Below are 115,343 nucleotides of genomic sequence, written 5' to 3'. Positions count from 1 at the left end.
GGGCTCCGTGGCCTGGCCGAGCGTCCAGGTCGCGCTGACCGTGTTGGTCGTGGGATCGATCACGACGACGGAGCTGGCCGGCGTGATGTTCTGGTAGAGCTTGTCGGTCGCGGGATCGTAGACGATCGTCGAGGGTCCTTTGGGGACCGCTACGGGGAACTGCGCCAGCTTATCGGTCTTGCCCGCGATCACCCAATCCTCAGCGCCATCCGCATGCGCCGCGTAGAGTTTGCCGTTCTTCGGATCGAATGCGGTCGCGCCGACGGGTCCGTTCGTATAGATGCGTTGGTTCTCGACCAGCCAGCGCCGGTTGAGCTGGGAGACATAGCCGTCGGACGTGCCCACGAAGATCTTGCCGTCGTAGACGTCCACCGCGACCCCGTAACCGGGTCCGACGGTGACGCGGCGCTCCACCTCGCCGCTTTCGAGATTGATCACCAGCATTTCGTTGCTGCTGGTGTGCACCGCGAGCAGGCGCCGGTACTTGTCGTCGACGGCCAGCTGTTCGAAATGCCCGATGGCGCGCGGCACGGCGATCGGCGCCGCGACCGTCATGAGCTGGCGCGGGGTGACGTCCGCCGCGTGGCTGTCGCGCGGGCTGGAGAGCGACGCGATCGCCATGCCGGCGAGCGCAAGTGATAGAAGGATGAAGCGAGGCATTCTCATGGCCGGTTCCTCATGCGATCTTTGCGCCCACCCCGACGCCGTCGCCCAGCGGCAGAATCGTCGCCCTGAGCGCAGGGTGGTGCAAGAACTCTTGGTTGAACGCGCGGATCGCCGTCGTCGGCGCGTCGTCGTCTTTTTGCGCGGGCGCTGCCGCCTTGTGGTGCCATAGCAGATTGTCCACGATGATAAGGCCGGAATGCTTCACGAGCGGCACCGCGAGCTTGAGATACGCCGAATATTCCTCTTTGAGCGCGTCGAGCAGCACGATGTCGTAGATGTTCTTGGGCAGCCGCCCCATGACGTCGAGCGCGGGCTGATTGAATATCTCGATGCGATCGGCGACGCCCGCGCGCGCGAAGAAGTCGCGCGCGATGTCGGTACGGGCGACGTCCGGATCGATCGTCCAGATGCGGCCGGTTTCGGGTTGCGCGCGCGCCATCCACAGCGTCGAGCACCCGTACGCGGTGCCGACCTCCAAGATGTTCCCCGCCAGCATCGCGCTGACCATCACGGACAGAAACTCGCCGACCTCGCGCGAGACGATCGGGATGCCTTCGCGCTCGCCGCGCTCTTCCAGCTCCCGCATGAGCGTGTCCGGTTCGCCGTGGAGGCGCCGAAGATACTCGAAATCCGGACCGAGCGCATGGTCTAGGGTCATGAACGTCTCCTCGCCTTGGTGAGGCGCACGGCGCGTCCGGAACGGGCCGCTTGGCGCGCGGCATCGAGCACTTCTTGCACCTTCAAGCCGTCTTCGAACGTCGGCACGCTTGACGGTTTGCCGGCCAGATGGTCCAGCAGCTCGCCGATCAACGTGTAAAACGGACCGAGCAGCCGGATGCCGGTGGCGCCGAGCCGGCGCGGGAAGCGGCTCGGGGCGGTGACCGGAACCGGGTCGCGCCCGGCGCGCAGTCCGAAGATCTCTCGGTCATCGCGCAGCAGCAGTGCGCCTTTGGATCCGCTGATGAAGATGGAACTGAACTGCGCGTTGGCGGTCGCGGTGAGGTCGATCGTCGCGAGCGCGCCGCCGGTCATCTCCATGCTCAGCGAGAAATTGTCATCGGCGTCGACGGTCCCCATCGAGCCGTCCGTGCGCGCGCGCTTCTTCACGCGCGTCTGCAGCGTCGCCTTGACCTCGCCGACGTCGCCTGCGATCCAGCGGCAATAGTCGATGTAATGCGATCCCAACGCGCCCAGCACGCCGCCGCCCTCGGACCTGCGTGACTGCCAGCCATAGCGCAGCGTGCTCGATGGGTGCATCCATGGCGTCGCCTCGCTGATCACGATGCGCTCGACCTCGCCTAACCAGCCGTCATCGACGAGCGCCTTGGCGCGCGCGCGCGCCGGGATGAAGCGGAACTCGTGGTCGAGCATGCCCTCGCGCCGCGCGCGCCGGGCTGCCGCCACCATGCGCCGTGCCTCTCCCACGGAGAGCGCGAACGGCTTCTCGCACAGCACGTGCTTGCCGGCGCGCAGCGCCGCCAGCGCGATCGGCATGTGCAGGTTCGGCGGCGTGACGATGCTGACCAGATCGACGTCCGGCCGCTTGACGACCTCGCGATAGTCGGCGCTGAAATGCGGGATCGCGAACTGCATCGCCGCCGCCCGTGCGCGCTCCAGCGACCCAGAGCACACCGCGGCGATGCGGCATTGCGGATGCTCGATAAACGCCGGCAGTTGCACGCGCGCGCCGAAGCCCATGCCCACCACGGCGACGCGGAGCGTTTCTGCAGCCACCTGCTACAACCTCATCGAGAGCTGTTCGGGCTCGCCCGCTGCCGCGCGGGCGCTCGCCGGAACGAGCGACCCGAAACGGGCGACGAAGTCGGCGATGCGGCGCACGAGGTGTTCGCGGTCCTCGTCGCCCGCATACTCCTCCGAGAGTGCGAGCTCGCCGCCGACCCGTTGATAGACGCGGACTTTGTCGCCGACGGCAAGGCCCCTCTCGGCGATCGCGCGCGCCAAGCGCTGGTTCGCGGGCGAGTTGAACGTCTTCGGCGTGATGGACTCCCGGCGGCTGAATTCTTCGACCTTCAGGCGCCCCTCGCGCACGCGCGCCACAGCCTGGGCGACGATGCCCTCGATGTCGTCTGGTCTATCCTCGAGCAGCGCGAGCGCGATGCCCGACACCAGCGAGCGGCCAAGCGGCTCGTCGCGCGCCGAGCGCAGCGCCGATCCGCGCAAGATGAGCTCGCCCGCCGAGCGCCGCAGCGCGTAGTTCTTTGGCATCAGCGAGAGCATGGCCGGGTAACGTTCTTCGAGCGCCAGGCGGAGGCTGTCGCCGAGCGAGGCGCCGACCTCCTCGACGAGCTGTTCTGGATCCGCGCCGGGCGGCGGCTGGAAAAACGCGCCATCCGTGTCGACTTCGATGACGCGCCCCCCGCGCTCGCGCAGCGCCGCGACCATGCGCTCCATGATCTCGCGGCCGGCCGCAGTGACCCGCGCCGCCGCGGCCGGGTCGTTGAAATGCAGACCGTTGGTCCCCAAGAACCCGAAGAACGAGTTGATGAGGATCTTGAACGCCTGCTGCAGGCCATCCGCGGCGAGATGCGCGCGCACATCGCCCGACGCGCGCGCCGCCTCGGACTCGCGTTTGGCGCGCATGCGCAGCTCGCGCAGGCCGCTCAGCATCGGCAAGAACGCGTGTAGATCGTCATCTTGCGGTTCGATACCGCGCGCGAGCATGAGGGACGGATAGAGGCTTTCGACGTCGCACTTGACGACGTCGTGGAACACGCCGACTTCGAACGCGGCTGCGAATGCGCCCTCGATCGGCGCCGCCGTACGCGGGCGAGGTATGGAATGCTGGCGCGCGAGATACGCGCGCACCATGAGGCGCTCGATGCGGCTGCCGATGCCGACAAATGCGATCCCCTGCAGCGATTCGGGCACGAGCTGCGCCTGATAGAACTCGTTGGGGGTCACCAGGCGCGAGAGCCGGTCGGTGTCGCGCGCGTCGTCGAGGCAGTACAGCTTCAGCTTGGCCCGTTCGTCCGGGTTTGACCACAGCGCGCGCATATTGGCGGCGTCCACCAGCGCGCGGCTCTCGTCGCCGATGCCGAGATGGCGCACCACGTGCTTGAGCTTGTAGTTGGGAAGCTTGCGCGCCACGTCCCAGCGCATCACGCTATAGAACGTGTCCACGATCTGGCGGCCCGGGATGCGGTGATATCTGGCGACCATGCCGTTGGGAACGCTGCGCCGCAGGCTGTCGTCAAGCCACATGCGCGCGCCGTCGCGGCCGAGGGTCAGTTCCACGCCCGCTCGCCGCGCGCGCTCGTTCAAATACCATAGGTCGAAATTGAAGACGTTGTGGCCCTCGATCACATCCGGGTCGCGCTCGCGCACGATGCGCACGAACTCTTCGATGAGCGCCGCCTCGCTGGGAAATGCGTCAAGCGCGAGCACGCGCTCGTAACCGCTCGAATCGTGCACGCCGATGAGGACGATGGCAGCGTCCGGCCGTTCCGGATAGATGTCGAGCGTCTCAAGGTCGAACTGCAGCCGGCGCAGCTGTTCGAACGGCAGGCCGCGATAGAAGGTCTCGCCGCTGGCGACGAGGTGCGAAGCGATCGGATCGAGGTAGGCCAGGCGCTGATCGCTCGCGAGCGAGCGAGCGAACTCGACGGCCCGGCCAGTTCTCGTGACGAGCAGATGGCGCAGCGGGTGGCGGCCGGCGAGCTCGACGCTGTCGTCCATCGTCTTGCGCGCCAATACCCACGAGCGCAGAGGTGTGACGAGCCGCTCGACGCCAGCCCCGTCGCGACGGTACAGGGTCGCCGTGCCGGCCCCTGCGTCGGTCTCCACTGCGACGATTCCGGTGGTCTGTCCGGTCCCCCCGATGAGCTCGCTCGCTGCAATCACTAGGCGGGCTTTCTGCGAGCGCAGGCCCGTTCTTTTACGACTGCGTCTTGTTAGCGCGGCGTGTGCGTCGGCACCGGCGTCGGGGGCGGCGGCAAGGGCGATGCGAGCGCCGCCCCGCTCGACACGGGCAGCGGAACGGGTGCGAGGCTTGCGTCTGGAAGCGGGATCGGCGAACCGGCCGGCAGCGGCGAGTTGCTGAAGACATTGTCGGTCGGCGCCGGATGGGCGATCTCGTCCACACTCCCGCTGTGGATCATCTGGTCGGGTGCGACGGTTTCGATCATGCGCGGCAACTCGGTCGGCGCGTAGGCCGGCGGCCCGGGCCTGCCAGGGACGTAACGTGCCAGCTTGAGCGTATACGTCGCTCTCATAAGGTAGGTGCCGCGGTCGCCGCGCCGGTTCTGCGCATTGCCGCTGCCCGCGAGCGTGTATGTGGAGCCCAGCAACAGCCGCAGGCCGGTGTCGACGAACGAGATGCCTTTGGCCGAACCGCTGCCGCGCAGCGTCGCGGGTCCAAAGCCGGGAACCGCCACCGTTCCAGCCTCGTCGAGCGATCCGCTGGACGCGACTTGCAGTATGCCGGCCTGGTCAGGCCAGGCGGAACTCGCGTTGGTCAACTTGACGTGCGTCGGTCCGAACGGCAGCTGCAGCGCGCCGCTCGAGCTCCAGGTGACGCCTTCGTCGAGCGCCGGGGGAGCAGCGCTCAGCACGAGCGCGCCGCCGCCGATAGCGACCAGAAGGCCTGCCGCTTCGATCGTGCCGTCCGCGCGGATGCTGGGGCTGGGCGCCGAATCAGCCTGTGCCGCCGAATCGCTGACCGCCGCCAACACGATGTCGCCCGCGTTCGAACCCTCCACGGTGAGCGCGACGCTGTGCAGGTCGTTGCGCGACACTTCCTTTGACACAAGGTCGCCGCTCGGCGCGCGAAAGCGCACGTCGACCGTCTGATGCCGCTCGATGACGTAGACCTGTTGCTCACCGATGCCGAAGGCTCGATTCGGAAGAAATGCATCGGGCACCGAGCTCGGAGCGCCGGCGTCGCCGAGCGCGGCCACGGTCGTCGCGGCTGCCGCCACGGCTGCGATGACGATCGAAACGGCGCGCACCATCGTCACGAGCCTACGGCAGGCTCGGCGTCACCGTCGGATATGGGGAGGGCGCGATCTCGTTGGGAACGGGCGTCGGCGCCGGCGTCGCGGGAGCGGGCGTCGCTTCTGACTCCGTCGTCGCAGGAGATGGTGACGCTTCGGGCCGCTGGACGCGGGTGAACGAGCGCAGCACGATCGTGATCAGCGATGACGCATCGACGCTGCCGGACGTCTCATCCGCGACGTTGGTGTCGCTGCGCATCGCCTGACCGATGAAGAGCCCGTCGCGCTGGTCGTAGTAGTACGTGCCGGCGAGACTCACGCTTGCCTGCACGGGATCGGCGTCTGCGGCGTATTGGCCGCTGCCGGTCGTCTGCACGATGAGCGTCGGCAGCCCTTGGTAGCTCTGCTCGCCGCGCAAGACGCGGTCGAACTCGATCGTCATCGGATACGTGGCCGCGGGCAGGCGCCACTGCCAGCTCGGCTGGGAATGGACATCGTGCCCGGCAAGGTCGCGAATGCTCTGATCGGCGAGCGCGATGGCTTGGTCGAAGAGCGGATCGATGTTGGTCGCCGGATGGATCTCGCCGTTGGGTGCGATCTTGGCGGCGACGGTCTTGCGCACGATGATGGGCTGGCCGGCCGAGAATCCGAGCAGCTCCACGCTGAGATTGCCGTTCGCCGTGCCGTCGGGATCGACGCCGACGATTTCGAGTGTCGCCGTCCCCGCGCCCGCACTGGAATCATTGCGGACCTTGGACGCGGATACGCGCGGCGGCGCCGTGCGTTCGTTCACCTGAATGGTGATGTCGTAGGTGAGCTTGTCGCCGGGCAACAGGTGCGGCGCATCGGCAAGGCTCGGAACGCTGACGGCTGCGACAAGGGCGCACATGGCGAGCGCCGCGACGCGATGGTGCAAGCTGATCCTCCGGAGTGCCTGCGGCCGGCTTGCGCGGAGCAAGTCCACAGACGGGTCTGCGCGCAACCCAGGGCTTCCCTACTTCTTAATCATCGGCTGTGAGGTTAGATTTCATGAACAAAGCGCCTTTCATGACAGCGCTTCTCGTCGCGGTGACTAGCCTCACTGCGGTGGGTTGCTCCAGCAGCAGCGCCTCGACCGTCTTCACGCATACCAACTACACGGCCCTCGGGGCCAGCGATGCCATGGGCGTCGGCTCGTCGGTGCCGTGCGCGACGGCCGGAATCCCCGCCGTGCCGAGCCCGGTCAGCTGCCCGGGCGGTAAGGGGTATGTACCCGTTCTCGCCGGATTCTTGACCACGTCGACCAATAGCGTCAATCTCATTGACCTCGGCATCTCCCGGCGCAGTCACGCGCGTCGGCGTGACCGGCATCGAGGGGGCGAGGCGACTCGTCCCCCTTGTCGTTTGCCGATAACTGTGGATGAGGATGAATAGCTCGACGCGTTTGACTGTCGTCGCTCTTGCCGCTCTCGTCGCGCTGGCAGCAGCGCCGCCTTCGACCGCGCGCGCTGACGACGACGGCTACGACTCGCCGTTCGCGCAAGCGGTGCGGACCGCCACACAACCATACCGGCTCGTGACCTGGGCGCGCGGCGACCACTACGTGCAGACCACCGATTACGTCGACGGCGTCGGTCTGATGTTCACCAACCACGATCGCTTCGATCCGCCCGATCTTGCGCATCCGACGATGCTCGTTTACGACGAAGCCGGCCGGCTCGTCGCGTGCGGCTACCAATTCCTGACAGGCGCGCAGCCGCCCGCGGCGTTTGGCGCCGTTCCGGCGAGCGCGTGGTACGAGATCCCGCGGCACGTGCACTATAACGCGCTCCGGGGCGGCCAAGAGCATTATGGTCAAGCTCCGTGGACGACGGACGAAGAGCCGAGCGCGGCTGCGTTACGGACGCACGGGCTGCTGCCCGCCGACGCGACGCTCGAGTTCGCCTTCATCCATCCGGCGGTGCGCGCCATCCTCGTGTGGGCGTGGCTGCCGAATTCGGACGGGCTCTTCGCCGGCGAGAACGCGCTGCTTCCTTAGACGACCTTTTCCAGACGAGGGTTGGGGCGGTATGGCCGTCCGACCTTATGGCATTCCACCATCGCGCCGCTCTTTTCGACCAGCGCGATGTCGGCCGTGAAGTCGTAGATGCCGCGGAACAGCGCCGATCCGACCGCGTAGGCGTCCACCGGTATCTTGCGGTCCTCGAACTGCCTGATCTTGGCGACGTCGAAACCGCCCGAGACGATGATCCTGACCCAGTCGTACCCGGCCGCATCGAGCCCACGGCGCACGTTGAGCACGAGCTCCGCATTGACGCCATTCGGTTTGAACGTCCCCATCGAATGCCACAGGCTCTTGTCCACCAGCGTCTCCGACGTGTCCAGCCGCACGCCCCACAATCGCCGGCCGAGCCGCGCGGCCACCGCGATCGACGTATTGACGCAGTCGTTGTCGAAGTCGACGAGCGAGATGACGTTGATCGAGGGATCCATATGCTCGGCGAACTTCTCCGTCGCGAGCACGGTGTCGCCGCCGTAGGCTGCGATGAGACCGTGGGGCACGGTGCCGATGCCTTTGCTGCCCCACCACTCGGCTTGGGCATCGGTGCTCACGCCGAGCGCGCCGCTGACATAGGCCGCATAGCCGTCGCCGGTCTGCACGAGATGGTGGTCGAAGCGCGCCGGGAAGAACAGCACGTTTTTGCCGTTGGCCGCCGCCACCACCGCGCTCGTGTTGGTCGCCACTTTGGTGCGACGCGTGAGCACGCCCAGATAATCCGTCTCGAGATGCGCGAAGAGCGAATAATCGCCTTCGATGGTCAGCACGACTTCGTACGGCGAAATGGTGTCGCCGTCGTAGAGGGCGCGCACGTCGAGCTGCCGCCAGCCCTCATCCCACGAGCCGTCGGGGTGCCGCCGCCCGCTACACAGCTTGAGGATCGCGATCGCTTCGTCGATCCCGCACAGCACCGCGTTCTTCTTCTGGAAGACCTGCATGAGCACGCGCGGATGATGATCGTCGGCCTGCAAGATCTGGACGACGCGGTTGAAGTACGTGTCGGAATAGTATCCGTCACGCATCTTCTCGACCGGCAGGTTCAGGATCGCAGGGTCGAGCCGCTTGCCTTTGGCAGGCGCTTGCGTCGCCATGGTGGCCCCAAGCGTTCGGGCGGGGTCATGCCTTCGCCTTCGAGAATGCCAGGCGCGCGGAGGCGCGCGTGTGACCAATACAGACATCGCAGCTCAACTCAACGAGATCGCCGCTCTCATGGAGTTCGACGGCGAGCCGTTCTTCAAGATCAAAGCGTACGAACGGGCCGCGCGCAGCTTGGAGGACAGCGAGACCCCCGCGCGCGAGCTGATCGACGGCGACGCGCTGCAAGAGCTGCCGGGCGTCGGCAAGGCGATCGCGCAGAAGATCGTCGACATCGAGAACACCGGCACGTGCAAGTATCTCGAAGAGCTGCGTGCCAAGTTCCCGCCGACCATCCTCGAGCTGCTCCACGTCCCCGGCGTCGGCACCAAGACCGCGATCGCGATGTTCCAGACCCTGGGCATCACCGGGCTCGAAGATCTGCGCCGTGCCGTAGACGACGGCTCGATCGCGACGCTGCCGCGCTTGGGCGCCAAAGGCGTCGAGAATCTCAAGCTCGCGCTCTCGCGCCTCGCGCAGCGCACGCAGCGCATGCGGCTCGGCGACGCGTGGGCGCTCGCGCAGGAGATCACAGCTGCACTCGAAGGCGCACAGATCGCCAAGAACATCGTCGCGGCCGGCAGCCTGCGCCGCATGGAGCCGACGGTCGGCGACTTGGATTTCATCTGCACGAGCTCGACGCCGGAGAAGGCGCTCGATTTCTTCTGCGCGCGCAGCGGCGTCGAACGCGTCTCCGCCAAGGGCGACACCAAAGCGACCGTCTGGCTGCGCGCCAGCATCTCAGCCGATCTGCGCGTCGTGCCGCACCGCTGCTTCGGCAACTTGCTGCAGCATTTCACCGGCAACAAAGAGCACAACGTGAAGCTGCGCGAGTACGCGATCCGCAAGGGTCTCAAAGTGAGTGAATGGGGCATCGAGACCGTCGAGAGCGGCCGCGTGCGTACCTCAGCCAGCGAGGCCGGTGTCTACGAGATGCTCGGGCTGCAGTTCATCCCGCCGGAGATCCGCCTCGGGCTCGACGAGATCGACCTTGCGCGCCGCAACGAGCTTCCGGATCTGATCGAGCTGCGCGACATCCGCGGCGATCTGCACGATCACACGACGTGGAGCGACGGCACGCGCAGCATCGAACAGATGGCGCGCGAAGCGGCCAGCCGAGGGCTGGCATACCTCTCGATCTCCGACCATTCGCGCGGCCGGTCGGTCGGCAACGGCCTGTCGGTCGAGCGCCTGCGCGAACAGATCGCGCAGGTGCGTGCGGCGGCGACGAGCTACGGCATCCGCCTTTTCTGTTCGTCCGAAGTCGACATCCGCGCCGACGGCTCCCTCGACTTCCCCGACGAGGTGCTGGCCGAACTCGACATCGTCGTCGCATCCATCCACTCGGGCTTCGCTGGCGACAGAGACAAGCAGACCAAACGCTTGCTGCGCGCGATCGCGAATCCATACGTCAACATCATCGGCCACCCGACCGGGGTGCTCATCGAGGAGCGCGCTGGCTACGACTTCGACAGCGAAGCGGTGTTCCGCGCGGCAGCGCAGTCCGGTACCGCGCTCGAGATCAACGCGAATCCCGCGCGCCTTGATCTGGGCGCAGGCATGGCGCGGCGCGCGAAAGAGCTTGGCTGCACGATCTCGATCGACACCGACGCGCACCACTTTGAAGATTTCGACAATCTGCGTTTCGGCGTCGGCACCGCACGCAAGGCCGGCTTGACCAAGGCCGACGTGCTGAACGCACGCGAGGCGGACGCCGTTCTCGACTTCGTCGCGGCCAAGCGCGCTACGCGCTGAAGCGCGCGAGCAGGTCCGGCGGCGCTTCGAAGTTCGGGTTGACGTACGCGCCCTGAAACCAGCCGTGCCAATCGCTGCCGCACGAATAGAGCTTGCCGCGCCGGCGCGCAAGGCTGCACAACTCTGAGCGCCGATCCGCGTCGTAGCGAAGGTACATCGCTTCGAGCCCGTCGAGCTCGTCGATCAGCCCGTCCGCGTAACCGTCGTCGACCAGCTCGGCGGGATGAGCCAGCAGCGCGATGCCTCCGGCGGCGCGGATGACCGCGGCTCCTTGTGCCGGCGTCGGCAATTCCGCGAACGCGGCTGCCGGCAGCGCGCCGAAGAAATCTTTGAAGGCAGCATGACAGCGACGGGGATCGCCGTCCACATAGCCGCGTAGGCAGAGACGCTCGATCAAGACGGGCAAGCGGACGGGCGCATCGGGAAAATCCCGTCGCCAGTCGACGCCGTGCCCCTGGTCCGCCAGCGCTTCGATCCAGCGCCGCTGGTTCGCGCCGAACACCCGCTGTGCCAGCGCGTTCGCGTAGTCCAGCCCATCGTCGTCATCGGCGACGTCGAGCCCCAAGACGTGGACGACGCGCCCCGCCGCGTACGTGGTCATCTCGATTCCGCCGATGAAGCGCACGCCGCGCTCGGCCGCTCTGCGGCGAGCCGGCACATGGCCCGAGGTCGTATCGTGATCCGTCAGCGCCATCACGCCAACGCCGGCCGACGCGACCGTGTCGACGACGGCTTCGGGCGGGAGCTCGCCGTCGCTGCGGTCGCTGTGCAGATGGAGATCGCAAAGCATGTGGCGGCCCTGCTTCGCGTCCGCGGGTGACGCCGCCCTCGCGCGAGAACGTGTTTTCCATGGCCACGTTCGTCAAACTGCGGCTCTCAAAGGCCGCACATACGCTCGCCGGACGATACTACACCTCGGCCGAGGTGTTCGCGCAGGAGCGTGAGCGCATCTTCTCCCTCGACTGGATCTGCGTCGGCCGCGAAGAGCAGCTCGCGCAGGCGGGCAGCTATTTCATCGCCGAGGTGGGCGGCGAGAATCTCATCGTCGTCCGCGATACGGCCGGCGCAGTGCGCGCGCTGTACAACGTATGCCGCCATCGAGGCACGCGCCTCTGCGAGACGCCCAGCGGCAAGTTCACCGGTGCGATCGTGTGTCCGTATCACGCTTGGACGTATGGGCTCGACGGCCGGCTCATGACGGCGCGCAATATGCGCGACGTCCCCGGCTTCGATGAAAGTGCGTTCCCGCTGCGCGCCGCAGCGCTCGCCATCTGGGAAGGCTTCATCTTCATCAACCTCGCCGACTCGCCCCAGCCGTTCGAGCGGGCCCTGGCGGCGCTGGCGGGCCGCTTCGAGCGCTGGAATATCGGCGCGTTGCGCGAGGGCGCTCGGATCGATTATGACCTGGCGTGCAATTGGAAGCTGATCCTCCAGAACTATTCGGAATGCTACCACTGTCCGCTGGTGCATCCGCAGCTCGACAAGGTGTCGCCGTGGGATAGCGGCCGCAACGATCTCGGGGAAGGCCCCGTGTTGGGCGGCTACATGTCATTGCGCCGAGGCAGCGACAGCATGACGCTGAGCGGCCATTCGGCGCGCCCGCCGCTGCCCGGCCTGCAGCCGCAGGACCGCGAACGCGTCTACTACTACGAGATATTTCCGTCGCTGCTGCTCAGCCTGCATCCCGACTACGTGATGGCGCATTATCTGACGCCGGTTGCGATCGATCGCACGCGGGTCGCGTGCGTGTGGCTTTTCGATCCGGATGGGATGGCAAGACCGGACTTCGATGCGCGCGACGCGGTCGAGTTCTGGGATATGACCAATCGCCAGGACTGGCACGTGTGCGAGCTTTCGCAGGCCGGCGTCAGCTCGCGCGCCTACACGCCCGGGCCCTACTCCCACGCCGAAGGCTTACTGCACGCGTTTGACACCCATTACCTCAGCGCCATGGAGTCGTCGCTATGAATATGAAGATGTACGGACTGCCGGCGGCCTCGCTGCTGCTCGCTTCGGCGCTCGGGGCTAGCCTAGCGGCTGCCGACACCGCACCGAGCGCAGCGCAAAGCATGTCCAGCATGCGTTTCTTGTTGGGGACATGGACCTGTTCGGTCAAAGCGGTCGACGGCTCGAATCCGCAGGTCACGACGGTCTCGACCATGTCCGCCGACGGCACCAAGATGCTGAACCGCACGGTGTCGGGCGGCGACGGCACGGGGCAGATGTGGCTCGATCCCAACAAGCGCCAATGGATCCAGACGGCCGATTCCACCAAGGGCACGAGCTCACAGATGTCGTCGGGCTGGACCGGGCACACCATCGTGTGGACCGGCACGCTCAGCGCCAATGGCATGCCGACGATGGGCTACCGCACGACGGTGGTCAAAGTCAATGACGCGAAGACGACGCAGATCGATGAGCTCGGCAATCCCAGCGGCGGAACGTGGATCACCGCAGACAGCGCGGTGTGCGCGAAGGGCCGCTAAGCGGCTATCTGCCGAAGCGGCGCTGGCGGCGTTGGAACTCGGCGACCGCCATCGCGAGATGGTCGCGGCTGAAATCCGGCCAGCAGACCTCGGTCACGTACAGCTCCGTATACGCGCATTGATACAGCAAGAAGTTCGATAGCCGGTATTCGCCGCCCGGACGGATGAGCAGGTCGGGGTCCGGCATGCCCTTGGTGTACAGATACGTGCCGAGCGTATCGTCGTCGATCTTGTCGGCGTCGAGCGCGCCGCTGCGGATGTCGCCGGCAAGCGCATGCACCGCGTCGCGCAGCTCGGTGCGCGCGCTGTAGTTGACCGCCAGGTTGAGCACGGTGCCGGAGTTGCCGGCTGTCTTCTCGATGAGATGCTCGAGCGCACGCCGCGGACGTTCCGGCAGCGCCTCCCATTTGCCGATCACCTGGACGCGCACGTTGTCGCGGCATAGCCCGTCAAGCTCTTGATACGCGAATGCGCAGCAAAGGTCGAATAGCACGGAGATCTCGGTCCACGGACGAGACCAATTCTCCTCGGAGAACCCGTAGACCGTCAACATGCCGATGCCGAAGTCGCGGCACCCGCGCACGGTCTCGCGCAGCGTGGCGATACCGCGGCGGTATCCCTCCGCGACCGGCAGATTTCGTTCGCGCGCCCAGCGGCGGTTGCCGTCCATGATGATGGCGACATGCGCGGGCATCGGTGCGTCGGCGAGCTCTATGAGCCTATGCGGTTTGGTCGAAATCATCGATAAGACCTGACGTGCCTTTCGGGATGGCGAGGGCTAAGTGGTGGCGAGGCGGGCGGGCGACCGTCCGTCGGCGGCGTGCGGTTGGGCCTTGGCGTGGACCTCGCGCACGACCGACTCGAGTTCGTCGATGTAGGCGAGAAAACGCGTGCGGCCGGCGTGGGTGATGCGGCACAGCGTCGTCGGACGTCCGTGGCCGCTCTCCTTGACGATCGAGACGACGCCCATCTCGGCCAGCGCGGTGAGGTGCCGGCTGAGATTGCCGTCGGTGAGTCCGCAGGCGTCTTGCAGATCGGTGAAGCTCAAGCCCTCCGGGTGCGCGACCAAACACGTGCACACGGCGAGCCTGCCGCGTTCGTGGAAGATGCGCTGCAAGCCGCTGTACGCGTAGGGCGCTTCGCGGCCGTTGGTGCGCGCGGGCTTCTTGCCCGCCTTGCGGGCGTTATTGGCGTTCATGAGAGATCTCCGACATCGTGTTCGACTCGATCGCGCCTTCGGCGGCGATGAGCCAGCCGATCCAGAACTGCCCGATCGCGAAGCCTGCCGCCATCACCCACCACGCGAGCGCGCTCCATTGATTGGGCATCAACAACAGCGCTGCGCCGATCAGACCGAACATCGCGGCGACCGAAAGCACTGCGCGCGGCACGTGGTTGCGCGACGCGAACAGCGCAAGGCCGTAACACGCGTACCAGATGCCGGGCAGCATCGCAGGTACGCCCTGGAGGCAGACCGCCAGGCTCAGCACAGCGCCCAGCGCCAGCGCCGGCAGCAGGCTCAAGCTGACCGTCTTGGATTGATAGCGCGCCTGACGCCCGTCGTTGCGCAAGTACCAGCCCAGCAAGTTGCCGTAGTAGACCGCGAGCGCCGCGACCAGGCACGAGATCCAGATGGTCACGTACAGGCGGACGTCTGACAGGCTGCTCGGGTGGGGCACGAGCGCAGCCTGGACGAGCCCGCCCAGCAGCGCGATGCCGCCGCTGATGGCGGCCACGCGGCTGGAATAGCCCCGGAAGCGCTGGACGCTGGCGAGCCGGTCCCTGACCTCGGTGAGATCAGCGAGCGCCCGTTCGACTTCGACGTTCATGCCTTATACTTTGTAGCACAAAGTCAGTGGAAATGCAACTCTAGTGGTGCGCGTGCTGATGCTCGTTGCCGGCTCCGGTCCGACCGGCCCACCACAACAGCCCGAGAACCCCGGCCAGGAACACCACGTTGAGCACGGTCGTATAGTTCAGAGTGATATGCTCGACGTCCGTCAACAGGTTGCCGGCCGCATGTGGGATCTGACCCGTCCAGGCGAAGAGCAGCTCGACGATCAGGCCCGCCGCCACCATGGACAGATAGAACACGCCGGTCATGGACAGCGCGAGCTTCCATCCATAATACTTGCGGTAGATGTCGATGAGCGGCAGCACGATGAGGTCAGCGTAGAGGAACGCGACCACCCCGCCGAAGCTGGCACCGCCCTGCCACAAGACCGCCGCCAACGGCACGTTGCCGATCGAGCATACGAAGCTCAACACCGCGATGATCGGCCCGACGAAGGCGTTCTCCAACGTGCGCCACAGCGGCGGCGCCGAGCTCACGAATAGATGCTGCCACCACGAATTCGGCACGCCCACCGCCAAGAAGCCGGCGATGACGAATCCGAGGATCAGGTCGACCTGCAGCATCGACCAATCCATCTGGAAGTAGTGCGCGATGTAGCGCCAGCCGGTCGCCGAGCGCAGTTTCTCGCCGAAGGTCGCGCCCGGTGCGAGCATGTCGCCGTGCTCGTGCTCGTTGCTCGTTTCGCCAGCGGCCTGACAGAACTCGCGACCTTCTTCGATGACGCGTTTGGGCAGCAGCAGTTGCGCGAGCAGCACGAAGACCGCGATAAGGATGAGCCCGCCGAGCCACTCGGCGATGACGAACGGCCAGCCCATCAGCCGCCACAACACAAGTCCTAGCTCGATGACCAAGTTGGTCGATGCGAACATGAAGACCATCGCGGTCGTGAACGCCGCGCCGCGTTTGAACAGCGATTTGGCGGTCGCCGCCGCGGCATAGCTGCATGAAGAGCTTGCGGCTCCCAGCGCGGTGGCAAGCGCGACCTCGCGCAACCCGACTTTGCCGAGAATCCGACTTAGGCCGTCCTTGGGGACGTACGCCTGGATCATCGCCGACAAGAGAAAACCGAGTAGCAACGACCAGAGCACGGCCCAGAACATCGCGAACGACGCGAGCGCCCAGTGCCAGACGAACAGCCCCAATCCGGCGAAATTGACCGCGACCGCAAAGGTCGACATCTGGCTAGCGCGTCCCCCCAGCTTCGGACAAACCCTGGCCACCTGCACGTTCAAAGCGCTCGTGTCGGCGGCGTATAGTGATGAGGGGCGTGATTTTCTGGGCGGTTACCGTACCACCCGCTGCCGCCGTGATCTTGCTGGAGCGAGGTCAGCGCCGGCGCTGTGCGGAAAGTCGTTCGAGGCTGCGCCAAGGAGAGAGCACGGAATGGATCTGGACAAACTCATCGTCTACCGTGGCGGCACGCTGGTGCCGTACGCCGAGACGAAGGTCGGGATTCTCGCCCACGGCCTGAACTACGGCACCGGCTGCTTTGAGGGCATCCGCGGTTATTGGAACGCCAAAGCGAACCAGCTCTACTTCTTCCGGCTGCTCGAACACTACGAACGCCTGGCCGATTCGGCCAAGCTGCTCATGATGGAGCTGACCGAATCGCCTGAGCGCTTGTGCGCTCGCACGGCCGAATTGGCGCGCGCAAACAACTTCCGCCAGGATCTCTACGTCCGGCCGCTCGTCTACAAGAGCGCGGAAGAGATCGGGGTGAGGCTGCACAAGGTCAGCCATGAATTCACCATCACCGCCGTGCCGCATAAGGCTTATTTCGACTCGTCAGCCGGCTTGCGGGCCTGCATTTCGTCATGGCGGCGCATCGATGACAACGTCGCGCCGGCGCGGGCCAAGTTGACCGGAGTCTACGTCAACTCGGCGTTGGCCAAGACCGAAGCGGTCTCCAACGGTTTCGACGAGGCCATTATGCTCAACAGCGAAGGCCACGTCGCGGAAGGCAGCGCGCAGAACATCTTTATCGTCCGGAATGGGATCGCCATCACCCCGCCTGTGAGCGACGGGATTCTCGAAGGCATCACGCGGCGCACCATCATCGATCTTTGCCAGCGCGAGCTGAACATCGAGGTGCTCGAGCGCAGCATCGATCGGAGCGAGCTGTATGTGGCCGACGAGGTGTTCCTCGTGGGCACGGCGGTCGAGGTAGCCCCGGTCATCGAGGTCGATCACCGCCCGGTCGGCCGCGGCAAGGTCGGCACCAAGACCGCCGCCCTTCGCGAGCTCTACCGCAAGGCGGTCATGGGCGAACTGCCCGGTTATCGCCACTGGTTGACGCCAGCGTACGATACCGGAGCAGCCAAACTCCACCAGACGGAAAAGGCCGCAGCCTCGTAGTAGCTACCCTATTCCTGTCCCGAGACCCCAAGAAGGAGCCTGTGCGGGCTCCTATAACGGAGTGTGACCAGCGTCACACGTCGAGTGGGCGCTGTAACGAACGAAGGCTACCGCGAGTCGCGGATCACTCTTATGGAAAATGTTTGGCAGAACATATCCAGAGCGCGGTTCGAAGTGGTATCGTTCAAGGACACTTGGGGGGCTGATTCCACATTCTTAGCCTTGGGTAGTCGATAAAAGAGCGACCGCACCGCCTGGCAGTGGCGGTGCGATCTGAGGCGTGTGGTCTCGCTCTCCGAGTTAACAGACCGCTTGGAGGCTAGTCATGCATTTCGGCAGTGAGTTCCACGCCTTTTCGTATCATCTCAGCATGCTCATGCAATGGGCTGCGCACATGCTCGATCAGATGATCAACAGTGGGATGAATGCCCAAGATCAGATGATCAACAGCGGCGCGCATATCCAGGACCAGCTGATCAATAGATAGTTCCACCTGCCCCTTACGCGATCTCACGGTATAAGAGGTCGACGAGGGAGGGGTCGTATTGGCTGCCGGCGCGAGCTTGCAGCGTGGTTAGCGCTGTTTGCTTTGGAAGTGGCTCGGTGCCGGCATGGCCGGTCAGGAGACGCGCATAGTCGCGGGAAATCGCGATAATGCGAGACATAAGGGGGATATTCGTCCCCCTCATGGCGTGCGGATAACCACTGCCATCAAAGGCCTCGCACTGATGCTGAACTGCGTAGGCAACCTCTTCCGGAATCACCTTCGAAGCCTTCCGTAAGACATCTGCTCCGAGCATCGGATAACGCAGGGCCTCGCCCTGCTGAGCGGGCGTTAGATTTTTGCCCTCCCTAACGTCAGCCGACAGCTTGCATTTCCCTATTTCATGGAATTCTGCGGCCCAACCCAGCTTCTCGAGATCGGTCTTGGGCATGCCGATCTTCCGGCCCAGCTGGAGCGATAGGTATCGGACGTCAGCCGCAAACTCGGCGTCCTGGGGACTAAGCAACCCCATGAAGTCCCGAATCATCTCGTGGAATTGATTCGTCACGAAGTCGCGCTCGTCTCGAGCCGCCGCGGCCTGGATGATGCGCTCGAACATCCGCGTGTGCGCCACCACGTAATAGAACACGATGGCTCCGAGGATGCCGGCGAACGCGTACATCCCCACGAGGAGATACGCCCACAGCGAAGCGACGAAGCCGGCGCGCCAGTACCGCACGAAGGACACGGGCTCGCCGAGGATCACTAATCCGGCGGCGACAAACGCGTTATTAAGGGTTTGCCCGACCATACCCATCGCTATGATGCCCAGCAACATTACCAGCGCTGAAACGATGGGAAGAGCCACGGTGGCTGCATGCGTGCCGGCATATATTGCTAACATGGCATAGGTCACAAAGGTCGTCATGCCAAGCTGTCCGGCAAGACCGCTGACAAACGTCGGAAGCGGCCTACCCTTCCGAAGCAGTTGCGCGTGCACGACGGACCATGTGATGACGCCCAGCGGCAAAGCCCAGCCGCCGATTGCTGCCACTGCCGCCGCCTGAATCGCTGTAAGCGGTACGTGCCCGCCTTGGAATCCGTCTTGCGGCCGTTCGTTTAGGACGAGGAACACACCAACGACTGCCACCGCGAGATACGCAGAAATCGTGTACTCGAGGTGCAGCGGAACGAAAACAACGAGAGCCGCGGCGGCGACGAAGAGTGAAGCATTATAGAAGTGCTTAGCTGCCGTCCGCCACGAGGCGTGCTCTCGGACGAGCCCTGTACCCGAAACCCGATCGAATTGCGCCTGCCCTGCCACAGCCATGACGCTCACCGGAACCTTTCGCGGGATATCCGCCGCCCCAGAAATCGAAGTTTGCACGAGCGTTACCCGGGGTCGCGGTCCCTGTGTATAAGTATATCGAACATGTGACCCACATCCCCTCGGATTTGTGACGCGGCTAACACAGTATGACGCTCATCACGCACACGTGTTCGACGGCCTATGTACTGTGGATAATTACGACGAGGGCGAGGGGTCCGGCTCTTGCGGAACGTCTTCCGACGAGGGACTGGGGGACGCCTGAGCGGCAGCGCTTTCAGCTTCCGCCGCGACGAACGCTTGGTAGGTCGCTCTCGAGGCACGGCGGATGAAGCGGGCCCCGTCATCGAGATCCTCGAGGTGGGTCGTGATCACGCAGATGATGTAGGGCGATCCCTCGAGATCGACGATGCCTACGTCGTTTAGCGTATCGTGCAGCGTGCCCGTCTTGTGGGCCACCACCAGGCCCTTCGGAAGAGGCTTGGGCAGCAGCTCGTTGTGCCGCTGCTCTGCCAATATCGAGAGCATGAGATCGCTGGCCGCCTCGTTCACGAGCCGCCGCTGGGCGATCATCGACAGCAGACGCATCATGTCATTGGTGCTGGTGCGCAGCGTTCGGATGCTGCTCTCGCTTGCATGGATGCTGTCGCCGAGGCGCGTCTGGCTCAGGCCGAGGCCGGCCATCGTCTCATTGATGTTCTGGCGCCCGACGAGGCGGATAAGCATATTGGTCGCCGTGTTGTCGCTATTGGCGATCATGATGCGCGCGAGATTGAGCACGGAGAACCGCATCCCGGCGTCCATATCGCACAAAGCGCCAGAGCCGCAATCGCGGTCTTGTGGAAGCAGCGTCACTTGGCGCTCGAGGCCGAAACGGCCGAGCCATACCTGCCGCATCACTTCGACCATCACCGCGACTTTGATCACGCTCGCAGCTGGAAGATTCTCGTCGCCGTTGATGTCGATCGGCGTTTGGCCTTGCGCGTCGGAGACGGTGATCGCCACCAATCCAGGCGTGTCGTTCGCCAACCGGCGCAGCTGCGGTGCCAGCGCCTGCAAACGCGCTTCAAGCGCCGGCCGCGCGTTATCGTCGACCGCGAGCACGAGGCCGCTCGACACGCTGCTGCCCGCCGCGACAAGCGCAGCGGCGATCAGCATCGCGAAAGATGCAAGACGCATTGACGTCATCGTTTTACCTCACCGGCTGCCCGCGCCTTCAGAATGGCATGAATCGGGGCCTGGGTCACGAACCGACAGCCCGATGCTCGATATCGATGTTATCGGCGTTCCGATAGATTATGGCGCCGGTAGGCATGGCGTGCGCCTCGGGCCCGACGCCGTGCGCGAGGCCGGTCTGGTGGAGAGCTTGCAACGGCTGGGTCTTTCCGTCCACGATCAAGGCAATGTCGTGGTGCCCGAATCGAGCGACACGTCCGGGGGAGGCCCAAGCCGGCCGCGACACGTCCAGGCGATCCTGACGGCGAGCGAGCATATCGCCGATACGGTCGAGCGCTCCGCGCGGGAAGGCCATTTCCCCGTGGTGATCGGCGGCGATCATTCGATGGCCATCGGCGTGCTCGCAGGCCTTGCCCGCGTGAGCGGCCCGCGCGGCGTCATCTGGATCGACGCGCATGCAGATCTGAACACGCCTGCGACCAGCCCAACCGGCAACCTCCATGGCATGTCCGTCGCGATCGCGATGGGCGACGCGCCAGAGCTGTTCCCGGCGGCGAAGTTCCCAGCGCCTTCGCTCGACGCCACGCGCTGCGTCTTCGTCGGCCTGCGCGATCTTGACCCTGGCGAACGCAAAGCGCTGCGCGATCGCGGCTTCACCTGCTTCACCATGAGCGATATCGACCGTTACGGCATCGGCAAGGTCATCGAGCAAGCGTTGACGATCGCGTGCCGCGGGCCGCGCAGCGTGCACGTCAGTCTGGATGTCGATTCGCTCGACCCTGCCCTCGCGCCGGGCACCGGGACCCCCGTGCCGGGCGGTCTCACCTACCGCGAAGCGCATTTGGCGATGGAGATGATCGCGCAAAGCGGGTGCGCTGATTCGCTCGAAGTCGCGGAAGTCAACCCCGTGCTCGACGAGCACAACCGCACCGCCTCCATCGCCGTCGAGCTGATCTGCTCGGCCCTCGGCAAGAGCATCCTGTAAAGGAGGACACGCGACGCACGACGGGCTCGTCATCGCGATCGTGGTCACAGCGCTTGCCTTCAATGTCGTCGCCGGGTTCAACGACGGAGGGAACCTGCTGGCGGCGGCGGCCTCGAGCCGTACGATTCCTGTTCCCACCGCCTTCGTGCTCATCGTCGTGTTCGCGTTCGTCGGGCCGCTCGTATTCGGCACGGCCGTCGCGGCGACGTTGGGCACGGGGATCGCCGACTACGCGAAGGCCGGAATGCCGTTGCTCCTGGCCGCCATCGCCGCCTCGCTTGCCGCCGTGCTGCTCGCATATGCCATGCGGTTGCCGACCATGATGTCGCTCTCGTTGGTGAGCGCGATGGTCGGCTCGCTCATCACCGGCGGGGACATGCACCTTGTCCACTGGCCAGGGGTCGTCAAGGTCGTCGCCAGCGCGTTTGGATCGGGGCTTGCGGGCTTCGTGATGGGCGCGCTCGCGTTTGCGCTCTTACGGCTGCTCTTACGGCCTGTGTCGCGCGCGACCGGCGACCGGCTGATGAACCTGCAGTACGGCACCGTCGCCCTGCAGGCGCTCGGGTATGGCGCCAACGATGCAGAGAAGATGATGGGGCTGATGGCGGCCGCCGTCGCCCCGCAGATCGCCGGCCAGGCGTTCCACGTGCCGCTGTGGGCGATCGGCGCTGCGATCGCCGCATTCGGGGGCGGCCTTGCGGTCGGGGGCATGCGCGTGGCCAAGACGGTGGGCGGCAAACTGTTCACCATCAGACCCGAGCACGCGCTTGCATTCCAGGCGGCCGCCGGTGCCACGGTGATGGGCGCGTCGTTTGTCGGCGCTCCGCTGTCCACCACCGAGACGACCGCCAGCGCGATCGTGGGCGTCGGCGCAGTCGCCAGGCCGCGGCGCGTGCACTGGCAGGTGGTGGCCAAGCTCATCGGCGCATGGCTCATCACGATGCCGGTCGCGTTCGCGCTCGGCACGTTGGCGGGCCTCGTCGTGCGCTGGGTAAAATGAACGCGTCGGCCGGACGCGCGGCCGAAAGGGTGAGTGCTCCATGATGTGGCTGTCCGATATGTTCACTGCCCGCAAGCAGAAGCTGTTCGCAAGCCTGTTGAGCCAGCACTCCGAGGTGATGCTCCAGGCCGCGCAGGCGCTCGAACGCTACGTCGAGCGGCCTGACCCGGCTGCCATCGCGCGTGTCTCGCAGCTAACGCAGCAAAGCCACGACATCCTCAGGCAGACCATCGCCGCACTGACCGACACGTTCGTCACTCCGTTCGACCGCCAAGATATCTACAATCTCGCCTTGGCGTTCGACGACATGATCGCGTATCTGGACAACGCCGCTCGCGAGATCACGCTGTTCGACGTCGAACCGACGCCGGCGATGGTCGAGATGGTCAAAGTGATCTCGGGCGCTACTGACGCGATCCACGAAGCGATCGCGGCCCTCGAGGACGATCAGACGCGCAGCGCACAGCGCGCGGCCGACGCGAGCAGCGCAGAAGATGTGGTGGAAGATATGTACCGGCGCACCCTGGCCGATCTGTTCAAGACCACCGATGTCCAACGCATCTTCAAGCTGCGCGAGATCTACCGGCACTTGAGCAACAGCGCCGACCGCGCTGACGCGATCGGCAAGTTGGTCGGCAAGATCGTCGTGAAGGTCGCCTAGCGCGCCCTCACGCGAGCGCCAGGCGATTGAGCTCGCCGGTCAGTGTTTCGCCCGGCTTGAGGTCGACGATGTGCAGCCCGGGGATGTCTTTGGTGAGCTCGCGCAGCCGGGCCGGCGTGCCGGTGAGCTGCGGGAACGTGCCGTAGTGCATCGGTACGATGACCTTGGTACCGAGCAGGCGGATCGCGTACGCGCCCTGCAGGGGATCCATGGTATAAAGATCGCCGATGGGCAGCAGCGCGATGTCGGGCTTGTAGAGCTCGCCGACGATCGTCATGTCGCTGTGCACGCACGTGTCGCCGGCATGATACACTTTGACACCGTTCTCAAAGGTGATGACGTAGCCGCACGCCTCGCCGCCGTAGATCACCTGGTCTCCGTCCTGGATGCCGCAGCTGTGCTCCGCGTGGACCATGGTCACCTTCATGCCGTCGTGCTCGACAGTCCCGCCCTTGTTCATGCCGATCAGCTTGTTCACGCCTTTCTTGCCCAGCCAGAGGACGGTCTCGTGGATCGCGATGCAGGTCGCGTCGTGCTTCTTTGCGATGCCGACCGCATCGGCGATGTGATCGAAGTGGCCGTGCGTGATCAACAGCGTGTCCACCTTAGCCGGATTCTTGAGGCGCGGCGGGCAGGCGGGGTTTTGCTCCAGCCACGGATCGACGATGACGTGTTTGCCCGACGGCGTCTTGAACGAGAACGCGGCATGGCCGCAAAACGTGATTTCGAGGGCTCCGAGATTCATGATGTGCGCACTCCGAAAAGATAGGGGTAGGGGCGGCCCCTCTTCGCCCACGCCAGGCGCAACGACTGCCTCCATCGTAACGGGCGCCAATGTCTTTTCAGGCACAAGCACAAGGGGTCGCTGCCCGGCTGCGATTGGCCGCCCGAGCGGCCGCGCTCTCGGGCGCCGGCATGTCCGTGGAGAGCGGCTTGCCGACGTTTCGCAGCGGCACGCGCGCGCTGTGGCGCGATCGCGACCCGATGTCGCTTGCGACCCCAGAGGCCTTTGCCCGCGATCCCGCGCTCGTGTGGGAATGGTATCGCGAGCGACTGCGCGCGCATAGCGCTGCTGCACCTAACCCGGGGCATCTCGCCCTCGCCCAGCTCGAGCACCGCATCCCATCGTTCTGCGTGATCACGCAGAACGTGGATGGCCTGCATCTGCGCGCCGGCTCGAAAGACGTGATCGAGCTGCATGGCGACGTCCGCACCTCCCGCTGCGCAAGCTGCGCGCGCAGCGTGGACACGCCGCTGGAAGGCCCGGTGCCTCCGCACTGCGAGTGCGGCGGCCTGTTGCGGCCCAACGTGGTGTGGTTCGGCGAGGCGTTGCCGCCGGGCGCCTACGAGCGGGCGCGGGAGGCGGCCGCCAACGCGGAGGTGTTCATCGTCGCCGGCACCTCGGCGATCGTCTATCCTGCGGCCGGGCTCGTCGACGTCGCGCGCGAGAACGGCGCGTTCGTCGTCGAGGTCAACCCGGACGAGACGCCGGCCACGGCGCGCTGCGACGTGTCGGTGCGGGCGCCCTCAGGCGCTTTCTTGGCGTTGGTCGTCGAGCTGCTGTAAGGCCAGCATCATCTCCTCGCGCGCCCACGCATCGGGCTCGGCGTCCACGGCGCGAAGCAGCGCCGCCCTCGTGCGCTCTACGAGATCGCCCTCACAAACGGCGTGCAGGTTGCCGAGCGCCCAACCCGCGTGGCCGCGAACCAGCGGCTTACGGTCCGCCAGCGCCTCGATGAGCGGCGGGATGGCTGCCGGATCGCGCGAGTTGCCAAGAGCCACCGCGGCGTTGCGCTGGAGCACGCCTTTGCCGCGCCACGCCATAGACGTAGGCCCGAACCACGCGCGGAATTGCGACGTGGTCATGCGCAACACGGAAGGCAGATCCATGGACGGCCCGATGTGCGGCAACGGCGCGAACTCGGGTCGCGCCGCGCTCTTGGCCGCAAGCTCCTTGCGTTGGTTGACCGGGCAGACCGTTTGGCAGTCATCGCAGCCCCACAAGCGGTTGCCGATCGCCGGACGAAGACCGCGCGGGATCGGCGTGCGCAGCTGCGTCAGATCGGAGATGCAACGCGTGCCGTCGACGCTGCCGTCAGGACCGATCGCGCCGGTCGGGCAGCGCGCGATGCACTCCACGCACTGGCCGCACGACTTGGCGAGCGGCTCGTCCGGCGGCAGCTCAAGCGTCGTGATCACTTCTCCCAGCAGAACCCACGAGCCGAAATCGCGGGTCAACACGTTGGCGTTCTTGCCGAACCAGCCGATGCCCGCCCGCACGGCGGCGGCCCGATCCACGAGCGGTCCGGTGTCGACGCACGGCATGCACCGTTCGCCCGGAAACTCCACGCTGATGAACGCCGCCAGCGCGCGCAAACGCGCGCCGATCGTGCGATGGTAATCGCTGCCCCAGGCGTGGCTGGAGATCGCGCCGCGCAGGCCGGGTGCATCCGGATCGTAGGGCTCGTATTCGGTCAGGTATGCGGTGGCAGTGCAGACGATCGACTTGGCGCCCGATAGGGCGTCCGCCGGCCGGCAAGCGCGTTCGACGGTCTGGTCGGGATAATTCCAATTGGCGAGCAGCCCCTCGGCGACACGCCGTTTGAACACGTGTTCCGTGTCCGTGAACGGCTGCGCGCTCGCGATGCCGACGAGATCGAAGCCGATCTCTTTGGCGCGGGCGATGATGCGGTCTTTAGGCGAGGCCTCGACCGAGATCACGTCGTGGTTGCGGTCGTCTGGGGAAAATCGAGCGTGACCGTGCCATGCACCGGCAGGCCGTTGAGCGTCGCTGCGCGGTACGTGGATTTGCGCGCAGCGTCGACGGCGGCCGCGTCGAGCGCCGCATCACCTGACGAGATGACGACGCGGACGTTCAAGACGTCACCATCCGGTCCGATGTCGACTTCCAAGCGCACGTGATGCCCGGTTTGTGCGCCTGTCGCACCGCCGACGAGCGAGGCGAGCGAGAGCACGCGCGGCGGGTTGTCATCGCCCCACACGACGGCGCCTGCGATGCGGCTCTTGTCCGCGCCGGTATCCGCTTGCGCGCTTTCGCCTTTAGGCGGTGCGCCGGCGGGCATCAAATCGGTGGCGGCCGCAGAATCCGGACCGGCGGTCGGGCTTGGTCCGACCTCCGGATGGACGGACAGCATCGCCGTGCGGCGCGCCGGCGGCTTGATCGCGTGACGCGCCGATCTTGTGCCGAATTCCAGATACTTGAGCGGCGCGACGTTGGCGATAGTCCGCACGTAGATCTTGGGCGGCGGCGTCGGCGTCGGCGTGACCGTCGCCAGTTTGGCGCGCGAAAGGGTGACGACCGAAACGCTCTGGTCCGGCGTGTCGGGCGTACGGAAGATCGGCGAGATGGCGGTGACCGTCGGACCGAGAGTGAGGTGAAGCGCGAACGACAGCCCGACGAACAGGAACAGCCCGACCAACGCACGTCGACGGAATCGCGGTGCGCTGCCGGGGGTCAAGGGGATATGGCCTGCTTCGGGTCTACCCATGAGAGCCACCCACTCCGCCCTAGAGGGCGGAGTCTTCGCGACCCCCTATTTGGCCGCCTTTGGGCGCTGCGCGGCCTGCATGTCGAGAAGCTCCTGGTATTTCTTGGGCATGCCTGGTTCGTAGGTCAGGAACGATGGGATCGGGTATCGGATGCCGCCCTTTTGGGTGCCCTCGAGGCCCTCGACGAGTTCGTCGATCTTGTGCCACGGCAGGCTGAACGCCATTTCATCGTCCTGAGCGCCGGCGAAGATGCGGTCGCCGTTGCATGGCAGGACGACCTGGTATTCGCCGGTCCGCAACGGGACGACAAGGTGATCCGAGCAGTCCATCCGGGCGGCGAACGACGACGCGATGCGGCCGCCCTCTTTCCACAGGGCGGCAGCCACAAGGCGCATGACCTGCGCCGCGTTTCCATAGATGATGAGCACGTGCGGCTCGTATTCGGCGCGGGCCAGCGGACCGAACACGATGGCGTCGATCTCGCCGGGCGCGAACTTCTCGACCGACGCCTCGCTGCGCGCTCCGGCATCCTCATCCTTGGTGTACATGCCGGCGCATAGATTGCCTTCTTCATAATAGGCGTTGGGAGCGGCGAAGCCGGCGACGAGAGCACCGAGCGGGCATTTCATGTCCTCGGCGCGCAGGACAGTGGTCCAGCCGTATTTGCGCGCGATCCCCCATCCCTGGCACACGGTGACATGGCGGTCCATGTCCGCGAGCGGACGCTTCGCCTTGGGCGGCGGCGCCTCACCGTCGCGCAGAAAACGCACGGCGACCGGGAACGTGGTCGGACGGATGAACTCGTCGAGCTTGGCGGCGGCGGTCGAGGTATTCATGAGGAACCGGGTTCGCGCCGCGTGGCCGCAGCTCCGGCAATCAATATTCTGAGGCTTCGCTGGTGCCGACTTCGAAGAACGAAAAATCGGACGGCGTCGTGGCGAACTTGAAGTCCGTCAAGGTGTACGTCAGGCCGTCATACCCGCGCGAGGTCGTGCTCTGCATGAAGCCGCCCACGCGTATGCTCGCGCTGGTCGTCTCCTCCGTCATGAGCCAGGCGCCTTGTTCGATCGTATATCTGACTCTCCATGAAACCCCAGACGCGGGCCCTTTCGGGAATATGCCGGCGCTTGTGAGCTCCCAGGGCACAAACGTCTCGGTGTCCACCAGCATGTCGCGCAGCCGGTACTCGTCGGGACGTTCGACCGGCACCAGTTTCAAGTGATAGGCCCAGCGCACGCCGTAGGGCCTTATGTCGACGAGGGTGATGTCATAATCGCGAGCGATCGCCTCGACGTGGCCGAGCGAGCGCAGATCCGAAGGCTCCGGCGCAGGCGTTGGGCTGAGCCCCATGACTTCGCCAGGGGGGCGCAAGCCGAACGAATACAGCGGCGAGATCTGCGGCACGCCGAAGGGCTCCTCTTGGTGGCCCTTGGTGTGAGTCTGGAAGGTGAAGCCGAGAATCGCGAAGTTGGTGCCGTACGGATTGTCCGGCTTGCTCGTCGTCTCGATCGGCGTCTTGTGCGTCAAGACGATGTCGTCTTGCGCGCGCACGATCGAGCGGAACGACTCGTAAAAGGGCTTACCGCCGGTGTTGGAGCGCACGTGCACGATGAACGTGATATACGTCGGATAGCGCACGGTCTCGAGGACCTCGCGCGCCTTGTCGAAGATGGCCTGACCCGACATCCCTGCGGCCGCGCCTGTGGGCTGCTGATCGGGCACGTCGGCGAAGTCGCCGAACGCATCGAGTGAAGATGCCGGTTCGGTGGTGAAGGTCCCGACGCGCTCGGTCAGAGCGCGCGGGCAATCTCGCGGCGCAGTCGTGCGCACGACGAACTCGAGCTCATACGTCGTCGAGGGGGCCAAGCTCTTGGGATGGATGGCCGCAAGCGCTGCGGGCTTGCCGTACAGCGACGTGAACTCGATGCCGGCGAGATCGTTCGAGCGCGAGGTCACCTCGCGCACCGGCAGGTCGAGCGCGTCGCCCGAGTCGGGCACGAGCCGGATGCGTTCGACCGCCGAGAAGTTCGCCGCGTCGGTCGCGACCACGAGGCGGGGCGTCTTGAACGCAACGTCGGTCGCGCCTTCGGCTGGAACGATCGAACGGAAGAGCGGCTGCGCCAGGACGAACGACGGATCGCAATCGGCGCGGGCGCTTGCGCGGCACGAAATGACGGCGACAGCGACCGCGGCCCAAGTTACGAGCGCTCGCGTGCGGGTGCTCAGGCAAAGACTCCGCTTCGGCTAGGCGTTACGCGTAGATGCCGCGCGTCTGATAGCAGTCGACCACGCGGCGGATGGCAAGCATGTATGCCGCCTGGCGCAGCGGCGCTTTGTAGCGCTCGGCCATGTTCCAGACCTCGTCGAAGTTCTCGCGCATCACATCTTTGAGGCGCTCGTTGACCTCGCTCTCGCGCCAGTAGTAGCCCATGCGGTCCTGCACCCACTCGAAATACGAGACCGTCACGCCGCCGGCGTTGGCGAGGATATCGGGGATGATCGTGATGCCGGCGTCCGACAGGATCTTGTGGGCCTCTGGCGTGGTCGGACCGTTCGCGCCCTCGGCGATGAGAAACGCCTTGATGTGACGCGCGTTCTTCTCGGTGATCTGGTTCTCGATTGCGGCCGGCACGAGGATGTCGCAGTCGAGCTCGATCAGCTGCGTGTTGCTCACCGGCGTCGCCCCCGGAAAACCTTCGAGACTGTGCTTGGTGTTCTTCGGCTGCGCGATGTATTCGATCGCGGCGTTCGGGTCGATGCCGCTCTTGTCGTGCAGGCCGGTGAATTGATCGCTGATGCCGACGATGATGGCGCCCCGCTCGTGCAGCAGCCGCGCCGTGATCGAGCCGACGTTGCCGAAGCCTTGCACGGCGACGCGCTGCCCGCGCAGCTGTCTGCCCATCTTCTCCAACGCCGCTTCGATGCAGATCATCACGCCGCGCCCGGTGGCCTCCACGCGTCCGCGCGAACCGCCGACGCACAGCGGCTTGCCCGTGACCACCGCCGGCGTATGCGCGCGCAAGTGCATGGACACCGTGTCCATCACCCAGGCCATCGTCTGCGCGTTGGTGCCGACGTCGGGGGCAGGGACGTCCTTGTCAGGACCGATCACTTCGATGATCTCGGCCGTGTAGCGGCGCGTCAGCCGCTCGAGCTCGCCGATCGACAGCTTTGAAGGATCGCATGTCACGCCGCCTTTGCCGCCGCCGAACGGGAGGTCCACCACCGCGCATTTCCACGTCATCCAAAACGCCAGCGCCGTCACTTCATCGAGCGTCACGCCGGGATGGTAGCGGATGCCGCCCTTGGCCGGACCGCGCGCGAAATTGTACTGGACCCGGTAGCCGGTGAAGACCTCGAACTCGCCGTTGTCGCGCTGGAACGGGATCGAGATGATCATCTGGCGCGAGGGGTGGGTCAGGATGCGCCGGATGGTCTTGCTCAGATCGAGCCGATCGGCAGCTTCATTGAAATAGGCGATCGCCTCGCCGAACACTCCCGGTTCGTGCGCGTAGCGCTCCTTGGTCTGAAGCGCCCCCTGCGGTTGGCTGTTCTCGACTTTGGTTGCCATCATCGTTCCTTACACGTTGAACTTGAAGTTGACGACGTCGCCCTCTTGCATCACGTAGTCGCGACCTTCGGAGCGCAAGAGCCCGGCTTCGCGGACGGCTGCGAGAGTGCGCAGGCGCGCGAGGTCGTCGTACGACGCGATCTCCGCGCGGATGAAACCGCGCTCGATGTCGCTATGGATCTTGCCGGCGGCCTGCGGAGCTTTGGTGCCGCGCTCGATGGTCCAAGCGCGCGTCTCCTTCTCGCCGGCCGTGAGAAAGGTCATCAGATTGAGGAGGCGGTAGGCGCCGACGATCAGCCGGTCCAAGCCGCTTTGCTCCACTCCCAGTTCTTTGGCGTATGCCTCGGCCTCATCGGGCGGCAGGGCCGCCAGCTCGGCCTCGAGCTTGGCGCAGACGACGATGCACTCGGCCTGTTCAGACGCCGCTCGCGCTCGCACCGCGGCGACTTGCGGGGGCTCTAATTTCAGGCTTGCTTCATCGACATTCGCGACGTAGAGAAGCGGCTTGGCGGTGAGCAGCGACAGCTCCTTCGCCAGCGCTGTTTCGAGCTCGTCGCGCGCCACGATGCGCGCCGGTTTTCCCTCGTTCAATCCCGCGCTCAGTCGCTCGAGCGCGTTGACCTCGGGCGCGAGTTTGGGGTCGGCCTTGGCGCGTGCGCGCGCTTTCTCAAGCCGTTTCTCCACCGTCGCAAGATCGGCCAATGCCAACTCGACGGTGATGATGTCGATGTCGCGCAACGCATCGGGCCGCTCTTCCACGTGCACGACGTTGCCGTCCTCGAAACAGCGCACGACCATCGCGATGGCGTCCACTTCGCGGATGTGCGACAGAAACGCATTGCCGAGACCTTCGCCCTTGGATGCGCCGCGCACCAGACCGGCGATGTCGACGAACGTCGTGGTGGACGGCACGATCTGCTTGCTCGCGAAGATCTCCGCCAACACGCCGAGGCGCGGATCGGGCACGGGCACGATGCCGACGTTGGGATCGATGGTGCTGAACGGATAGTTGGCGGCAGCGACGCTGCTGCGCGTGATCGCGTTGAAGAGCGTCGACTTGCCGACGTTGGGGAGTCCGACGATGCCGCAGGCGAGCGACATCAGCTCTGCGCCGTGCTGTCGGAGGCCTCGCCGGCGGGCAGCCATCCTTTGGTCTGCAGCGCCGCGGCGATGCGCTCGCGCACGGTGCTCTCGTCCGCGTCCAAGAACGCGTCGGGCGTGCGGATGGAGATGCGAAAGCTGGCCTCGGCGGTGCTGAAATCGTCGAGCGAGACCTCGAGATTCTTGGGATCGATCTTCGAGCCCGCCACCGCACCGGTCGCGATCGTCAGGATCTCGCGCTTCATGTTCTGCACCGAATCGTGCCAGGCCAATGGCACGCTGATCTCGAGCCGCTTGACCCCTTTGCTCAGATTGGTGACGGCGTAGATGTTGCCGTTGGCGATGAACACCGTGCGTCCGTGCCGGTCGACGATGCGCGTGCTGCGCAAGCCGATCGCCTCGACCATGCCCGCGAGCTGGCTGTTGATGCCGGTGAGGATCTCGATGCGGTCGCCGACTTCGAACTGGTTCTCGGCGAAGATCGAGTAGCCGGCCAGCAGGTCGCGCACGACCCACTGCGCGCCGAATGCAAGCACGGCCGTGATGGCGCCCGCCGACCAGATCGCCGGACCGACGTTGATATGCCAGATATCGAGCAGGACCAGCACGAACACGACCGCGACGGCGATGTCGACGATCGACTTGAGCGGCTGCAGGTACGTCGAGATGCGCGGATGGCGCAGCAGCAGCCGGCGTGCGAAAAAGCGATCGATGCCGGCGTGGGTGAGGCGCCACACGATAAAGGCGACGAGCAACGCGCCCGCGGTCTCGTAGCCTTGGACGAGAAGCGCGTGATATGCAGACGAGGGCGCGCCGGGAAACGCTGGCGCGGCGGGAGTCGGCGTCGCTTGCACGGCCCGCGGCCTTCCAGGGCGTCGTCGGACGGTCCTGCGCCGCGCCGTCCGATACGATAGGAACCACCATTTTTCTGCGCGAAGGGCGCGTCGATTTCACATGCGCCAGATGAAAGTGGATAAGCTCGGCATCGACCTGCTCACACATGATCCAGTGGTGATACTCAAGGACTTGGAGGGCAGGCGCTACTTGCCGATTTTGATCGGAGCCTTCGAGGCCACCGCGATCCAGCTCGCGCTCGAAGGCCAGGCCGTGCCGCGTCCGCTTTCGCACGATCTCATGAAGTCGATGCTCGACAGCCTCAACGCGAAGCTGACGAAGATCGTCATTCACGACATCCGCGACAGCACGTTCTTCGCGAAGCTGGTGCTCGAGTGCAACGGCGAGGATCAGGAGATCGACGCGCGCCCCAGCGACTGCATCGCGCTCGCGTTGCGCGCCAATGCGCCCATCTACGTGAGCGACAAGATCGTCCTGGAAGAATCGGTGTACGACAAGAAGGCTGAGGAAGAAGAGCTGCAGCGCTTCAAAAAGTACATCGAAAGCCTCAAGCCCAGCGATTTCAAGACCGAGTCCTGACGCGATGGCGCATTCGGCCGAGATCGGCGTCTTCGGAGGCTCAGGGTTCTACTCGCTGATCGACGGCATGCACGAGATCAAGATCGAGACGCCCTACGGCGCGCCGTCGGACGTCGTCGCGGTCGGCGAGATAGGCGGCCGGCATGTCGCATTCCTGCCGCGCCACGGCAAGACGCATTCCCTGCCGCCGCACATGATCAACTACCGCGCCAACCTGTGGGCGATGAAAGAGCTGGGCGTGCAGCGCATCATCGGGCCCACCGCGGCGGGCTCGCTGCAAGGTTGGGTGAAGCCCGGCGATTTCGTCGTCTCCGACCAGCTGGTGGACCGCACGAACGCGCGCAAGGACACGTTCTATGACGGACCGGTGACCACGCACGTCTCGTTCGCTCATCCGTACTGCCCGCAGGTGCGCGATCTCGCGATCGACGTCATCGGCAAGCTCGAGATCCCGGTGCACGAGCGCGGCACCGTGGTGTGCATCCAGGGACCGCGCTTCTCGACGGTGGCCGAGAGCCGCTGGTACGCGTCGGCCGGCTGGGAGGTCATCAACATGACCCAGTACCCGGAGGCCTATCTCGCGCGCGAACTGGAGATGTGCTACGCGAACATCTCGCTCATCACCGATTACGACGTCGGGCTTGAGGGCGAGGAGGGCATCGAGCCGGTGACCCACGAGGGCGTGATCAAAGTGTTCACCGAGAACAACGAACGCGTCAAGCTGGTGATCCACGAAATGGTGGCGCGCATGCCCAAGGAACGCACCTGCACGTGCGGCTCGGCGCTCCAAGGAGCGCGGCTGGGCTAGAGGCCGTATCGCCCCAGCTCCCCGACGATCCGTCTGCCCTGATAGCGCGCCAGCGTCATCACCGAGATCATCGGGTTGGCGCCGCACGACGTCGGGAACACCGACGCGTCGCACACGATGAGATTTCTGGATCCGTAGAGCTCACCGCGCGAGTTGACGACGCAGCGTTTGGGGTCCTCACCCATCTTCGCGGTGGCCTGGCAGTGCGCCGACGTCAGGAACGTCTGACACGGCAAGAACTGCAGTTGATCGCACGCTCGCGCTTGCGCGGAGTTCGTGAAACGCGCGCTTGGGAGACCGGGAAGCTGTTCTTCTGACGTCAGCACCGCCTCTTTCGCGCCGGCGGCGAGCATGATCTCCACCCCCGTGCGCGCGGCGAAGCGCAGCCGGTTCTTGTCATCTTCGCTGAGGCGATAGCGGATCGCCGTCGCACCAACCGCATCGTCCCACGTGACGCGGTTATGCGCATCGGACGCATCGATCAGCATCGCGCCGAAGCCGGCGAGATTCGAGTAGCGCGACATCAAAGAGAAATGATCGCCGGCGATGCCGGGCAGCGCGACTGAAGCGCTGACCGGGTGATCGAACAGGCACTCGTAATACAAGCCGTGGCTTTGATAGAAGTGATCGCTGTAGATGGTGCCCGTGATGCCGCGATAGTTCACGAGCGCATGGTCGAACGCGCCCGCGACCGGCAAGCTCGGGTGCAGCACGAGGCCGGATCCGATGAGCTGGTTCGGGTCGGGCACGCGCGAGCGTTGCAAGAGCGCCGGCGTCTCGATCGCGCCCGCGCTCAGGATCACGACCTTCGCGCCGATGGCGAGCGGTCCGGGCTCGACCGAATTGCGCTCCGAGCCGGCCGATGTCGGCCGCACCGTCGCCGTCGCGCCGGTGGGAACCCGGTCGTTGCCGCGTTGCGCGAACTGGATCGACTCGACGTCGCAATGATGGATGAGCTGCACGTTGCGGCGCAGCGCGTCGCGCACATAGGTCGCCATCGTGCTCATCTTGCGATCGTACGCGCAGCCTTGGCCGCAGTAGCCGCAGCCGATGCAGTCCACCATGTTGAGCTCGAAACGCTTGGTGGGGATGCCAAGCGCCTTGCACCCGGCGGCGAACACGCGATTGTTGTCGTTGACCTCGGCGTCCGCGGCCTGGTGCACGTTGATGCGCCGGCGCACCTCTGCAAGGCACGTCGCCATGTTGAGCCCGCTGATGCCTAAGTCGTTGGCGGTGCGGTCGAACGAGAACGGGCCTGCTCCGTAATCGTGGCGCCAGCGGCCCCACACGTCTTGACGCGGATCGAAGCACAGCGCGAAGTTGACCGTCGTGCCGCCCCCGACGCATTCACCGCCTTGCACCGGCATCGATCCGTCCTGCGTCGCGCGCGCGCCGCGCTGCGCGTAGAGCACGCTCATGTCGAGCTCGCGCTGATCGAAGAACTCGTGGGTGTAGTAGCCGCCCTTCTCCAGCAGCACGATCTTCTTGTTGGTGAACTCCGAGAGCGTCGCGGCCATGACGCCGCCTGCCGCGCCGGCGCCCACGATCAGGATGTCGGCATCGAGGCCGTTCACGGCGTCCGCGCGTGGAGCAGCGGGCCGGCGTAGCCGATGGCCGGCCACGCCGCATCCATCGAGTATGCCGCGGCCATGACCAGCGTCTTCACGGAGCGATAGAAGCGCCGGCGCAGGCCGAGCGAGCTGTGGGCCCACAGCATCATATACGCCCGCCCGTCGGCGAGCGGGAGCTGTCGGAACGACGTGGCCCCAGCCGGCCAATGCGCGCTTTGCGCCTGATAGGCATGCGCGTCTGCCGCGACGCGCGCGTTGCCAGGCGAGGCGACGCCTTTCTCATTCTGCTCGGGCGGATACATCGCCACCTCGGCCGCGACGAGCGAGTCCGGCGGCGCGGCGAACGCCGAGAGATCATCGAAGAGCGCGAGATTGCGCTGCAGCGCGGCGTCGTTGTCGAGCGCGGTGAGCTTAGCGGCCCCGGCGGTGACCTGGGCGGGCGTGAGCGGGAAATGCGGATCGTCAAATGGCAGCAGTGCTACGACGATCGCGCTGAAGACGGCGCTGGCGGGCTGGCCCGCTGGGCCGGCCGGCGCTGCTACCGCGATAGGATCGCCGGCGAGCAGCCCGCCCGCGCGCAGCCAGCGCAGCGACGACGCGACCGTCAGCGATGCGGCGAGAAATGCGCGCCGGTCCATCACAGGCTGCGCAATTGGATCTGGAGCCAGCCGAACGTGGTGGCCGGAGCGACGTTGGTTCCCGCGACCCTGTCGGCCTCCTTGATCGCATCGATGGCATCGGCCGCCTTGCGCGCGGCGTCGGCGCCGAGCGCGCTTACCGTTTTCTGGTACTCGCCGGCCGCAGACGCATCGAAGAGCGCTTTCTTGTTGCCAAGCGCGCTCACCATGACGTCTCGCGCCGTCACTCGAGCCTGGCGCAGCACCTCGCCCAGCTGGCGCCGTGCTTCTTCGCGGTCGTCTTTGTCGAACTCGGGCATAGGCGGCAGCCGGTCCGGCGTGCGCAGACAGGCGAGCAGCCATTCGCGCGCGGCGGCGCGCAGCGCAGCGGCATCTTCGTCGAGCTCGTCGATCGCGTCGCCGAGGCTGCCTTGTGCGCGGCGTGCGATCTCCGCGGCGCGCGCGCGTGGCACATCGTACTCGGCCACGAGCTGCCGCTCGATCTCCTTCTCGCCGATGGGATCGAAGCGCACCAGTGCGCAGCGCGACCGGATGGTGTCGATGATGCTCTCGAGATGCTCGGTCGTGATGAGGAAGAGCTTGCCGGGATTCGGCTCCTCCAGCTCCTTGAGCAGCGCGTTATACGTCGCATCGTTGGTGACGTTGTCGAAGTCGGGCAGGATGGCGACGAGCTTGTTGCCCTCGTAGCTCTTGAGGTTCATGAGCTGGATGATGCGCCGGCTCGTCTCGATCCCGATGTCGCTGGTCTTGCGCTCTTGCTTGCCGGCGAACGCGTCGGCCGCGCGCACGAAGTCCTCGTCGACCACGATCGTGTCGCCCGAACTGCCCGCCAAGCCGCGCCTGCAGGCGCTGCACTCCCCGCAATAGCCGGCTGGAAACGACTCGGGGTTCTCGCACTGCAGCGTCAGCGCCAACGCGTGAGCGAACGTCTTCTTGCCGACGCCGCGCGGACCGTAGAAGATGTAGGCATGCGCAAGACCGTCGCGTCCGACGCGCCGGAAGTACTCGACGACCTGCTCTTGATCGACGAAGCGCTTGGGTGCGGGCGGCCTAGGCGGCGGCTCGACGACCGTCTCGGGCTTTCTCTTGGGCACAGCGCCTCGGGGTTCGGCGATTCGCGCGGACGCGCCTACGCGCCCGTGCGGCGCGTCAAGACGACTTCGCGGATCTGCGCCGCCAGTTCGTCTTCGGGTCGCGTTCCGTCGAGCATGATCACGCGGCCGGGGTCTGCCGCGGCCACGCGGCGATAGCCCTCCGCGACGCGTTCGTGGAAATCGAGTTTCTCGCGCTCCATGCGATCGGCCGTCCGCCGCCGCCCGCGCAGGCGTTCGCGCGAGACCTCCACCGGTATGTCCAGCAAAAAGGTCAGATCCGGCGCGAGGTTGCGCGCCGCGAACATCGTGATCTGCATGAGCGTCTCGACCGGCAGCTTGCGCCCGTATCCCTGGTAGGCGAGCGTCGCATCCCAGAAGCGGTCGCACACGACGATGCGGCCCTCATCGAGCGCCGGCTCGATCACCTTGTCGACCAGCTCGGCGCGCGAGGCTGAGAGCAGCAGCGCTTCCGCTTCGCGCGACATCTGGCCGAGCGGATCGATGAGCAGTTCGCGCAAACGTTCTCCGAGCGGGGTGCCGCCCGGCTCGCGCGTGAAGATGAACGGGATCGTCGTCTGCGCCAGATAATCGTGCAACAGGCGGACCTGCGTCGTCTTGCCCGCTCCTTCGATGCCCTCGAAGGTGACGAACAGCCCTCGGGCTATTGAAGCGCCTCCTTGAAGACGCGGACGCGGCGGTTTGGTTCGGCGCCGGTCGAGCGGGACTGCAGGTCGTACTTCTCGGCCAGCTGGTGCTGCAGGCGCCGGATATAAGACGATTGCGGCGAGAGCTCGACCGGCTTGCTGTGCAGCATCACCTGATACACGGCCTCCTCGGCCTCGCGCAGCGCGAGCTCTTCATCGTCCATGGTCGGCAGGTCGAACAGATCGCGCATGCACGACTGGATCTGCGAGGTCGTGTTCGTCTTGAGCGCGTAGATCGGCACGTTCTGCGCCGCCATCGCTTTGAGTTTGCCGTGGTCGCGCCGCTCGAGCGCTTTGAGTGTGAGGACGACGTCGGCATCGTCCCAGTGGCGCACGACTTGAGCGGACACGCGCAGATTGGAGACCGCGCGCTCGATCTTCGAACGGCTCACGCCGTAGGGGAAGACCCGCACGGTCTCGCTGGCGCCGTCGTCCTCTTCGGGTTCCACCTCAAAAGGCGCGCTCAAAGAGCGCGCCACTACATTTTTCTTATGATGGCCATTTCCGTTGCCGTCGTACCGCGTCTGCACGGTCTGCGCTTCGGCCTTTTGCACCACTTCCACGCCGCCGCGCTCGTTGCGGACGCGGATCTCCGGTTTGGGTTCGTGGCCGCGCAGCATCGCATCGACGACTTCATCCACCGGGGCGTGGATCGCGAGGCGGTTGCGGTCCTGGATCTCGATGACCACGTCGAACGTGGGCGGCGCTTTGCGTTCCAGCACGGTCTTGCGCGTGCCGCGGCGTTTGGCTTCTTCATCGGAGAGCGTGACCGCGCCGATGCCGCCGATGAGGTCCGACAGCGTCGGGTTGACCATCAGGCTGTCGAGATCGATGCCGTGCGCGGTGCCGATGAGCTGCACGCCGCGCTCGGCGATGGTGCGCGCGGCCAGCGCCTCCGCCTCGGTGCCGATCTCGTCGATCACGATGACCTCGGGCATGTGGTTCTCGACCGCCTCGATCATCACCGCGTGCTGATTGGCGGGCGCGTCCACCTGCATGCGGCGCGCGTGGCCGATGCCGGCGTGGGGCACGTCGCCGTCGCCGGCGATCTCGTTGCTCGTGTCCACGATGACGACGCGCTTGCGCACGTCGCCCGAGGAGAGCACGCGCGCCACCTCGCGCAGCATGGTCGTCTTGCCGACGCCGGGCTTGCCCAGCAGCAGGATCGATCTGCCCGCGCGCACGACGTCAAGGATGATGTCGATCGTGCCGTACACCGCGCGCCCGACGCGGCTGGTCAGGCCGACGATCTTGCCCGAACGGTTGCGCAGGCACGAGATCCTGTGCAGCGTCTGCTCGATGCCCGCCCGGTTGTCTTTGCCGAACGCGCCGATGCGCCCGACCACGTACGCGATATCGTCGGCGACCACCGGAACCTGGGACAGATAGCAGAAGTCGTGCGGAAAGCGCGCCTCCGGCAGCCGCCCGAGGTCGAGGATGACTTCGATGAGATCGTGGATGTTCGAGAGTCGGGTGAGCGCCTGGCGGATGGCCGGCGGGAAGATGTCGAGGAGCGCGTAGAGTTCCCAGTCGCCGCTTTGGGTCGCGGCAAGGTCCTCTTTCAAGTAATCGTCACCTCTGGACTTGTTCTATGGAAGCACGCGGATGGTGCGCAGCGTCTGGTCCACGGGTCCTTGGATGTGGACGCCGGCGCGCAATTCCAGCCGCAGATAGTCGATGGTCTCTTTCGTCAATCGCTCCCCCGGGCACACGATCGGGATGCCGGGCGGATATGGCGTCACCACCTCTGCGCAGACACGCCCTGCGCTGCTACGGAACGGTACTTCGACGTGGTCGCTCAGGAAGGCCTCCCTCGGCGTGACGACGAGTTCGGGAATCGGGGGCAAACGGTACGATTTCTTCTTCAAGCGCTCGTCCAGCACGCCGGTCGGGGAATAGATGTCGATCTGCCGGTCCTCGCGCGCCAATTCGCCGACGGCGAACACGAGCCGATCGATGTGGTCTTGCGTGTTGCCGAGGCTGATCAATGCCACGACGTTGAACAGGTCGGCCAATTCGACCTGGACGTTGTAGCGCTTGCGCAGGATCTGTTCAGCCTCGTAGCCGGTGTAGCCGAGGTCCTTCACGGTGATCACGATGCGCGTCTCATCGTAGCCGGCTACGCCGGGCCGGCCGACCTGGTCCAGACCCATGCAGTAGACGTCGGGGATGGCGTTGAGGCGATTGCGCGCGTCGCGCGCCAGCTCGAGCGTCCGCCCGAGCAGCTTCTCTCCTTGGGTCGCCATCTGCATGCGCGCGACGTCGAGCGAGGCCAGCAGCACCTGGTTGGGGCTCGTGCTCTGGAAGATGCGCAGCGTGCTGTTCAGCCTGCCGATGTCGATGCGCGCGCCACGCGTGTGGATCATCGATGACTGGCTCATGGCGGCCAGCAGCTTATGGGTCGAGTTGACGCAGACATCTGCCCCGATCGACGTCGCCGACGGCGGCAGCTCCGGATGGAAATGCAGGTGCGGTCCCCAAGCTTCGTCCACCAGCAGCAGTTTGTCGCGCCCGTGCACGATGCGCTCGATCTCGGCGAGGTCTGCGGTCGCGCCGTAGTAGGTCGGGCTCGTGATGAAGACCGCCTTCGCCTCAGGATGCTCGGCCAGCGCCCGTTCGACGGTCTGCGGCGTGACGGCATGGTCGAGATGCAGCTCTTGGTCGACTTCCGGCTGCACGTACACCGGCCGCGCGGCGCTCATGATCAGCGCGCTGACCGCGGACTTGTGGCTGTTGCGCGGCAGTACCACGGTATCGCCCGGACGCAGCGCGGTCATCAGCATCGCCTGATTGCCGGCCGTCGAACCGTTGATGAGGAAGTGCGTATGGTCGGCACCCCATGCCTGCGCCGCGAGCTTGTGCGCTTCGCGCAGTGCTCCGGTCGGCGCGTTGAGATCGTCGAGATTGCCGACCTGCGTGAGGTCGATGGCCAGGACGTTGTCGCCTATGAAATCGCGCAGGCGCTTGTGCATGCCCAAACCCTGCTTGTGGCCGGGCGTGTGGAACGGAATGGTGCCGCTTATGACGTAGTCCATGAGGACGTCGAAATACGGCGTACGACGTTGATCGAGTCGGGGCACGGAAAATGCTCCTGTAGTCCCGGCCTCTTGAGGCCGGGCTCGCGAAAGGGTGCGGGAGGAGCCTAGCTTACCAAAATTCCCAGAAGTGCCGGCATGCGGGGAGCAGTCGGTGGCGCTGTTCGAGGCGGGCGGCATGCCGGATCATGACGCGCACGTTTTTCGTGGTTGCCGTACGTCGCCCTCCATCCCGGCACGGAGACACGGGATGTGGTATAATCGGGGCACAGCGACTCTAGGCATTTCCAGATAGCCGCCCCCCGTACTGCCGCAACGGCGTACATCACTGTCGGGTGGCTTATTTCTTGGTGAATACGAATGATATCGACTGTTGTCCATTACTGTAAGGAGCTTCCATGTACGCTCGCATGCTCAAGATGAATCTCAAACCTGCCCACCTCTCCGACTGGAACGTCGCATTCGACAAGCAGATCCTTCCCGCGCTGCGCAAAGAGAAGGGCTTCCAGGATCAATTCACGCTCGTCGGACCGAACGGAGTGGAAATCGTCTCCATCAGCCTGTGGGATAGCAAAGATAGCGCAGAGGCATACAATGCCGCGACCTATCCGGAGCTTCTCAAGGCGTTGTCGAACATGCTCGACGGTAGCCCGCAACTCAAGACCTATGAGGTCGGCAGTTCGACCTTCCACAAGCTCCCCGTCCACGCTACCGTCTAACAAGTTCACATCGTTTCATCCACTGGAGCGGCCGCAATCCCGGCCGCTCCTCATTTTGTAGGAGGTCCCCGTGTCTACGAGTCAGCTCACGCGCGAAGATGAGTCCATCGACCACGGCGACGAGATCGCCGTGGAGCTTGCCGTCAACGGGGACACCACGTCAGGCCTCGCACGGGTCATCGTGCAAGTCCACACCAACGCCGGCCATTTCCGCGGATGGGGTCCGAGGGTTCTGATCTAAGGCGCGCAAAGCTCGGCTCGGATGAAGGCGCTGCGCATCACCCGCCCGGGCGGTCCCGAGGTCCTCGAGATCGCCGACGTGCCGGCTCCCGAACCCAAGCGCGACGAGCTATTGGTCCGCGTGCGTGCCGCCGGCGTCAATCGCGCCGATACCATGCAGCGGCGCGGACATTATCCGCCGCCGCCGGGCTTCCCCGAAGACATTCCGGGGATGGAGTTCGCCGGCGAAGTCGCGGCGGTCGGTCCCGACGTGCGCCACCATCGCATCGGCCAGCGCGTGTTCGGGCTCACCGGCGGGGGTGCGCAGGCCGAATACATCACGATTCCCGACGTGCTTGCGCTTCCCGTCCCCGACAACATCTCCGACGTGGAAGCGGGCGCCGTTGCGGAGGCGTATATCACGGCGCACGACGCGCTCTTCGCGCAAGGATCGCTCGCACCGGGTGAGACCGTTCTCGTGCACGCGGTCGGATCCGGTGTCGGTCTCGCGGCGATGCAGATCGCACGCGCGATCGGCGCCAAAGTGCTCGGCACCTCGCGCAGCGCTGTCAAGCTTGAGCGCGCGGTCGAGCTCGGCCTGGATGTTCCGATCGACGTCTCGACCCAGCTCTTTGACGACGTAGCGATGCGCGTCACGCACGGCCGCGGCGTCGACGTCATCATCGACTTCGTCGGCGCGGACTATTTCGAGCGCAACCTCAATGCGCTGGCGATGAAAGGCCGGCTCGTCTTCGTGTCGACCTTGAGCGGTGCGGACGTGAAGCTCTCGATCCGCACGGTGATGATGAAGCGGTTGCGTCTGGCCGGCGCGACGCTGCGCAACCGCACCCTCGAGGAAAAGGTGGCCGCGACGCGCGCCTTCGCCAACGCCGTCTTGCCGCTCATCGCCAACGGCGCGATCGCGGTGCCGATCGACCGCGTTCTGCCGCTCGCGCAGGCTGCTGAGGCGCACCGCGCCATGGAAGCGAACGAGAACTTCGGCAAGATCGTGCTCACGGTGTGAGGCGCCTTCCCAGGTTGGTCTCAGGTTGGACGCCGATGCGAGAGATGCGCCGCCCGGTGCGCGAAGTCCGGAATCTGTGAACAACCGGATATGGAGCTCTGCGGTAGCGCTCGCGTTCGCGGCCGCGATCATGGCGCTGCTCGTGTATTTCGCGGTGAATCTCGGCTACGGCTTTGCGCTGCGCGAGACGACGATCGACGCGAACCTGCGCTCCCAGCTCGCGGAAGAGATCATCGCGGTGTCGCAAGCCCCGGCCGCCAAACGTGCGACCAAGAAACAGATGGCCGATGAGATCGTCGCCGCGGTCCGCTCGGTGCACGGCTACGATGCCGCGGTCGTCGGCGATGACGGCAAGGTATTGGCGGGCGACGCGGCGCTTGCAGCCGCGAATCCGTTGCCGCCGCCGAGCTCGATGCGCGTCGCTCAACCCGGAGTGCCGGGCGGTCCAGGACCGAGTGGTCCAAGGCCAGGCGGTCCACCGGGCCCCGGGGCTCCGCCAGGATCATTCGGACCGCAGGTGTTCGGCGCCGGTCCGCAAGCGGCTGGTCCGGCGCCGCGACCGGGCGCGCGCAGCGTCATCTTCACGTTCCACCGCCCCGGGTTCGGCCCGAGCGGAGCTGACGCGTGGCACGCACCCGTGTCGCTCGTCCACATCGACGGCGCGAGCGTCATCTTCACGCGCACGACCGACACGGCTGCCGACGTGCTGAGCCGCACGCGCTGGATCGCATTCGGCCTTGCGGCGCTGGCGTTCGCCATCACGCTGCTGCTCGGCCGGCGGCTGCTTCGCGCGACGACGCGTCCATTCGAAGTCGTGCGCGCCGCGCTCACGCGCCTCGGACAAGGCGACTATTCGCGCTTGAGCGCGGCCGACCCGGACGATCCGGTGGTGCATCAGCTCGTCGAAGAGTACAATGCGGCTGCAAGCGAGGTCGCCGGCACCGTCGCCGCGCGCCAAGAGGTGGAGAACAACATCAGGCGCTTCGTCGCGGATGCAGGCCACGAGTTGCGCACGCCGCTGGCGGTGATCACAGGCTACGTCGACCTGCTGCGTCACGCATCGTCGGAAGACAATGTCATGGAGCGGCGCATCTTCGCCGAGATCGACGGCCAGGGCGAACGCATGCGCGCCTTGATCCAAAATCTTCTTTTTCTCTTGCGGCTCGACAGCCAGGAGCCGAGCGACGTCAAGATCATCGATGCAGCCGACGTCGTGCAAGGCGTCATCGATTCGTTCAAGTCCCTCGCCAACGGCGCGACGCTGGGCGCAGAGGTGGAGCCCGGATCGTTCGTCCAGGTGTCGGAGACCGAGCTGCGTCAAGCGATCGGCAACCTCATCGACAACTCGCTCAAGTACGCCCCCGGATCGCACATCGCTGCGCGCGTCCGTTCGGAGGGCGATCAGGTCATCATCACCGTGAGCGATGACGGGCCCGGCATGAGCCCGGACACACGCGCGCGCGCTTTCGAGCGCTTCGCGCGGGGCGACACGAGCGGCTCGATCCCCGGCTCCGGGCTAGGCCTGGCGATCGTCGCGCGCACGACGGAACGCGCGGGCGGCTCGGTCTCGCTGCACACGGAGCCGGGCAAAGGGGCGACGGTCGAGATGCGTTTCCCCGCCTGGAAGCCGCGTACGTCGCAGACACCGGCCTGACGTCACAGCCGCCTCCCAGTTTCCCAGAAGCGGCCCAGCGTGCGCTGGTACGTTCGCTTCATGCAAGCGATGCCCGAACACAACCCGCTCGTCTTCTCCGTCGACGAGTGCCTGGATGCAAAAGCCGGCAACAGGATCCGAAAGGCGCCGGACCGTTTGCGCCGCGCGCTGCGGCGCGAGGCGGTCGTCGATCTGCGCGCGACGCGCAGCGCGACGTCGGAAGGCTGGGGTGCGTTAGTGGCTTCGGTCCGCGCGATGGACTGGGCGGGCAACGCGGTCACGGTGCTCATGCACTCGGGCCTTCGGGTGCTCGCCGAGCTCTCCGGATTGCGCCGTCACGCGCGCGTCGTCGTGTTCGACTAGCGCTCGCCGCGCAGCGAGTACCCCGCGCCCCGCACGGTGTGGATCAGGCTCGCTTGGCCGATTCCGTCGATCTTGGCCCGCAGATATGAGATGTACGTCTCGACGTTGCCGATCTCGCCTTCGAAATCTTCGCCCCACACCAGCCGCAGCAGTTCCTCTTTGCCGAAGACCCGGCGCGGTTCGCGCATCAGCGTGACGAGCAGCCGGTACTCTTTGTTCGTCAGATCGATCCTCATCTCGCCGCGCCGTACTTCGCGCGTCTTCAGGTCGACGACGAGATCGGCCACGCGCAGCATCTCGGGCGCGGCGATGTGGGGGCGGCGCATGCACGCTTCAAGCCTGCCGACCAGCTCGGGGAACGCGAACGGTTTCTGGAGGTAGTCGTCGGCGCCGAGGTTCAGCCCCGTCAGCTTGTCGTCGAGCGCGCCCTTGGCGGTCAGCATGATGATCGGCGCCTGCGTCTGGCGGCGCAGCCCGGGCAGCAGCATGAAGCCGTCGGCGAACGGCAGCATCACGTCGAGCACGATCGCATCGGGCTGCCACTGGTTGACGAGCTCCTCCGCGCCTCGGCCGTCAGGCAGCGTGCGCACGGAGTAGCCATGCCGCTCAAGCCCTAGCTGCAGCATTTCGCGCATCGGACGCTCGTCGTCGATGACGAGCACTTTTGAGCCGTCAGGCATCGCTCTTAATCATATTGGACCGACCTCAAAGCGACCTTAGAGCGTTAGCTGGCGGAGTGCCAGTCATCACCTTCGCGGGCCGTGCCGCCTTGGATCACTTTGCAATACACGCCGAAGATGCCGTCATGGCGCTCGACGACAAAGCGTAGGAACGCAGGGTCGATCTCCAATGTGTCCGGGTCGACGGTCGGGATGGAACAACGCAGATTCGGGGCAGCGGCTTCGAGCGTCACATCGCCGACCGTGAAACGCCGCCCGATCCATTCGAGTTCTGCGTACGGTGCCAGATCCGTTCCGTCCAAGACGATGTTCGGGCGAAAGCGCCGGTAGCTGCGCGGCGCGCCGTATTCTTGGACGAGCGCGCGCGCCGACGCCAGGTTGATGACCAGCACGTCGGAGTCGTCGTGGTTCGCCCCGCTGAAGTCTTCATGCAGCGACACCGGGCGCCCGACGAACTCGCGCACGCGCGCCTCGAAATCGGCCGCATCCGAGCGCGCGCGTCTGCCGTCCGGCGCGACCACGGCGACCGCGCCGTCTTCCATCGCGGCGGAGAAACCGAGCAGTCCAGGCACCTCGCGTGCGGTCAGACGTTTGCCGCGGCGCAATTCGGCCTCATCGACGAGCATGAACCGGCGATCGTCTTGCGGGCCGCCCTCGTTGAACCGAAGACTGCTCACGCGCTCGCCGCGAAACGACTTGACTGGATACCGCCAGAGCTCGGCGACCTTCAGGATTCGACCCGCTCTTCGATCGACACGTCGTACAAGAACAAGAACTTGTACCACTCGCCCGGCACGGTGTGCCGCTTGACCTGGATCCAGGGGATGTACTTCGGCCGGCGCGGCTTGCGCAGAAGGTGCAGATTCGCATCCTGCGGCGTGCGGTTGTTCTTGCGATTATTACAGGTCAGGCACGCGCAGACGAGATTCTCCCACGTCGACGGACCGCCGGCGCTCTTGGGCACGATGTGATCGACGGTCATCGGGCCGTTCGACTTGTTGCCGCAGTACTGGCAGCGGTAGTCGTCGCGCAGCAGGACGTTCTTCTTGGTGAGGGCGACCTGTTGGCGCGGGCGGCGGATGTAGTAGAGCATGCGGATGATCGAGGGCATGCGCATCTGGAAGGTCGCGGCGCGCAGCAGCCGCTCGTTCTGGTGCAGCACCTCGGCCTTGCCCGAAAAGACGAGCTTGACCGCGCGCTGCAGCGAGGTGACGTTTAGCGCTTCGTACGTCGCGTTGAGGACCAGCACGTCGGTCACGACATGTGCTCCCGACAAGCGGCTACCATTGTGGCTACTGTCTTGGGCGCGTGGGGGGAGGTCGCCCTGCTAGGCTAGCGGGCGGCTAGCGCGGGCCTGGAGCGCGCCACCAGATCGGCGAACAGCTGATGGATGCGCGGATCGTCCGTCAGCTCGGGATGGAACGACGTGCCCAACAGGTTGCCCTGGCGGACCATCACGCCTTTTCCGTCGAGCGATGCCATGATCTTCGCATCGCCGCGCGCGGCCTCGATCCAGGGCGCGCGGATGAACACCCCGGGGAAGGGCCTGCCGCCCAAGCCCGAGATCGTCAGCGGGACCTCGGCGCTTTCGACCTGTCGTCCGAACGCGTTGCGCACGACGTCGATGTGCAGCAATCCCAGCGTCGGCTGGTCCGACCCGACGACGTGCTCGGCCATCACGATCATGCCCATGCACGTCCCCCACACGGGCATGCCCTTCTTGACGCGCTCGAGCAGCGGCTTGGCGAGCCCAAAGCGGTTGAGCATGACGCCGACGGTCGTCGACTCGCCCCCCGGGATGATGAGACCGTCTACCTGTGCCAGCTCGAGCGGCGTCTTCACGCGCAGTGCGCTCGCGCCTATGCGCTCGAGCATCGCGAGATGCTCCTCGACATCGCCCTGGAGGCCGAGGACGCCGATCGTCACCAACCGCGCCCGGCCATCAGTTGATCCTTCGGGATCTGGCTGATCTCGAGTCCGGGCATCGCAGCGCCGAGCTCCTTGCTCACTTCGAGCACGACCTTCGGATCATCGAAGTAGTGCGTGGCCTCGACGATCGCCTTGGCGGTCTTGGCGGGGTTCGAGCTCTTGAAGATGCCCGAACCGACGAACACGCCCTCGGATCCGAGCTGCATGCACAGCGCCGCGTCGGCGGGCGTCGCGATGCCGCCGGCCACGAACGTCACGACCGGCAAGCGGCCGTGCTCGGCCACATCGCGCACCAGCTCCACCGGTGCTCCGAGATCCTTGGCGGCGGCGACGAACTCTTCTTCAGACAACGTGGAGAGCCGGCGGATCTCGCTCGTCACTTCGCGCAGATGGCGGATCGCTTCGACGATGTTGCCGGAGCCGGCTTCGCCCTTGGTGCGTATCATCGCCGCACCTTCGGCGATGCGCCGCAGCGCCTCTCCGAGATTGCGCGCGCCGCACACGAACGGCACGGTGAAGGGACGTTTGTCGATGTGATAGTGCTCGTCGGCGGGCGTGAGCACCTCGCTCTCGTCGATGAAGTCGACGCCGAGCGCTTCGAGGACCTGCGCTTCTACGAAGTGCCCGATGCGCGCTTTTGCCATGACCGGGATCGTCACCGCGTCCATGATGCGCTGGATGACCTCGATCGCCGCCATGCGGGCGACGCCGCCCTCTTTGCGGATGTCGGCGGGCACGCGCTCGAGCGCCATGACCGCGACCGCTCCCGCCTCCTGCGCGATGGTCGCCTGCTCGGGCGTCGTGACGTCCATGATGACGCCGCCCTTGAGCATCTGGGCCAGCCCGCGCTTGACCTTCTCAGTGCCCTTGTGTTTGGGCGTCTTGTCTTGCTGTTTGTCCGCTTTTTCCGCCATGATGATTCCTCTTGTTCGATTCGGTCGAATAAATTCGACCGCTACAACTCGGTCGAATAAATTCGACCGCTCCATACGATTCTATAGCGCCGCGCGGGGCGCCGTAACCCCGCTAGATACAACCAGGACGCCAAAAAGGCGGCCGTAGCCGCCTTCTTGATCGTGCGCGGGACGGCTTAGAACGTGGCCGAACCCTGCAAATCGGCACCGCTGGTGATGTGGCCTTCGATCGCCAGACGGAATTCCGTCGGTTTGTCGGCTTTCGAGAACGCCTCTTTTTCGGTGACCAAGCCGCTCTGGTACAGGTCGAGCAGCGATTGCGTGAACGTCTGCATGCCCTCCATGCGCCCGGTCGACATGTAGCCGTACATCTCGCTGAACTTGGCCTCCATGATCAAGCTCTTGATCGTCGGCGTCGCGATGAGCACCTCGACCGCGGGCACGCGACCCGAGCCGTCGATGCGCTGCAGCAAGCGCTGCGAGACGATGCCGCGCAGCGAGGTCGCCAACTGCACCATGAACATCTTTCGGTTGGCTTCCGGCAACGCGTCCATGATACGTTCGAGGGCTTGCGTCGTGTTCTGCGTGTGCAGCGTCGAGAGCACGAGGTGGCCCGTCTCGGCTGCGGTCAGCGCGGTGATGATCGACTCGGGATCGCGCATCTCGCCGATGAGGATGACATCGGGGTCTTGTCGCAGCGCTTGTTTGAGCGCGATCGTGTACGACTCGGTGTCGATGCCGACCTCGCGCTGCGAGATGATCGACAGCTTGTCGACGTGGATGTACTCGATCGGGTCTTCGATCGTGACGATGTGGCGGCGCGAAGTCGAATTGACGTAATCGATCATCGCGGCCAGCGTGGTCGACTTGCCGGTGCCGGTGGCGCCGGTCAGCAAGACGATGCCGTCCTGATACTCGCACAGGTCGCGCAACGATGCCGGCAGGCGCAGCTCTTCGAATGAAGGGATGTCGAGGCGCACGGTACGGTATGCAGCGCTGATCGTGCCGCGCTGGAAATACGCGTTGACGCGAAAACGGCCGTGACCGTGGAGGCCGTATGCGTAGTCGACCTCTTTGGTCTCGAGGAATTCTTGCTGTTGCGCGCGGGTCATCGAGGAGAAGATCAAGTTCTCGCATTCGGGCAGCGAGAGCGGCCGCTCCGACAGCGGCGTCAGCACGCCGTGCACGCGCGCGATCGGCGGCGCTGCGGCCTTGAGATGGAGGTCGGACGCACCCATCGCCAGCATCTGCCGCAGCAGACTGTCGAGGTCGAGGGTGGTCGACGGGCGACCGTTGGAACTATCCACGAGATTGGCACTCCCGGCGATATGGCCACGCCGTCGCGCGGCAAGCGCATGGCCCGGGCCGCCGGCGTGTCTACTTATTATATCGGCATTTCTGGCGTTTGTCCTCGACCGCCGGGGCGGCAGTGGGACAAGGACGGGGTTTTCAGCCGTCCGAAGCCAGCCCTATGACTGCCACCCCGCTTGTGCAGGCCGCCCGGGCCAAGCTCAACTTGCGGCTAGACGTGCTTGGCCTGCAAGCGGGCGGACTGCATGGCGTGCGGTCGCTCGTCGGCGACCTGGTCTTCGGCGACGACGTGGAGATCAGCCAGCGCGGCGGCGCCTTTCGCGTCGACACCGAGGGCGCCGCGATCCCCGAGCGCGAGAACCTCGCGTGGCAGGCAGCGACGCGGCTCGGCATCGATCTCGCGGGCCTGCATGTGACCATCCGCAAGCGCATCCCGATGCAGTCCGGCTTGGGCGGCGGCAGTTCGGATGCAGCCGCCCTGCTGCGCGGCTTGCGCGATATATTCGCCAAACGCGGCGCGCCGATACCCGACGAGCGCATCCGCAACGCCGCGCGTGCCGGGTCCGACGTGGCCGCATGCCTCGTGCGCGGTTTCAAGATCGTCGAGGGCACGGGCGAGATCGTGCGGCGCGTGCCGCTCGCGGCGCCCCCATGGGGGTTGGTCCTGTTGCGTCCGCCTGTCGGGGTGCCGACCGCCGAAGCGTATCGCTTGCTCGACGCGGGTAGGCCGGCCGGCCCGTCGCCCTCGTCCGAAGCCAACCTGCTCGAGCTGTGCAGGGCGATCGAATCACGCGATTTCGCGAGCGCTTGCTCGTTGCTCTACAATGACTTCCAGCCCGTCATCGAGCTGATCTTTCCAAGCGTCGCGGAGGTGCGCCAGCGCCTGCGTGCAGCCGGCGCTGCAGCGACGCTGCTGTGCGGCAGCGGCTCCTGCGTCGCGGGGTTCTTCGAGACGCACGCGGCTGCGGCTGCGGCCCACAGGTCGCTCAAGACCGGAGAGGGCGAGTGGGCGACGGCGACCTGCTTCGCTGATGCCTGATCCGGCCTTCACGGTGGTCGCGCTCGCCGGCGGCACGCTCGAGCGCGATTTCCGCAAGGCCGGCTACGACGTCGCCAACAAAGCGTATCTTCCGATCGCAGGCACGCTCATGCTCGAGCGCGTGCTGCGCGCATTTCGAGACTCGCGCTCGGTCGGGCGGATCCGAGTGGTCACGCAGCCCGACGCGTTCGCCGCCGCGTTCGGCACCGATCGCGGCGCGCTCGCCGATGACGTCATCGCGCCGGGCGCCGGCCTGATCGACAGCATGCTCGCCGGCTTGGCTGGTTTGGACGAGCATGCGATGACCCTCGTGACGGCGACCGATCTGCCGCTGCTGAGCGGCGCGGCGATCGACGCCTTCGTCGCGCAGGCGCGCGCGCTCAGACCCGAGTACGACATCGGCTACGGTTTCGTGAGCCGCCAATCGCACATGGCGAAGTATCCGCAAGTGCGCCACACGTGGGTGCCGCTGCGCGAAGGCGTGTTCTGCGGTGGCGGCGTGAGCGTGTTGCGCGCTGGCGCGGCGGTGCAGGCGGCCGAGCTGCTGCGCACGGTCGCGGCGCTGCGCAAGTCTCCGTTGCGCTTGGCGGGCGTGTTCTCCCCGGGTCTGCTGGTGCGCTTGCCATTCGGCGGCGTGCGCGTCGGTGAGCTCGAGGAACGAGCCGACGCGCTGAGCGGTTTGCGCTGCCGCGGGATACGCTGCGACGAGCCCGACCTCGCCGTCAACGTCGACCGGCTCGACGATCTCATCGCCGCCGAAGAGATCTTAAGGGAGAACAACCGTGCCCAAAGCACCCCGAACTGAGCTCGGAGATGTCTTCGAGGCGCTGAAGCGGATGTTGAAATCGTACGAACGACGGTTCCGCGTGTCGAAGGATGAGCCGGGCCGGTACTATCTCGAGACCAAGACAACGACGTATAAGGGACGGCCCATCTTCGTGGTGGGAGTCGTTATCAACAAGAACTACGTGAGCTACCATTTCATGCCGATATACATCGCTTCGCGCGGTTTACGCATATCGGCCGCGCTCAAGCGGCGCATGCAGGGCAAGGCGTGCTTCAATTTCACACGGGTGGATCATCCATTGTTCCGCGAGCTGGCGCTGCTGACGCGTAAGGGTATCGCGGCCTTCAAGGATTTCGCAGCGCGGAAAGCATGAAGCCGAAACGCTATGCAGCGGCGAAGCGTTCTAATGGAAACAGACTGGAGGACGTATGCGCCGGCATTTGCTCGCATGTGGTCTGATCGCGATCCTATCGTTCGCGTGCCATCGCGCGTCGGCATCGGCGTTGGTGGCAGTTTCGACCACCACCGGCACGACGACTACCACCAATGCGCAACCGGTGCTCGCGCCGGTGCCGACGCTTGCAAACCTGCGAGCGTTCACCGCGCCAAGCGCCTGCGCGCAACATCCCGGGTTGCCGACGTGCGCTGACGCACTGTCTCATGGTCTGGTGCTGTTCGCGTGGACCTGCACCGGCTGCAACCCAGGGTGGTCAGTCGAGTTCGTGATCAATGGCGTCGCAACTCCCAGTTACAACGTAGCAGGCCGAGGCGACATGACCTTGGCGCCGTCGAAGCTGCTGGCATTGAGCGTACGGCAGGGTCAATTCCAGCCATCGGATTGCGTCGCGATCCGGACCTACAACCCGGCGAATCCGGCGCAAAACGCGACGAGCAACACCGCGTGTCTGTCTTCTGCGCTCACCGCGCGCGCCGTTGCGCCGGTGGGGCCGGTCGCTCCAGCCGGTCCGATCGGCCCAACTACCGCCCAATCGGCAAGCACACAGAGCAACCCGGCGATGGGCGGAGCGAACACCGGGCTGAGCCACACGACGATCGTCAATCCCAACTTCGTACCGGCGCCGAGCGGCATGGGCATCACGCACGATACGCCGACGTGTTCCGCGCACGGCGGGTTCGGCGGCGGCTTGGCGTGCACCGCGGGTCTGCAAGCCGGGCTGCTCGCATTGGTCTGGAATTGTCCGAGCTGTAAGGTCGACGGCTACCGGCTCTATCGCGTCGACGGCGGCCGCCACGACTTGCAGCCTTCGAACGGAGCGTACGGGAACGATGCGACCGTCACGCTGGCATTGCTCAGCCCGCCAAGCGACGGATTCAACGGCAAATGCTACGCGGCCACCGCCTACAAAGGCTCGAACGAGTCGGCGCTGAGCAACTGGGCGTGCGCAGGTTCGAGCAGCACGGCGACGACCGTCACGCTCTCACCCACCAACCTCCTGCATTGGATGCGCGAGCGGGACTTGCGGACCGGCACCATCGGCTATACCGACCCGCCGAAGGACTTCTACGACGGCACGGCCGACGTCGGATACGCGGATCACTACGGCGAGAACCCGTTTGGTGACATCTACGAAGACCAGGTGAACCGCACGGGCGTGCTCTTCGATCTCTCTTCTCTTGCCGGCCACCCGATCAGCAAAGCGATCCTCAAGCTTTCGGCGTTGTCATCTTGGCATGACTACGATTGCGCTAGTTGGGATTGCCACTGGCATCTGTCCTCGCAGAGCCCGATGGCCTGCGTCTCCATCGTCGATCTCGCCACGGACCACTGGTGGCAGAACAATGACCTCAGCAGCTCGGTGAGCTACATCTCCCCGGGCGATTTCATGGGACCCGACTTCGGCATCGACGTCACAAGCGCGGTCGCGAAATGGACGGGCAACACCGCACCCCCGCCGAATTTCGGTTTCGTTCTACGAGGCGATGACGAGAACGATCAGTGGCACGGCAACGCGAACCACGTCTGCCTGACGCAGCTGCAATCGATCTCGCTCGTGGTCACGTACTACTAGTCTTCCCTCGGGGATCAGTCTTCGACGAGCTGCTCGTCGACGATTCCGAGTCCCTGCGCACGATACTGCCGCGTCAGGCGGCTGTAGGCATCGGACGCCACCTCGAGCCATCCGGCGGCAGCACCCTCGATCGGCTTCTTCACTTTCGCAGGCGCGCCGGCCGCGAGATGGCCGCTCGGGATCTCCTGATCCTCAAGCACCACTGAACCTGCTGCGATGAGGCTGTGCGCCCCGATCTTCGCCCGGTCCAGCACCACGGCGTTCATGCCGATGAGCGCGTAGCTGCCGACGTGGCACGCTTCGAGGATCGCGCCGTGACCGATCGTGACGTGATCCTCGATCACCGTGTCGAAGCCTTCATAGACGTGGATGACGACGTTGTCTTGCACGGATGTGTGCGCGCCGATGCGGATCGCCGCCTCGTCTCCGCGCAGGACCGCACCGAACCACACGCTCGCCCCGTCGCCGATCTCGACATCACCGATCAGCGCGGCGGTGGGCGCGATGAACGCGCCCTTGCCGATGCGCGGCGTCTTGCCGTTGAACGTGACGATGCACGCCATCGCTATTCCTCGTGATCGTCCAAGCCGAGGTGGTACGGAGGGTTGACCTCGGGTTCCGGTTTGTGCACGTCGTCGAGCCGCCGCTGTTCGGCGCGCTCGCGGGCGCGGCGACGCCGCTCCTCGAGCTCTTGCTCTCCCGAGACGAACAAGCCGCCGTCGCGCGTGCTCTCATCGTCGGCATCGAATCCGCTGCGGGTCCATGCCGGCGGCTCAAGCTCAGGCGCGGTCACGATCTGCGCTTCGAACGGCGCGCCGGTCTGGTCGAAGCCGCGATCGACCACGACGGTCTCTGCGTCGTCGAATGAGGGCGGATAGAGCTGGCGCACTTTGCCTTTCGGCGGCGCGTGCCCCGGGCCGCCGAAAAGCGCCCCGTGCGAAGGTCTGCGTTTGCCGAACGGAGCCGGCTTGACCGCCGGGCTGCCGTCGTCGGGCGGCTGCGCTTCGGGTTCCACGTCCGGCGGCGGATAGAGCTGTTTCATCGTCGGGCCGGTGCGCGGCGCCCGTGCCCCGGCTCGGTCGCCGCGACCTGAACGGTCGCGATCTCCGCCGCGTCCTCCGCGTCCGCCTCGATCGCGATCGCCGCCGCGTCCGCCTCGTTCACGGGGTGCGCGATCGTCTCGCTCGCGCGGTGCACGTTCATCGCGTTCGCGCGGTGCACGTTCATCGCGTTCGCGGTGCGCATGGCCGTCTTGGTGCCGCTCGTGGTCTTCGTCGACGCGACGAGGACGCACGCTGCCCGCGGGCAGGAACTCGATGTCGATCGCGGCCGGACGGGCCGGTGCGACGACCGCTTCGAGTTCGTCGTCTACGTCGATGTCCTCGGCTGGGCGAGGCGCCTTTGGTTCCACGGGTCGCGGCTCGCGCGGCGGTCGCGCCTCGCGCGGCGCGCGTGTTTCATCTCGCTCTCTTTCGCGCGGCGTTTCACGTCCGTGACCGCGCCGCTCATCGGCTTCGCGGCCATGGCGCTCTTCGCGCTCGCGGACTGGGCGCTCCGGCGTTTCGCGACCGAGCTCGACGGGCGCGCCGTAGAGCTGGCGGATGGGCCCCGAGAAACGCCGCGGTCGGCGTTCGTGCTCGGTGTGGGTCGCAGGCTCGCCGTTGCCTTCGTCGACGTCCGCAGCGGCGACGATCTCGCCCTCGGCGTGCGCCGGTGCGAGCTCGCGAGCATCTGCAGGCTTGCGGCCACCGCGGCCGCGACGGCGGCGGCGCCGCGGAGCGTCGCCCTCGGCGTCGTCTGGCGCAGCTTCGCGAACCAGCGGCACGACGGGAGCTACCGGTTTGGTCTTGTCCGGCACGACCACCACCGACGATTCGTCATCATCCTCGTAATCGATGTCCGATTCGCCGCCGACGACCAGCGGCTTGAAGCCGCGGTCTTCTGCGACGCTGCGGCTGCGCCGGCCGCGCGGTTGACCGCGTCCGCCGCGCGACGTCCGGCTATCGGCGGCACGCGACGGCGTGCGTCCAGCGGGCGCACGTCCAGCAGGTGTACGCCCCGAGGTCGAGGCGCTGACCCCGCGCGTGCTGCCGGCAGGCCGGCCACGCATCGTGTAATCTTCTTCCTCGTCTTCATCCAGTCCGAACACGTTGGCGGGCACCGAGATGCGATCGAGACGCGCGGGCTGCGCCGGCGGCAAGGGCTTAGCCGCCGCTTCCGACTCTGCCGCGGCTTTGCCGCGACGGCGCCGGCGGCGCTTGGCCACTTGCAGCGGCTCGGCGAGCTCTGCGCGCACCAAGTCGCCGTCCGTTGCGGTGATGCGAAGCTTGACCGTCTGTCCGACGCCGTTGGCCGCATCCTTGACTTCGACTAGCCAGTTATCGACCACGGCGACGCCTGACGCAGGGTCCGGCATGCGCACCGGCAGCAGATCCGTTTCGACTTCCTTGCCGGCGCCGATCGGGCGCCGCTGGCGCTGCGCCGGTTCGACCAGGACTTGTTCGCGGTGGCGCTGCGGCTGCACGTACAGGCGCAGATCCGAGTCGAGCGACTTGCCGAGCTTCTCGAACTCTTCGCGATACCAGCCCATGAGCTGCGTCGCGACCGATGGATCGGTCACGATATCCCAATTCTTGCCGCTGCCCTGATCGATGCCGTTCTGGCGGATCTGGCGCAGCAGGCCGATGGCGAGCGTCTCGGACGACATCACATCGCCCATGCCGCCGCAGTAGGGGCACTCGGAGCGCAGCTGGCCGGCGAGGTCCTTGCCGACGCGCTTGCGCGTGAACTCGAGCAGTCCGAGGTTGGAGAACATCTGGATGGTGCTGCGCGTGCGGTCGCGCCGCAGCGCTTCCGACAGCGTCGCGATGACCTGCTCGCGGCTGCGCTCGTGCGCCATGTCGATGAAGTCGACGACGATGATGCCGCCGATGTCGCGCAGGCGCACCTGGCGCGCGATCTCGGCCGCGGCCTCGATGTTCGTGCGCACGATAGTGTCTTCGAGATTGCGCCCGCCGGTGAATTTGCCGGTGTTGACGTCGACGACGGTCAGCGCTTCGGTGGATTCGATGACCAGGTGGCCGCCCGACGGCAGGAAGATCTTCGGCTTGAGCAGTTTCTGCAGTTCTTCGTCGATGCCGCGCACCTCGAACAGATTGCCCGGGCCCTGCCAGAGCTTGAGGCGGTTCAGATACTGCGGGCCGAACAGCGACATGGTCGAGCGGATCTCTTCGTACTGCTCTTTGGAGTCGATGATGACGCTCTCGACGTCGCTGGTGAGGAAGTCGCGCACCGCCTTGAACACGAGGTTCAGGTCTTTGTGCAGCAGCGCCGGCGCGCTGGCGCGGCGATACGATTCGAGGATGCTATGCCATAGGCGCACTTGCACGCCGATGTCGGCCAGCAGCTCGGCCTCGCTGACGCCCGCAGCCGCGGTGCGCACGATGGTCGCCATGCCTTCGGGGCGCAGGCGGCGCATGACCAGCTTGAGGCGTTCGCGCTCCTTCTCGTCCTCGATGCGCGAGGAGACGCCCGAATAGCGCCCGGTCGGCATGAGCACGAGATAGCGGCCCGGCAGGGAGATGTTGGTCGAGACGCGCGCGCCCTTGAGGCCGCGCGGCTCTTTGACGATCTGGACGAGGATCTCGTCGCCGACCTTGAGCAGCTCGCCGACGGTATGCCCGCGGCGGCGCTCGGTCATCTCCTCTTCCCCGATGTTGATCGGGTCGCGGCGGATGTCGTCTACGTAGAGAAAGGCGTTGCGGCCGAGGCCGATATTGACGAAGCACGCGCCCATGCCGGGCAGGACGTTCTCGATCCGGCCTTTGTAGATCGAGCCGATGACCTTTTCTTCGCGTTCGAAGTAGATCTCAGCAAGCGCGCCTTCTTCCAGGACGGCGACGCGGTTCTCCCAGTCGTCGGTTGAGATGAGGATCTCGGTTTTCAAAAAAGTCTACCTTTAGAGAAGCAAAGTGAAAAGCGCGTGCCGATCGAAGATCGGACGCGGCGGAATCCGGTGTGGTTGAGTGTGAGCGCGGGCCGTCTGCCCGCGGTCGTCGATCGTGAAATGTATCGCTCCAAAACCGGTCAGTGCGGCGTTGGCCCGCGAGCGGCTGGCTGCGTTTCCTGCAGCCGGCTCAAGCGGTGCGTGTCCGCGGCTGGGCGCTCCACATCGTGGGAGCGGCCGGAGGAGCTTCGTCGCGGTGAGTCGTTGCGTGTGCGAGAGGGCTTCGAAAACTTTTCTCTCTGGCGGCGTCCTCTAACATTGGGACTGTGCGGCGCCAGGTGTGCAACGGGTCGCGCTTTGGGCCTCCGGCATTATGGCCCGGCTTACGGTGTATTTCTGTGGCGGTCCAACAGATGCCTCTCGGCGGGACAGGCCCGCTGGAGAACCCGTACACGCTCTCGCTCGACCCAGCTGGCGACATCTGGATCGGCGACCGGAGCGGAGCAGCCAGTCACCTGTACGAATATTCCGCGCCGTTCACGAGCTCGTCCGTCCCCGCCCTCACGCTGACCAACGCCAACGGCTTGACCGACGCGACCGGCACAGCTTTCGACGGAGCAGGACACATGGCGGTCGGTCAGGAGGCCTCGCATAACGTGCTCGTCTACAACACGCCGCTGACCATCACCAGCATGCCGTTCGCGACGATCCCGCTCGCGGGTCCTGGCCAAGGCGTCGCTTTTGACAGCGCCGGCAACCTCTACGCTGCGATCGAGCAGGCGCCGGGCGGCATCGCAGTTTTCCACCCGCCGTTCACCAACGGCGAAACGCCCGCGTTCTCGTTCGGCAGCGCCATCGGGGCGTTCCCGGCGTTCGATTCGAGCGGCAACCTATGGGTGCCCGATTTCAACCAGCACGTGAACGAGTATTCGCCGCCGTTTTCGGCCGCCTCAGCGGTTGCGGTGAGCGTGCCTCTGGTCGGCGGGACTGGGGCAGCGACAGGCGTCGCGTTCGGTCCGTAGCGAGGACTAGTCGAACTGCATCTTGTCGCGCTGCAGGTGGATGTTGAGCAGGATGCCCACCGCCATGAAGCACGTGATCAGGCTGGAGCCGCCGTAGGAGATAAAGGGCAGCGGGATGCCGGTGACCGGCATGATGCCCACCGTCATGCCGATGTTCACCAGGATATGGAAGGCGAACATCGCGATGATCCCGGCGGCGACCAGCACGCCGAACTTGTCGCGCGCGGCGCTCACCGCGAGCGTTCCCGTACCCAGCAGCACAGCGTAGAGCCCGAGCAAGAGCATCGCACCGAGAAACCCCAGCTCTTCGCCGATCACCGCGAAGATGAAATCGGTCGCATGCTCGGGCACGAAGCCGAGCTGGGTCTGCGTTCCGTGATACAACCCCTTGCCGGTCAGCTCGCCTGAACCGACCGCGATCTTGGACTGGATGAGGCTCCAGCCCGCTCCTTGCGGATCATGCTTGGGGTCCAAGAACACCAACAGCCGCTGGCGCTGGTAGCCTCTTAAGAAGTAAGGCGTCATCACGGCGATCGCGCCCGCCGCGGTGACGGTCGCCGCATACGCCGCGAAGTGCAGCAGATTCGGCAATGCGAAGAACAGCATCGCGCTCAAGATCGCCATGAGGACGAGCGCGGTGCCGAGGTCCGGCTGCTTCATCACGAGCGCGGCTGGGATGGCGACGATCACGAGCGGCAGCCACAGATCGCGCAGGCGCGACCAGCTGCGGCGCGGATCGGCGAGCACTGCGCCCAGCGCGAGGATAGTGAACAGCTTGGCCGGCTCGGACGGTTGGAACACGAATGGTCCGACCCCGATCCAGCGCTGCGCGCCGAGCGCCTGATGGCCCGCCAACGCGACGGCCGCGAGCATCAGGATGTCGACGATGTAGATGGGCCAGGCGAGCCGCTGCCAGATGTGATAGTCGATGAACGCGAGCGCCAGCATGGCGATGACGCCGAGCGCCAGGTAGACCGCCTGGTGCATGAAGTCGCTGTGGCCGCCCTGCTCGTGCAGCGTGGCGCTCTTGATGACGACCAAGCCGAAGGCGCCGAGCGCGATCGCGGACGCGGCGAGCGGATAGTTAAAGGATAGATACCACGGACGCTCGAGCATGGGAGCCGAGCCTTCGATGAGCCGTGAGCGCGCTACTGCGGCGGTTCTCCGGGCGGCTGCGGGCCTTGGTCTTGAGGATGGTGTTTGCGCCGGCGTTTGCGCCGGCGTGAGCGCGGCGGCGTGCCCGAGGCCTCGAACAGGAACCCGCCATTGGCTCCGTTTGCGCCGTTGGTGCCATCGGCGGCGGCTGCGCCGTTGCCGCTCTCCGCGAGCGGGCGCACCTTGAGCACCGGGATGTTGGCGAGCAGCATGAACTGGCGCTCGGCGTTCTCGAAATGGACGTCGAGGCCACGCTCGTCGATGTCGAGATAGCGGCGCACCACGCCCAGCATCTCGGTCTTCATCGAGTCGAAGACATCGGGCGCCAGCGACACGCGATCCGACATGAGCACCAGACGCAACCGCTCCTTGGCTTGCGTCTTGCTCGCCTCTTCTCGCCGGAAGAACTTGTTGATAAAGTCCAACATTGCCGTTTTTCCCCCGCGGCCTATGGCTTGCCCAAGCCGAGCGTCGACTTCAAGCGCGAGACGAATCCCTCGGGCGCTTGGAATGATGGGATGGCGACCGTATCTCCCAGCAGCCGCCGGACGATGCGTCGAAACGCCGCGCCCGTCTGAGATCCGTCGATGTCGATGACCGGCGTCCCCCGGTTGGTCGCGATGATGATCTCTTTCTCGTCGGGGACGACGCCGACGAGCTCGAGGCGCAAGATGTCCACCACATCGTTGACGCTCATCATCGTGCCCTTCTTGACCAGCGCCGGGCGCACGCGATTGACGATGAGCCGCGCCTCGACGTCGGGCGGCAGCAGGCCGATGATGCGGTCCGCATCGCGCACCGCCGACACCTCAGGCGTCGTCACGATGATCGCTTCCTTCGCGCCGACGACGGCGTTGCGAAAGCCCTTCTCGATGCCGGCCGGGCTGTCGATCAGCACGAAGTCGAAGCGCGCAGCCAATGTCTGCATGAGCGCGGCCATCGCCTCGGTCGGCACGTCGTCCTTCTCACGGTTTTGCGCCGCCGGCAGCAGGTACAAGCTGCGGCGCACGCGATCGCGCACCAACGCATCGTCGAGCGAGCACTTGTCCTCGATGACGTCGAGCAGATGCTTATGCACGCGGTTCTCGAGCCCGAGCACCACGTCAAGGTTGCGCAAGCCGACGTCGGCGTCGACGACCACGACATTCTTTCCGGCTTCCGCGAGACCGGTGCCTAAGTTCGCGGTCGTCGTCGTCTTGCCGACGCCGCCCTTGCCGGAGGTGATCACGATCGTGCGTCCCAGCGCCTGGGGCGGCTTGCCCGGACTGCGCGCGGCGACTGCGCTGGCGCTGTCGGTCGCAGCGGCGGGCATGGCCGCGGCGGCGATCGCCTCTTCCACCGTCAATGCGGCGCTCGGGCGGCTGGCGTCGTTCTCTTGCGTGTCCATCGTCCTCACGATCCGATCATGAGCCGGCGCAGCCGCACGAGCAGCCCGTCGTCGGCGAGGTTCGTGAACGGCACGTCCTCGCCCAGCAGGCGCCGGGCGATGGCGGTATAGATGCGCCCGAGCCTGCGCGCGCCGTCGAGCACGACCGGCTCGCCGCGGTTGGTCGTGTCGATGATCTCCTCGTCGTCGGGGACGACGCCGACGATCTCGCGGCCGAGGATCTCCTTGACGTCATCGATGCTGAGCATGTCGCCGCTGCGCACCATCTCCGGCCGCACGCGATTGACGATCAGGCGCGCACGACGGCTGCCCAGCATCCCCAGGATGCGATCCGCGTCGCGGATCGCGGAGACCTCGGGCGTGGTCACCACGAGCGCTTGATCCGCGCCGGCGACCGCGTTGCGGAAGCCGTGCTCGATGCCGGCCGGGCAGTCGACGAGCACGACGTCGAAGTCGACCGCGAGCTTGCGCATCGCGATGCGCATCTGATCCTCGCTGACCGATTCTTTGTCTTTGACCTGTGACGCCGGCAGCAAATACAGATCGTCGAAACGCCGGTCCTTGATGAGGGCTTGGCGCGATTGGCAACGCCCTTCGACGAGATCGACCAAATCGTAGACGATGCGTTTCTCGAGCCCGAGCACGAGGTCGAGATTGCGCAGGCCGATGTCCGCGTCGACGAGCGCTACTTTGAGCCCGAGCTTGGCAAAGGCGCCGCCAAGGTTTGCGGTGGTGGTCGTCTTGCCCACGCCGCCTTTGCCCGAGGTGACCACGTAAACGGTTCCAGCCAATCCCCTATCCCCTCCCCGGCTCCAGCGCGGCCTCGGTCACGATGCCGCCCTCGCGCAGCCGGGCGATCTCCGGCGACGCGGACTTCTTGCGCCGTTCGTCCGGCGCGACCGCCACCTTGGTCGCGATGCGCAGTTGCATCGGTTCGAGGCGCAAGGCGAAGACCTTTGCGGTTTCGTCGCCTTCCGCACCGGCATGCGCCATGCCGCGCAACGCGCCCCACACGACGATGTCGCCCGCGGCGACGAGCTCGCCGCCCGCGTTGACGTCGCCGATGATCACGATATTGCCGCGCGACGATATGTTTTGCCCCGAGCGCACGGTGCCTTTATGATACAGCGTCTCGCCGGCCTCGGTGGCCTGGCCGTTGCGGGCCTTTTTCGACGCGCGTTCGGCCGAGCCGCGCTCGCTGGCCTTGTGCTCGGTGCGGTCGTCGCGCGCACGTGGCGACGCCGCTATGCTCGCACCCACCAACCGCAAGCCCGCCGATTTGGCCAGCCGGGCCACCTCGTCCGTGTCGCACACGGCGCCGTCGGCGACGATTCCGAACTGCTCAAGGGTAGCGATGATGGCCGCAAGCTCGGCGCTTTCGGCCGGCAGCGAACCGAGCATGAGCACGGCGCGGCTTCCCTGGTAGAAACCGGGTTGGGCGAGCAAGCGGTCGCGCAACTGCGACACGGCGGCCGAAAGCGGCCGCTCGTTGAGGTGCAGCAGCAACCCCGATTTCGTGCCCTTGATCTGCAAAAGCCGTCACTCCGGCCGGATAATGCCGCTCCGGCCAACCTGAAAAGCGTCCCGAGCCGCTTGCGGCTCTACGTTACTTGGCACGATGCGATTCCCTTGTGGACAACACTGTGAAGGGACTGTGAACGCTTTGTGGACGGCGCGCCGCGGTCGGACGCGTCGGCCCGAAGGTGCCCGACCGCGGCCCGTCGCAAAGTAGCGTACCCCTCTTACGGAGCTTAGTCCATGAAGATTTGGAAGCGCGCCTTTGCCGGCACAATGCTGGCGGTCCTGTCGCTGACGAGCGTCCCCCTCCCGGCGGCCGCGGTTTCGACGCAGGCCGAGATCCGGCAAGGCCAGGACGAAGTCAAGCATATCGACGCCGAGAACGCCATCGTCAACGATCCGGTGCTCAACAACTGGGTCCAGACGATCGCGGACAACCTCAAGCGCGAGCGCGCCCGGCCCGATATCGACTACACGTTCAAGATCATCGACACCGATGACATCAACGCGTTCTCGCTGCCCGGCGGCTTCATCTACGTCAACTTCGGACTGCTCAACTTCGTCAACTCCGACGACGAACTCGCCGGCGTCATGGGCCACGAGATGGGCCACGTCGAGCGCCGCCACGTCGTCACGCTGCCCGCGAAGGCGCAGGCGATCAACCTGCTGGTCGGCATCCTCTCGATCTTCTCGGTGGTCGCGTATCGCTTCGGGGGGCTGATCGGCGAAGCCGCGATCGAGAAGATCTCGCGTCAAGACGAGCTGCAGGCCGACCAATACGGCCTCATGCTCATGAGCCGCGCCGGTTACGATCCGAACGCGATGGTGTCGTTCATGGATAGGCTCGGCAAGGAAGAGGGCGGGGACACCGACGTCCTCAACAAGTATTTCGAGGATCATCCCGAGTCGGAAGCACGCGTCGCGCATCTCCAAGGCTATCCGCAGCTCGCGAAGAGCGACACGCAACAGACGCTCGCTGAGGCGATCCACGACGAGGGCGAAGGCCGCTACGCCTATTCGCTGGGCAAGTTCAATGACGTGCTCAAAGCCGATCCGAACAACGACCTCGCGCTGCTGAACAAGGGCCAGGACGAATTGGCGTTGGGCAGCTTCGATCAGAGCCAGAGCGCGTTGACCCAGGTCGCCAAGAACCATCAGACCGAAGCCGGCACCGCTGCGGCGCAGCACGAACTGGCGATGATGGCCGCGGACGTGCCGCCCAAGCCTCTGCTCACGAAGAATCTTGACCCGCTGCGCGCTGCCATCGGCAACGCTCAGATCAACGTGCACAACAACCAACAAGCGATTCTCGAGCGTGCGCGGCTGGAGCGCATCGATCTGCACAACTACGACCAGCGGCTCGAAGAGCTGTCCTACGAGATCCCCGATCTGTCGGGCATCGATATCCGTCCGGGCAGCCGGCTTGAAGGCGTGCTGTTCGACCTCGAGCACATGGGCAAAGATATCGATCTTGTCCTCGCCAAGGGCGAGTACATCACGCAGAACGCTTCGGATCTGTCGAGGGACATCGTCAGCACGCTCAACGAGATGGACGCGCCCTTGCACCAGACCGCGCCGACCGGCGAGGCGCTGCGCAACTTCCCCTACTACAATAGTCTGATCGCGCAGCTCAACCAGTCGTCCAACGACTCGCTCACCGCGGTCACCGCGAGCCGCGGGGCGACGGCGCTCGCATGGCAAGGCGTGCCCGCGCTGGATGCGTATTTCAAGAAGCTCTCGCGCGCCCAGCTCGACTTCGGCGGCGACATCTCGCCGAGCACCGCGGCAGAGCTCAAACCGCTGGCGGCGGCGGCGATCGCCCAGCTCGACGTCGCGGCCGATGCCTCCGAGAAGGCGCATGCGCTGTACTTCGCTGCTCAGTCGCGCCAGGAACAGGCGCAGATCACGATGCTGGGCACTTCCTACCCGGAGGTGCGCTACGACAGCTTCGCGCAGGCCATCCACGCGCGCTTAGGCATCGACGCGCCCACCTTCAACCAGACGCAGCAGCTCGGCATGTCGGCCGGCGACGTCGCCGTCGCATCGTGGCTCGCCGCCGAAGAGCGCGTGCCGGTCACCAACGTCATCAACGAGCAGCGCCAGGCGAACAAGGCGTTCATCGACCTCGCCTTGTCGAAGCAGTTCGCGCCCGAGTCGCTTGAAGTGACCCTCGGTCTATGGTACGAGGGGTACGCGGAAAAACCGACGGAGTAGGTGCGAGCACCGATCTCGTAGCCCCGGCCTCTTGAGGCCGGGGCTTTTCTTTTGTCACAAGGTCGCGCCGTCGTGGGTACGGTAGATACGCGTATGCCTTCCGACGTCCCCGCGATCCCCGGTTCGGACACGCCCGGCGCCCAACTCGCCGCCTGGGTGAGCCAGTTCCGCGACCGCATCAACCTCAGCGTGCTCGATGCGCAGGCGGCCCGCCCGGTGCGGCTGCTGCTTGCCGGCGACGGGGCGGGCGAGCTGGCCGACGTCTTGGATCCAGAACGGACGGCACGCGGTTCGGTGCTTGCGCCGCTCGACGAGGCGCCCGGCTGGATGGTCGCCGACAGTGCGAGCCGGGCGATCGTGTTCTGCCCGAGCAGCGGCAGCGTGCCCGAAGAGGCGCTCGCACATTTCGAGTCCTCGTCGCTGCCGGTGTTCGTCATCGACCGGCCGCTGCTGGGCGCGGGGGCGCCTCAAAGCCGGACGACCGGATCGCCTGCGCACAAGCCCGCTCCGGGCAGGCCGGCTCGCTACTACGTCAGCGCGCTCGACGCGCTCGAACTCGGCAGACACGTGCTCCCCGATATCGTCACCGCATGCCGCGACGTCGAGATCTCGCTCGCCGCCAAGCTGCCGATCTTCCGGCCGAGCGTCGCGGCCAAGATCACCGTCGACTGCGCGCTGCAAAGCCTTCAGGTGGCCGGCGCATCCGCGCTCGTCGACCACATCCCCGTGTTGGGACTGCTCCTCGGCAGCATCGCTTCGGCCGGGGACACGATCGTGATCACGGGCATGCAGGTCAACATGCTGCTGCGCATCGCGGCGGCGTTCGGCAAGAAAGCGGAGTTCGCGCGCATCGCCGAGCTTATGCCGGTCATCGGCGGCGGGTACGGCTGGCGAGCGTTGGCGCGCGAGGCGTCTGGCTTCATCCCGTTCGCCGGGCCGGTCATCAAAGCGGGCATCGCGTACGCGGGGACGCTGGTCATCGGCCAGGCGGCTACCTTCTACTACGAGACCGGCAACCGGATGGCGCCCGAGAAGATCGGCGCGCTCTATCGCGAGGCGGTCGAACGGGCGAAGAACGTCGCGGTCGATTTCATCGAACGCCTGCGCAAGAAGCCATCGTCATAAGATAGCGCCCTGCCGAGCTGAGCCTAGAGCGTGCGGCGTCCCTCCAGCGCGCGCGCTAAGGTCGTCTCATCCGCATAATCCAGTTCGCCGCCGATCGGCAACCCGTACGCCAGGCGTGTCACCTTGACGCCTGCGGGCTCGATGAGCCTATGCAGATACAGCGCCGTGGACTCTCCTTCGGCGTTAGGATTGGTCGCAATGATGACTTCCTTGACGCCTTCGGGGCCGAGCCGGTCGAGCAGTTCCTTGACGTGGAGTTGTCCGACGCCGATGCCCTCCATCGGCGAGATGAGTCCGCCCAGCACGTGATAGCGGCCGTTGAACGTCATCGCGCGCTCGACCGCATAGACGTCCTTGGCCTCGCCGACGACGCATATAAGCGACGTATCGCGCCGCGGGTCGGCGCAGATCGAGCACTCGTCGCTCTCGGTCAAGCTGAAACAGCGCTTGCAGAACTTGACCTTGTCCTTGACCGCGACGATCGCGTCCGCCAAGGCTTGCGCGTCTTGCCGGCTCGACGATAACAGGTAGAACGCCAAGCGCGCCGCGGTCTTCGGACCGACGGTCGGAAGCTTCTCAAGCTCACCGATCAGCGTGGAGAGCGGTCCAGCGAGATGATCCAATGCCGTGGGGTCAGAACCCGGGAATGCCCAGGCCGCCGGCCAGCGGGCCCATGCGGGTGCGCGAGAGCTCGCTCACTTTGGCCTGCGCGTCTTTGAACGCGATGCCGACCAGGTCTTCGAGCGTCTCCACGTCCTGCGGATCGACCGCCGCCTTGTCGATCTTCACGCTGCGCAGCTGGCCGTGGCCGTCCAACGTCACGAGCACCGCGCCCGAGCCGGCGCTGCCGGTGACGGTCTCGTTGCCGAGCTCTTCTTGGATCTTGGCGAGCTGCTGCTGCAGCTGGCGCGCCTGTTTGAGCAGATTGGGGTTCATGCTAGATCAGTTCTCCGCCGAGGACGGATTCAGCGAGCGCGAAGCCCGTGCTGCTCTCGGCTTTTTGCTGCGCTTGGCGCGCCGGAGCGCTGCCCAGCACCAGCGCGATGCGCGGCCGTATCCCGCTGACGTGTTCGATCGCGCTCGCGATCAGCGCGCTCGTCGGCGGGTCGCTGAGGCTTTCGAGGAAATGCTTCTTCGTCACGGACAGCGTGACGGTTTCGTCGTTCGCGTCCGCGACGGCCGCGTGCTGCAGGTATGCGAAGACGGTGTTCGACCTTTCACGCACCGCGGTCATGACCAGATGCCACATCGCCGCGAGCCGAGTGGGCGTGAGCGAACCGGTCGCTGCCGGCGCCGAGGCGACGGCCGCAGACGCGGGCGCCGAAGAGAGCGGCGGCGCCTGCGCTTCGTTTTCAAGCGCTTTTGACGCGGTTGCCGCCGCACGCGGTTTACGAGCCGCACCAGCGGGCGCGGGAGCGCCGCCCGGTGCGGGTCCGGCACCCCCGGCGCGCTCCTCGAGCGCGCGCAGGCGGTCGGAGAGGCTTTGCAGCGTCATCTCGTCGGCCGGCATGATGATGCGCGCGAGCGCGAGTTCCAGATCGATGCGCGGCTGCGTCGACCAGCGTTGTGCGACTGTATCCGAGAGCACGCGCAACGCGGTCATGATCCTGGTCTTGGTCAGCTCCTGCGCGCGCGCGGCCACCGCCTGCGCTTCATCCGGCGGGGCTTCTTGTTCGAGCACCTCGCGGCTAGTGCGGGCCAAGAGCGCCAATCTGAACCAATGCAGCAGCTCTCTGGAAAGCCAGCCCGGGTCCACCCCCTGGGCGCTCGCATCGGCGATCGTCTGCAGCGCCGCCGCGGCGTCGGAAGCGATGATCGCGTCCACCAGCCGGTCGATGACGTCTTTGTGCGACTCGCCGAAGGCCGCATCGAGCACGCGAGCGTCGATCGCCTGTCCACCGGCGAAACCGCGCGCCTGCTCGAGCATGACAAGCGCATCGCGCAGCGCGCCGTCTGCGAGGTGGGCGATGCGTCGCGCCGCGATCTCGTCGAGCGCGATCTTTTCGCGCTTGGCGACCTCTTGGAGGCGCGCGGCGATGACCGGCGGGGTCATGCGCCGGAACTCGTAGCGCTGGCAGCGCGAAAGAATCGTCGCCGGAACGCGATGCAGTTCGGTCGTCGCCAGCACGAAGACGACGTACTCCGGCGGTTCCTCCAACGTCTTGAGCAGCGCGTTGAACGCTTCGGAGGTCAGCATGTGGACCTCGTCGATGATGTAGACCTTCTTGCGGAACTGCGAAGGCGCGAACTGGACGCGGTCCCGAAGCTCGCGGATCTCGTTGATGCCGCGATTGCTGGCAGCGTCGATCTCGACGACGTCAAAGGCCGTTCCAGCCGCGATCGAGGTGCAGGCTTCGCAGACTCCGCACGGGTCCGGCCGCGGGCCGTTGGTCAGGCAATTGAGACACTTGGCGAGGATGCGCGCGGCCGAGGTCTTGCCGGTGCCCCGCGGACCCGAGAACAGATAGGCGTGCGCGACGCGGCCGGATTTGACCGCGGCGGTCAGGCCCTGTACCACGGCCGGCTGCCCGACGAGTTCGTCGAAGGCCGCGGGACGATGTTTGCGATACAGCGTCAGGGGTGCGGGAGAGGCGGTGTCGGGCACATCAGCCGCTTTCGTTCGGCTGTTCGCGCATTCCTAGACCGTCATGGCCAGCGAAGTGCGCCCGCGTCCGTAAACGGCTTGTCGCCGGGCGAGAGGACGACTGCCTCGATCGCGCCCTGCGGCTGTTCGACATAGCGAGCAGCCTGCCCACGGTCATCGGCCGTCAGCTCGGCGACCTTTTGCGTCGCACCGCTGCGCGTCTCCCACAACGCGTAACGGCCGTGCGGCGTCAGCCCGTCGGCGACGACGTAGATCCAATGACCGTCCGGCGCTTGCAAGACCTTGGCGCTGCCGGCGCTTTGCGGGCCGCCGGCCATCGGATGGTGGACGAAGTGGCTGTGGACGAGCGCGCCGACCGGCACGGTGAGCGCGTCGTCGCGCAGCCGCACGTTCCAGAACAGCAGCGCAAGACAGGCCGCGAGCGCAGCGGTGGCGACCCACGCCGGCGCGCCGATCCGCCGCCTCGCGACCGGCGCAGCCAGCGGACGCGCAAGCGCGCGGTCCACCGGCCGGGGCGATTCGAGCGTGGCGAGCGCGCCGACGCCGGCCATCGCATCGGCCAGCAGGACGGCGCAGGTCGGGCAGGCATCCGCATGTTCCAAGACGGTGCGCTGATCGTCCTCATCGAGGCTGCCCAGCGCAAATGCTTCTATCTGATCGTGTGGGTGCTGGATCATGATGCTTGCGGCCTCAGTGCTCGGCCCAGGCGCGACAAACCGAGCTGCGCGCGGCGCTTCACGGTTCCCAAGGGGGCGCCCGTCCGCTGCGCGATCTGCGCAAGCGTCATCGCCCCGAAGTACGCGCATGAGATCACTGTCCGCTGTTCGGGCGGCAGCTCGGCGAGCGCGGCGCGCACCCCGCGCGCGTCCTCGGCGGAGACGACGTCCGCGAGCGGATCCGGCGCCTGATCGGGAGCCTCAACGCGCTCCTCGCGCGCGGTTCGGCGCGACTCGGAACGCATGATCGCCAGCGCCGCGTTGCGGGTCACCGTGTACAGCCATGGGCTGATCCCTCCGGTCCTGACGACCAAGCCCTGGCGATGGCGCCAGAGGGCGAGGAACGCCTCCTGGACGGCGTCCTCGGCGCGCGCGTCATCGCGCAGAAGGCGAAACGCTATCCCCTTGCACCTCGGCGCGTAGCGCTGATAGACTTCTTCGAGCGCCGCTGCGTCGTCAGCGGCCAAGCGCCGGACGAGTTCTTGGTCCACGTTCTCCGCGATTTCCCTTGACACATATGGTATTGTTGAGGCGGCCACACTAGACGATATGCCGCTGGCATGCCCGCGGTTCACCTACGGGCCGGGACGTCCCGCGCCGGCTGTTGAAACAGTAGTTTTGGTCCCCGGGTATCCGGGTATATAATGGTTCGGCGGCACATCCGCCGACACGCCGGACCTCGAACAATATAGAAGAGGCCGGAGTTCGTCATCCACGGCGACACCCACGGCGACGACGGCCGGCGCTCCGGCCGCTCCAGAGGCACAGATTTATGAAGGTCGATCTCGACCTGCACGAAGCGCTCCGTACGCACTTCGGCTACGAGCGTTTCCAACCTGGACAAGAAGAAGTCATCCGGCGCGTGCTGGAGGGCAAGGATACGCTTGCCATTTTGGCGACCGGCGCGGGCAAATCGCTGTGCTATCAGCTGCCGGCGCTGCTGCTGCCGGGTACGACGGTCGTCGTGTCGCCGCTCATCGCGCTCATGAAGGACCAGATCGACATGCTGGCCGAGGCCGGCATCAGCAGCACCATCGCCCTGAACAGCACGCTCTCCGACGAAGAGGAGATCTCGCATCTCGAGCGCGTCGCGCGAGGCAACCTCAAGCTGATCTACGTGACGCCCGAACGGCTCGAGGACGAGAGCTTTGTCGAGGTGCTCGAGCGCCTGCACGTTCCGCTCTTCGTCGTGGATGAGGCGCATTGCATCTCGCAGTGGGGCCACGATTTCCGGCCCGCGTATCTGAACTTAGGGCGGGTGATCGCGGCGCTCGGCAAGCCGCCGGTGCTCGCGCTCACCGCGACGGCCACGCCCGCCGTGCGCGAAGACATCGTCACGCAGCTTGGCATACCGCACACCAAGCCGATCGTGCGCGGGTTCGATCGCCCCAATCTCGTGTACGAAGTCGCGCGTACGGCCACAGAAGCAGACAAGCTGCGCGTGCTCAAGGCCAAGTTCACCGGCCCGCTGGCCGGCGCGCTCGGCATCATCTACACCGCGACGATCAAGAACACATACGCGGTCGCCGAGTACTGCAAAACCGAGCTCGGCATCGAAGCCGACGTCTATCACAGCAAACTGCAAAAAGCCGAGCGCGAGCGCGTCCACGACCGCTTCATGAACGAGGACGTCAAGATCGTGGTGGCCACCAACGCGTTCGGGTTGGGCATCGATAAGCCCAACATCCGCTTCGTCATCCACTACGATCTGCCGGGCAGCGTCGAAGCGTACACGCAAGAGGCAGGCCGGGCGGGGCGCGACGGCATGGAGTCGACCTGCCTGCTGCTATACCGGCAAAGCGACACGCGCGTGCAGAACTATTTCCTCACCGGCAAGTATCCGGACGTCGAGGAGGTGCAGAAGGTCTTCGGCACGCTGCAGTACTTCGAGAGCCAGGACAACGGCGTTTCGCTCTCGGACCTGCGCAAGATCTCGCAGCTGCCGCTGACCAAGCTCAAAGTGATCCTCGCGCTGCTCAAGAAGGGCGGCTTCATCCAGAACGTCACGAAGTCCACGTACGGGCTGGCACCGCTGCTCAAGCAGAGCAAGGGGCTGGCGCTCAACCTCGCCAGCTACGAGACCAAGCGCTCGTACGACCAGAGCAAGCTGCAGATGATCCTGCAGTACTGCGAGACGCGCAGCTGCCGGCGCAAGTTCATCCTCAATTATTTCGGGGAGGACTACGATCTGCCTAACTGCGGCGCGTGCGACAATTGCCGCGCGCGGCTCGCCAAAGGCGGCACCGTCGAGCTGTTCGACACGCCGCGCACGGCCAGCGAATTCCGCATCGGAGACATCGTGCAGCATCCCAAGTTCGGTGAAGGCACGGTCGAGCGCGCCGAGCGCGATCTTGTGACGGTGCTGTTCCCGGCGCACGGATACAAGACGCTGCTCGCCACGGCGGTGGCCCGCCAGCAAATCGCGTAAGTGACCCGCGCGCCGCACGCGCAGACGTTCCGCGCCGCCGTTATCGGCGGCGCGTTCGCGCTTGCGATGGCCGTGGCCGCGCTCGGCCCGGGTGGTGCCCGCGGCGATCAGACGCTGCCCCCGACACCACAGCCCGGCTCCAGCGTCATAGGGACGCCCACGCCTGCCGGCAGCGCGACGAATGCCGGGCCGCAACCCATCTATCCGCCCAGCCCCTGCGCAACGGGCGCAGTCGACTGCAGTCCGTTGCCGCAGGGCACGTACATGTCGACGCAGCCGCCCCCGCCGCCGCCCGTCAGCGTGAATCCCGCAAGCGTGCGCGTGCTGCTCGGCCACAGCGCATCCGCCCGGCTGCTCTCGCCGCCGAGCGGCATCGTCATGCTGTCGGGCTTCGACGACAACGTCGTGCGCGCGATCTTCAACCCGGTCGCGCGCACCATCGACCTTTGGGGGTTGCATCCGGGCGCGACGAAAGTGACGGTGACCAGCCAAGGCGGCACGACCGCGACGCTCGAGGTGGCGGTGCAGATCTCGGCCGGCAGATCCGACGCGTTCACCTCGATCAACATCACCGGGCACCCGGCATCGTCGCAGTTCGTCGCCGACATGGCGGCGCAGGCGGCCACCCAAGTGACCTATGCGCAACCGGGCGCGCACATCACGTCGGGTGCGGTCGAGGACTCACGCGAGCTGGAGCCCGATGACACCGGAATCGTGCACGTGCCGATCGACGTGAGCGGCGACAACTACTTCTCTTACCACACCGTCGTGGCCGTGCGTCTGACCAATCTCGCACAGCCTCAGCTCGCTCCGCGCTTGCTCCTCGTCTCGGATTATCCGGAGACGATCACCGAAGACGGCACGCTGTTCTACAGCGACGTCACCTTCGACAAGCCGGCGCGCCTGCTCTATTACCACTACGCGCCGCCGGGCGCGCCATTGCGGCGCGTGCTCGTCAAGGTGGAGAACACCGGCGCCGACGCGAGCCTGCTGGAGATGATCGCGGGCATCGGCGGTCCGTACACGGACATCCTCGGCGTCGGCCACGGTTCGACGATGCGTTTCTTGCAGCGCGAGGCCGCGGGCGAGGGCGAGGTCTTCGAGGTGCCGCCGCGCGCGACGATCAACGTCGTGGACCAGCAGCTGCCCGCGGGCAACCTGGTGGCCGGCATCATGCAGATGCGCGTCATCACCGGGCCAGGATTGCGCGTGGCCGTGGTCGTCCAAGCCGCCGACGCGTCGCCGATCGAGCCTATCTCCGATACGCTGCTCTCGAGCGCGATCAAGCACGCGCGCGGCATCTACCAGATCCCGGAGTTCTTCTACGACGAGTCGTACACGGTCGGTGACGCGCCCACGACGCTGGCGATCGGCAAGCTGCCGCTGCCGAATCTCGTCGAAGGCGACGTGCTCGGCGGCGACTACGGCGTCAAACAGAGCGCGGACGTCAACCTGCTGAACCCCACCGATCGCCCCGCTGATGTCGGGCTGTGGTTCGAACCGCGCGGCGGCCGAGCGACGGGCACGCTGCTCATCGACGATGACGTCGTGCAGCTGCATCCGGTCGACGCGATGAAACCCGCGCTCGTGCGCCGGTTCACGGTGCCGGCGCGAGGCTTCGTGCACGTCAGCGTCGTCACGATGCCCGAAGGCGGGTCGTCATATCCGGTCAATCTGCTGTTCGCGTCCGATCCGCCGGCCGGTGCGGGCTGGAATCTCTCCGCGGCGGTCCACTAAGGAGCCGCCGGCGGCGCTGCGTCGAGCTGCCCGCTTCGACCCTAGAGCGAGCTCGCCGGGAATCGGCGTGGCTCGCTCGTAAGTAGCGGACCGGAATGCGTATGCGCGCGATTGTCCTGTTCGCCGCGGCGCTGGCAGCGCTCGGGGCGCCCGTTGTTGCCGTCGCCGACGATGCCGCTTCGGCCCCTGCGTCGACGCCGGTTCCTGCGTCGACGCCTGCGTCGGGCGATGCGGACGATGCGCCGGGCAGCTTCTTGTTCACCTTGGGGGCTTCGGTGCGGCCGCGCTACTATTTCCAGGCGATGGCCGGGGGCAAAGCGCGCGCGCAATACCGCATCACGTTAGGCACGAAGCTGAGTGGGGGCCAGCAGCTGAGCGTCAACGTCCCGCTCGTGACCAGCTACCAATCGGGCCTTGCGCCGAAATCCGGTCTCGGGAACGTGAGCATCGTGTATGCCTTCCCGCGGGTGGGAAGGCGTTCGGATCACACGCTCTCGGCCGAAATAGAACTGCCGACCGTGACCAACGACGTCAAGAGCAACGACACGCAGCTTCGGCCGCACTACGATTTCCGGCTGTACTCCGAGCGCGGCGGCGTGCTGCTGCAGAACACGTTCGTGCAGAGCATCAGCGTGCCGCCCGGCTCATCGTGGTCGAGCTACTACGACCTCAAGGCGCAGCCGTACGTCGAGAGCAAGACCAGCGGATCGCTCTCGCTGTTCTACGAGGCTCGCGTCAACCTCGCGCTGGGCGGCGTGTACGTATCGGCCCTGGGGCCGAGCGTTGTCGGCAGGATCGGGCGCAGATTCTCGGTGTCGGCTTTCGACATCTGGGGCCTGGGCGCCAACAGCCAGAATCTGCTGTGGCGCTACAAAGTCCAGGCGCTGCTCAGCGCGACCCTCTAGCGCGATCGCGCCCTACCCGGCTCGGCGACGGACGTCAGGCGCGCGTACACCGATACCATCGTCTGCGCCACTGCCGGCCAGCTGAATGTGCGCGCGCGGTCGCGGCCGCGTGCGACGCGCTCGTCGAGCGCGCTTCCTCCGCTCAGCACGTGCGCAAGCGCATCCGAGAACGCGCGAGCATCGCCAGGCGGACAATAGACGGTCCCATCGTCAAGTACTTCGCGCAGCACTGGGATGTCGGACGACACGACGGGCAAACCCGCGGCCAGCGCCTGCAGCGGCGGTAAGCCGAACCCCTCGTAGCGCGAAGGAAAGATGAACGCGGCCGCACGCGAGTACAGGTCGAGCAGCCGGTCGTCATGCACAAACCCGAGCAATTCGACACGATCGCCGGCCCCGAGGCGCGCCGCTTCCCTTCGGACCTCGTCTGCGTACGGCGTGAAGGGACCGGCGCAGACCAGTCGGATACGGTCCATGGGTGCGATGGCCCGCACTGCGGTGATTAGATCCTTGCGCTCCTCGACGGTGCCGACGGTCAGCACGAAGGGCGGCTGCGCGGGCTTACGCGCAAGCGTGAAGTAACGCTGGTCGACGCCTGCGCCCGCCACCGTGATGAAATCCGGCGATATTCCCAAGCCGTCGGCGACGTCAGTGCGCGCGGCATGCGTGTCCACGACGATCGCGTCGGCCGCGCGCGCCAAACGAGGCTGCAACGAACCGAAATACCAGCGCACGTAGGCGCGGCCGCGGTTCGCGGCGCGCAGCCAGGTCAGATCGTGAAGCGTCAACACGCACGGATGCGGCGGGCGCCACGGCAGCGTGCCGCCGGTGAAATGGATCACGTCGGCATGCGCCTCCCTCGCGAGGCGCCTCACGCGCAGCTGATCCCAGTACGCGCGGCGGTCGAAACGCCACAAGTCGAAGCTGTCGTCGCGCAGCTCGACGACCTCGACGTCGGAGCGCGCGCGCAGCGCCGCCGCGAGCGAGCTCGCGTACACGCCCAGACCCGTCGCAGTGCCGCGCGCGAACTGGGTCTCGATCGCGACACGCATCAGCGCACGCGGGGGGTCGCCGACGGTGAGGCGCCAAGCTCGGCCAGCGCCTGCTCTGCGTCGGCTTGATGCGGATGCAGCGAGAGGACGCGTGCGTAGGCCTCACGCGCGGCGTTCTTGTCGCCCCAATCCTTTTGCGCGGATGCGTACGAGAGCAAGTAGCCCTCGTTGAACGGCGCGATCTCGGTCGCTCGCCTGAACGAGGCGATGGCGCGACGACGATATCCGTCCGCGGCCTGCGGCTTCGCGTAACTCGCGGCGGCGGCGAGCCTGCCGATCTTCGCATAGGCCGCCGCCAAGTCGGCGCGCAGCAGCAGATCGCCGCCCAGACGTTGCACGAGCGCCGTTTCAAGCGCGATCGCCTCGTCGTAGCGGCCCGTCGCCGCGATGCGATCCTCCATCGCAGCCAAGCGCACTGCCGCGTCCGCCTGCAGATAGTCTGCCACGGCGGCGTCCGCATTGCCGAGGCGCGCTTGCGCATCGCCCATCTCCGCGACGCAGGCCGCGCCGCAGGCCGAGGCTTCGAAGTCGCGCAGCGCCGCAGCCGGATCGCTGTCGAGCAGCGCGCGGCCGCGGTCTTCGAGCAACAGTCGGGAGTGCGGCGTGAGCGCCAGCCCGCGGCCGAACCATGAGGCCGCCGCCGCGGCATCGCCTTTGGCCAGCGCCAGGTTGCCGAGGTCGTCGCACCACCACGCCGCCAGCGGACGCCATGCGACCGCCGCGAGCAACGCCAGCGCGACGATTCCCGCGCCGATCAATTCTTTGCGCACCCGAAAAGATTGGGGGCCAGGCATTGCCTGACCCCCTTTCGCTGTCGCTTTCCCGCGATCGAGATCGCGGGACTACATCACGCTAGAACTTGACCGTGAAGTAGATGTTCTGCCGATTCTGGGTCCAGTTGTAGGTCGGCAGCTGGTTGTCTTTCCATTGGTAGTTCGTGAAGAAGAAGTTGATCGACGAGTTGGTGTTCGGTATGTTGTAGAGGACGCCCGCGTTGAGGGCAGTCTTCGTCTGGCTGATGCTCTGGTTCAGCGTGTTGAGCGCCTCACCGCCCCACGCCTGGTTGACGTAGGTCACGTTCGCCGTGAGGGCGGCCGTGATGGGCAACGCCAGCGAGCCGCTGCCCGCCAAGTGGCGCACGTTCTGGTAGTTCGGATAGAAGTACACGATCTGGCCGGTGCCCGTCAACTCGGTGCTGCCAAGCGCGTTGTACGCGCCGGGCACGCCGAGCAGCGGGTCGGCGGCGTAGACGAACGGCGTCTGGTCGAGCCGCTGGATGCGCTCGTACAGAGCATCGAAGTTCAACGTCGCCGTGCGATCCCAGATCGGCAGGCCGAGCGTGAAGCCGCCGCCGTAGGTCTGGTACTTGCCACCGACGCCGGTGACGTACTGCGGGCCGAAGATCGCCGCCGACAGCGAGTTCGGACGGATCTCTTGCAGCTGTTGGCCGCCGAGGCGGATCTTCAGATTCACGCCGCCGATACGGATCGGGAAGTTGAGCTGCACTGACGGTCCGCGCGTGTTCGGCGCGAACGTGCTGTAGAAGTACGGGCCTTGCGCCTTGAACTGGTTGAACAGCGGGAAGTCAAACGTCCCGCCCGGGAACTGCCCGGTGTTCGCCAGCAGCGGACCCGCATAGCCGTTGGCCAGAGCGACGGCGTCGACTTGCTGGTTGATACCCAGCGTGTTGCCGATTCCGAAGCCGGTCGGCAGCTGCGGCATGTTCCAGAACGAGAACAGCGCCGGCGACTGGCCTGCCCACATGAAGGACGCGCCGTCGATGTAGTACGGGCCGACGCTCTGATACGACAGCGTCTGGTCGCCGCCCAGGAACTTGAACTTCAGCCCGATGACGCCTGCGGTATCGCTTTGCGCCGGAATGCGCTGGAAGTCAGGCGTATACTTGCTGGTCGCGACTTCGCCGTACAAGGCCGGCGTGACGACGCCCCACTGGCCGCTGCCCCACTCGCGTGCCAGCGGCATCACGAAGTCGAACCCGAAGACCGTGTCGCTGACGATGGTGTTCGGCACCGACGCGGATTGCAGGTAGACCGTGTTGCCGGACGCGCTGTTGCCGCCGTTGAGATCGAACAGGCGGTTCAACGAGAAGCCGATCTGCGCGCTGGGGATGCCGGGGATGCGGTACACCGCGCGGCCGCCGACGTCGTAGCGCTGCGGGAACGTGTTGTTGGACACGCTGTACGATTGATACGTGATCGAGACGGTCACGCCGGCCGGGATGGGGCTCGGCGACGTGAACACGACCATGTTGGGGGTCTGCACGAAGTTGAAGCTGGGCTCGTTCGGCTGATTAGCAGCCGTGAAGAAGCAGCCGGTGAAGCACGCTGGCGGGCCGAGGTAGTACGACACGAAGACCGTGCCCGGCTGCGCGAGCGCGCTCAGCGTGACGGACGTCAGCGTGCCGGTGCCCGAGGTGAACGTATCGGTCGTCGGCGCCGAGCCGTAGACGTTGGTCGTCTGCTGGAAGTAGTACGGGCCGAGATACGTGTTCGACTGGATCCAGCCCGTGTTCGGCGGGAACGTCGGCGCGCCGCTCAACACCCCGACCGGGTCCAAGCGCGTGCCGTACGCCTGTACGTCCAGGTATTTCTCGATCGTCGCCGTCACGTCAACGCCGTTGGGATACGGACGGAACGGGTCGGTGTAGTTGATGTGGAAATTGTCGGCCGGGCTGTAGGTCAAGCCGGTGAGCGAGCCTTTGATGTTCTGCAACTGCCCGACGCGGATGTTCAGACCCGTGACGCCGTTCATGTTCGGCACGTTGACCTCGAGCGTCGGGTTGATGCCGACGCCGGTCTGCTGTTGCCGGTAGCCGCCCGAGTAGTAGTCGACGATGTTGATGGGCAGCGAGATGATCAGGTTCTGGTTGACCGCATACGAGGGCGTGAACTCCCATTGCGCGCGCGGCAGCAGGATGCCGGGGCCGACGCGTCCGTAGTACGGGTCGTTGCTCTGGTCGTTTTCGATGAATTGGTCGGTGAAGTTGAAGACCGAATCGGAGCGCGCCAAGCAGGCGTTGGCCGGCAGCGGGTTGGTGGTCGCGCATGACGGCGCACCGGTGAGCACGGTCGGGTTTTGGATCTGCTCGCGCTGCGAGTAGCCGGACCACAGCGTGCCGTGCACGGTGAAGCCTTGTGCGAACTTCGTCGCTTTGTCGAGCGCCGCGAGCCTGTCCTCGATCTGCGTGACGCGGACGCCCATGCCGTCGAGCTCGTCCTTATATGCGTCCATCAATCTGGCGAGTTTTTGCAGGTCGGCCTTGCTGGCGCCGCCTTCGGCTTCCACTTTGGCGATGGCGCGCGCGAGAGCGACCGCGACCTCGTTGCGCGTCATCGGCCGGTTGCCGAGGAATTTTCCGTTCGGATAGCCGGCAAGAATGCCGTCTGCAGCGAGCGTCTGGATGTAGTCCGCCGCCCAGCTGTTCGCCGGTACGTCGTTGAACGGCGTCGCAAACGCCGGCCGGACGCACAGAACAGAAGCGGCGACGAACGCGCTTACCGCGAGGTAGGCGAATCTCTTCAAAGCGGTCCTCCTTAGCGAGAGGCACAGACGTCGGGGGCCGTTTCGAACCTTGACGCGCGCAGAATCTTCGTTCCCTGCTTTGCGAATCCAGTTCCGATGGGTCCCGAAGGCGCTGGGCGACCATGTCGTCCAGCGGCACAAATATTCGGCGCCGTATCGCCCATGAGGACAAAGGCGAAGCACTGCACCGGCAACCTGCACGGGCTGGGTTGGCCGCTAAAATTGCCCATTCCTGCCCTTGGCCGCTGGCCGGGAGGCGGGGCCGTTCCCGAAAGGTGGAACCCCAAAATCACGGCTTGTCACGGCTTAGGAATCGCTCGATGATGAGCAGCGCGGCATACCCGTCGAGCGGCTCGTCGGGAACCAGCAACCCGCGTGGTATAAGGCGCGCAAGCCCGCGCGGCGGATGATCCTGATAGTAACGCTGGCGCGCCTCCAACGTCGTACGGCTCTCGTCGACGATGCTGACCGGCACGCCCGGGAAGGCGGTTCGACACAATGCCACGACCGCGCTCGACGTGGTCGCATGGCCGACGCAGATGCCGGCGATGTCCGGAGCCGGCGCGTGCGCGGTGAGATATGCCTCCAGCTCGGGGGTCGGCACGACCCGCAGATCCGCGCGCTCGCCATCTTCGTAGGCGATCGCGACGCCGCACTTGGTGCGCCCCGGATCGACGCCGATATAGCGCCGGCGCGCCGTGCGCATCAGCGGCCGGGCGCGACGATCAGCTCGGTCGTGAGCGGGCCGCTGGCCTTGACGTCGCTCATCGCGATCGCGCGCAACACCGCCGGACCGTGGATCGAGCGCAGCTGCTTGTACGCCTGGTCGAAGGTGGCGACATTCGCCTCCGGCGTGTCGGCGATCGTCGGCGGCATGCCGTGTGCGATGGCGTTATCGGTGATCGCGATGCGCAATTGCTGCAGGCCGGCGCTGGCGAGCTGCGGATCGCGTCCATCGGCGATGCTCACCGCCGCGATCGCGTCGCCCTTGCGGTAGATCAGGCCATCCCTGAACACGTTGAACGAGATCGACATAGCGCCGTGGCGGAAGATGTTCTCGCCGGCGACCGGCACGACGATCGCATCGTCGGGCGCGTACGTCTTGATCTGGCGCGCGAGCGCGGCGATCTTCGCGCGCGCGGCAGGCGTGAGCTCCTGCGGATATGGCTGCACGTCCGGGATGGTGCTGTAGTGCTCGGCGACCACCCGGAACAACGCCGTCAAGTTCCGCTCGATGCTGGCTTCGTCATCCGTCGTGTCGACGAGCACCGGGCGCGAGATCGGTTCGCCGTTGCGGAAGACCAGCGGCGCCTCGCGCACGAACAGCAAGAGCTGATCGCGCTGCGCGGTCAGCGTCTTGATCTCGTCGCGCAGCGTGTTGATCGAGAACAGCGCCTGGCGCGCTTCCTGGTTCACCGCCGCGACGAAGCCGACCGCGAACAGGGCGATGAGCATGCCGAAGCCGACGGCGAAAATCGTGCTCGTGTATCGCGGCCGCAGGCCGAACAGCGTCATGCGCCGCCGTCCGACCTGATGGCCGACGCGGTCGCCGACGAACGCGATCAGGCCGGCCAGCACCACGATGCCCGCGACCGTGATGACGGGGCGTATGTCGAACGCCAGCAGCACCAGCATGCCGTGCAGCGCCATCATACCTTGGCCGCCAACTGCAACAGCCACACCCCGATAGCGCCGAAGATGATGTTGGGCAGCCACGCCATCGCCAAGCTCAGCTCGGGGGCGGTGCGGCCGATCGCCAGACAGATCGTGGTGACGACGTAGAACGCGAACACGATCGCGATGCTGATGCCGAAGCCCGCGCCCGAGGTCGAGCGCTGGCGCCGGATGCCAAGCGGTATCGCCAGCAGCGTGAAGACGAGGCTCGCGAACGGACGGGCGAGTTTGCTGTCGTAGGTCACGAGCAGCAATGCGTAGCGCGACTGGTCGCCCGACGCGATCGCGGAGTGCAGCAGCGGCCGCAGCTGATTGCGCGACAGGTCCTCCGGACGTTTGGAGAGCTCGATGAGCTGGGTCGGACTGGCGCCGATGTTCACGCTGGTGAGCGGCAAGGTGCCGAGCGTGCAGCACACGGGAGCCAGGCGATACGAGATCGCGTCGTGCAGCACCCAGGTCGAGTTCTGGTAGCGCGCGCGCGGCGCGACCAGCAGCGAGAGCAGCGTCTCGCCGCGATACACCTGCACCGTGATCTCTTCGAGCGATTGCGTCGAGGTGTCGAATCCGGCGGCGTATGTCACCTGCGCGTCGCCGTTCGGCAGCGCACTGCGCACGACCTCATTTGAAAGGATGTTGACATTGCCCGACTGGATCTCGCTGGTCAGGATCTCGTTCGCCCTGGCGGTGGCTCCGGGCACGACGTACTCCTGGAATCCCAGTCCTACGAGCGAGGCGAGCAGGCCCACCGCGGCCACCGGCGCGGCGATGCGATATAGGCTGATGCCGCCGGCGCGCATGCCGGTGATCTCGGAATCGCCCGACAGGCGGCTCATCGCGAGCAGCACCGAGAGCAGCATCGACATCGGAAACGTCAGGACGAGCGTCTGCGGCAGCGTGTAGATGAAGTATTTGGCCGCCGCGAGGAGGCTGGCGTGCTCTTCCGACACCAGGCGCGCGACGTTGAGCAGCTCGCCCGCCACGAAGAGCAGCGTGAATGCGGCCAGTCCGAACAGGAACGGGCCGCCAAGCTCGGTGACCATGTAGCGGTCGAGAAGCTTCACAGACGAAAGCTCTCTCCCAGGTAGAATTTGCGCGCGGTCGGCGAGCTTGCGACGTCTTGCGCGCTGCCCGACACCTCGATGCGCCCGCGGTTGAGGATGTAGGCGCGATCGACGATGGCCAGGGTCTCACGCACTGAGTGATCGGTGATCAGCACGCCCAATCCCTTGGCCTTGAGCAAACGGATGATCTCTTGGATATCCGCGACGGCGATCGGGTCGATCCCGGTGAACGGCTCGTCGAGCAGCAAGAAGGCCGGGTCGGTTGCGATCGCGCGCGCGATCTCGACGCGCCGGCGCTCGCCGCCGGACAGCGTCTCGGTGCGCGCGTGGATGAGCCCCTCGAGCCCGAACTCGCCTAGCAGCTTGGGCAGGCGCTCGTCCTGCTCCTGACGCGGCACGCCGCGCTGTTGCCAGATAAGCCGGATGTTGTCTTCGATCGTCAGCCGCCGGAAGACCGACGACTCTTGCGCGAGATAACCAAGGCCTTCGCGTGCGCGCATGTGCATGGGCTGATGGGTGATGTCGATGGTGCTGCCGTTGTCGGTCACGAGCAGCACCGCGCCGTCATTGGGCCGCACCAGACCGACCACCATATAGAACGTGGTCGTCTTGCCGGCGCCGTTGGGGCCGAGCAATCCGACGACTTCTCCACCACGCACGTTGAGGCTGACCTGGTCGACCACGGTCCGCGGGCCGTAGCTCTTGGTCAGACCTCTGACGTCGATCTCGATGGGCGTTCCTGTCGCTTGCACGTCCTACTTCCCGAAGGTCATGGTCTGCTCGCCGTCCGGCCCCCAGACGTGCACGCGCTGCAGGTCGAGGTCGGCCTCGGCGCGGTCGCCGGCGATGGAGTTGCCGCGGTCGTCATGCGCCTTGACGGCGCCCTCCGCGACCAGGATGTGGCGGTTGCCGTCGTATTCCATGGAGTCGGCCGACATGGACGCGCCGTTTGCGCCAGCGGCCCGCACCCCGCCGCGCAGCGAAACGTTGCGGTCGTTCGGCCGCACTGCTGCCGTCGGGGCCGTTACCCTCAAGCGCAGCGTCCTTCCTTTATAGAAGCTTAACGCGACGTCGCTCAACGTACCCTGGGAATCCACCGTCGCATATGCGATCTGCGTAGCGCGCAGCAGATACTCGAGCTGGCCGTTATGGATCTCTTTGAGTTCGACCGGCTTTCCGTTTTGCGACGAGGCGATGATGTAATAGGGCGCCTGCGCGCCAGGAGTCGGAGAGGGCGTCGGCGTCGATGCGGCGCGCGGTGTCGACGCGCAGCCCGAGATAAGCACTGCGGCGGCGAGCACGAGTGCGGCGAGAGCGGCATGGACGGGCGCGCTCGACGGCCGGGCGATGACGCGCTCGGCGGCCGGCGTGTCCGACGCGGGCTGCGGCGCTCTGCCGAGCGCGATCATCAGTCCGAGCATCGGCCACCACAAGAGGAAGACGAACGTCGACACCACGTCGACGACGTTCTGCAGCGCCGACGCGATGAAGGCGGCGACCAAAGCGTAGAAGAGCAGCACCCGTTCGCGGTCGTCGGGCGGTATGCGCCGGAGCGTGCGGCGCGCCTCGCGCACGCCCGCGACGACCGCCCAGACGAACGCCGCCAGGCCGAGCAGGCCGTTCTCGATGAGCACGTTGAGCGGCAGATCGTGCGCGTGCACCTCGTCGACGGCGGCATCGGGCTGCTTGAGCGCGGGGTACACCTTCGAGAAGCCGAGCGGGCCGACGCCGGTGAGCGCGAACCTCACGGCCATCCGCGCCGCGCCCTGCCAGACGGCGATGCGCGAAGGATTCTCGCTCGGATCGTGCGCCACGTCGCGGAACGTCGTCGTGCCGAGCACCAGCGCGATGACCGCGGCGCAGACGTACGCGACCTTGGCCGTGCGTCCGAAACGCCAGATCAGCACCGGCAGGCCGATGAGCAGACCGAGCCACGCCGCGCGCGACACCGACAAGGCCAGCGCGATGATGCCGACGACGGCTGACGTGGCGCCGAGCCTGCGCAGCAGCGGCGGCGCCGCTGCTTGGGCGAGGCCGAGCGCGATGAAGAACAGCAGATAGCCGCCGAATTCGTTGGGCTGCAAGAACGTGCCGGCGGCGCGGCCGTGCTGATACGCGAACATCTCGGGCGGATGGCGCGTGAGGGTGAGGCTGACGCCGAACACGGTCGCCGCGATGCCGGTCGCGAAGTAGCAGGTGAGCAGCGCGCGACGGACGCGTTCGTCAGCCGCATTCCACACGATCGCCACGAACGCGATGAAGTTGCCTGCCTCGCAGATGATCTCGAACATGCTTGCCCGCAGCGACACGCCGACCGCACCTGCCAGCGTCGCGGTCGCGATCATCGCCAGCAGCGGCGCGGTGAGCGGAGGCTGGATGAGACCGCGCCAGCCGCGGCGCACGACCAGCGCGACCAACGTGACCAGCGCGGCGATGGCGACGATGACCAGCAGCGCGACCGCGTAGCCTTTGCCGCCGATCGCGACGCCGCGCGGCAGCACGTCGGCGAGCAGCACGAGCATCGGCAAGGCCGGCATCAGCACGAAGAGCGCGAATGGGAGCGCGAGTTCGGCGCGCTGTCCGCGCGTCATGGGTGCCGTCATCTACGGGTGGTGCGACGCGAGCGCCAGCACAGCCTGTGCAACGGCGTCGGCTCCGCCGGGACCGCCCATGCGGGCTCGTCCCGTCTCGCCCATCGCGCGCATCCTCGAAGTGTCGCCCAGCAAGCTCACGACGCCACGCGCGAATGCGTGGTCCTCATCAGGCAAGACCAAGAGCGCGTCGCCGAGCAGCCGCTGCTGGCGCATCCGATACCAGCCCACTCTGGCCGGATCGCCGCCGGGCGAGGACGCGATCACCGGCAGTCCGAGCCCGGCCGCTTGCTCGTTCGCTGTGCCGGCTTGACCTAGCGCCATGACGCTGCGCGACAGCATGTCGCCGAATGCGCCGGAGATGACGCCGATGGTGAGCGGACCGGCCGCACCGCTCGCGATAACCCCCGACTGCGCGCCCGTGGGCGTCAAGACCGCGCCTGCCCCCGCGCAGGCGGCCAACAGCGGGGCCCGGTCCATGCCGGGCGCGAGCGAGATGAACGCGTGGACCGATGCCGGCGCGAGCGCGTGCGCGACGAGGACGAGGCGGCGAATGGCCGCGGCCGCATTGGCGGGCGCATCATCGCGGCTGCCAGGCAGCACCGCGACGTTGACGGAGTTCGGCGGCTCGCGCAGATCGACGCCCGTGACCCGCACGCCGTCCATCATGAGATTGCCGGCATAGCGAGCGGGCACGCCGTCCGCGGCAAGCGCGACCGCTGTAGCGGCGTCGCGGGCGAACACGATGCGGGCGCGCCGCGCGACGGCGCGTTCGAGGCCCGAGTGCGAAGCGACGTATTCCGACTTTGCGGTCGCGACGAACACGGTCGGACGTCGTGCGAAGACCAGACAAGCCGCTGCGCAATAGACGTCGCCGACGGCGACGATCGCATCGCGCGAACCTTGGCGGCGTAGAAAGGAGAACTGCCGCGCAGTGAGCGAGAGCAGGCCTGCGCCGACGTCGCGCACGAGGTTGCGGACGTTCCAGTACGCGATCAAACCGCCGCTCGGCATGCGCGCAGCCGGTCCGACGACGCGAGCCGGCGCGGCATCCGCGTCCGCTGCGGCCGCACCGCCGACCATCGGAAAATGCTCGATGATGGCCTCGGGCGCGCGCGCCGCGATCGCCGACGCGAGATAGCCGGCGATGGCCATCTCGCCGTAGCCGTTGCTGACGAGCAAGACGTTGGGCGCGCTCACGCTCATCCGCCCGTCCGAGACAGGAGCGGCACCAGCCGGAACGAGGCCACCCGCGGCCGCGCGCCGCCGAGCGTAAGCTCGAGCCGGCCTGCGTTTTCCGCATACGCTCCCGCGTGCACGATCGGCACGCCGTTCACGATCTCCGGCTGCGCGAGCGTGTCATGGCTATGGCCGCCGATGATCGCCCCGATGCCTGCGTAGGCGCTCGCAAGCTCGCGATCCGACCGCAGGCCGAGATGCGAAAGCACGATGGTGACGTCGGCCTCCTGCGGTGCCGCGAACATCTCGTCCATGGCGGCCTGCACGGAGAGGAAGCGCCACCCGAACACGGCCTCCCAGCCGCTGCCGGTGCGATATTGGGGCGCGAGCAAAGCGAGCAGGCGCACGCGCGCGCCGCCCGCTTCGACGACGAGCGAGCGCCGGAACGGAGCCGGTCGCTCGCGCAGGTCGAGCAGATTCGAACAGATCATCGGCATCGGCATCGCGCGTGCGCGCGCGGCGAACCAGGCATGGACGTAATGGAATTCGCGGTTGCCGACCGCCTGCGCGCGATACGGTGCCGCGGCGAAATCGGCGATGACCGGCTCGTCGCGCCGATAGATCGTCGACGATCCGAGCAGGCTGTCACCGCAATCGACCAGCAGGGCCGACGGTTCCACCAGCGCGGCGAGCGGAGCGCCGAATCCGGTGCGGCCGTGCACGTCTGCCGTATGGTAGATCGTGAGCGAGGCGGCGCTCATGTCGGCGCGCCCGCGTCCATGGTCTCGACGACGAAGCGCGCGATCCGCGTGAGCGTATCAGGCGGACCGAGCGCGGCGCGCAGTTCGCGATAGCCCTGCAGCTGCTCGTCGCGCGCACCGGCGTCCGACAGCAAGCGCCGCGTCGCGTCGACCAGCGCCTGCGGCGTCAGATCGTCCTGCAGCAGCTCGGGCACGATCGTGCGCCCCAAGAGGAGATTCGGCAAAGTCAGCGGGCCGCTTACGAATTGCGGCACGCGCCGCTGCGCGATGCGGTACTGCGTGCGGCTGATGGCGTAGAACGCGACCTGAGGGATCTCACGCAAGGCGGTCTCGAGCACCGCGGTGCCCGACGCGACCCACGCGAGGTCGGCCGCCCGCAGCGCGAGTTGGATATCTTCACCGCCGGCGATGACCGGTCGCATGCCGCTCGAGGCGCGCGGCCATTGCCGCTCGATCTGCCGGGCACGCACCTGCGAGGCGGCGGCGACGACGAACGTCGCCTCGTCGGCGCTCGCCAGCATAGCCGCCGCTGCCGACAGCCGGTCGGTCATGAGCGCGATCTCCTCGGCGCGGCTCCCGGGGAAGACGACGATGCGCGGTCCGGCGCCGGCAGGCACGGCGAGCTGCGCCGGCCACTGCGCATCCTGCGCGGCGCGCGGCGCGATCGCCGATACCAGCGGATGTCCGAAGTACTCGCAGCGCAGACCGAGCCGGTGATAGAAATCGCGCTGGCGCGCGAGTGCCGTCAACGGGATCGCCCCCGCTGCCACTGCGCGCGCTTGGCGTTCGTCATCGAGCCACGCACCCGGCGGGAAATAGTAGATGATGGGGCCGCGATAGCCGCCGTGGCGCATCTGTTCGACCAACCGCAGGTTGAACGCGCCGAAGTCGACAGGGATGACGGCCCGCGGCGGTTCGCGGCGCAGCATCGCGTCGTGCTGGCGCATGATGACGTACAACCTCGGGATCTTCGCGAACGCCGACACCGGACCGATGCTGGCCCAATCGCACGAGTCGACGGTGATGCGCGCACCTGCGGCCCGCAGGCGCTCCGATCCGATGGCAGCGCACGTGGTGCCGGGGCGCAGCGCGCGGATCTGGTCGAGCAGCAGAGCGGCCTCGAGATCGCCCGAGGCCTCGCCCGCGCTCATGAAGATGTCGGACGTCACGGCAGGCGCCTGCCTATCAGTCGAATCCGGCTTCGTCTTCCGTCGGCGCGACGGCGCGGCCGCGGCGTATCTCTCGCGTGGTGAAGCCGCGCTGCGACTCGTCCAGGAAGAACGCCACCAGCTCCTTGCCTTCGTCCGTCGTCACGCGATCGCGCAATTGCTCGACCGCGCCTGAGAGCGTGCCGTCGCCCAGGTAGAGCGCCCGATATGCCTCTTTGAGCTCGGTCTGCGCCGCGTTGGAAACGCCTTGCCGCTTAAGGCCGACGCGGTTGAGGCCGCGCACCCACGCCGGGTTGCCTTCGACCAGCATGAAGGGCGGGCAATCCTTGAGGATCTTGCTGCGGCCGCCGATGAACGCCAGCCGTCCGATGCGCACGAATTGATGCACGCCCACCATGCCCGAGATGTTCGCCCCGTCGCCGACGATGCAATGGCCCGCCAACTGCGTCAGATTCGACATCACGACGCGATCGCCGACGTGGCAGTCGTGCGCGATATGCACGTAGGCGAGCAAGTGGCAGTCCGATCCGATCGTGGTCGACGAGCCAGCGTCCGTGCCGCGGTTGACCGTCACGTACTCGCGGATCTGGTTGCGGTCGCCGATGCGCACGTACGAGACCTCGCCGCGGAACTTCTTGTCCTGTGACGTGCCGCCGATCACCGCGAACGGATAGACCACGTTCTCCGACCCGAGGTGCGTATGGCCGTGGACGACGACGTTGGCCAGCAGCTTGCTGCCGTCGCCGATCTCGACGTTCTTGCCGATGATGCAATACGGCCCGATCTCGACGTCACGCCCGATGCGCGCGCCGGGATGCACGACCGCGGTCGGGTGGATGTTCAGCGTGTGGACGCTGGGGCCGTCGCCGCCTGGTCTGATCACCGCGCTCACATGTCGAGGATAGCGGCGTCGAGCTGGAACAGACGCGTGTCGGCGACGACCGAGAACATCAGCTGCGCGGTGCACACGACCTGGCCGTCTACTTGCGACTCGGCCTGCAAGCAGCCGTACGACTTGCGCAGCCATTCGACGCGCACGTCCATCATGAGGCGATCGCCCGGCAGCACGGGCCGCCGGAAGCGGACCTTGTCGACGCCCGCGAGATACGGCACGGAGGTCGTCGCGGCTTTGGGCTCGAGGATGACGGTGCCGCCCAGCTGCGCCATCGCCTCGATGATGAGGACGCCCGGCATCACCGGGTTGTTCGGGAAATGGCCTTGGAAGAACGGCTCGTTGATCGTCACGTTCTTGTAACCCGCGGCGCGCTTGAGCGGCTCGAGCTCGGTGATGCGATCGAGCAGCAGCATCGGGTAGCGATGCGGCAGCGTCTCCATGATGCGGCGGATGTCGATGTCAGCCACAGCGCCGCCCGTCAGCCCGCCGGCGCCAGCAGCGCGCGCAGCGCGCGCGCGGCGGCGACGTGCAAGGCGTGGCCGGACTTGATCGCGACGACGCGCACGCGCGGGTACATGCCCAGCAATGCGAAGTCGCCGATCAGGTCCAGCGCCTTGTGACGCACGATCTCGTCGGGAAAGCGCAGTTCGCCCATGTAGCCGTCGGTGTCGACGACGACCGCGTTGTCGAGCGAACCGCCGAGCGCGAGGCCCTGCGCGGCGAGCGCCTCGATCTCGTGCCGGAACCCGAAGGTGCGGTTCGGTGCGATCTCGCGCAGGAAGTAGTCGGGCGTGATCTCGGGCGTGGCCAAGAACTGCTGGCCGACCGGTTCGGGAAACGCGACGAAGAAGCTGATCGAGAACGCGTCGGCCGGCAGCACGGCCAGCAGTTTGCCGTCCTCTTCGAACCACGCCGGTTCGCGCAGCTCGAGCACGCGCCGCGCAGCCGGTTGTTCGACGATGCCGGCGTCGGCGATCGCGCGCGCGAAAGGCAGCGCGCTGCCGTCGAGGATCGGCACCTCGTCGCCCTCCATCGCGAGGGTGGCGTTGTCGACCGCCATCCCTGCGAGCGCGGCGAGGACGTGCTCGACCGTGTGCACGACGCCCGAGCCCGAGCCCAGCGTGGTGCAGCGCACCGTCGAGCGGACATTGTCAGGAGTGGCCGCGACGCGCTGGCCGCCGGCAAGGACAAATGAAAAACCGGCGTTCGCCGGTGCCGGGGCTACTGTCACCGCCCCGGCGTGGCCGGTGTGCAAGCCGACGCCGCGCAGCGTGAAGTCGCGCGCCAGCGTATGCTGCTTATCGAAGTTCACGGCGGCACGTCGGCGCTACCGGCGTTTGCGCAGTTCCGCCACTGCGTCTATGAGTTCGCGCACTTGTTCGAATAGTTTAGGCAGTTTTCTGAACATGACCTTCTGCGCCATCTCCTCGCGGATCGGCAGCGCAGGCGTTCCCCACACTTTGGATTTCGGCGGCAGGTCCGACGTGATGCCGGTCTGTCCGCCGGCGATCGTCATGTCGCCGATGGTGATGTGACCGTTCACCCCGACCTGTCCGGCGAGCGTGACCAATGCGCCGACGTCCGTCGAGCCGGCGATGCCCACTTGCGCGCACAGCGTGCTGTCGGGACCGATCGTGCAATTGTGCCCGATCTGCACGAGATTGTCGATCTTGGTGCCGGCGCCGATGGTGGTCGAGCCGGTGACGGCGCGATCGATCGCGCTGCATGCGCCGATCTCCACCCGATCGCCGACGACGACGTTGCCGATCTGCGGTATCTTGATCTGCTCCGCGCCGACGCGCACGAAGCCGAAGCCGTCGGCGCCGATGACGCAGTTGGCGTGCAGGATGCAATCGTCGCCGACCACGCAATCGTCGAGCACGCAGGCGCGCGGATGCAGCAGCGTGCGCTTGCCGATCGATGCGTTGCGCCCGACGTATGCGCCGGCCATGAGGATCGCGCCGTCGCCTAGGTGCGCGCCCGAGCCGACGACGACGCCCGCGCCGATGAACACGTCGGCGCCGCGCTTCACGCGGTCGTCGATCACCGCGCTCGGATGCGTGAACGGGCCGCGTGGCAGCGGCGGTGCGAACGAGGCGAGAATGGCGGCAAGCGCGGCGCGCACGTCGTCGGCGACCAGCAGCGACTTCTCGCCGCGTGGGAGATCGGCGGCCGCGCGCGGCACGATAACGGCTGATGCGCGCGAGGCGAGCGCACGCTCGATCCAACGCTCGTCGACGGCGAAGGTGAGCGCGCCCGGCGCGGCCTCGTCCACCGACGACACGCGCTCGATGGAGACGCGCGCGTCGCCCACCAGCGTTGCGCCGGCAATCGCCGCCAAGTCGCTCAAGGGGCGCGGCGCGGTCACGGCGCGCGCTCTATTTGGGCGTCGGCGAGGGCGGCGTGATGTTCAGCGCCTTTTCGACGTCAGGGGTGATATCGTCGCCGCCGTACGCCGTGCCCTCTTTGGTCACCACGACCTGGTAGTTGCGCTGCTTGGCGATGTCGGTGACGGCGGCGCGCACCTCGGTCGTGACCTCGTCGTTCCAACGTTTCTCCTGGTCTTGGAACTGGGCCAGCGCCTTGCGCTTCTCGGCCGGGCTCACTTTGCTCTGCGAAATCGCTTGGTAGTTCGCTTGCAGCTGGTTGTAGTAGTTCTGGAACTTCGGCCAGTTGGCTTCCAGTTCGGTCACGCGCACGACGGCGATGCGCGAGTGCGCCTGCGCGCAGCCGCCGGCCGCGACGGCCGCGGCCAGCGCGACGGCCGCAAGCGCTCGATGTGAGTGTGTCTGTTTCACGTTTTGCTCCCGGATGGCGTGGGTGGTGACGGTGGAGATGAGGTCGCGGGTGACGAGTCTGAAGGCGACGGCGACGCCGGCAGCGCGGCGATGGCTTTGATGACTTGATCGGTGATGTCGACTGCCGAGCCGGCTCCGCGGATGTTGGTGAACACGATGGCGATGCCTCGCTGGCGCGCGACGTCACCGACCTGGGTCTGGACCTGCGTCAGGATCTTGCCGTAGAGGTCGCGCCGCTGGGCGGCGAGATCTTGCGACTCGTTCTGGATCGCGACGTCGTCGATGAACTGCATGTGCCCGATCGCGCTGTACTTGGCGACGAGCTGCTTGCGCGTCTGCTGATAGGCGGCCAGCGCCTTGGAGAATTCGGCGGCGTACTGCGCTTGGTTCTCGCTGTGGATCTTGTCCATCTGCGCGCGCGCCTTTGGATCTTTCTCGAGCTGCGCGTTGGCGTTGGCGACCTGCTGCTGGTATTGCGTGCCCAGGCCCGAGAGCTGCACGTGCAGCTGGTCGTTCATCTGCTTCTGCCGGGCCTTGAGCTTGTCGTTGGTCGCGTTCATCGACGCCGTGCGCGCCGCGTTGAAACGCGCGGCCGCGTCGCGCTGCAAGGAGTCCTCGTAGGTCTTGAGGTCCGCGTTGTCGCGCGACTTGAGCTGGTTGATCATCGACTCTTCGCGCGTCTCGATGTTCGCGAGCTGGCTCTCCGCCTGCTGGCGCTCGTCTTGGCTGAGATTGAGGTCTTCGAGCTTGGCTTTGAGGTTGAGACGCTGGCTTTGGCTCTGTTTCGCCAGGTCGATCTGGTAATCGGTCTCCTGCTTCTCGAGCTGCGCGCGCCGCGCACCGATCTTCAGACCCACCTCTTGCTGGAGCTGCCTGGCCACTTGCTGCAGATGCTGGCCATCCGCCTGATAGAGCTGCTTCTGGTAGTCGGTGAATGCCTTGAGCGCATCTTGTTGGACCTTCTGCGCTTGGGCGCCGAGCTGCTGGCCGATCGGAGCGGATGCGCCGGTGACCTGGGTTTGCAACGCCGCCATAGCCGCCGCTTCGCGCTGCTGGTAATAGGCGCGCCGCGCGTTGATCTGCGCTTGGAACTGCGCGTCCGCCGCGGCCAGGTCGGTTTCCATCTGCGTCAGCGCCTGCTGCTGCGCCGCCGTCTGCGGCGCAGGCGCGTTCTGCGCCTGACCGTTGAGCAACGTGATCTGCGATTCCAGCGTGTCGAGCTCCACGTGCAGCGGATGCGCGGCGATGACCTTGTCGATGTCGACGTAGCCGGCGCCGCTGCCATGTGAGAACGGAGCGCCTCCCTTCGCGCACCCCGCCAGCGCGACGACGAGCGCCGCGGCGACGAGTGCCTTGTGGTGCTTCAATTACTTCAGTGCTGCCAGCACGTCGGCGGTGACGTCGGTTCCGCCGTAGACGCGATCGGCCTGGTCGACGACGAGCAGCAGCTTCTGTTTCTTGGCGACATCCGAGATCGCTTTTTGGATCTCGTCGTTGAGCGGTTGGATGTCTTTCTTCTGCTCGTCTTTGAGCTGCTGGTTGAACGACTGCACAATCGTCAGCTGCTCGGCTTGGCTCTTGCCCGCGAGCTGCTTGTTGAGATCCTGCCCGAGCCGTTGGCGCGCCGCCTGAAACGCATCCGCGGCGGCCTTGGCCTTGGGCAGTTGGTCGATCTGGGCCTGATCGACATAGCCCACCTCGGACGGCGGCGGCGTCTGCACCGGCGGCACGATGATGCCGGGCTGGCCGATGGTGGATACCACTTCCTTTGTGATGTCCAGGCCGCCGTAGATGACGATCTGCTTGTCGACGACGACGCTCAGGCTGTGCTGCGCGGCCACCAAGGCGATCGCCGTCTGGGCGCGGCTGAGCAGCGGGTCGAACAACTCGTGCTGCTTGGCGGCGAGCCTCTGGTTGAACTCGCCGTAGATGCGCTGCTGGTCCGCTTGGCTCTTGCCTTTGATCGCCGCTTGGAAATCGCGCGCGGTCTGATCGCGATACTGCGCGAATTGCTGCTGCACCGCGGCGAACGCGGGCAGGCCCCCGATCGCGCCTTGGTCGACGAAGCCGATGTCGTTGATGTCGGTCGCCAGCGCTTGCGGCGCGAGCGCTAGTGCGGCGACGATCGCGAACGCGATCGCCGAAACGAATCGTATGTGCATTGTCTTATGGTTCTCCTAGAATGCTTGGCCGAAGCCGAATGAGATATGACTTCCCTGCGAGCTTGTGGCCAGATCGATGCGGATCTGCTGCGGCAGAATCGGTGTGGTCAAACGGATGCCGAAGCCGACGTCCGTCAAGAAGCTGTACGGCAGCTGCTTATAGGTGAAGGTCTGGCGCGGTCCCAGCACGACCGGCGCGTGCGGTCCTGACGGCGGTACCGGCGTCGGTGCCGGCGTCGGACCAGCCACCGCTTGGATGTACGGCGCGCTGCCGGAATCCGTGAAGAACACGACTTCCAGCTTGCGGTCGGCCGTCACGGGAATGCGCAGCTCGGCTTGTCCGAGCAGTTCGCGGTCGCCGTAGTACACGTACTTGGTCCCGCGCAGCTGCTGGTCCGACAAGCTGAACAGCTCGTTGTACGGCAGCGTGGTGCCGCCGCTCGAGAATCCCCAGACGAAGTTGAAGCCGAACGTCGAATGCCGTTTGACGGGATAGAAGCGCGTGAGCTGGAAAATGCCTTTGTCGTATTTGTAGTCCGATCCGAGGAACCTCAGCGCGGCTTCGTCGTAGATCGAGGTCACGCCGCCGTAGCGCGGGTTCTGCACGTCATCGCGATTGTCGCGCACCAGGCTTGCGTTGAGCGAGCGCAGCGCCTGGCTGGGCTGGGTGCCGCCGACCGTCACGCCGGCACCCGGCGTGGTGACGCCGATGGAGGTCTGGTCAAGCAGCGAGTTCGGGAACCCTTGCGCGGTGAATTGCTGGTACAGCCGCGTCGCCGACAAGCCGTAGTACAGGCGCGTGTACTCCGCGACCGGGTGGCCGGTCGTGATCGAGATGCCCGCTTGGCGCGACGAGAAATCGGCGAATTGGCCCGAGCACGGCGTCGAGCTCGGCTGGCACACGGTGTTGGTGCCGGGCGTAGGCGTCGCGGTCAGCGGCCCGCTCGAGACGCTGCCGCCGGGCGGCGACAGCGAATAGAACGGATTGTTGCCCGCCTCTTTATACACCGGGTACGGCTGGTTGGTGGTCACGTTGTTGAAGATGTTGACCGCCAGCGAGGTCGCCTTGAACCTGTGCAGATACGGGACCGTGATGCCGAAATTGACGGCCGACGTGTATTGGCCGCGCGAGGCCGCGATCGACGCGCCGTTGCCGGTGCCGTCGACGTTGCTCTCCGAATACGAGATGTTGCCCGACAGGCCTTGGCCGTACGTGCCGCCGCCGCCGTACGAGAGACCGACGCTGGCGGTGCCGGTGCGCTGTTCTTGCACCGTCCACACCAGCGTGACATAGCCGCACTTGTCGCCGAACGGCTTGATCGAGAGATCGACGGTCTTGAAGAACTGCGTGTTGTTGATCGCCTCGTAATCGCGGCGCAGGCGGTTGTCGGTGATGAGATCGCCGGGTCCGAGCAGCAGCAAGCGCCGGATCACGTAGTCCTTGGTCTTCGAATTGCCGACGATCTCGACCGCGCCCACCTTGGATTCGCACACGCTCACGTCGACCACACCCGCGCTGTTCGGGTCGACGCTGCCGTCGACGATCGCCGAGAAGCCGAGGTCTTTGTACAGGTTTTGGATGGCCTGCAGGTCGTCGCTGAACTGCTGCTGCGAGAACGTCGAACCGGGTTTGGTCTTCATGACCGCGAGGATCGCCTGCGTGTTGATGATGTGGTTGCCGGTGACGTCGATCTTCGCGACCGTGACGCCTTCCTTGACGTCGATCAGCAGGTGGCCGTCGGCATCGATGTGGATGTTCTTGACGTGGCGCGTGCCGGTGTAGCCGAGCTTGTCGTAATACGAGTTGATCTTGGCGACGTCATCGCGCAGCGTGTTGGTGTCGAGCACCGAACCAGTCGAGGTGTCCATGAGCGCGGTGAGGATGTCGCTCGAGACGTGCGTGTTGCCGTCGAAGGTGATCTTGGTGACGACCGGGTTTTCGATGACGATATAGGTCACCGCGACGCCGCCCGGCGCCGCGCGCAGATCGGTCTTGACGTCTGAGAAATAGCCCAGGCCGAGGATGGCGTTCTGATCCGCTGCGATCTGCTTGGTGTCGAGCGGCGTGCCGGGCCGCGTCTTGATCACCGCTGCGATCTTGTCGGTGGGGACGTGGGTGTTGCCCTTGATGTTCACCGCGGTGACGATGGGCGTCGGCGCGGCAGGCGTCGCCTGGGGCACGAAGGCCACCACGAGAGCCGCTGCGGCGAGCACCACAGCCGCACTTCGGATGACAAGACGCAACAGTCGGGGACTCCTCATCAAACGTGCCGGCTGGCCGGCGCCCTTCGGGTCGGGCAGACAACCGAGCGGACGGCGGCCCGGTCTTTGCCGCCGCCCGCGAGAGCTTCTGTGGGCCGCGTTGGCGTAGGTTTGAGCGACTTGGCTTCCCACGTTTTCCGGCACATTCCTGCCCGCGCAGGCGCCCGCGACGTCACTTAAACGTCACTCGCATGCCGACCCGGTACGTGATGAATCCTGAAGGAGCGGTGGTCGACGTGAACTCGAGCGCCGCGTAGTCACGTACGCTGTATGACGCTCCGTAATACTGCGTCACCGGCTGCGAGGTCGTCGAGCCGTAGATCACTGCGACCGTCGGCGAGACGAACTTGCGCACTTCGACGACGATCTGGCCCAGTTGGTTGAATTCGAGCGAGACCTCTTCGATATTGAGCGATTGCGCGAGCGCGGTGGAGAACGGCGAGAGGATGCTGCGCGAAAGCTCCGCGCTGAGCAGGCGTTGCGCGCCGACCGACAGCGTCTGCTGCGTCACGCCGCCGGTCAGCGCACCGACGTCGGATCCGCCGATGATGCCGGCGAGGATCTGCTCGGGCGTCTGACCGCTGCTCGACGAGATGACCGTATTCAGGTGATCGACGCGCCCGCTGATGTCGAGCGTGACGCGATCCCCGTTGACGACCGTCGACGCCGTCGCGTCAAGCGACGGCAAGACGCCTTGGTCCGGTTCGAACGAGAGCACGCCGCGCTCGACGCGGAAGGTCACGCCATACGCGCCGATGGTGCCGCGTTTGGTGGTGAACTCGCCCGCCAGCTGCGGGTCGCGCACGCTGCCGCCGATCGCGAGATTGCCGTCGGTCGTGAGATCGACCGGACCGCCGCGCACGCGCACGTTGCGCGCGTCGGCCGCCAGTTGCATATTGAGCGATGGCAGGTCGAAGAACGTCGGCGCGGGCGTCGCGAGCGCGGCCGGCGTGAGCACGTGCTGGCCCGGCGGATAGACGCCGCCGCCGTATACGATGGTGTGGCCTGGCAGGAGCGCCGGCACGCCGGGGATGTCCGAGGTGGGCGGCGGTCCCGTGGTATCGCCCAGCGTCGTGGCCAGCTGATAGATGGCGGAGACGGGAATCGTGCCGTCGCGCAGCGTGACCGTGCCGGCGAGCAACGGCGTCGAACCCGATTGCGTCAGACCGAGGTCGACGTTGAAGGTGCCGGAGACCCAATTGGGCGCGTCGAGGGGCACGCCGACCGCATGCAGGGTCGCGTAATACGCGAGACCGGGCGTGTTGCGCAAGCCGACCGCGGGCACGACGTAGGCGCGGCCGCTGCCGCTGAACGACCCGCTGCCCGCTTTGCCCGCAAGATCCGTCAGCGTGATCGAGTCGTGCGAGAAGACGAGGTCCGCGTTGATCGAGCGCAGCGGTACCGTCTGGTAGCGCGACGTCAGCTCGCCGCCGCGCAGACGGGCCGACCCCTGCAGTTCCGGTTTGCCGGCGGTGCCGCTCGCCGCCGCGTTCGCGTCAAGCGTGCCCGCCAGCGCGCCCGCACCTTTGAGAAGCGGATCGAATGCGGCGATGTCGATGCCCGCGGCATCCAGGCGCAGATCGACCGGCCGGCTCGGCGGACCGAGCGCGAACGGCACGAGCTCGAGCGGCAGCGACCCGGACAGCGTCAGCAGCCCCCGACCATTCGAGAGGCGCGCCAGCGTGTCGCCGATCGCGACCTCGTTCGCAGAGTAGGTGGCGTGCGCTGCGAGCTGGTCGTAGCCGATGCCGAGCACTTCGCCCGGCGTGGCCGTGAGGCTACCCACGATCACCGGCTTGCGCACCGTGCCCGAGAGCGCCAGCTGCGTCTGCGCGGCGCCGTTGACGTCGATGTTCGAACCGAGGAGCCGGGCCAGCCCGCGCAGATCGCTCACCGCCAGCTGTGCGTCGCCTGACAGCGCGCCGTTGCGGCGCAGTCGCGCATCGGCGACGGCGTGTCCGAACGAGACGTCGACGACGGCGTCGCGCAATTGCACCTGGGTTCCGTCGCTGGTGATATGGCCGCTCGCGCCCAACAGCTGCAGCTTGCGCACGTATCCGTCGTGCACGGCGAACGCGACGTCGACGGCCGGTCCGGCGAAGGTGCCGTGCAGCGTGCCGTTCGCGTCGATGGTGCCGCGCAGTCCCCAGTCCTCAAGCCCCGTGAGCCGGCCGAGCAAACCAAGGTCCAGGTCCGACGCCTGCGCGTCGACGCGATAGGTCGAACGGTGAAGATCTGGGATGGCGGACGCCTGGTCGCTCAAGGCAAGGTCGCCCGAGACATCGCTTGCGCCGAGCTCGCCGTTCTGGGCCACGTCGACATGCAGACCGTTGGCGCCCGATTCGCGCATGACGGCGCTGACCGAGCCGAGCGGCACGCCGGCCACGTAGGCGTCGGCGAGCGCGATAGCTCCGTGCGCGCGCGCGCCGCCAGGCGCGAGCGACAGCGAGATGTCCGCGGTGCCGATCCCTTCGAGCACGTCGCGCCCTTCGAAGAAGCTGTTGACGTCCGACAGGTCCACGTGTGCGCTGCTTGCGCGCAGCGCAAGACGGTCGCGCGAGTACCGTCCGCCGAACGCGAGCGCGCTGTCGCCGAGCTGCGTCGCGCCGTCGCGCAGCGTGAAAGCGCCGTCCTCGTACGAGAACGTGCTCTGGTTGCCGAGCAACGTGACGCCGCGCAGCGTCGCCGCGCCGCTGTCCAGCGTGCCGGCGAGCTGCGGGTCGGACGCGCGGCCGCGCAACGCGACGTCTGCGCTGAACGCGCCGGCGACCGGCCACTCGGGCGGCAGCACGTGAGCGAGCACGGCGCCGAGGTCGCCGTCGCGCACGGATGCGGATGCGTCAATCGTCACGTCGGAGAGCGCGGCTCCCGGCGCGACGCCGCGCGCGCTGCCGCGCACGCGCATGCGCGTGCCGGCGACGTCGACGTCGCCCGACGCCCGCAGATCGCGCCCTGCGTATGCGATGTCGCCCGATCCTTCTACCGGCGTGCCGTGCATGCGGCCATGCGCCACCGAAACGGACGCTGAGATGGCTGCGCCGTTCGCAGCCGGCTTCACGTCGCCGATCAGCACTGCGGTCCCCGCATCGAAGGGCAGGCCGGCCTGGCGCAGCGCAGCCATGTCGATGCCGCTGGCGAAAATGCTCGCGCCGCTCGACGTTCCGAACGCGCCGATGCTGCCGCGCAGCGCGCTGGCCCGAACCGCGTAGCGCAGCGGGGCGGCGGGACCCGCGGCCGCCTCAAGCGTCAGGCCGCTCAGCGGCAATCCGTCGAATATCGCGTCGCCGTCGCGCGCGGCGATGGTCGCCGCCCAACCGCTGGCGCTGAACAGCGTCTCGAAATCGCCGCGCACCTCGCCGCTTGCGGGAATGCCGGCCGCCCGGGCTAGCGGGGCGAGCGCGAGAGCGCCCGTACCGCGAACGTCGCCGGCGACCTGCAACGTGCGCGGATCCACGCGCGCCTCGCCGGCCGCGCGCACCGCGACATCGCGGCCGCGTAGTTCGAGCAACTGAAGCGCGACGCGGGGACCGCTGCCGCTGGCGCGCATCATCACGCTGTCGACGCGCTCGCCGTGCACGACCACGTCGCTGCCGCGCAGATCCACCACGGTGGCCAGCGCGCCATCGCCGACGTCGGAGCCGCCGCTACGCGCGACACCGTCAAACGTTCCGTCGATCTCGGGCAGCGAGATGAGCGGCAGGATCCCCGGCAGACCCGCGCTTCCCGCGAAGATGTGGACCGGTGCGTGCGACGCGACGACGCTGGCGAAGAATGCGCGCTTCTCGGGGTCCGAGCTATCGTATGCCGTTCGCGCGGTGATGTCGCCGCGCCGCCAGGCGATCCGGAGGGCGCCGAACGCCGACGAGCCGACGATTCCCGCGACGGTGATCGCTGCGTTCGCACCGCTCCCTCCGAGCGTGCGCCCAAACACGTAATAGCGCGCGCTGCTCCCGGGACCGTCGATCGACGCCAGCGCTTGCACTATGCCGCCGCGATTGAGGTTGGCGATGACCGGCACGGCGCGCGCCGGCGCGACCGCGGTCGCGATCGCCTGGAACGCAGGCTCGTCTGCCAGCGTGATATCGCCGCCGCCCGATAGTCGGCCGCCGTCATACGAGGCCTCGACCTGCGGCAGCGTGAGGTGAGCGTCATGATAATAGAAGCGAGCGCGTGCAGCGGCCAGCGGAATGCCGTCCACGTGCTCGGTTCCGGTGCTTCCCTCTACATCGCCCGCGACGTGCACGTCGTGCAGCGGCCCATCGAAGCGCAGACGCGCCTCGAACGCGCCATCAACCGCTTGTGCGCGCGAGAAGGCGAGCAATCGCCGTGCGAGGTGCAGATCGCCGTGCGTGCGCGCGACGAACCCCAAGCGTACGCCGTCGGCCAAACGGATGCTGCCGCGCGCCTGCACCGGCAGGCCGGCCGCATCTCCGCGCACGTCGTCAAAGCCGAGATAACCCCCGCTGTACGCGAGCGTGCCCGCGAGATCGCGCACCGGCACGTCCAGCGGCACGACGTGGATACTGCCGCCGTGCACGCGCGCGCTGGCGCTGAAACGCCACGACGGACCGGCGCCGCTTGCGAAGCCGGCATCGTACGCGCGCGCGACCACGTCAGCCGTGCCGCGTTCGGTCACGAACTGCGGCGAGGAGATCAACGCGTCGAGTGGCGGCGCGAACGCGACAGATGGAGCGTCCAGCGTCAGCTGCGCGAAGCCGACGGGATCGTTCTCCGAGAGCGCGCCGCGGATGTGCGACGTCGCCCCCTGGGCTGTGTAGGTCGCGCGCAGGTCGCCGCGTCCGACTCCGCCGGTCAGCGCAGCGTCGATCTCGATGCCGGTGACGGAGAACCATCGGCCCGGCCGCGCGTACGCGCTGGGGTTCTCGACGTCGAGCCTGCCGCCGGCGATGCGCAGCGTCAGCGTGAGCGGCGCTTGTGAGAGGCCTGCGTGAGTCGCGCCGGCGGACGGCGGCGCCCCAGACACGAACGTCGAGAGATTGGTCGAGCCGTCCGGCAGCACGACGAGGCGCAGCGCCGGCTGCTCGACGTCGATCGCGCGCACACCGTAGCGGTGATCGCTGCGGCCGATGAGCGCGCGCCAATCGTAGTCGATCGTCACGTGCTTGATCGAAAGGACGCGCCCGGTATCATCGTCGATCTCGAGATCAGACGCTTCGAAACGCGCCGTTCCGAGGCGCAGGTCGCCGCCCGAAACGTGCATCCCGTGCGCCGCGAGGAATGCCCCGAACGCGAAGCGCGCGAGCACCGAGCGAGGGCCCTGGAAACTCACCCCGACAAGCACGCATGCCGCGGCGAGCCCGACCACGAGCACGACCCCGCGCGCGACCGCTCGAAGGGAAAGCATCTGATGACCTTATTCCCTCACGCGCCGCCCCGCCCATGGCTGGCCGCCGTAATACGTACTATAAGGAAGATTCTAGATCGACCACTCCCAGGGGTTCCAGAACTCGGTCACGGCGTGGGCCGGCTTGAAGCCTCTCAGGTCGGTGCTGAAAACGTTGACTCTGCGGTTGAACCAGATCACCAGAAACGGTTGGTCGACGACGAGCATCTGCTGGATCTGGTCGTATTGCTTCTTGCGTTCGGCCAGGCCGTAGACGCGCAACGCCACGCGCTCGGCCGCATCGAGCCGCGGGTTGCAGTAATGATAGACGTTCTGACCGTTCGGCGGCCACTGGTCGCACATCGTGAACGCGGAATCGTCGGGATCGACGCCGTTGAGCCACGAGAAGAAGGCGACGTCGAACTTGCCGGTCTGCAGGATGCCGCCCGACGCGTAGTTAGCGCCTTCAATAGACGTGCTATAGCGCTTTTCGGTCATATCGACGCCCGCGGCTTTCCAATTCTGCTGCAGCACGCCGAAGACGACTTCGTCGATCGCCGAGCCCGCGGTTCCGGCGGCTATCAGCTCAAGCTTTTTCCCCTCTTTGTACCGGTAGCCGTCAGGCCCCATCTTCCAGCCCGCCGAGTCGAGCAGCGCCCCCGCGCGCGCGGGATCGTACGGATAGTTCATGACGTTGGGGTTGTGGGCCCATAGAAAGCTGGGCTGATCGGTCAGATTGGCCAGGGGAACTCCGTGCGCCGCTTTGTTGATGATGGTGTCGCGGTCGGTCGCATACGCGAGCGCTTGGCGCACCCGCACGTCGTGCAGGATCGGTCCCGACAGATTGTATGCGAGCATCGCGAACGCGGTGAACGGATTGAGGATCACACGCATCCCTTCTATTCCCCGCAGGCTGGGCAACTGCGACTGCGATGCTGCGTACTCCATGTCGATCTCGTGCGTGCGCAGCTGTGTGAGGATCGTGTCGTCGCTTGGGATGATGTGATACTCGATGACCTTGAGCTTGGGCGGTCCGCGCCAATAGTCCGGGTTCGCGGCGAACTTGATCAGGCTGCCTTTATGCCACTCGACGACTTTGAACGGCCCGGTGCCGACCGGCAGGTTGTTGTACGCCGCACGGTTTATGTCGGGAAGCGCCCCGAGCAGATGCACGGGCAGGATCGCATACGGCGTGCTGCTCATCGTGAAGAAGGTGGCGACGAACGGCGCGTATGGGCGTTTGATATGCACGGTGATCGTATGGTCGTCGATCTTGTCGATGCGGCTGATGATGTCGTAGCCGAGGCGCGAGCCGACGTTGTTGTTCGGGTTCATCACCGCGTGCCAGGTGAAGATGACGTCGTCGGCGCCGAACGGCGCGCCGTCCTGCCACTTCACGCCGCGCCGCAGGCGATACGTGATGCGTAAGCCGTCCTTGCTGATGCCGCCGTTCTCGATCGTCGGCACGACCGTGGCGAGCTCGGGGACCCATTGGTTCTCGTCGCTCCAGTTGAACAGATAGCCGGCCCAGAACATCGACAGGTCGATGGTCGTCTGGTCGGTCGTCAGCTCCGTGTTCAGCGTCGAGGGGTCGAGGTTCTCGCCCATGCGCAGCACGCCATGATGCGTCCATGCGTGACCCGACGCGGGCGCGGACTCCGTGCTCACCTTGCTGCACGCGCTGACGGCAAGACACACCGCCACCATGAGAGCGATGCCGCTGCGGTTCATCGCGACGGCTTTCATGCGCGCGCGCCGCGCGCCTCTACGGCGTGGGCTCGATGATGCGGCCCTGCGCGTCGATGCGCATGTGCCGGTCGCCCCAGCGCACGCGGCGCCCGCAAAACGTGACCGCCCACTCGCACAGCCCCATGAGATCGCGCAGCGGCAGGAGCCACAGCGCGTCGCGCGTGCGCACGCGCAGCGCCGCGCGAGCCGCGTAATGCACGGCGAGGCGCAGCACGAGTGCCAGCGCGAGCAGCACCGCTCCGAGTGCCGGCCGGGCGCTGAGAAGAAGGAAGATCAGCGCCGGCGGCCAGGCGAAGGTGAGAAAGTAACCGGCGTATCCGGCCGGACGCGCTGCGCGGCTGGTGCGCGCCCAGCGCAGCTCGTGCGACCACAGCGAAGCGAGACCGGGTTCGGCGACGGCGTGCTCGACGACGTACGGAGCCAGCGCGACCCGAAAGCCCTGGCGACCGACCAGTTCGCCGAGCATCTGATCGTCGGCGAGGTATGGCGCGAGCGCTGCGAAGCCTCCGATCGCGTTCAGCGCCGCGCGCGTGACGCCCATCGTCGCGCCAAGGCAGAAGCGCACGCGCCCGAGCGCCGCGACCAAGACCGACGGGATGAACTGATCGTTGATCATCAGCGCGCCCAGTGCCGATGCGAGTCCTTCCTGCGGCACGCCACGGTACGCACACGTGACCGCGCCGACGCGCTCGCCCGCGAACGCGGACGCCAGCGCATGCAGATATGTCGGCCCGACGCGCGTGTCGGCATCGGCGACGACCACAACGTCGTATGTCGCGGAGCCCACCATGTTCATCAGCTGCGCGATTTTTGGGTTCGGCGCCGTGTGCGGGCCGCCGCTGACGCGAACGACCTGGCCGTGTGCGAACTCCGCGGCAAGCGCATCGATGACCCCGACCGCTGGACTGTCGGGGTCCGGCACGCCGAACACGACCTGGAATTGCGGATAGTCTTGCGCGCAGAACGAACGCAGGTCTGCACGCAAGTCCGGCGATGCCTCCGCGACCGGCTTGAGGATCGTGATGCCGGGCGACGGCCCGGACGGCGGCGCACTGCGTTCGTAGCGAGTCAGCCATTCATTGAACGCGAGCAGGCGCCACAGCGCCACGGACGCGTAGCCCAGCGCTGCCAGGCTGATCAGCCCGAACGCGGCGGCGAGCGTTTCGCGTAGCATCAGCCCGCCGCGCCGCGCGATCCGGATGGTCGGCGCGCGCGCAGGTCGCCGAACGAACTGCGCTGGATGTCGTGGTCGGCAAGTGCCTGCGCGAACGCGGGGTCGAGCAACGTGGCGAGTTCGCGCGCGCGCGGTCCCTGCGTCGCAGGGTGGAAATACATCTCGCTGCAGCCGTCGGGCAGCTCGCGCAGCAGCTGCAGCACGACGTCGCTGGTCATGTTGCCCGTGTCGTCCAGGCCGAACACGAAATCGTTGTACGCGACGCTCGCTGCGCGGCAGCGCGCGCGCATAAGCGCGAAGAGCGGCGCCAACAGCACATCGTTGCCGAACCGGCCCGCAAGATCGGTGCGGCGCGCGCGCCAGGACGGCAGCAACGGCTCCTGCGGAATGCGCACCGGCGGATCGCCGTAGTCGCGCCCGACGCGCAGCATCAGGCCGAAGATCGTCGGATGGACGTGCATGTGATTGTGCGCGTTCGCGTGGTCCAGCGCCAGTCCCGTCGCGGCGAAGGCAGCATATTGAGCGCGGATCTCGACTGCGAGCTGGCGGCGCGCGCCGGGATTGAAGAAGTAATTGAAACCGGTGCGCATGAGCTGCTCCGAAAATCGGCCGCGCTCGTCCACCAGATCGGGCACACGCTCGGCCGGCAGCGCCGGCCGCCCGTTGACCAGCACGACGTGCAGGCCGACGCGCAGCGCAGGCAGGCGCTTCGCGCGCGCGACCGCGTCGGCTGCGGCGGCGCCGGTGATCATCAAGCAGGTGGTGCTTAAGACGCCATCGCGGTGCGCGCGCTCGATGGCCTCGTTGACCTCGGCCGATTCGCCGAAATCATCGGCGCTGATGATCAGCCGGCGCGTCAGATGTCGAGATTCTTGACGTCGCGCGCGTTGTCGGCGATGAACTGCTTGCGCGGGTCCACTTTCTCGCCCATGAGGATCGAGAACATCTCGTTGGCGGCGACTTCGTCTTCGAGCAGCACTTTGCGCACGATGCGCCGCTCCGGATCCATGGTGGTCTCCCACAGCTGCTCGGGATCCATCTCGCCCAGGCCTTTGTACTGCTGGATCGAGTAGCCATCGCCGGCCTGCGCGATGACCGCGTCGCGCTCGTCGTCGCGATAGCAATACCAGATCTTCTTGCCCTTCTTCACCTGGTAGAGCGGCGGCTGTGCGATGAACAGATTGCCGTCTTCGATGAGCTTGCGCATGTAGCGGAAGAAGAACGTCAGCAGCAGCGTGCGGATGTGCGAGCCGTCGACGTCGGCGTCGGTCATGATGTAGATGCGATGGTAGCGCAGCTTGCTGACGTCGAAATCGGCCTCGAAGCCCGTGCCGAGCGCGGTGATGAGCGCGCGGATCTCCTCGTGGCCGACGATCTTGTCCAAGCGCGCCTTTTCGACGTTGAGGATCTTGCCTTTGAGCGGCAGGATCGCTTGGAAGTGCCGGTCGCGGCCCTGCTTGGCGCTGCCGCCGGCGGATTCGCCCTCGACCAGGAATATCTCGCTCTTGGCGGGATCGCGTTCGGAGCAGTCTGCGAGTTTGCCGGGCAGCGAACCGCCGTCGAGCGCGTTCTTGCGCCGCGCCAGATCGCGCGCCTTGCGCGCCGCCTCGCGCGCGCGATTGGCGTTGATCGTCTTTTCGATGATGCGCCGCGCCGGCCCGGGGTTCTCCTCGAGGTAGTAATTGAGCGCTTCGGCGACGATCTCGTCGACCGCGCCGCGCGCCTCGGTGCTGCCGAGTTTGGCCTTGGTCTGGCCTTCGAACTCGGGGTTGGGCAGCTTCACGGAGACGACCGCGGTCAGCCCTTCGCGCACGTCCTCGCCGGCCAGGTTGCCTTCCGACTCCTTGAGCATGCCGTGCTTCTTGGCGTAGTTGTTGAGCACGCGCGTCAGCGAGGTGCGAAAGCCGACCAGATGGGTCCCGCCGTCGACGGTGTGGATGTTATTGGCGTAGGCGTAGACCTGCTCGATGTAGCCGTCGTTGTACTGGAACGCGACCTCGACCGCGACCTTGCCGCGCTCGCCCGCGATGTAGCGGACGTCGTGCAGCGGCTCCTTGTTCTTGTTGATATGCTCGACGAAGCTCTTGATGCCGCCTTCGTACATGAAGGTCTGCTTCTTGTCCGTGCGTTCATCGTTGAGCTCGATGCGTAGCCCGCGGTTGAGGAACGCCAGTTCGCGCAGGCGCTGCTGCAGGATGTCGAGCGAGAACTCCAGCGTCGAGAACACTTGGGAATCAGGTTTGAAGTGCTGCACGGTGCCCGTGCCGTCCGCGGGCCCGAGGACTTTGAGCTTGGACGTCGCGATGCCGCGCGAAAACTTCTGCTCGTAGAGCTTGCCGTCGCGCTTGACGCGCGTGATCATCCATTCGGAAAGCGCATTGGTCACCGAGATGCCGACGCCGTGGAGGCCGCCGGAGACCTTGTAGCCGAGCTGATCGAATTTGCCGCCTGCGTGCAGCACCGTCATGACCACTTCGATCGCGGGCTTCTTCTCGCTCGGAATGACGTCGACCGGGATGCCGCGGCCGTCGTCTTCCACCGAGAGCGAGCCGTCTTTGTGGATGGTCACGGTGATGTTGCGGCAATAGCCGGCGAGCGCTTCGTCGACGGCGTTATCCACCGCTTCGAAGACGATCTGGTGCAGCCCGCGCGTGCTGGTGTCGCCCACGTACATGCCCGGCCGCCTGCGCACGCCTTCCAGGCCTTTGAGCACCTTGATCTGGGCGGCGCCGTATTCGCCGTCGCTCGGTTTTTTCGCCAACATCATACCCTTAAGCGGCAAAGCGGGCGAGCCGCGCTCGCCCAAGATATCGGCCGAATGAATTCGACCGCTTCATACATTCGTCAGAATCGCTACTTATCTGGTTTCTCGCGAACCGGCCGCGGCGCCTTTCGTTGCCCGTCGCGAAGGAGCGCATCGGCCCATTGCCGTCCGAGAACGCTTGCGAGCACGGCGCCGCTCAACTCCTCCTTGCGCTGCTGCGTCGCGAGCATGACGAAGCTCCACGCCGCGACGCGGTCGGCGGCGTCAAGAGCGTCCCGTCGCAAGCGAGCGCGCGCGTTGAACATCTGCAGCTCGCACTGCGTCATGAGGGCACGCCGAACGCGCTCGTAGCTGCGCGCGTCGGCAGCCGGCAATTCGCGCCGCAGCTCGGCGTGCTTCAGCCAGGGAGCGTTTGCGAGCACGCCGCCGATCGCGCCATCGGCGGCGCGGCGCGCTTGTTCGCGACAGACGCCGCACAGGGGCGGCGACGTGCACCAACATGAGCACGTGCTGCAGCGCTGCCAGCCGGCCTGCGCGCGGCGCTCGTCGAGCTGAGTTTGTGCGCGCCGCAGGCGGGCAAGGACCATTTCGAGGTCATCCCCCGCTGCCGGCGCCTCGTCAAGCCCCGGCCCCGGCCGCACGGCGCTCGCCCGATCCGCAGCCGCCGGCCCCGGCGCTTTCGAAGAGCGGGCTCCCACGTTGCCCGCGAGCAACGCGCGGCTGCGGCCGCTGGCCACCGCGAACTTCAATCGCCGCAGATCCACGCCCGGGCAGCGCTCGCGCAACCGCTCGATGATCGTCGGCGCCAGAAACGTGAGCTGATGGCTCCACGCGCTGCTCGGCGTGAGCACGGTGAGCGCGCCGTCACGGAACGCTCCCGCCCGCGTGCGCCGGGCAACGTCGACGCCGACCGCGTCGGGCCACGCCGCGGACAGCGCGCCTGCTTCGCCGCCTGCGGCGACGCGTTCGCCCGCCGGCCGGTATGCTGCCAGCAGCGTGCGCAGCGTTTTCGGCCCGGTCATGCGCTTGCGGCGCGCCGCACGTCCTGCACCAGCGTGCCGTTCTTGACGTGCACCACGTGATGCGGCGTCTCGAACGCGACGTCGGACAGATCGGTGGCGGTGATGAAGGCCTGCTCGAAGCCGGCGATGCTGGACATGAACGCGTGGCGGCGCTGTTCGTCGAGTTCGGAGAGCACGTCGTCGAGCAACAGCAGCGGCGCTTCGCCGGCTGCCGCATGCGCCAGTGCGTATTCGGCCGCTTTGATCGCCAGCACGGCGGTGCGCTGCTGGCCTTGCGATCCGTAGCGCGCCAGCGCACGTCCGCCCAAACCGATCGAGATGTCGTCGCGGTGCGGCCCGAACAGTGACACCTTACGCGCCGCTTCGGCGCGCGCGCCCAGCGCGAGCGCTTCGGCAAGGCGCCCGGATATCGCATCGGGTGTGTACGCGTCCTGCGCCGGGGACGGAGCGTATGCCACCTCCAATGCGTCGCGGCTGCCCACCCAGCGCGCGTGCGCGGTCTCGGCTTCGTGTCCGAGACGGCGCACGTAGGCGGCTCGAGCGCTCACCAGGCGCGTGCCGATGTCGGTCACTTGCGCGTTGTACGTCGCGAGCAACGTGCGATCGCCCGCATCCGGCGAGCGCAAGAAGGCGTTCTTCTGCGCCAGCACTTTGATGTACGCGGCCAAGTCGTGGTAGTAGCCGCGATCGAGCTGCGAGAGCGCCGCATTGAGGAGGCGCCGCCGCAGGCTGGCGGGACCGGTGATCAAGCCCAGATCCGCGGGCGCGAACGTCACCGCAGTGATGCCGCCGAGAAAGCTGCCATACGAGACGCCGCGGCCGTTGCGCAAGAAGCGCTTGCGCGCGCCTTCGCCCGCGCGGGTGATCACACAGCCGGCCGACGCGACGCCCGAGCGCGTGTGGACCTGCGCCGCCACGCTCGCGGCGGGGGCGTCGAAACGGATCAGATCCGATTCGCGTACCGTGCGGAACGATTTCCCCAGCGCCAACAGGGCGAGCGCTTCGAGCACGTTGGACTTGCCCTGCGCGTTGGCACCCACCAAGATGCACGCGCCCTCCGGCGGGTCAAAGCGGAGGGCGGCATAGTTGCGGAAATTCGCGAGTTCGAGCGAGTCGACGCGCACTGTCTACTGCCGCAGCGGCATGAGGATGTATAGCTGGCGCTCGGCGAGCTCGCCTGACGCCGGGCGCATCGCGCCGGGATTGAGCGCGCCTTGGAAGCTCATCGCGACGGTGTCCGCGCCGACGTGGTTGAGGATCTCGACCAAGTATTTCGCGTTGAAGGCGATGGTGAGCGGATCACCGCTGCGCTCGACGTCGATCTCCTCGTACGCGGTGCCGGCGGTGTCGGAGCTAGCGGTGATCACGAGGCTCGTGCCGTCCATCGCGAGCTTGACCATGCTGGCGCGGTCGCCGGCGACCACTTCGGCGCGGCGCAGGCTCGCCAGCAGCTTCTCGGTGCTTGCGATGACGCGCTTGTCGAACTCTTTGGGGATGACTTGCTGATAGTTGGGATACTGCCCGTCGATGAGGCGGGCGATCACCTTCACATCGCCGGTGTTGAATACGAGCTGGTTGGCTTGCCCGCCCAGCACGGTCGCTTCGATCGTGCCGCCCGACGCGACGCGCACGACTTCGCCCAGCGCCCGCGCCGGCACGATGAGGCGCGCGGATTGCTTGACGGGTTCGGTCAGCGCAAGCTGATAGCGCGCGAGGCGATAACCGTCAGTGGCCACCATGGTGAGCGATGCGCCGTCAAGTTCGAGCAGCGTGCCCATGAGCACCGGGCCGCGCGCCTCTTCGCTCGAGGCGGCGAAGGTGACCGCGGTCGCGGCTTCGCGGAACGCTTTGGCATCGATCCGGAACTCATCCGACGACGTGCCTTCGGGCAACGGCGGATATTCATCGGCGGGCAAGGCGAAGAACTCGTAGTTCGATCGCTCGCATTTGAGCGTCGCCCGGCTCGCGGTGCCCGTCATCTCGAGCGTGGCGGCCGGCAGGTTTGCGAGGTAGCCGGAGAACAGGCGCGCCGGCACGGTGCAGCGGCCTTCCTCGGTCACCTCGGCGTTGAACGCGTTCTCAAGCGTGAGCTCAAGGTCGGTGGCGCGGACGCTGACGCGTCCCTTCCTGGCCGTCAGCAAGACGTTCCCCAAGATCGGCATGGTGCTGTGGGCGTTGACCACCTTGCTGGCAGCGGCGACCGCCCCCGCGACATCCTTCGCGTTGCAACTGAACTTCATCGTCTTCCCTCGTAGCGTTTGTGCTGTGCGTAGTTATTCGCAACGCCGCTCAGTTCATTCCGTAGCCTATCTAGTTTTCTTTATGTCGTCATCTCCGTAATAGGGCGGTGTATAGCGAGGATGACGTCGGCGTCGTCGGTGGTTGTTGCGTTCGCGCCCCGGTGTCGGCTGTGGAGCGCGGGCCGCCCCATGCACCGCTTGCACATCGGGCCGCCGGCGCGCGCCTCGCGCATCCGGCTATCCACCCCATCCGCAGCGTATCCACGGACTTTAGGATGAACGCGTTCAGCCGTCTTGGTTGATGGTCGCGACGACCGATTTGAGCTTGCTGCGGAACTCCGGATCGCGCTCGGTCTGGTCCTTGACCTTATTGCGCGCGTACATCACGGTCGTGTGGTCCTTCTTGCCGAATTCGCGGGCGATCTGGGGCAGCGACGCGTTGGTGAGGTCGCATGCCAAGTACATCGCGATCTGGCGCGGCACGGTCAGGCGGTGGTCGCGGCGCTGGCCCTCGAGCTCCTTGAGGGTGATGCCGTGGAAGCGGGCCACTTTCTCTTTGATGAGCGCGATGGTGACCTTTCGCAACGGCACCTCTTGGATCTCGTTGCGCAGCACCTCGGTGGCCAGCTCGACGGTGATCGGCTTCTTATACAAGGAGGCGTAGGCGGTCAATTTGATGAGCGCGCCCTCGAGCTGCCGGATGTTGGACGGGATGATCTTGGCGATGTATGACGTCACTTCGTGCGGCACGTCGATGTGATCGCTCTCCGCCTTCTTGCGCAGGATCGCCTCGCGCGTCTCGAGGTCAGGCTGTTGGATGTCGGTCAGCAGGCCCCACTCGAATCGCGAGCGCAGCCGGTTCTCCAGCGTTTGGATGTCCTTGGGCGGCCGGTCGCTCGAGATCACGAGCTGCTTGGACGCCTCGTGCAGCGTGTTGAACGTGTGGAAGAACTCTTCTTGCGTCTGCTCCTTGCCTTCCAAGAACTGGATGTCGTCGATGAGCAGCACGTCGACCGTCCGGTAGCGGTTGCGGAACTCGACGGTCTGGTTGTTCTTGATCGCGGTGATGAACTCGTTGGTGAACGTCTCGGACGAGACGTACACGACGCGCGCCTTCGGGTCGGAGACAAGGACCCGATGCCCGATCGCGTGCATCAAGTGCGTCTTGCCCAGACCGACCGCGCCGTAGATGAAGAGGGGATTGTACGCACGTGCGGGCGAGTCGGCCACCGCTTGGGCTGCCGCGTGCGCGAACCGGTTGGTCGCGCCGACGACGAATTGTTCAAACGTGTAGCGGTCCGTAAGGCCGGTGTGTCTGAAATCGTCGGTGACCGTGGCCATCTGCGGCGCCGCGTCCGTCGGCGTGGCCTGCCCCTGTTGTCCCGGTGAGGGGTCCACGACCGCGTCGTCGACGACGAAGCGGACGTTCATGGGGGCTCCCATGATCTCGGTCAGCGTCCCAAGGATAGTCACCTTGAGACGGTTCTCGGCCCAATCTTTGGCAAAGGCGTTCTGCACGGCGAGGGTGATCTCGTCCGTGGTCATGCGCTGGACGCGCATCGGTTTGATCCACGTCTCGAAGATCGGTTTTGTGAAACGGTTTTCCAGCGCGCTCAAACAGCTCTGCCACAGATATTCTTCATTGGTACCGAGAACAGTCGCCACTTCCATCACTTCTTTCTATTCGTTCGTAAAGGAAATCGCTGTCCGAGTCGTGAGCCGCAATTCGGACGGGCTCCGCGCTTTAGTGAGCGGAAATCCTTATTCCTTCAGGGTTTGCGCGTTTTTTCTATGCACATATCCACAGCAAAAGCGATGTGCATGTGGATACGATTTCTCGCGCATGGCGCAAGGGCTTGCGCGATGGGAGCGCGCGTTCGCACCCGAGCCGCGCGAACTTCCGATCGTTCGCCCGCGCCCGCAAACAAGATTTACGAGTTTTTCGCGCGCGAAACGGCGCAATGCCCCACCCCATAAGCCCTTGCGCCTCCCCGCGAACGTATCCACAATGTTATCCACAGGTGTGAATAAGGAGGCCGCGAGCATCGCGGCAAGCGATAGGGCCCTTGTGCGCCAGGTGTTTGCGCGGTTTTCCGATCCACGCGCGTCGCTTCGCCATACACCGCCTGTCCACGGAGAGGTCCACGGCCTTCCGTGCGCGGCGCGGGAGTGCCTACGTCCCGCAAACGTCACTGCAGCGCCTTTCTTGACGGTATTGCAGGCCCGCATCTATAATGAAGCTTCTCCAATCGCCATTGTCGCAAGTGCCGCCGCGGGCGGCACTTGGTATGTAGGAGCCCCGATACAACGTGAAACGCACTTTTCAGCCGCACAACCGCCGGCGCAAGCGGACGCACGGGTTTCGCGCGCGGATGGCCACAAAGAACGGCCGTCGCGTGTTGGCCACGCGCCGCCGCAAGGGCCGCAAACGCCTCACGCCGGACTAGGACGGCGCCGACGGACAGCGCACCATGCGCACCTTCGACAGCCTGCGCGGCCGGCGGGAGTTCACGCTTGTGATCCGTCGGGGCGCACCGGTGAAACGCGAGGCTTTCACTCTGTACGGGTACGAGCCGCGCGGGGCGACGACGACTAAGGTCGGCGTCGTGATCCCCAAGACGGTGGGCAAGGCGGTGCATCGCAATCGGCTGCGCCGACGCTGCAAAGCCATCCTCGACGCCGAGGGTTTGCGCGCGCCACACCGCTGGTACGTCATCTCGTGCCGGCCGGGTGCCGCGGGCCTGACATTCGTCGAACTACGACGCAACCTGACGAGCGCGCTTGCGCGCGCGCGCGACGCCGAGGCTCGGCCGCCTCGGAAGCGCGCATGAACCCGCTGGTCGTCGCCATCCGCGCCTATCAGCGGACGATCTCGAAACTGCTGCCGCCGGCGTGCCGCTTCACGCCCACATGTTCTGAGTATGCGGCGCAGGCGATCGAGCGGTACGGCGGGGCGCGCGGGTCGGCTCTGGCCGCCAAACGGCTGCTGCGTTGCCATCCGTGGCATCCCGGTGGCCACGACCCGGTTCCGTAGACTTCATCTATAAGAAGAGAGCATGACGATCGCCATCCTGGTTCACGTGTCCGCCCTGGTGTTCGGGTTCGCCAACCCGTTCGCGCCGATATTCGATCCGCTCTGGCATTTCTTCGGCTCGGTCATCGACTACATCAACGGCGTGACGCACAATTACGGCTGGTCGATGCTCGTGCTCGCGCTTGTCGTGCGCGTCGCACTCATCCCGCTGTACGTGCAGCAGTTCAAGTCCGCCAAAGAGATGCAGGCGCTCGCGCCATACCTCAAGCGGCTTCAGACCAAGTACAAGGACAACAAGCAGAAGCTCCAAGAGGAGACGCTGGCGCTGTATCGGGAGCACGGCGTCAATCCGCTCGGCGGCTGCCTGCCGTTGCTCGTGCAACTGCCGATCCTCTCGGCGGTGTATTTCGCCATCAAGGATCACAACGAACAGTTCAAAGCGGCGACGTGGGCATGGATCGGCTCGCCGCTCTCGCTCAAATTCCCCCACATCCTCGCCGTCAATCTGGCCCAGCCCGACCAAGTGCTGCTGCTGCTCTACGCCGTCTCGCTGTACTTCTCGGTGCGCTTGACGCCGACGCCGAACATCGACCCGCAGCAGGCGCAGATGATGAAGATCAACTCGCTCATCATGCCGGTCGCGCTCTTCTTCTTCTTGCGCGGCTATCCGTCGGCGTTCATCCTGTATTGGCTCGGCTTCAACGTGATCAGCATGACGCAGCAATGGATCATCATGCGTTCGCCGTCGCGCATCGGCGCGCCGCCGGCCGAGACGCCGGCGACGCTGGCCGGCTATCCGCTCGATTGCCCGTCGTGCAACGAGCGTCTGGTCGTGGTCAAGGGTAGCAAGTGCGAGAAATGTGGCGCCAAGGTGCGCAAAGTCCAGCCCAGCGGCAACGGCGCGGCCAACGCGCCGGCCGCCATCAATCCGTCCGGTGGAGGCGCAAAACAAGGCTCATGAACGATTACGGATCCCCTCACGGGCGCGGCGATCGGCCGCACGGCAATCGCGGCGGTGCGCCGCGCTACGGTCGCGGCCCAGGCTCAGGTTCCGGTTCTGGTGGCCGCGGCTTCGGAGGCCGCCCCTCCGACAGCCGCAACGGCGGCAGAAACGAGCGCGGTGGCGGCTACCGGCGCGACGGCGGCCGCGGCCGTCCGGCGCCGCGCAAGACCTGTCCGCCTGAGCTGGTCGAGCCGTTCAAGGAGGCGCGCGATTTCCTCGCCGGCTTGATCGCGGCGCTGGGCCTGCCCGCACGCCTGTCGTACGGGGGCGTCGAACCGGCGCGCGACGGACAGCAGGTGATGATCGACATCCGCGGGATCGCGCCCGCCGGACCGCCCGATCGCTTCCGCCGCGACGACGACAGCTCCGATGACGATCTCGCGATTCTCATCGGCAAGCACGGTGCGATGCTCGATGCGCTCACGGCGATCGTCAACGCGGTCATGCATCGCGGCGAATCCGAGGGGCTGTTCTTCGCGGTGGACGTCGAGGGATACCGCTCGCGCCGCGTCGCGACGCTTCGCTCGATCGCGCAACGCAGCGCGGATCGCGCGCTGCGCGAGGGCGTGGCGATCGAGCTCTCGCCGATGCCGCCGTCGGAACGCCGCATCATCCATCTGACGCTGGCGGCGCATCCCGCGCTTGCGACCGAATCGACCGGCAGCGGCTCGAACCGGCGCGTCGTGATCGTGCCGCGCGACGCGCCCCCGGAGCGTCCGCCGGAGTACGACGAGGAGCCCGCGTACTGACGCGCCCGACGTACGACACACGAGGACCCAACGACGCGCCTGCACGGGCGCGTCGTCATTGTGCGCGGCAGGCGCGAGCGCCAAGGCGCTGCTTTGGCGCGCGTCGCAATTCCACGACGACGTGACCATGCAACACGACGACACGATCGCAGCCATCGCCACGCCTCCCGGCGTCTCGGCGGTCGCGATCGTGCGCATCTCCGGTCCACAGGCACGAGCGATCGCCGCCGCATGTTTTGAGCCCGCGCGCGGCGGAGCGCTGCGCAATGCGCACGCGCGGCGCGGCTGGGTGCGCGATCCGCACACGGGCCAGCGTCTTGACGATTCGCTCGCGCTGCTGTTCGCAGCGCCGCAGTCATACACCGGCGAGGACGTGGTCGAGCTGCAGGTGCATGGCGGAGCGGGCGTGGTCGCAGCGGTGCTGGCGCACGTGGTCGCCGCAGGCGCGCGTCTGGCGGCGCCCGGAGAATTCACGCGGCGCGCGTTCGTCAACGGCAAGCTCGACCTCGCGCAAGCCGAAGCGGTGGCGGATCTCATCGACGCGCAGTCGCGCCAAGCCGCGGCGGCGGCCGCAGCCCGGCTTGAAGGAGCGCTCGGCCGGAGTCTGCGCGAACTGCGCGCGCAGCTGACTGCCCGCCTGGTCGAGATCGAAGCGCACGTCGACTATCCCGATGAGGTGCCGGCGCCGGATGCGACGCGCCTAGAGTCCGTCATCCGCGAGCAGTGCGCTCGCGTCGATGGCCTGCTCGCGGGCGCGGGTCCCGCGCGCGCATTGCGCGACGGCCTCGACTGCGTGATCGCCGGGCCGCCCAACGCCGGCAAGTCATCATTGCTCAACGCGCTGGTCGAGGCCGAACGCGCCATCGTGTCGGAGACGCCGGGCACGACGCGCGACATCGTCGAGGATCGCGTCGCGGTCGACGGCGTGGTCTTGCGCCTGCGCGACACGGCCGGGCTGCGCGCCACGTCGGATGCGATCGAGGCCGAGGGCGTGACGCGCGCACGGCGCGCGATCGGCGACGCCGAACTGATCGTCGTCGTGCTCGATGCGTCGTCGCCGCTGCGCGCCGAGGCGCGCGAGGTCATGCGCGCGAGCGACGGGCGCCCGCGCATCGTGCTGCTCAACAAGCTCGATCTCGGCGACGCCGGCGCGCGCGAGTTCGCGCGCGAATTGCCGAGCGTCGAGCACATCGTGGGCAGCGTCCGCCGGCCGGTGACGGTCGAAACGGTCCGGCGTGCGATCGCGCGGCTGGGCTGGGGAGGCGGTGCGATCGCCGCGAACACCGCGCTCGTCGCGAACGCGCGCCAGCTCGAGTCGCTCACACGCGCGCGCGACGCGCTCGGCCACGC

108 protein-coding genes (1 of these 108 running past the window's edge) are annotated in these 115,343 nt (G+C 66.4%); 33 read left to right on the top strand and 75 right to left on the bottom strand.

Features of this window, described 5'->3' with window-relative positions; all coding sequences use genetic code 11:
- The 7 genes from VKF82_10480 to VKF82_10450 all read right to left on the bottom strand — a co-directional run.
- On the bottom strand, nucleotides 1-666 hold the 5' portion of the coding sequence (locus tag VKF82_10480; GenBank protein ID HME82493.1) for a YncE family protein. 402 nt of this gene lie to the left of the window's left edge; only the first 666 of its 1,068 coding nucleotides appear in the window; its start codon is at nucleotides 664-666; the stop codon falls past the left edge of the window.
- Between the two features lie 10 nt (nucleotides 667-676).
- The gene (locus VKF82_10475; GenBank protein HME82492.1) at nucleotides 677-1,324 is read right to left on the bottom strand and encodes an O-methyltransferase; all 648 of its coding nucleotides are present in this window, start codon (nucleotides 1,322-1,324) and stop codon (nucleotides 677-679) included.
- Nucleotides 1,321-2,400, bottom strand: coding sequence for a Gfo/Idh/MocA family oxidoreductase (locus VKF82_10470; protein ID HME82491.1), 1,080 nt, complete (start codon nucleotides 2,398-2,400; stop codon nucleotides 1,321-1,323). The genes VKF82_10475 and VKF82_10470 overlap by 4 nt, the downstream gene beginning before the upstream one ends.
- Nucleotides 2,401-2,403: 3 nt before the next feature.
- Nucleotides 2,404-4,527 (bottom strand): 3'-5' exonuclease, encoded by a 2,124-nt coding sequence (locus tag VKF82_10465; protein HME82490.1) that lies wholly within the window; start codon nucleotides 4,525-4,527, stop codon nucleotides 2,404-2,406.
- Between the two features lie 50 nt (nucleotides 4,528-4,577).
- On the bottom strand, nucleotides 4,578-5,642 hold the full coding sequence (locus tag VKF82_10460) for a hypothetical protein (GenBank protein ID HME82489.1): 1,065 nt from the start codon (nucleotides 5,640-5,642) through the stop codon (nucleotides 4,578-4,580).
- Nucleotides 5,643-5,646: 4 nt separating this feature from the next.
- Nucleotides 5,647-6,534, bottom strand: a complete 888-nt coding sequence (locus VKF82_10455) for a hypothetical protein (GenBank protein HME82488.1) — start codon at nucleotides 6,532-6,534, stop codon at nucleotides 5,647-5,649.
- A 217-nt stretch (nucleotides 6,535-6,751) separates the two neighbouring features.
- On the bottom strand, nucleotides 6,752-6,919 hold the full coding sequence (locus VKF82_10450; GenBank protein HME82487.1) for a hypothetical protein: 168 nt from the start codon (nucleotides 6,917-6,919) through the stop codon (nucleotides 6,752-6,754).
- 122 nt (nucleotides 6,920-7,041) lie between these two features.
- On the opposite strand from VKF82_10450, the gene VKF82_10445 reads away from it, so the two are divergent.
- Entirely contained in the window at nucleotides 7,042-7,635 is a 594-nt protein-coding gene (locus tag VKF82_10445; protein ID HME82486.1) for a hypothetical protein, read from the top strand.
- On the opposite strand, the gene VKF82_10440 is transcribed toward VKF82_10445, so the two are convergent.
- The gene (locus VKF82_10440) at nucleotides 7,632-8,747 is read right to left on the bottom strand and encodes a hypothetical protein (GenBank protein ID HME82485.1); all 1,116 of its coding nucleotides are present in this window, start codon (nucleotides 8,745-8,747) and stop codon (nucleotides 7,632-7,634) included. The two genes, VKF82_10445 and VKF82_10440, sit on opposite strands and share 4 nt — an antisense overlap.
- Before the next feature lie 70 nt (nucleotides 8,748-8,817).
- Here VKF82_10440 and polX point away from each other — a divergent pair, with 70 nt between their 5' ends.
- Entirely contained in the window at nucleotides 8,818-10,545 is a 1,728-nt protein-coding gene (polX, locus tag VKF82_10435) for a DNA polymerase/3'-5' exonuclease PolX (protein ID HME82484.1), read from the top strand.
- Here polX and VKF82_10430 read toward each other — a convergent pair.
- Nucleotides 10,535-11,335: a PHP domain-containing protein gene (locus tag VKF82_10430; protein ID HME82483.1), complete on the bottom strand. Its 801-nt coding sequence runs from the start codon at nucleotides 11,333-11,335 to the stop codon at nucleotides 10,535-10,537. The genes polX and VKF82_10430 overlap by 11 nt on opposite strands.
- Nucleotides 11,336-11,394: 59 nt before the next feature.
- On the opposite strand from VKF82_10430, the gene VKF82_10425 reads away from it, so the two are divergent.
- Nucleotides 11,395-12,513: an aromatic ring-hydroxylating dioxygenase subunit alpha gene (locus VKF82_10425; GenBank protein HME82482.1), complete on the top strand. Its 1,119-nt coding sequence runs from the start codon at nucleotides 11,395-11,397 to the stop codon at nucleotides 12,511-12,513.
- 2 nt (nucleotides 12,514-12,515) lie between these two features.
- Nucleotides 12,516-13,031: a hypothetical protein gene (locus VKF82_10420; protein HME82481.1), complete on the top strand. Its 516-nt coding sequence runs from the start codon at nucleotides 12,516-12,518 to the stop codon at nucleotides 13,029-13,031.
- Between the two features lie 4 nt (nucleotides 13,032-13,035).
- On the opposite strand, the gene uppS is transcribed toward VKF82_10420, so the two are convergent.
- Genes uppS through VKF82_10400 form a run of 4 tightly spaced genes read right to left on the bottom strand, consistent with a single transcriptional unit; the run spans nucleotide 13,036 to nucleotide 16,064 of the window.
- Nucleotides 13,036-13,773, bottom strand: coding sequence for a polyprenyl diphosphate synthase (gene uppS, locus VKF82_10415; GenBank protein ID HME82480.1), 738 nt, complete (start codon nucleotides 13,771-13,773; stop codon nucleotides 13,036-13,038).
- 36 nt (nucleotides 13,774-13,809) lie between these two features.
- Nucleotides 13,810-14,229, bottom strand: coding sequence for a transcriptional regulator (locus VKF82_10410; GenBank protein ID HME82479.1), 420 nt, complete (start codon nucleotides 14,227-14,229; stop codon nucleotides 13,810-13,812).
- Nucleotides 14,216-14,860 carry a hypothetical protein gene (locus VKF82_10405; GenBank protein ID HME82478.1) on the bottom strand — a complete coding sequence of 215 codons (645 nt, stop codon included), beginning with the start codon at nucleotides 14,858-14,860 and terminating at the stop codon, nucleotides 14,216-14,218. Before VKF82_10405 ends, VKF82_10410 begins: the two co-directional genes overlap by 14 nt.
- 40 nt (nucleotides 14,861-14,900) lie before the next feature.
- Nucleotides 14,901-16,064: a permease gene (locus VKF82_10400; protein HME82477.1), complete on the bottom strand. Its 1,164-nt coding sequence runs from the start codon at nucleotides 16,062-16,064 to the stop codon at nucleotides 14,901-14,903.
- 205 nt (nucleotides 16,065-16,269) lie between these two features.
- On the opposite strand from VKF82_10400, the gene VKF82_10395 reads away from it, so the two are divergent.
- Together VKF82_10395 and VKF82_10390 are read left to right on the top strand one after the other, a co-directional pair.
- Nucleotides 16,270-17,241 (top strand): branched-chain amino acid transaminase, encoded by a 972-nt coding sequence (locus tag VKF82_10395; GenBank protein HME82476.1) that lies wholly within the window; start codon nucleotides 16,270-16,272, stop codon nucleotides 17,239-17,241.
- Between the two features lie 325 nt (nucleotides 17,242-17,566).
- Complete coding sequence (locus VKF82_10390) at nucleotides 17,567-17,728, top strand: hypothetical protein (protein ID HME82475.1); 162 nt, start codon at nucleotides 17,567-17,569, stop codon at nucleotides 17,726-17,728.
- 13 nt (nucleotides 17,729-17,741) lie between these two features.
- Here VKF82_10390 and VKF82_10385 read toward each other — a convergent pair whose 3' ends face one another.
- Entirely contained in the window at nucleotides 17,742-19,055 is a 1,314-nt protein-coding gene (locus VKF82_10385) for an HD domain-containing phosphohydrolase (GenBank protein HME82474.1), read from the bottom strand.
- Nucleotides 19,056-19,250: 195 nt separating this feature from the next.
- Nucleotides 19,251-20,231, bottom strand: a complete 981-nt coding sequence (locus VKF82_10380; GenBank protein HME82473.1) for a serine hydrolase — start codon at nucleotides 20,229-20,231, stop codon at nucleotides 19,251-19,253.
- Nucleotides 20,232-20,313: 82 nt separating this feature from the next.
- On the opposite strand from VKF82_10380, the gene rocF reads away from it, so the two are divergent.
- The 3 genes from rocF to VKF82_10365 are packed head-to-tail and all read left to right on the top strand — an operon-like array spanning nucleotide 20,314 to nucleotide 22,874.
- Nucleotides 20,314-21,213 (top strand): arginase, encoded by a 900-nt coding sequence (gene rocF, locus VKF82_10375; protein HME82472.1) that lies wholly within the window; start codon nucleotides 20,314-20,316, stop codon nucleotides 21,211-21,213.
- A 40-nt stretch (nucleotides 21,214-21,253) separates the two neighbouring features.
- Nucleotides 21,254-22,213: an inorganic phosphate transporter gene (locus tag VKF82_10370; protein HME82471.1), complete on the top strand. Its 960-nt coding sequence runs from the start codon at nucleotides 21,254-21,256 to the stop codon at nucleotides 22,211-22,213.
- A 40-nt stretch (nucleotides 22,214-22,253) separates the two neighbouring features.
- Nucleotides 22,254-22,874, top strand: a complete 621-nt coding sequence (locus tag VKF82_10365; protein HME82470.1) for a DUF47 family protein — start codon at nucleotides 22,254-22,256, stop codon at nucleotides 22,872-22,874.
- A 7-nt stretch (nucleotides 22,875-22,881) separates the two neighbouring features.
- On the opposite strand, the gene VKF82_10360 is transcribed toward VKF82_10365, so the two are convergent.
- Nucleotides 22,882-23,619, bottom strand: a complete 738-nt coding sequence (locus tag VKF82_10360; protein HME82469.1) for a metal-dependent hydrolase — start codon at nucleotides 23,617-23,619, stop codon at nucleotides 22,882-22,884.
- Nucleotides 23,620-23,708: 89 nt separating this feature from the next.
- Here VKF82_10360 and VKF82_10355 point away from each other — a divergent pair, with 89 nt between their 5' ends.
- Nucleotides 23,709-24,440 (top strand): NAD-dependent deacylase, encoded by a 732-nt coding sequence (locus VKF82_10355; GenBank protein ID HME82468.1) that lies wholly within the window; start codon nucleotides 23,709-23,711, stop codon nucleotides 24,438-24,440.
- Here VKF82_10355 and queG read toward each other — a convergent pair.
- The 7 genes from queG to VKF82_10320 form a co-directional block, all read right to left on the bottom strand.
- Nucleotides 24,402-25,595, bottom strand: coding sequence for a tRNA epoxyqueuosine(34) reductase QueG (queG, locus tag VKF82_10350; protein HME82467.1), 1,194 nt, complete (start codon nucleotides 25,593-25,595; stop codon nucleotides 24,402-24,404). The genes VKF82_10355 and queG overlap by 39 nt on opposite strands.
- On the bottom strand, nucleotides 25,592-26,383 hold the full coding sequence (locus VKF82_10345; GenBank protein ID HME82466.1) for a TonB family protein: 792 nt from the start codon (nucleotides 26,381-26,383) through the stop codon (nucleotides 25,592-25,594). The genes queG and VKF82_10345 overlap by 4 nt, the downstream gene beginning before the upstream one ends.
- Before the next feature lie 45 nt (nucleotides 26,384-26,428).
- Complete coding sequence (locus VKF82_10340; GenBank protein HME82465.1) at nucleotides 26,429-27,220, bottom strand: DUF169 domain-containing protein; 792 nt, start codon at nucleotides 27,218-27,220, stop codon at nucleotides 26,429-26,431.
- 40 nt (nucleotides 27,221-27,260) lie between these two features.
- Nucleotides 27,261-28,433 (bottom strand): hypothetical protein, encoded by a 1,173-nt coding sequence (locus VKF82_10335; protein HME82464.1) that lies wholly within the window; start codon nucleotides 28,431-28,433, stop codon nucleotides 27,261-27,263.
- Nucleotides 28,434-28,635: 202 nt separating this feature from the next.
- A complete protein-coding gene (locus VKF82_10330) occupies nucleotides 28,636-29,958 on the bottom strand; it encodes a Glu/Leu/Phe/Val dehydrogenase (GenBank protein HME82463.1) in 1,323 nt (440 codons plus the stop codon).
- Between the two features lie 6 nt (nucleotides 29,959-29,964).
- Entirely contained in the window at nucleotides 29,965-31,056 is a 1,092-nt protein-coding gene (gene ychF, locus VKF82_10325; protein ID HME82462.1) for a redox-regulated ATPase YchF, read from the bottom strand.
- The gene (locus VKF82_10320; GenBank protein ID HME82461.1) at nucleotides 31,056-31,910 is read right to left on the bottom strand and encodes a mechanosensitive ion channel domain-containing protein; all 855 of its coding nucleotides are present in this window, start codon (nucleotides 31,908-31,910) and stop codon (nucleotides 31,056-31,058) included. The genes ychF and VKF82_10320 overlap by 1 nt, the downstream gene beginning before the upstream one ends.
- Before the next feature lie 109 nt (nucleotides 31,911-32,019).
- Between VKF82_10320 and VKF82_10315 the strand changes: the two genes are divergently transcribed.
- Both VKF82_10315 and VKF82_10310 read left to right on the top strand, forming a co-directional pair.
- On the top strand, nucleotides 32,020-32,490 hold the full coding sequence (locus tag VKF82_10315) for a bifunctional nuclease family protein (protein HME82460.1): 471 nt from the start codon (nucleotides 32,020-32,022) through the stop codon (nucleotides 32,488-32,490).
- A gap of 4 nt (nucleotides 32,491-32,494) precedes the next feature.
- A complete protein-coding gene (locus VKF82_10310; GenBank protein HME82459.1) occupies nucleotides 32,495-33,298 on the top strand; it encodes an S-methyl-5'-thioadenosine phosphorylase in 804 nt (267 codons plus the stop codon).
- Here VKF82_10310 and VKF82_10305 read toward each other — a convergent pair.
- The 6 genes from VKF82_10305 to VKF82_10280 are packed head-to-tail and all read right to left on the bottom strand — an operon-like array spanning nucleotide 33,295 to nucleotide 40,385.
- Nucleotides 33,295-34,872, bottom strand: coding sequence for a GMC family oxidoreductase (locus tag VKF82_10305; GenBank protein ID HME82458.1), 1,578 nt, complete (start codon nucleotides 34,870-34,872; stop codon nucleotides 33,295-33,297). The two genes, VKF82_10310 and VKF82_10305, sit on opposite strands and share 4 nt — an antisense overlap.
- On the bottom strand, nucleotides 34,869-35,510 hold the full coding sequence (locus VKF82_10300) for a hypothetical protein (protein HME82457.1): 642 nt from the start codon (nucleotides 35,508-35,510) through the stop codon (nucleotides 34,869-34,871). The genes VKF82_10305 and VKF82_10300 overlap by 4 nt, the downstream gene beginning before the upstream one ends.
- Nucleotides 35,507-36,601 (bottom strand): AAA family ATPase, encoded by a 1,095-nt coding sequence (locus VKF82_10295; GenBank protein HME82456.1) that lies wholly within the window; start codon nucleotides 36,599-36,601, stop codon nucleotides 35,507-35,509. Before VKF82_10295 ends, VKF82_10300 begins: the two co-directional genes overlap by 4 nt.
- A gap of 35 nt (nucleotides 36,602-36,636) precedes the next feature.
- Nucleotides 36,637-37,254, bottom strand: a complete 618-nt coding sequence (tmk, locus tag VKF82_10290; GenBank protein ID HME82455.1) for a dTMP kinase — start codon at nucleotides 37,252-37,254, stop codon at nucleotides 36,637-36,639.
- 8 nt (nucleotides 37,255-37,262) lie between these two features.
- Nucleotides 37,263-38,870, bottom strand: a complete 1,608-nt coding sequence (locus VKF82_10285) for a R3H domain-containing nucleic acid-binding protein (protein HME82454.1) — start codon at nucleotides 38,868-38,870, stop codon at nucleotides 37,263-37,265.
- A 24-nt stretch (nucleotides 38,871-38,894) separates the two neighbouring features.
- The gene (locus VKF82_10280) at nucleotides 38,895-40,385 is read right to left on the bottom strand and encodes an aminotransferase class I/II-fold pyridoxal phosphate-dependent enzyme (GenBank protein HME82453.1); all 1,491 of its coding nucleotides are present in this window, start codon (nucleotides 40,383-40,385) and stop codon (nucleotides 38,895-38,897) included.
- Nucleotides 40,386-40,738: 353 nt separating this feature from the next.
- Here VKF82_10280 and VKF82_10275 point away from each other — a divergent pair, with 353 nt between their 5' ends.
- From VKF82_10275 to VKF82_10255, 5 genes are all read left to right on the top strand, one after another.
- Nucleotides 40,739-41,059, top strand: coding sequence for a hypothetical protein (locus VKF82_10275; protein HME82452.1), 321 nt, complete (start codon nucleotides 40,739-40,741; stop codon nucleotides 41,057-41,059).
- Between the two features lie 70 nt (nucleotides 41,060-41,129).
- Nucleotides 41,130-41,300, top strand: coding sequence for a hypothetical protein (locus VKF82_10270; protein ID HME82451.1), 171 nt, complete (start codon nucleotides 41,130-41,132; stop codon nucleotides 41,298-41,300).
- 21 nt (nucleotides 41,301-41,321) lie between these two features.
- Nucleotides 41,322-42,302: an NAD(P)H-quinone oxidoreductase gene (locus tag VKF82_10265; GenBank protein HME82450.1), complete on the top strand. Its 981-nt coding sequence runs from the start codon at nucleotides 41,322-41,324 to the stop codon at nucleotides 42,300-42,302.
- A 76-nt stretch (nucleotides 42,303-42,378) separates the two neighbouring features.
- The gene (locus VKF82_10260) at nucleotides 42,379-43,956 is read left to right on the top strand and encodes a HAMP domain-containing sensor histidine kinase (protein ID HME82449.1); all 1,578 of its coding nucleotides are present in this window, start codon (nucleotides 42,379-42,381) and stop codon (nucleotides 43,954-43,956) included.
- 39 nt (nucleotides 43,957-43,995) lie between these two features.
- Nucleotides 43,996-44,319 (top strand): hypothetical protein, encoded by a 324-nt coding sequence (locus VKF82_10255; protein HME82448.1) that lies wholly within the window; start codon nucleotides 43,996-43,998, stop codon nucleotides 44,317-44,319.
- Here the strand turns inward: VKF82_10255 and VKF82_10250 are convergent.
- The 6 genes from VKF82_10250 to VKF82_10225 form a co-directional block, all read right to left on the bottom strand.
- Nucleotides 44,316-44,999, bottom strand: a complete 684-nt coding sequence (locus VKF82_10250; GenBank protein HME82447.1) for a response regulator transcription factor — start codon at nucleotides 44,997-44,999, stop codon at nucleotides 44,316-44,318. The two genes, VKF82_10255 and VKF82_10250, sit on opposite strands and share 4 nt — an antisense overlap.
- Before the next feature lie 44 nt (nucleotides 45,000-45,043).
- Nucleotides 45,044-45,784: an MOSC N-terminal beta barrel domain-containing protein gene (locus VKF82_10245; GenBank protein HME82446.1), complete on the bottom strand. Its 741-nt coding sequence runs from the start codon at nucleotides 45,782-45,784 to the stop codon at nucleotides 45,044-45,046.
- The gene (locus tag VKF82_10240; protein HME82445.1) at nucleotides 45,727-46,257 is read right to left on the bottom strand and encodes an HNH endonuclease; all 531 of its coding nucleotides are present in this window, start codon (nucleotides 46,255-46,257) and stop codon (nucleotides 45,727-45,729) included. Before VKF82_10240 ends, VKF82_10245 begins: the two co-directional genes overlap by 58 nt.
- 74 nt (nucleotides 46,258-46,331) lie before the next feature.
- Entirely contained in the window at nucleotides 46,332-46,925 is a 594-nt protein-coding gene (gene pdxT, locus VKF82_10235; GenBank protein HME82444.1) for a pyridoxal 5'-phosphate synthase glutaminase subunit PdxT, read from the bottom strand.
- A complete protein-coding gene (gene pdxS, locus VKF82_10230; GenBank protein HME82443.1) occupies nucleotides 46,922-47,842 on the bottom strand; it encodes a pyridoxal 5'-phosphate synthase lyase subunit PdxS in 921 nt (306 codons plus the stop codon). The genes pdxT and pdxS overlap by 4 nt, the downstream gene beginning before the upstream one ends.
- Nucleotides 47,843-48,018: 176 nt before the next feature.
- Nucleotides 48,019-49,149, bottom strand: a complete 1,131-nt coding sequence (locus tag VKF82_10225) for a type IV pilus twitching motility protein PilT (GenBank protein HME82442.1) — start codon at nucleotides 49,147-49,149, stop codon at nucleotides 48,019-48,021.
- A gap of 164 nt (nucleotides 49,150-49,313) precedes the next feature.
- Here VKF82_10225 and ispE point away from each other — a divergent pair, with 164 nt between their 5' ends.
- The 4 genes from ispE (at nucleotide 49,314) to VKF82_10205 (ending at nucleotide 53,009) form a co-directional block, all read left to right on the top strand.
- Nucleotides 49,314-50,192, top strand: coding sequence for a 4-(cytidine 5'-diphospho)-2-C-methyl-D-erythritol kinase (ispE, locus tag VKF82_10220; GenBank protein HME82441.1), 879 nt, complete (start codon nucleotides 49,314-49,316; stop codon nucleotides 50,190-50,192).
- Nucleotides 50,185-50,997 (top strand): nucleotidyltransferase family protein, encoded by an 813-nt coding sequence (locus VKF82_10215; protein ID HME82440.1) that lies wholly within the window; start codon nucleotides 50,185-50,187, stop codon nucleotides 50,995-50,997. Before ispE ends, VKF82_10215 begins: the two co-directional genes overlap by 8 nt.
- Before the next feature lie 61 nt (nucleotides 50,998-51,058).
- On the top strand, nucleotides 51,059-51,352 hold the full coding sequence (locus tag VKF82_10210; GenBank protein ID HME82439.1) for a hypothetical protein: 294 nt from the start codon (nucleotides 51,059-51,061) through the stop codon (nucleotides 51,350-51,352).
- 55 nt (nucleotides 51,353-51,407) lie between these two features.
- Nucleotides 51,408-53,009, top strand: a complete 1,602-nt coding sequence (locus tag VKF82_10205) for a hypothetical protein (GenBank protein ID HME82438.1) — start codon at nucleotides 51,408-51,410, stop codon at nucleotides 53,007-53,009.
- A 14-nt stretch (nucleotides 53,010-53,023) separates the two neighbouring features.
- Here the strand turns inward: VKF82_10205 and VKF82_10200 are convergent, their stop codons facing one another.
- Together VKF82_10200 and VKF82_10195 are read right to left on the bottom strand one after the other, a co-directional pair.
- The gene (locus VKF82_10200) at nucleotides 53,024-53,572 is read right to left on the bottom strand and encodes a gamma carbonic anhydrase family protein (GenBank protein HME82437.1); all 549 of its coding nucleotides are present in this window, start codon (nucleotides 53,570-53,572) and stop codon (nucleotides 53,024-53,026) included.
- Nucleotides 53,573-53,574: 2 nt separating this feature from the next.
- Nucleotides 53,575-56,955 (bottom strand): Rne/Rng family ribonuclease, encoded by a 3,381-nt coding sequence (locus VKF82_10195; GenBank protein HME82436.1) that lies wholly within the window; start codon nucleotides 56,953-56,955, stop codon nucleotides 53,575-53,577.
- Nucleotides 56,956-57,368: 413 nt separating this feature from the next.
- On the opposite strand from VKF82_10195, the gene VKF82_10190 reads away from it, so the two are divergent.
- A complete protein-coding gene (locus VKF82_10190) occupies nucleotides 57,369-57,977 on the top strand; it encodes a hypothetical protein (GenBank protein HME82435.1) in 609 nt (202 codons plus the stop codon).
- Between the two features lie 6 nt (nucleotides 57,978-57,983).
- Here VKF82_10190 and rodA read toward each other — a convergent pair whose 3' ends face one another.
- Genes rodA through minC form a run of 5 tightly spaced genes read right to left on the bottom strand, consistent with a single transcriptional unit; the run spans nucleotide 57,984 to nucleotide 62,052 of the window.
- Nucleotides 57,984-59,093 (bottom strand): rod shape-determining protein RodA, encoded by a 1,110-nt coding sequence (gene rodA / locus VKF82_10185; GenBank protein HME82434.1) that lies wholly within the window; start codon nucleotides 59,091-59,093, stop codon nucleotides 57,984-57,986.
- Between the two features lie 32 nt (nucleotides 59,094-59,125).
- Entirely contained in the window at nucleotides 59,126-59,560 is a 435-nt protein-coding gene (gene minE / locus VKF82_10180) for a cell division topological specificity factor MinE (protein ID HME82433.1), read from the bottom strand.
- Between the two features lie 20 nt (nucleotides 59,561-59,580).
- Entirely contained in the window at nucleotides 59,581-60,519 is a 939-nt protein-coding gene (gene minD, locus VKF82_10175) for a septum site-determining protein MinD (protein HME82432.1), read from the bottom strand.
- A gap of 5 nt (nucleotides 60,520-60,524) precedes the next feature.
- The gene (gene minD / locus VKF82_10170; protein ID HME82431.1) at nucleotides 60,525-61,310 is read right to left on the bottom strand and encodes a septum site-determining protein MinD; all 786 of its coding nucleotides are present in this window, start codon (nucleotides 61,308-61,310) and stop codon (nucleotides 60,525-60,527) included.
- 4 nt (nucleotides 61,311-61,314) lie between these two features.
- Nucleotides 61,315-62,052 carry a septum site-determining protein MinC gene (minC, locus tag VKF82_10165; protein ID HME82430.1) on the bottom strand — a complete coding sequence of 246 codons (738 nt, stop codon included), beginning with the start codon at nucleotides 62,050-62,052 and terminating at the stop codon, nucleotides 61,315-61,317.
- 225 nt (nucleotides 62,053-62,277) lie between these two features.
- Between minC and VKF82_10160 the strand changes: the two genes are divergently transcribed.
- Both VKF82_10160 and VKF82_10155 read left to right on the top strand, forming a co-directional pair.
- Entirely contained in the window at nucleotides 62,278-64,251 is a 1,974-nt protein-coding gene (locus VKF82_10160) for a M48 family metallopeptidase (protein HME82429.1), read from the top strand.
- Between the two features lie 93 nt (nucleotides 64,252-64,344).
- A complete protein-coding gene (locus VKF82_10155; protein ID HME82428.1) occupies nucleotides 64,345-65,376 on the top strand; it encodes a hypothetical protein in 1,032 nt (343 codons plus the stop codon).
- A 23-nt stretch (nucleotides 65,377-65,399) separates the two neighbouring features.
- On the opposite strand, the gene recR is transcribed toward VKF82_10155, so the two are convergent.
- Genes recR through VKF82_10130 form a run of 5 tightly spaced genes read right to left on the bottom strand, consistent with a single transcriptional unit; the run spans nucleotide 65,400 to nucleotide 69,188 of the window.
- Nucleotides 65,400-65,999 (bottom strand): recombination mediator RecR, encoded by a 600-nt coding sequence (gene recR / locus VKF82_10150; GenBank protein HME82427.1) that lies wholly within the window; start codon nucleotides 65,997-65,999, stop codon nucleotides 65,400-65,402.
- A 10-nt stretch (nucleotides 66,000-66,009) separates the two neighbouring features.
- Complete coding sequence (locus VKF82_10145) at nucleotides 66,010-66,312, bottom strand: YbaB/EbfC family nucleoid-associated protein (GenBank protein HME82426.1); 303 nt, start codon at nucleotides 66,310-66,312, stop codon at nucleotides 66,010-66,012.
- A gap of 1 nt (nucleotide 66,313) precedes the next feature.
- Entirely contained in the window at nucleotides 66,314-67,981 is a 1,668-nt protein-coding gene (gene dnaX / locus VKF82_10140; protein HME82425.1) for a DNA polymerase III subunit gamma/tau, read from the bottom strand.
- Nucleotides 67,982-68,022: 41 nt separating this feature from the next.
- On the bottom strand, nucleotides 68,023-68,658 hold the full coding sequence (locus VKF82_10135) for a hypothetical protein (GenBank protein ID HME82424.1): 636 nt from the start codon (nucleotides 68,656-68,658) through the stop codon (nucleotides 68,023-68,025).
- A complete protein-coding gene (locus tag VKF82_10130; GenBank protein ID HME82423.1) occupies nucleotides 68,655-69,188 on the bottom strand; it encodes a sigma-70 family RNA polymerase sigma factor in 534 nt (177 codons plus the stop codon). Before VKF82_10130 ends, VKF82_10135 begins: the two co-directional genes overlap by 4 nt.
- A gap of 281 nt (nucleotides 69,189-69,469) precedes the next feature.
- On the opposite strand from VKF82_10130, the gene VKF82_10125 reads away from it, so the two are divergent.
- From VKF82_10125 to VKF82_10115, 3 genes are all read left to right on the top strand, one after another.
- On the top strand, nucleotides 69,470-71,125 hold the full coding sequence (locus VKF82_10125) for a RecQ family ATP-dependent DNA helicase (GenBank protein ID HME82422.1): 1,656 nt from the start codon (nucleotides 69,470-69,472) through the stop codon (nucleotides 71,123-71,125).
- A complete protein-coding gene (locus tag VKF82_10120; GenBank protein ID HME82421.1) occupies nucleotides 71,126-72,862 on the top strand; it encodes a hypothetical protein in 1,737 nt (578 codons plus the stop codon).
- A gap of 101 nt (nucleotides 72,863-72,963) precedes the next feature.
- Nucleotides 72,964-73,767: a hypothetical protein gene (locus VKF82_10115; GenBank protein HME82420.1), complete on the top strand. Its 804-nt coding sequence runs from the start codon at nucleotides 72,964-72,966 to the stop codon at nucleotides 73,765-73,767.
- On the opposite strand, the gene VKF82_10110 is transcribed toward VKF82_10115, so the two are convergent.
- The 28 genes from VKF82_10110 to dnaA all read right to left on the bottom strand — a co-directional run bounded on the left by VKF82_10110 (nucleotide 73,764) and on the right by dnaA (nucleotide 110,872).
- Nucleotides 73,764-74,819 carry a glycosyltransferase family 1 protein gene (locus tag VKF82_10110; protein ID HME82419.1) on the bottom strand — a complete coding sequence of 352 codons (1,056 nt, stop codon included), beginning with the start codon at nucleotides 74,817-74,819 and terminating at the stop codon, nucleotides 73,764-73,766. The two genes, VKF82_10115 and VKF82_10110, sit on opposite strands and share 4 nt — an antisense overlap.
- Nucleotides 74,819-75,589: a hypothetical protein gene (locus VKF82_10105; protein ID HME82418.1), complete on the bottom strand. Its 771-nt coding sequence runs from the start codon at nucleotides 75,587-75,589 to the stop codon at nucleotides 74,819-74,821. Before VKF82_10105 ends, VKF82_10110 begins: the two co-directional genes overlap by 1 nt.
- Nucleotides 75,590-75,671: 82 nt before the next feature.
- Nucleotides 75,672-78,362, bottom strand: a complete 2,691-nt coding sequence (locus tag VKF82_10100) for an S-layer homology domain-containing protein (protein ID HME82417.1) — start codon at nucleotides 78,360-78,362, stop codon at nucleotides 75,672-75,674.
- A gap of 289 nt (nucleotides 78,363-78,651) precedes the next feature.
- Nucleotides 78,652-79,068, bottom strand: coding sequence for a hypothetical protein (locus VKF82_10095; protein HME82416.1), 417 nt, complete (start codon nucleotides 79,066-79,068; stop codon nucleotides 78,652-78,654).
- Nucleotides 79,068-80,042 (bottom strand): DUF3084 domain-containing protein, encoded by a 975-nt coding sequence (locus VKF82_10090; GenBank protein ID HME82415.1) that lies wholly within the window; start codon nucleotides 80,040-80,042, stop codon nucleotides 79,068-79,070. The genes VKF82_10095 and VKF82_10090 overlap by 1 nt, the downstream gene beginning before the upstream one ends.
- A complete protein-coding gene (locus VKF82_10085; GenBank protein HME82414.1) occupies nucleotides 80,012-81,097 on the bottom strand; it encodes an LptF/LptG family permease in 1,086 nt (361 codons plus the stop codon). The genes VKF82_10090 and VKF82_10085 overlap by 31 nt, the downstream gene beginning before the upstream one ends.
- A complete protein-coding gene (gene lptB, locus VKF82_10080) occupies nucleotides 81,094-81,849 on the bottom strand; it encodes an LPS export ABC transporter ATP-binding protein (protein ID HME82413.1) in 756 nt (251 codons plus the stop codon). Before lptB ends, VKF82_10085 begins: the two co-directional genes overlap by 4 nt.
- Before the next feature lie 3 nt (nucleotides 81,850-81,852).
- Nucleotides 81,853-83,688, bottom strand: coding sequence for an LPS export ABC transporter periplasmic protein LptC (gene lptC, locus VKF82_10075; GenBank protein HME82412.1), 1,836 nt, complete (start codon nucleotides 83,686-83,688; stop codon nucleotides 81,853-81,855).
- 12 nt (nucleotides 83,689-83,700) lie between these two features.
- Nucleotides 83,701-84,888 carry a lipid-A-disaccharide synthase-related protein gene (locus VKF82_10070; GenBank protein ID HME82411.1) on the bottom strand — a complete coding sequence of 396 codons (1,188 nt, stop codon included), beginning with the start codon at nucleotides 84,886-84,888 and terminating at the stop codon, nucleotides 83,701-83,703.
- A gap of 2 nt (nucleotides 84,889-84,890) precedes the next feature.
- On the bottom strand, nucleotides 84,891-85,628 hold the full coding sequence (locus tag VKF82_10065) for a hypothetical protein (GenBank protein HME82410.1): 738 nt from the start codon (nucleotides 85,626-85,628) through the stop codon (nucleotides 84,891-84,893).
- Complete coding sequence (locus VKF82_10060) at nucleotides 85,625-86,797, bottom strand: hypothetical protein (GenBank protein HME82409.1); 1,173 nt, start codon at nucleotides 86,795-86,797, stop codon at nucleotides 85,625-85,627. Before VKF82_10060 ends, VKF82_10065 begins: the two co-directional genes overlap by 4 nt.
- Nucleotides 86,798-86,813: 16 nt before the next feature.
- Nucleotides 86,814-87,680 carry an acyl-ACP--UDP-N-acetylglucosamine O-acyltransferase gene (gene lpxA / locus VKF82_10055; GenBank protein ID HME82408.1) on the bottom strand — a complete coding sequence of 289 codons (867 nt, stop codon included), beginning with the start codon at nucleotides 87,678-87,680 and terminating at the stop codon, nucleotides 86,814-86,816.
- Nucleotides 87,681-87,685: 5 nt separating this feature from the next.
- Nucleotides 87,686-88,159 (bottom strand): 3-hydroxyacyl-ACP dehydratase FabZ, encoded by a 474-nt coding sequence (gene fabZ, locus VKF82_10050; GenBank protein HME82407.1) that lies wholly within the window; start codon nucleotides 88,157-88,159, stop codon nucleotides 87,686-87,688.
- Nucleotides 88,160-88,170: 11 nt separating this feature from the next.
- Nucleotides 88,171-89,004 carry a UDP-3-O-acyl-N-acetylglucosamine deacetylase gene (gene lpxC, locus VKF82_10045; GenBank protein HME82406.1) on the bottom strand — a complete coding sequence of 278 codons (834 nt, stop codon included), beginning with the start codon at nucleotides 89,002-89,004 and terminating at the stop codon, nucleotides 88,171-88,173.
- A gap of 15 nt (nucleotides 89,005-89,019) precedes the next feature.
- Complete coding sequence (lpxD, locus tag VKF82_10040) at nucleotides 89,020-90,060, bottom strand: UDP-3-O-(3-hydroxymyristoyl)glucosamine N-acyltransferase (GenBank protein ID HME82405.1); 1,041 nt, start codon at nucleotides 90,058-90,060, stop codon at nucleotides 89,020-89,022.
- Between the two features lie 10 nt (nucleotides 90,061-90,070).
- Complete coding sequence (locus VKF82_10035) at nucleotides 90,071-90,490, bottom strand: hypothetical protein (protein ID HME82404.1); 420 nt, start codon at nucleotides 90,488-90,490, stop codon at nucleotides 90,071-90,073.
- Entirely contained in the window at nucleotides 90,487-91,857 is a 1,371-nt protein-coding gene (locus tag VKF82_10030; GenBank protein HME82403.1) for an OmpH family outer membrane protein, read from the bottom strand. The genes VKF82_10035 and VKF82_10030 overlap by 4 nt, the downstream gene beginning before the upstream one ends.
- Nucleotides 91,858-92,652: an OmpH family outer membrane protein gene (locus VKF82_10025; protein HME82402.1), complete on the bottom strand. Its 795-nt coding sequence runs from the start codon at nucleotides 92,650-92,652 to the stop codon at nucleotides 91,858-91,860. It lies immediately after the preceding gene.
- 15 nt (nucleotides 92,653-92,667) lie between these two features.
- The gene (locus tag VKF82_10020; GenBank protein ID HME82401.1) at nucleotides 92,668-94,896 is read right to left on the bottom strand and encodes a POTRA domain-containing protein; all 2,229 of its coding nucleotides are present in this window, start codon (nucleotides 94,894-94,896) and stop codon (nucleotides 92,668-92,670) included.
- A 190-nt stretch (nucleotides 94,897-95,086) separates the two neighbouring features.
- Nucleotides 95,087-100,279 carry a translocation/assembly module TamB domain-containing protein gene (locus VKF82_10015; GenBank protein HME82400.1) on the bottom strand — a complete coding sequence of 1,731 codons (5,193 nt, stop codon included), beginning with the start codon at nucleotides 100,277-100,279 and terminating at the stop codon, nucleotides 95,087-95,089.
- 72 nt (nucleotides 100,280-100,351) lie between these two features.
- Nucleotides 100,352-102,004, bottom strand: a complete 1,653-nt coding sequence (locus VKF82_10010) for a peptide ABC transporter substrate-binding protein (protein HME82399.1) — start codon at nucleotides 102,002-102,004, stop codon at nucleotides 100,352-100,354.
- Nucleotides 102,005-102,023: 19 nt separating this feature from the next.
- Nucleotides 102,024-103,181 carry a bacteriohopanetetrol glucosamine biosynthesis glycosyltransferase HpnI gene (gene hpnI / locus VKF82_10005; protein ID HME82398.1) on the bottom strand — a complete coding sequence of 386 codons (1,158 nt, stop codon included), beginning with the start codon at nucleotides 103,179-103,181 and terminating at the stop codon, nucleotides 102,024-102,026.
- Nucleotides 103,181-104,023 carry a hopanoid biosynthesis-associated protein HpnK gene (hpnK, locus tag VKF82_10000; protein HME82397.1) on the bottom strand — a complete coding sequence of 281 codons (843 nt, stop codon included), beginning with the start codon at nucleotides 104,021-104,023 and terminating at the stop codon, nucleotides 103,181-103,183. The genes hpnI and hpnK overlap by 1 nt, the downstream gene beginning before the upstream one ends.
- A gap of 14 nt (nucleotides 104,024-104,037) precedes the next feature.
- Nucleotides 104,038-105,948: a DNA topoisomerase (ATP-hydrolyzing) subunit B gene (gyrB, locus tag VKF82_09995; protein ID HME82396.1), complete on the bottom strand. Its 1,911-nt coding sequence runs from the start codon at nucleotides 105,946-105,948 to the stop codon at nucleotides 104,038-104,040.
- 86 nt (nucleotides 105,949-106,034) lie between these two features.
- A complete protein-coding gene (locus VKF82_09990) occupies nucleotides 106,035-106,967 on the bottom strand; it encodes a DUF721 domain-containing protein (GenBank protein ID HME82395.1) in 933 nt (310 codons plus the stop codon).
- Nucleotides 106,964-108,091 carry a DNA replication/repair protein RecF gene (gene recF, locus VKF82_09985; GenBank protein HME82394.1) on the bottom strand — a complete coding sequence of 376 codons (1,128 nt, stop codon included), beginning with the start codon at nucleotides 108,089-108,091 and terminating at the stop codon, nucleotides 106,964-106,966. The genes VKF82_09990 and recF overlap by 4 nt, the downstream gene beginning before the upstream one ends.
- A 3-nt stretch (nucleotides 108,092-108,094) precedes the next feature.
- Entirely contained in the window at nucleotides 108,095-109,207 is a 1,113-nt protein-coding gene (gene dnaN, locus VKF82_09980; protein ID HME82393.1) for a DNA polymerase III subunit beta, read from the bottom strand.
- A gap of 285 nt (nucleotides 109,208-109,492) precedes the next feature.
- Nucleotides 109,493-110,872, bottom strand: a complete 1,380-nt coding sequence (gene dnaA, locus VKF82_09975; protein HME82392.1) for a chromosomal replication initiator protein DnaA — start codon at nucleotides 110,870-110,872, stop codon at nucleotides 109,493-109,495.
- A 644-nt stretch (nucleotides 110,873-111,516) separates the two neighbouring features.
- On the opposite strand from dnaA, the gene rpmH reads away from it, so the two are divergent.
- The 6 genes from rpmH to mnmE form a co-directional block, all read left to right on the top strand.
- Nucleotides 111,517-111,654 (top strand): 50S ribosomal protein L34, encoded by a 138-nt coding sequence (rpmH, locus tag VKF82_09970; protein HME82391.1) that lies wholly within the window; start codon nucleotides 111,517-111,519, stop codon nucleotides 111,652-111,654.
- 24 nt (nucleotides 111,655-111,678) lie between these two features.
- Nucleotides 111,679-112,038 carry a ribonuclease P protein component gene (gene rnpA, locus VKF82_09965; protein ID HME82390.1) on the top strand — a complete coding sequence of 120 codons (360 nt, stop codon included), beginning with the start codon at nucleotides 111,679-111,681 and terminating at the stop codon, nucleotides 112,036-112,038.
- The gene (gene yidD / locus VKF82_09960) at nucleotides 112,035-112,241 is read left to right on the top strand and encodes a membrane protein insertion efficiency factor YidD (protein ID HME82389.1); all 207 of its coding nucleotides are present in this window, start codon (nucleotides 112,035-112,037) and stop codon (nucleotides 112,239-112,241) included. The genes rnpA and yidD overlap by 4 nt, the downstream gene beginning before the upstream one ends.
- 22 nt (nucleotides 112,242-112,263) lie before the next feature.
- The gene (locus VKF82_09955) at nucleotides 112,264-113,202 is read left to right on the top strand and encodes a YidC/Oxa1 family membrane protein insertase (protein HME82388.1); all 939 of its coding nucleotides are present in this window, start codon (nucleotides 112,264-112,266) and stop codon (nucleotides 113,200-113,202) included.
- A complete protein-coding gene (locus VKF82_09950; GenBank protein HME82387.1) occupies nucleotides 113,199-113,993 on the top strand; it encodes a R3H domain-containing nucleic acid-binding protein in 795 nt (264 codons plus the stop codon). Before VKF82_09955 ends, VKF82_09950 begins: the two co-directional genes overlap by 4 nt.
- 58 nt (nucleotides 113,994-114,051) lie before the next feature.
- Nucleotides 114,052-115,343: tRNA uridine-5-carboxymethylaminomethyl(34) synthesis GTPase MnmE (gene mnmE, locus VKF82_09945; protein ID HME82386.1), on the top strand; the 1,292-nt coding region annotated here is incomplete at its 3' end.

The organism is Candidatus Eremiobacteraceae bacterium, from assembly GCA_035314825.1.
Classification (GTDB): domain Bacteria; phylum Vulcanimicrobiota; class Vulcanimicrobiia; order Eremiobacterales; family Eremiobacteraceae; genus JAFAHD01.
This window is presented reverse-complemented; position numbering and strand designations above follow the sequence as displayed.

What these genes read in the sequence shown, in the direction of transcription:
- VKF82_10145 (HME82426.1), bottom strand. Translation starts at nt 66,312, where the DNA reads ATGAACCCCAATCTGCTCAAACAGGCGCGCCAGCTGCAGCAGCAGCTC.
- VKF82_10400 (HME82477.1), bottom strand. Translation starts at nt 16,064, where the DNA reads ATGTCGACCTTTGCGGTCGCGGTCAATTTCGCCGGATTGGGGCTGTTC.
- dnaN (HME82393.1), bottom strand. Translation starts at nt 109,207, where the DNA reads ATGAAGTTCAGTTGCAACGCGAAGGATGTCGCGGGGGCGGTCGCCGCT.
- VKF82_09950 (HME82387.1), top strand. Translation starts at nt 113,199, where the DNA reads ATGAACGATTACGGATCCCCTCACGGGCGCGGCGATCGGCCGCACGGC.
- VKF82_10155 (HME82428.1), top strand. Translation starts at nt 64,345, where the DNA reads ATGCCTTCCGACGTCCCCGCGATCCCCGGTTCGGACACGCCCGGCGCC.
- yidD (HME82389.1), top strand. Translation starts at nt 112,035, where the DNA reads ATGAACCCGCTGGTCGTCGCCATCCGCGCCTATCAGCGGACGATCTCG.
- VKF82_10395 (HME82476.1), top strand. Translation starts at nt 16,270, where the DNA reads ATGGATCTGGACAAACTCATCGTCTACCGTGGCGGCACGCTGGTGCCG.
- VKF82_10275 (HME82452.1), top strand. Translation starts at nt 40,739, where the DNA reads ATGTACGCTCGCATGCTCAAGATGAATCTCAAACCTGCCCACCTCTCC.
- VKF82_10450 (HME82487.1), bottom strand. Translation starts at nt 6,919, where the DNA reads ATGAGATTGACGCTATTGGTCGACGTGGTCAAGAATCCGGCGAGAACG.
- VKF82_10360 (HME82469.1), bottom strand. Translation starts at nt 23,619, where the DNA reads ATGAATCTCGGAGCCCTCGAAATCACGTTTTGCGGCCATGCCGCGTTC.
- VKF82_10365 (HME82470.1), top strand. Translation starts at nt 22,254, where the DNA reads ATGATGTGGCTGTCCGATATGTTCACTGCCCGCAAGCAGAAGCTGTTC.
- rocF (HME82472.1), top strand. Translation starts at nt 20,314, where the DNA reads ATGCTCGATATCGATGTTATCGGCGTTCCGATAGATTATGGCGCCGGT.
- VKF82_10190 (HME82435.1), top strand. Translation starts at nt 57,369, where the DNA reads ATGCCTCTCGGCGGGACAGGCCCGCTGGAGAACCCGTACACGCTCTCG.
- VKF82_10310 (HME82459.1), top strand. Translation starts at nt 32,495, where the DNA reads ATGGCGCATTCGGCCGAGATCGGCGTCTTCGGAGGCTCAGGGTTCTAC.
- VKF82_10440 (HME82485.1), bottom strand. Translation starts at nt 8,747, where the DNA reads ATGGCGACGCAAGCGCCTGCCAAAGGCAAGCGGCTCGACCCTGCGATC.
- VKF82_10410 (HME82479.1), bottom strand. Translation starts at nt 14,229, where the DNA reads ATGAACGCCAATAACGCCCGCAAGGCGGGCAAGAAGCCCGCGCGCACC.
- VKF82_10315 (HME82460.1), top strand. Translation starts at nt 32,020, where the DNA reads ATGAAAGTGGATAAGCTCGGCATCGACCTGCTCACACATGATCCAGTG.
- VKF82_09990 (HME82395.1), bottom strand. Translation starts at nt 106,967, where the DNA reads ATGACCGGGCCGAAAACGCTGCGCACGCTGCTGGCAGCATACCGGCCG.
- VKF82_10215 (HME82440.1), top strand. Translation starts at nt 50,185, where the DNA reads ATGCCTGATCCGGCCTTCACGGTGGTCGCGCTCGCCGGCGGCACGCTC.
- VKF82_10390 (HME82475.1), top strand. Translation starts at nt 17,567, where the DNA reads ATGCATTTCGGCAGTGAGTTCCACGCCTTTTCGTATCATCTCAGCATG.
- VKF82_10110 (HME82419.1), bottom strand. Translation starts at nt 74,819, where the DNA reads ATGCGTGTCGCGATCGAGACCCAGTTCGCGCGCGGCACTGCGACGGGT.
- VKF82_10125 (HME82422.1), top strand. Translation starts at nt 69,470, where the DNA reads ATGAAGGTCGATCTCGACCTGCACGAAGCGCTCCGTACGCACTTCGGC.
- VKF82_10135 (HME82424.1), bottom strand. Translation starts at nt 68,658, where the DNA reads ATGATCCAGCACCCACACGATCAGATAGAAGCATTTGCGCTGGGCAGC.
- VKF82_10380 (HME82473.1), bottom strand. Translation starts at nt 20,231, where the DNA reads ATGCGTCTTGCATCTTTCGCGATGCTGATCGCCGCTGCGCTTGTCGCG.
- gyrB (HME82396.1), bottom strand. Translation starts at nt 105,948, where the DNA reads ATGATGTTGGCGAAAAAACCGAGCGACGGCGAATACGGCGCCGCCCAG.
- VKF82_10115 (HME82420.1), top strand. Translation starts at nt 72,964, where the DNA reads ATGCGCGCGATTGTCCTGTTCGCCGCGGCGCTGGCAGCGCTCGGGGCG.
- VKF82_10475 (HME82492.1), bottom strand. Translation starts at nt 1,324, where the DNA reads ATGACCCTAGACCATGCGCTCGGTCCGGATTTCGAGTATCTTCGGCGC.
- minD (HME82432.1), bottom strand. Translation starts at nt 60,519, where the DNA reads ATGGACACGCAAGAGAACGACGCCAGCCGCCCGAGCGCCGCATTGACG.
- VKF82_10420 (HME82481.1), top strand. Translation starts at nt 12,516, where the DNA reads ATGAAGATGTACGGACTGCCGGCGGCCTCGCTGCTGCTCGCTTCGGCG.
- VKF82_10385 (HME82474.1), bottom strand. Translation starts at nt 19,055, where the DNA reads ATGGCTGTGGCAGGGCAGGCGCAATTCGATCGGGTTTCGGGTACAGGG.
- ychF (HME82462.1), bottom strand. Translation starts at nt 31,056, where the DNA reads ATGTCGCTCGCCTGCGGCATCGTCGGACTCCCCAACGTCGGCAAGTCG.
- VKF82_10095 (HME82416.1), bottom strand. Translation starts at nt 79,068, where the DNA reads ATGCGCACGGCGCGCCGGCGCTATATCGGCGTCGATCCGGGGCGCACC.
- VKF82_10205 (HME82438.1), top strand. Translation starts at nt 51,408, where the DNA reads ATGCGCCGGCATTTGCTCGCATGTGGTCTGATCGCGATCCTATCGTTC.
- VKF82_10025 (HME82402.1), bottom strand. Translation starts at nt 92,652, where the DNA reads ATGCACATACGATTCGTTTCGGCGATCGCGTTCGCGATCGTCGCCGCA.
- minE (HME82433.1), bottom strand. Translation starts at nt 59,560, where the DNA reads ATGTTGGACTTTATCAACAAGTTCTTCCGGCGAGAAGAGGCGAGCAAG.
- lptC (HME82412.1), bottom strand. Translation starts at nt 83,688, where the DNA reads ATGACGCGCGGACAGCGCGCCGAACTCGCGCTCCCATTCGCGCTCTTC.
- ispE (HME82441.1), top strand. Translation starts at nt 49,314, where the DNA reads ATGACTGCCACCCCGCTTGTGCAGGCCGCCCGGGCCAAGCTCAACTTG.
- VKF82_10200 (HME82437.1), bottom strand. Translation starts at nt 53,572, where the DNA reads ATGGCGTGCATCGTCACGTTCAACGGCAAGACGCCGCGCATCGGCAAG.
- VKF82_10345 (HME82466.1), bottom strand. Translation starts at nt 26,383, where the DNA reads ATGGGTAGACCCGAAGCAGGCCATATCCCCTTGACCCCCGGCAGCGCA.
- hpnI (HME82398.1), bottom strand. Translation starts at nt 103,181, where the DNA reads ATGCTACGCGAAACGCTCGCCGCCGCGTTCGGGCTGATCAGCCTGGCA.
- VKF82_10065 (HME82410.1), bottom strand. Translation starts at nt 85,628, where the DNA reads ATGAGCGCCGCCTCGCTCACGATCTACCATACGGCAGACGTGCACGGC.
- rodA (HME82434.1), bottom strand. Translation starts at nt 59,093, where the DNA reads ATGCTCGAGCGTCCGTGGTATCTATCCTTTAACTATCCGCTCGCCGCG.
- VKF82_10330 (HME82463.1), bottom strand. Translation starts at nt 29,958, where the DNA reads ATGATGGCAACCAAAGTCGAGAACAGCCAACCGCAGGGGGCGCTTCAG.
- VKF82_10010 (HME82399.1), bottom strand. Translation starts at nt 102,004, where the DNA reads ATGAAAGCCGTCGCGATGAACCGCAGCGGCATCGCTCTCATGGTGGCG.
- VKF82_10355 (HME82468.1), top strand. Translation starts at nt 23,709, where the DNA reads ATGTCTTTTCAGGCACAAGCACAAGGGGTCGCTGCCCGGCTGCGATTG.
- pdxS (HME82443.1), bottom strand. Translation starts at nt 47,842, where the DNA reads ATGGCGGAAAAAGCGGACAAACAGCAAGACAAGACGCCCAAACACAAG.
- VKF82_10425 (HME82482.1), top strand. Translation starts at nt 11,395, where the DNA reads ATGGCCACGTTCGTCAAACTGCGGCTCTCAAAGGCCGCACATACGCTC.
- uppS (HME82480.1), bottom strand. Translation starts at nt 13,773, where the DNA reads ATGATTTCGACCAAACCGCATAGGCTCATAGAGCTCGCCGACGCACCG.
- VKF82_10265 (HME82450.1), top strand. Translation starts at nt 41,322, where the DNA reads ATGAAGGCGCTGCGCATCACCCGCCCGGGCGGTCCCGAGGTCCTCGAG.
- VKF82_10340 (HME82465.1), bottom strand. Translation starts at nt 27,220, where the DNA reads ATGAATACCTCGACCGCCGCCGCCAAGCTCGACGAGTTCATCCGTCCG.
- VKF82_10160 (HME82429.1), top strand. Translation starts at nt 62,278, where the DNA reads ATGAAGATTTGGAAGCGCGCCTTTGCCGGCACAATGCTGGCGGTCCTG.
- VKF82_10015 (HME82400.1), bottom strand. Translation starts at nt 100,279, where the DNA reads ATGCTTTCCCTTCGAGCGGTCGCGCGCGGGGTCGTGCTCGTGGTCGGG.
- VKF82_10405 (HME82478.1), bottom strand. Translation starts at nt 14,860, where the DNA reads ATGAACGTCGAAGTCGAACGGGCGCTCGCTGATCTCACCGAGGTCAGG.
- VKF82_09955 (HME82388.1), top strand. Translation starts at nt 112,264, where the DNA reads ATGACGATCGCCATCCTGGTTCACGTGTCCGCCCTGGTGTTCGGGTTC.
- VKF82_10250 (HME82447.1), bottom strand. Translation starts at nt 44,999, where the DNA reads ATGCCTGACGGCTCAAAAGTGCTCGTCATCGACGACGAGCGTCCGATG.
- VKF82_10430 (HME82483.1), bottom strand. Translation starts at nt 11,335, where the DNA reads ATGCTTTGCGATCTCCATCTGCACAGCGACCGCAGCGACGGCGAGCTC.
- rnpA (HME82390.1), top strand. Translation starts at nt 111,679, where the DNA reads ATGCGCACCTTCGACAGCCTGCGCGGCCGGCGGGAGTTCACGCTTGTG.